This window comes from Thermodesulfobium narugense DSM 14796, from assembly GCF_000212395.1.
In the GTDB taxonomy this organism is placed as follows: Bacteria; Thermodesulfobiota; Thermodesulfobiia; order Thermodesulfobiales; family Thermodesulfobiaceae; genus Thermodesulfobium; species Thermodesulfobium narugense.
Genome location: NC_015499.1, coordinates 740,825 through 856,167, shown reverse-complemented (window position 1 = coordinate 856,167; position 115,343 = coordinate 740,825). Strand labels below are relative to the sequence as shown.

Sequence of the window (115,343 nt, the reverse complement as noted above, 5' to 3'; positions counted from 1 at the left end):
TGGCTGCAGAGGGAAAAATCAAAGCGCATATAACAGCAAGCTTCCTTACAGATATATATTATCTTCTTCACAGATATCTGCACGACAAGGAGAGGTGAAAACAGGAAATATATAAAATTATAAAAATCTTCAACTAGAACTTTAGCAATCTATTTTATCAGATGGCTTTTCCTTTTTTGCGTCAATCTTTTCACACGTAATCAACTTTTATTTCTTTAGTCATAATTATCTTGTTTGGATTCATTATATTTTGTGGGTCAATTGCTCTCTTAATATCAGAAAAAAATTTTATTCCCTCCTTTTTAAATTCCCTTTCCATAAACTTTGCCTTCACAACACCTATTCCATGTTCTCCTGTAAGAGTCCCACCAAGTTCTATGCAGTAATCAAAAATTTCGCTAACTGCTTTTTCTACCTTTTCCATTTCTGCTTTATCTCTCTTGTCCGTAAGGAAAATTGGGTGCATATTACCATCTCCAACATGACCGCAACTGCCTACAAGAAGGTTATATTTCTCTTTAATTTCATGAATTCTTTTCACCATAAGAGGAACTTTACTTCTAGGGACTGTAGCGTCCTCAGTAATCGCAGTGGGCTTAAGTCTTGCCAAAACAGGGAACAAGGATCTTCTTGCCTGCGTTAGTCTCTTTCTTTCGTTCTCATCTTTTGCAACCTCTATAGACCTAGCACCAGTAGTAGAACATACATCTTCAACAATTTTGGCTGATTTTTCAACATCTTCTGGCTCACCGTCAACTTCAATCAATAAGAGCGCTTCAATATCTCTTGGCAAACCAACCCTGTTAAAGTCTTCAATTGCGTTTATAGATACCTTATCTAACAATTCCAAAGTAGACGGTATAACCTTGTTTTCAACAATTCTGGCCACTGCAAGACCAGCTGATTCAATCTCATCGAACATCACAAGCATAGTCTTTATCTTTTTTGGAGGATAAATTAGTTTTAGCATTATCTTTGTGATAATTCCGAGCGTGCCCTCTGAACATACAAAAAGATGAGTCAGGTCAAACCCAGGAGAGCCTCTAAGCGAGAGACCGCCTGTCTGGATTATCTCTGAGCTAGGTAGAACAACCTCCAAACCTATTACATAATTTTTTGTAGTTCCATATTTTAATCCTCTTAAGCCTCCTGCTCCCTCTGCCACACAACCGCCAATTGTAGCCACAGAAAGGCTACCTGGATCTGGAGGATAGAACAAACCTTTTTTTGCTACCTCAGCATCTAAGACTGCAGCTACTACTCCTGGCTCAACAATAGCTATCATATTCTCTGTATCTATATCTAGAATTTTATTCATTCTGCCTAATTCAAGTACTATTCCACCCTCAGCAGGTATTGGGCCTCCACTAATACTTGTGCCTGAACCCCTTGGATATATATTAATGTTGTTTTCCCTTGCTATTTTTATAACTCTTGAAACCTGATTCGAATTAGATACAATTACTACTACATCTGGTACTTTATGTAGTTGAGTTGCATCATAAGAATATACAAAAATATCAGCATAATCAGTAAGAACATTTTCTTTTCCGACTATATGTTCCAATTCACTTAAAACGTTTTTTGGTATCATCAATCTCACCTCTAATTGAGTTTTACAACTTTTTAAGAGTATTGTCAAATATGTGATAAAGCATAAATTTATCTCTGCAAGATAATTGCAGGGTCAAATGAGCTAGCCTTCAAGGCTGGTCTAATACCCGAGACCAGTGCAATCAAAGTAGCAAAACAAAAGGCAATCAAAAAAAGCAATAAGCTTATAGAAGTAGGTATACCAGTAAATTTATGCAAAACAACTGAACAAATAGTTCCAAATATTGTGCCAAAAAAGGCACCAACTAAACTTATTACAAATATTTCAAGAAAAACCTGTATTGTAATTTGAAATCTAGTAGCTCCAAACGCCCTTCTAAGAGCAATTTCCTTTTCTCTCTCAGATATAGATGCCTGCATAATGTTCGATACGACAACAGAACCTATAATCAAAGATATCAAAATTGCAGCAACCAAAAAGATATTCATAGTTAAGTTAATATTATTTAAGAATTTAATTATTTGATCAGGAGTAACAATAGTAAAATCATCAGGAAGTCCATTAAAAATTTTGTGGTTACGTCTTAAAATATTGCTAATTTCAGGAACCGAAGAAGCTATATATGATTGTTTTTCAAATTTTATCCTAATTGAAGAAAGATAGGTTTCATTTACCATCCTCTTTAACATTGTGTTCAATGGAATGATTATTCTATTGTCTCTGTCATTGCCATGAGGAGATGTGCCCTCCGGGCTTAATACTCCAATAACTACAAAGGGCGTGTTTTCTATCCTAATAGTCTTTCCTATAGGATTTTCACCCAAAAATAAATCTTTAACAACTGTCTGTCCTAATACAGCTACTCTTCTCACATGAAAATCTTCATTGTGAGTGAAAAACCTTCCCTCTATAACGTTCCAATCCCAAGTGTCGGGCCAGGATGCATTGGAACCTGAAACTGTAGTATCAATATTTTGATCTTTATACTTGGCATTCATTGTGCTATTGAAAGCTGGCGATATTGACTCAATACCATTGATCTGAGATCTTATTGTTTCTACATCCTTTAGTGTAAGCGTAGTAGATTTCTCAAAGGGCTGCCCCGGTTGTCTTTTTCCTCCTGCAAGAATTACAATTGATTTTGGACCGAATTTTTGAAGAAGGTCGTTTACCTGTTCTTTTGCACCAAGGCTGATAGAAGTAACTAAAGTAATAACCAAAATACACAGCGCAATGCCTGAACTCATAATAAATACTCTCAAAATTTGCCTTAAATTTATTTTTATTGTGGACAAAAGAATTCTTAATAGCATATTATTTTAATTATAGAATGAAACTTATTTGGTTAGAAGACTTATTTGACTATAAAAAATGATCTTAATACATTTAGTGTTAAAAGAAGACTTATTTTAAACTTAGTTAACAAAAAAGCCCACAATTAATCGAGGGACAAGTCAGAAAATTAGATAACAAATTTCAAGTTAACCATCTTGACAAGTCCCTATCTATCAACTTTTGAAGTCTTATTATGTCTTCTTTGTAAAAATCTATTAAATATTTTCTTGTATCAGCGTTCATCCTTTCGGCTTTAACAAGAAGCTTGTGCATAAATTTATTCTTAAGCTTAATTCTAAAGTTTTTCGGAAGAAAATTCTTGATTACAGATTTAAAAGGATTTGGCTTATTTAAAAAGTTGTACAGAGATCTGTGTCTTGGGATTCCTGATTCGTTATATTTTGTCTCGAGATCGTCTGGAACAAATTCTGAATCTACGTCTAAGAAATTAAAAAGTTCTTTCATCAGACAATGAGGATTTATTTTAAGATCCTCAAATAAACAAACCTTTGTGTTCTTAAAATTTTCAAGATATGCACTTACTTGATTGAAATACAAACCAACTGACTTATAGTGCCACATAAATTCCCAATTATCTTTTATTCTTTTTTCCTCTTCATTTAGTGCGTTCTCAAAAGACAAATTCTCTCTTCCATCTCTAAGATGATAAATATATGAAGAATAGGCTCTATCAATTGGATTTCTGAGGATAATAAAAATCTTAACCTCTTTACCTAAATGTTCTTTAATTTTTGGTATCACAGATTCGTAATAATATAAACTGTCCACACTGCATTCACCCAAAATTTTTGATCCATTAGAATTCAAAAACAACCTCTTGTATTCCTCAAATGTCTTTATAATATCCCTTTCCCCTTCAGAATCGCCTGGCCCATTAAAATTTCTGTGCCCAGATATATAAGAAAAGAACTTAGGTTCCTTAACCTTGCTCATAAAGACCTGGGGGTGCTTTGAGAGATAATGATACAAGCTAGTTGTTCCTGCTTTTGGTGCACCTACAATTAAAAAATTCGGAAGTTTATATTTAGTATTAATTTTTAGCTCACCCTTTGCTAAATTAATTAGATTAATTGAAAATCGAACCTAATCCTTAATTAGGATTACGAATAATCTATCAAAAAGGTAACAAATTTTTATTTGTAGGAGTGTGAGAAGTAGATAAATCTCTTTTTAATTCCTCTTTATCAAAAAAAGCTTAACGCAAAATCTCAATAAAAAGGAGTTAAAAAAATAAATTGGCTATTTAACTTTTATAAATATTTTTCTAAATCTTATATGAATATATGAATACCAAAAGCTGGAAAAAAATTTTTTAATACTTCTAATCCTATTAAGTACTTCTGGAGAGAATACAATAACCATTAACAAGAAAATCCAATATTCAATTTTCAACTTATGTTTTTTTATAGCTAAAATAATATATTCTTTGCTTAATGCTTTATTTGAAATCCAAGCATATTGTTTGCCCAAAATATAATATAACTGCGATAGAGTTTTATTTGTCATATCCTTACCATAAGAATCTGTAATATAACTTAACGCTTGTATAGAATAAATACCAGTTTGTTTGTTAATACTATTAGGACTATCATAATAGTAATATAATGGTTCATTTATGTATTTAAATTTATACTTTTGTGATAATTTTAATGCTAATTCCCAATCTTCAAGCATCCTTAAATTTTCAGCAAAAAGTGGTTTAAGTAGACAAGTTCTTGGTATTGTTAATCCAGATGTATCAACAAAATTACCTTTTAATAAGTTTTTATATATACAACCTTCTTTTCTAACATTTAATGGTAAAAACAATTTTTTTTCATTATTTTTAATTTTATAAAAATTTGTGTAAATAACAAAATCATCCTCATTACTTAGCATAAATAAATTAATAGTTTTTTCAACTTTTTGTGGTAAATATTCTATATCATCATCAATAAAGGTTATGAAATCTCCTTTTGCAACTTCAACACCAATGTTTCTAGAAATTGAAGGTCCTTTGTTACTTTTATTTTTTAAATAGATTATGTTTTTATTGTTAGTTATAAAATTACGAATCAAATCTTCAGTGCCATCTTCTGAAAAATCATCAATTATTATAAACTCAATATTAGAATACGTTTGCTTTAAAACTGAATTTATTGCTCTTGTTACCACATCCTTTCTGTTAAACGTTGGCATTATAATACTTACAAGAGGTTCATTCATAATTTAAAAACCTTATATAAATATCTGTTTTTCATTTTTAAATAAATAAATAAAATCAGCTAATGTAATAAATATTTCAGTTATTACTACTGAGTAAGCTGTTCCAACATCTTTAAAAATTGGAACAAGGATCAAAGACAAAAATATGTTTATAATTGAGCCTATCATAATTATTTGTGTAAATATTTTTTTGTATCCAAAATTCACCATTGTTAAAGTACCTAAAATGGTGCCTAAAGTTATAATGAATGGCAAAAAAGACAAAATTCTAAAAACTGAAATTGAATTTTGGTAATCTTTACCAAAAATTAAAGTTATAATAATATTTGAAAATATGAAATTAATTAGAGAAAAGAGAAAAGAGGTTATACCAAACAAAATGAGAAGTTTTTTAATAAATACTATAGTTAATTCTTTAGAATTTAATGACAATTTACTTATATAAGGATAAGATGCTTGAAATATTGGATTCATTAGCCCTTGAACAGCTCTTATAATCTTCTCAGCTGCAGAATAATATCCCACAATTTCTGAACTCGCAAATAAGCCTAGAATAAAAGTGTTTGAAATTGTATACAAACTTATAGCTACAGTAGATATAAATATATGCCATCCTTCATTTAGATGATATTTTATGCTCTCTATATCTGGCATTATAAATTTTACATCAAATCTGTTAAAAATTAACCACAAACCTACCGTACCAGATAGCACCATGCCTATCGAATTTATCAGTGGCACATAAATATAATCAGATTCTTCATGAATGAATACGAAAATTGCAATAGTAAAGATTAGTCGTGCTAGAACGCTTAACAAAGTGATATATTTCATTCTCTCTATTCCCTGGAAAAACCAAACTGGAAATAATACATTTCCTACCACCATACCAAATGTAAAGATATAAAGCAGCAAGTCATCTCTAAACTTTGCAAAGCTAAGTACAACAAGAGCCATTATCATAAAGGATAAAATAGCCAGTAGGATTTGAATAGTAATAACAGAGCTAAATATTTCTGAAACCTTTTGAGAACTTTCTCTATTTATTGAAATTTCTCTAGTAGCAGAGAGGTTGAATCCGTAGTTAGTTAATATTTGAAAGTATCCAATGAAAGCTTGTGCGAATGCTACAAGTCCATAGTGTGAGGGTCCAAGCACTCTTACAAGATAAGGAAGGGTAATCAGTGGGAAAAGATAATTTGCAACCTGCAATATAGAAAGAGAGAAAAAATTACTAACCAGTCGTTTCTTCTCTTGGCTATTAAATATATTTCTAATAGAAAATAAGTTTAACAAATCTACCACTGTTCTTTCATGATCATTTTGAAAATAAGTTTATTCATCTTTTTTATTCCACCAACCCTTGTGCATGCTGAATTTCTTAATTAGAAATTTTGGCAATATCTTATAGTTAATGCCAAGCTTATAACCAGTATACTTTAAAAGATTTCTTACAATATATTCAGGCAAGTATTTATATAGCCTATTTTTGATTAAGAAATTTAGCTCTGACTTTATATATCTTTTGCCCTCTCCCTGCGCGCTGCCAAACTCTTCCAAAAGCCACCTTTCAGAATTGTGAAAGACACCGATATCGAAATATCTTCTAAACTCTTCAAATACAGTGTAGTTATGGGAGTGAAACACTATTGCCTTTGGCTCATAAACTATCTTATACCCAGCCTTCAAAAGCAGTGCGCCAGCGTAGGTATCCTCTCCCATTATAAGGCTTTCTTTGAAATAGCCTATCTTATCAAGAGCAGTCTTTCTATATCCACAAAAAGAATTAGACATAAAAGCTGTTTTTATGCCGTATTTAGACTTGTCTTTATATTCCTTAACTAAAAACTCTTCAGGATAGTTAAATAATCTTAGATGTCTTCCAAAAGGGTTGGTGTTTTTATAGCAGATTTGCCTGCCATAAACAGCGCCAACATCTCTATCTTGGAAATGCGATATCAAGTTAGATAGTGAAAGCTCATCAAACAACAGAGCGTCCTGTGTAAAAAATATTAAAATATCGCCAGCCGCTATTTTGGCTGCATATGAACGCGTGCCGCCATGATCAAATTCTTTTTTTGGAATTACATAAACTAAAGCCTTAAATTCTTTAGCTAACTTAACAGTATTGTCAGTGGAAGAAGAATCAATTACTATAATTTCTGATTTCACATCACATTTTTTTAGATTTTCAATTAAACTCTGAAAAAATCTTTCCAGATACTTTTCAGCATTATATGTCGGAATGATCACGCTTAGCATAGTGTTTTATTAACCAGGTTTAGAACTTCATCGACTTCGATAGACTTCATACATATATACTCATCTGATGTATTTAGACATTTCGGTTTATTGAAACACGGATAAAATTTGCAAACAGACCTGCCTTTTGAAATAACATAGCAGTTTTTTGGTTTCCATATTTCCCAGTCATTTGCCCCACTTATCATGATACTCATAACTCCAAGGGCGTTTGCAGCATGAATAGAGAAGCTGTCAAGACCTATTAAGAGAGAGCATTTAGAAAGATTTAAAAAAAATTCATCTAATGGGGTTGTCTTAATAAAAACTCTTTTTTCATCGACAGCAGCCTTAAAAACTTTATTAAGTAAAGAAAATTCATTATTCGAACCAAAAATCCAAATTGTATAATCGCTTTTTAAGATATTTATTAATTTTTCCCACTTATGAAAATCCCATAATTTACAATCCTGACTAGCCATTGGATGAATGCCAATTATTTTATTTGTTTCTTTATCTTTGCCATTTATATATATCTCTGGAGGCAAAATTTTAGTACATCCTAGCTTTGATAAAATAAAATCTTGAATATCATAAATATTTTTAACCTCAGCGGGTATGCTGATACACTTATCAGTAAACAAGCAATTATTTAATCTAATCAGATTTCTAAATGGATGCGATTCATCAAATTTAATTGATATATTAAATTTTGACCTAACTAATTTACCAAGCAAGTTCTCTCTTATGTCACCAATGTTATTTAAAACGAAATCATATTCATTCTTAGACAAAAGGTTTATAATCTTAATAAGTCTAAAAAGTTCTTTAAAGTTAAAGTTTTTATTCGTGCCCATAGGAAAATTGGAATAATATATTTCATTTACATAAGGATTCTTTTCAAAAATCTCTTTAAAATCATATCTAGTCAAGAGGTCAATCTTATAATCAGAAAAATTATTCCCAAAAGAGTTTATCAGAGAAGTAGAGATTATAGCATCGCCAAAATTTCTGGCTGAAATTATTAAAATTCTTTTATTCATTAGATAATCTTCCTCTGATTAATTCTATCGATCTATCGAAGACCATTTCAGGCGTTATCATCTTCATACAAATATTGTTTTCACAATTAGTTTTATAGCATTTCTCACATTCTACGTCGATCTTAATAATACTAACATTTCCAAAAAATTCAATTGGCCTAAATACATTAAAATCAACCACTCCACTATATAGTGCAAGAGTTCTTACGCCTAACATTGCAGCAGCATGAGTGGGACCGCTATCCAAACCTATAAACAAGTTTGCACTTTTTATTATAGAAAAGAGTTCCATCAAAGAAGTTTTATTTGTTAGATTTATAAGTTTTTTATTGTCAAGCCTATTATACTCTTTTGATTCATCTGGCGTAATTTTGCCAACTAATACGACAGTATATCTTTCATTTAAAAACATATTAATTAGCTTTATGAAATTGTTAATATCCCAATCTTTAGAGCGAGCACCAGTTTGACCCACAGCAATTACTATATATTTATCTTCTTTAATAGGATTGGGAGCTTTCAAATCATAATAGCTATCTAACTTTTTAACTTCAGGAATTTTAATTTTGAAAAAGTTTAAAAACTTGTTGTAGGTCTCGGTAATATGTTCTCCATAAGGATATTCGAGCACTTTGTCAAGCAAAAATCCTGCGCCGCCCACATTGAAACCTACTAAGTATTTGTATTTTGAAAAAAGGCTTATAAACGGGATAATATTTATGTCTCCTCTTACCTCAAGAACTATATCAACATCTATTTTTGAAAATGATTTTATAGCAGAAAGAATAGAGTTATTATTTGACCTTGAATAAATTTTTCTTGGATGTTCTAAAATGATTACTTCATCTGTTCCTTTTAAATTTGACGCAAGCTCAAGGGTATTCTTGTTAATAGCAAGAACAATCTTACCATTAAAATTTTTTCTAATCTCGCTGATCATTGGCGTACTTAGCAAAAAGTCACCAATGTGTCCCATTTGAACAATACAGATAGACCTAAAGTTATTAATATCCAGATTATCAAGATTGTCTTTGTTTTTACAAAAAAATCTATACCCAAAAAAATCAACAAATCTTTTTATAGGAGTCATTTTAGAAGTGGGGTTTAGATATGTGATTTTTCTTGCTATGAATTTATCCATTCTGGCTTTCCCATTTTCCCTCTGATTCCATCAAAAACTGCTATTAATAGAAATCTAATTCTCTTAAATTTTTCATCGTCATAGACAATGATTCCAAGTATCAGCCTTAATACAAGATAAAAATTTATAATGAAAAATAAATAGAAATGAAAAGTTCCGAAAAATTTTTTAGTAAAATAAAATCTATTTCTCAAGTGAAGACAAGGAGTTTGCAAAAATCTTTTAAAATTATTCCTTAAGCTCTTTCTTCCAAAAAAGCTCTTTATAGTACCATAGCCTGTACTTGCACCAACTTTATGATATATTATTGATTTACAACAACAAAAAATCTTCCAACCACATCTTCTAACCATAAAACAAAAATCATATTCTTCAACCTGCATAAAATATTTTTCATCAAACAGCCCAGCATCACTCAAGCATTCTTTCCTTGCCAGCATACTTGCACCAAATAAGGCACCTTCAATTTCAAAGCCTTCTCTAAAATTTTGAGCGTCTTTAGAGTTGAAAGCTATCCATCTAAAAGACTTGTTGTCCCAGGGTATTATTTTGTTGCAACCGCATAGTGCCTGAATAGTATCTGTACGGTGATAATACTTTATTTTCGATCCTACCAAGCCAATTTTATTGTCATCATCAAATATTTTCAAAGCACAACTAAGAGCATTACTATCCACAACAGTGTCATTATTCAAAAACCAAAAAAAATCAGCATCGCCCTTTTTTAATGCATATTTAATGCCAAGATTGTTGCCAAAAGAGAATCCTCCATTGTAACCTGATTGAATAAAGATCAAACCATCGCCGTTAAGATCTTTCATGCTTTCAAACTCAGTGTCTTTGTAGAGAGTGTATTTAACTGGCTTTGATACAGGTGGAAAGGAAAGGCTTCTTAGGGGATTGTCAGGATTTACCCAAACGTCCAATCTTCCTTCAGCCCATAATTTTAGACATTCAATAGAATCATTCACCGAATGGTTGTCAACTACGATTATCTGAAAGTTTGGGTAGCTTAACTTGAATAAGCTTTCAATACACTCAATAGTATCATACCAATTGTTATAATTTACAAGAATGATGTAAACTTTTTTAATTTTTTGCTCCTCTTATGCCAAGCAGTGTTCTTACTACACCTGGTGTTCCAGGTGGCACAAGACCTACTCTATCACCTGGTCTAATCTTTTCCTTCAAGCCACAGGTATTGTGATTTATAAAAATAGCCTCTACATCATCTTCGCTAAGGTTTAAGATTTTAAGGAGCTCATACCCATCAATTTCTCTGTCCAGATCTAAGATATAAGGTTGATCCCATCCTCTATCTTTAAAAACCTTGTATAACCGGGCAAAAGCTCTTATTTCAATATTTTTTTTATCCACATTTCACCTCAAAAATTTAAAAGTCACCATGACAAACATATAGTATATAATATTTTGTCTTAAACGTTCTTAGCATAATTTTTTACCACATCTTATAAACCTAATTTGACAATAAACTGTTTTTAATATAAATTTAATCACGTGTTTTTAATATTATAAAAACAATTTCTCAAGTAAGGGAGAATAAAACTAATGAATCTAATCCATGCTATCATACTGGGCATTGTCGAAGGCGTGCTAGAATTTCTACCGGTTTCTGCTGCTGGAAACCTTACTCTTGTTGGAAGACTCTTATCAATTCCCTCGTCTGATTTTATAAAGATTTATGAAATAATTATGCAGCTTGGCGCAGTCATTGCAGTATTGATTCTATATGCAAAAAGACTTTTGGTAGATCACGAAACTATAAAAAAGATAATAGTAGCTTTTATACCTACGGGGATCATCGGGCTACTCGTTTATAAATTAGTTAAAAACTTTCTTTTATACAACGATACTATAACAGTATTTTCATTAATTGTCGGCGGCATAATCATACTTCTCGTTGAATATAAGAAAATTAAGCCTTCTACATTAAATATTTCAAACATCAGCTACAAACAGGCCCTAGCAATTGGGTTTATCCAAACCCTTGCATTCATACCAGGAGTATCACGTTCAGGAGCCACAATTGTTGGTGCAATGCTACTGGGTATTGAAAGAAAGGCTGCTGTAGAGTTTTCTTTTTTGCTTGCTATTCCTACAATTTTGGCAGCTGGATCATATGCACTTTTAAAAGACCACTCAGCAATTACAGGACCTAATCTTTTGCCAATGGCAGTGAGCTTTTTGACTGCACTCATATTTGCAATAATATCAGTAAAGACTTTTTTGAGATTTATATCTTCAAACAATCTAAAACCATTTGGTTTTTACAGAATAATAGTAGGGGTACTCTACTCAGTCTTTAGATAAGCTAAATATGAATTATCATAAAAACATTTAACACGATACTAACAATTGCAGTAACAAGAATTACCCACAAAGGGCTAACCTTAAGTGTCAGCGCTGTAAAGGAAAGCATTAATATAACAAGCTGCTTAATATCCCAGTTAATTAAGGTCGCAAATGTAAAAGTAACGTTTATTAATAAGCCAACAAAAGAGCTCAATATACTCAAAATAAGCCTTTGAAATATCCAAAAATTTTTTAATCTGCTGAATATAGGCTCAACAGTAACGAGAACAATTAAAGCAGGCAAGTAGATGCTCGTCATTGCAACTACTGCTCCTAACATGCCAAATTTTACAAAGCCTATAAACACAGAAACCATTCCAGGGCCAGGAGTAACCCTACCAAATATCATACCGTCTAAAAATGTTTGAGGAGATATCATGTGATATTTTTCTACTATTTCTTTAAACATCAATGAAGTTCCAGAATAACCGCTTCCAAAAGATACTATGCTTATTTTGGCAAATGTAGAAGATAAATTATAAAGATTTTCGTCGTAGAAGGAGGAAAATAGTAACACTGAAATTAAAACCAAGAACATAATTAAAGCTGATTTCAGATTTTTAAATAATAAATATTTTTTTTCTGAAAAACTCTCTTTTTTTGAATTTTCTTTTATGTCATTGAAGAGAAAAAAGCCTATAATGGCAGATACAAAAATTGTCAAAAATGAGCTAAATTTCAACCAAAACAGCACAGTTCCAATGACAGCTACAAAAAGAGACCTAGTGCTTTTGATATTCATCTTTGATATAACAAACGTAGCTTGAATCATCAATGCTACTATTACAGTTTGAAGATTCATAAAAATTTCCTTTGTAAAATTTGAATCCTTTGTAACAACATAAAAATAAGAAAAAAAGATAATAAACAAAAATGAAGGCGTCATAAAACCAATAAGACTTACAGCTGCGCCGGGAATACCGCACAATTTTAGCCCAATATAACTACAAAGCTGAATTATAGTAGCACCAGGAATAGTTTGACAAAGAGCAAGTCCTTCCATAAATTCTTTATCGCTAAACCACTGTTTTTCTTTAACAATCTTTTTATTTATATTTACAATCATCAATAAACCACCAAATGCAGTCAACCCAAGATACAAGAAAGTCTTAAATATTTCATGCAGATTTGGGGATCTAAAATTGGGATTTTTTAAAGATTCTAGATTTTCTTCAGTTATTTTAACGCCCTCGCTTCAAAATTTTATTTTTAAATATATTAACATTTAATTTATTTATAAGTCACTGAATAAAAAGATGAGGGCGAAATTTTCCGCCCTCAAAGGCTTAAGAAACTAGAAGAGCCTAGTGATGCCACTTATCATAATAGTGATCATAATAGTACTCGTGATGGTGATGATGCCACCAATACCAATCGTGATGACAATTGAAACAATGATCAGGTGTTAGAATAATCTCTACATCAGTATTTACAGCCCCAGGCAAGATATTTGCAAATGAATTTTGTGCAGGAATAAAAAGCATTAGTGAAAAAATTATAATACTTAAAAATGTAACAACAAATCCTTTCAACTTATTTCACCCCTCTTTCATCTTAATAATTATCTTCTTTAGGTATACTATACATACGGCCAAAGAAGTCTAAAAGTAACAAATTAAGGATTACTTTTTATAACAACTCAAATTATAAATACCCAGTCTGTGAGATTCTTCATAAATATTCACTGCATGCTCCTCTTTATCAAAATAATAAATGCACTTTGATTTTAGATCTGAATCATATTTAATAAGATTTCTAACTCCATTTGGCATAGCAATAGAAAAAATAAGTACAGATAAAACTAGTGAAAAAATATAAAAGTACTTCTTTGCTTTAGGGTTTCTATCTGACAAAATTGATAAATAGTTAGAAGAAAGTAAAATAATCGGATACATAGTATATCTTGAGCTCAATGCCTGCCAGATACCAAGATGTATTCTATCAATAGCAACTGCAAAAGCAGTAAGCCCCACAGCCAACAGGATCAATATTTGGAATTCGCATCGCTTTTTAAAAGCTATATAAATTGAGCAAAGAAGAAAGATCAAACCAACGATATATTCATATCTCGTTATGATTTTTACATTTCCAATAAAGTTTAAGCTATAAATAACTATATCAAATAGGTGCATAGGAACATATGAAAATGAAGGAATAGAAGATGCAAGATGATATCTAAAGAATATAAAATAAAAATATGAATTCAGTAGAAATAAAATAGCTGTAAAAATTGCTTCTTTATTTCTTTTTTTAAAAAATAAATAAACCACAGCAGGAATATAGAAAATGAGTCCCCCTCCACCAGTCCATACTCCTAAGGTAAGAAAAAATTGATATAAAATTGCACTTTTAATTGAAAATTTATAAACTAAAAAATAATACGAAAGAAGTAAAAATAATACTTGATAGTACTGCTGGATAGAAGCCATCGACCATGACATCAATGTGTGCGTTAAAAATGAAAAAAATATAATTGAAATTGGTAAAAGATATTTATAGTGCCTGTATTTCTTTTTATAAAGCCTATAAAATACAAAAAATGAAAATATCCAGCCAAGATTTCCAATAATAGAAAGTATGTAAAAGTTTGCCTTGCCCATAATACAATATTGCAACAATTCAACTACTCTATTGAAAAATATCCTGTGTTCGTTGTGTTGAGAAAACAAAAGCCAGACTTTCTCGCCAAGATTATTGCTGGTAACAAATTTATTTAGAAATCCTAAAACCGCATCATAGTCATCATCAGCAGGAATATTTATAGAAAAAATTAAAACTGCTGAAATATAAATTAGTAAAGGAAGTATTACCAGTAAAAAGTAAACTTTATCTTTAGAGTCATCTGTAAAACCAAATTTCTTAAAAATATCTCTTAAGTACTGCATATAAATACCACTTAATATATTTTGGAAGCCATCTAAAAAGCTTAAAGTTAGATTTGCCCTCAGACCTGTCTTTCCAGGTAGAAGGTACTTCAGTTATTTTGCCACCGCTTAGGAATGTCTTCACAGTTATCTCCATGCCTATCTCAAAGCCGCCAGTACTCTCTATATTTATCTTTTTTAGAGCGTTCCTGCTGTACATCTTGAAGCTATTTGTTACGTCGTGGGTAGGTATGCCTGTAAGGTAGTGAAGGCTGATGCCTGCCAATCTGGAAAGAAGGCCTTTAAGCTTTGGTCCGCCAAATTGAGCACCGCCCTTCATATACCTTGAACCACAGACCACATCGTATCCATCTTTTATCAAGTCAAACATCCTGTCTGCTACAGATAGGTCATCAGATAGATCAGCCATCACTACAAGCACCGCATCTTCAGTAGATTCCTCTATGCCTGTCTTTATAGCATTTAGAGCACCTTTGCCATATTTATTTTTCAAGAGAGATACTTTGTAATCATTTAAGCTAACGCTTTCTAGTGCCTTTAAAGTGGTATCCTCATCAAAGTCATATATTATGTAGATTTTGTTGTAGGACCTTATCTTGTCATTTATTTCTCTTAAGGTTTTTAGGATGTTATTTCCTTCGTTGTAGACAGGAATTACAATTGCTAAAGTTGTTTCACGGTTCAATTAAATCTTACCTAGCTCAATTTGTTTTTTTATCCATGGGATTATCTCGTCTAATGCATCTTCTAAAGTAACTTTTGCCTCAAAGTTTAGAAGTCTCTTTGCTTTGGATACGTCAGGGGATCTCTTTTGAACGTCGTATGGGAAGGGTTCGTCAGATACGTATCTGAAAGGCTTTGAGTCGCCGTAAACCTTTTTCCAGATAATCTGAGCTAGTTCAAGGACAGTATGAGCTTTGGAGGTAGATATGTTAAAGTCCTCGTTTATAGCATTTTCGTTTTCAATACAGTATCTAATGCCCCTTGCAAGGTCTCCTCCATAGGTATAATGTCTTAGTTGGTTGCCAGAACCCAGTATGTGAAGAGGATCTTGACCCTTTAGGACCTTTTGAACCAGATCTGGCACTACGTGGCTCATAGCAAGCTTTACGTTGCCAGACATAATGCTCTCATCAGAAAGGGCTCTTCTTTCCCCTATTCCAATACAGTTAAATGGCCTGATGATGGTATATGGCAATCTGTATTGCTCCCATGCACCCTGAGCAAAGTATTCGCAGGCAAGCTTTTGAAAGCCGTAGGTAGAGGATGGAGGGGGGCATCTTCTCTCTTCTCCTTCAGGAGTAGGAAAGATTGACGTGTTTTCAAATACCATAGAGGATGAAAGAACGTTTATCTTCTTTAACTTCTTGTTCCTAAATGCCCAGATTGCAGCGTCAAAGGTAGATGCTATTATTCTTTCGTTTTCAGCCAAGAGATCGTATGCAAACTTGTGAAAATATGATATGCCGCCTATCATGGCAGCTCCTGCTACTACTTGATCGCAGTCAGAGATTAGATCCTTTAAGAGCTCAGTGTCCTTTACGTCTCCTTGCACAAACCTATAATTAGGATTGTTATCATAGCTTTTTGACAACTCCCCGTACTTAGAAAAGTTGTCTATTCCTACTACCTCATGACCGTTGTTCAAGAGCTCTTCTACAAGGTATCCTCCTACAAAACCAGCAGAACCAGTTACAAGTATCTTCATTAAATTAGCCTCCTCTTTGATTTAAAGCTTTAAAGATTTAAAGCTTTTAATTTATTTTTTTAGTTAATTTTTTATTAATTTTAACAGGAATTATTTTTGTTTGCTGCGCCATGGATCAATTAATATCTTTTCACTAGGTATATTTAGGCTAGAGTATCTGCTGTGTGGACAGCCTATGAATATGATGTCGCATTTCTCTATTAGTTCATCTTCAGGCAAAAACCTAGGATCTTTTATGTATGGGTCTGAGCAAAAGAGCGTGCAGTTTTCAAATTCTAAGATGTGTTTTAACTTGTACGCAAGAGACTCTCTCTTGTCATCGCAATCTGGCTTAAATGCCATGCCAAGAATGCCTACTACTTTGTTATCAAGAGATACTCTTTGCTTTAGCTGCTCAACAAGAAAGTAAGGCAGCCCTTCATTTACAAGCATAGCAGCATGACCTAAGAAGAAGTTGTTTTTGCTAAAGGCAGCAAGCTGCATTGTATCCTTGAAAAGACATGGCCCTGCTGTAAAGCCTGCCTTAGGAAAGTCCTTTGCTCTGGGATAGTTATATACAATAGCGTCATATATCTTGTAAAAGTCAAGATTGTTTTGAAGGGCAATCTGATAGAACTGATTTGCAATAGAGAACTTTATATACCTGTAGACGTTTGTAAAGAGCTTTGCTAATTCTGCTTCCATAAAGGAGAGCCTTATTACTTCTGACGTAATAGTCTTAAATAGCTTTTCAGCTTCAGAAAAAGATTCTTCGTCATCAGATGAGATTATCTGAGGAAGATTAGATATTTCAGCTATAGCATAGCCCTGGGCAATTCTTTCAGGACAAAAGGATACCCTTGTCTTCAGATTGTTTCTTCTAAGGTAATCAACAATCTTTTCAGTAGTGCCAGGATATACCGTGCTTCTCAAGATTATATGCTGGTCATCTGAAAATAGATTTATAAATCGTGATAGAAAGTCTCTAAATAAGACAAAGTTAGGGGACAGGTGCTCATCTACTGGGGTTCCTATTACTATGACGATGAACTTTGAATCCTTAATTACATCTCTTTCGTCAGTAACGAAAAGGGTTTTATCAAGAGTATTTTTTAGCATCTCTTCAGCGCCCTGTTCCATAAAGGGCATTACTTTATTCTTTACCAGTTCTATTGCATCCTTATTTATGTCATACAGGATAGTTTTTAGATTTTTGTTTGCAAAGGATAGACCAAGTGGTAGTCCCACATGACCTAAACCGCCAACTATACATACGTCATACTTAAAGCTCAATTTAACCTCCAAATTTAGTTAAGTAAGATTTATCTCTTAAAGATTGCCTTGTCGTAGACTACATAATTTAACAGTGAAGCTATTCCGATTCCAATTGCAACGTTTAATATATAGTTTAATTTAAAAAAGTAGTCAAAGAAGGCAAAAGAAACAGTTCTGATGACAATTGCAAATGTGTTGGAAGAGTAGAAAAGAATTAATTGTTTGAAAAGCTTGTAGCCTTTTTCAAAAGCGCAGTCTCCCCAGGTCCAGGCCCTGTGCAGGAAGAATGCAAACAATATGCTCAAAACCAAGGCAATAAAGTTTGAAGCGTTTTTTAAAAAAGTAGAGTTCATCTTGAAGAGATCTATAAAGATATATATCAGAAGAAAGTTGAAAGCAGCAGAGATTAAGCCTATCAGGATAAACCTGATTACTCTTTCTTTATGCGAGAGAAAAGTTTTATCAGCATTCAATTCTAAGTCTTTAATATGGAGCCTCCAGTTATATGGTAATTCACAATTATTCTACATTACTTTTCAATATTTAATTCTATTGGCTTAGAATCATAATAGCCTGTTTCATCATAGTTTACTATTCTTAGGGTTAAAAATTTTTTTACTTAACGATTAAATCCCTAGCTAAAACTAGAATTATAAAAAATCACATTATAGCTTTTATCATAATCTAAGTTTATTCCCTTTGTGGTAATTGTAAAAGATTTTATTTTCAAAAGATTATAAGCATCTTTACTCATTAAATCGTTTAAATCCCTTTGATTTCTAATAAAATATTTTACGAATAAATGATCTTTTGATACACCAGGAATAAATCTGTACGGACCAACTATTTGATTATTTGAAAGCTTAAAAGATATGTATATTTGACTAAAAGGTTTGTAAAGAATATCTATAATATGAGATATAAGGGTCGGATTAATATAAATATCCATAAAATCAGCGTTTGAAGGCAAATCTATCCATTGGTTTAAGCCAGTTTCTATACTTGATATAGAAGTCAAATTTAAATCATGACATGATTTTTTTCTTGTAAGAAGGCTGTACTTATTTCCAGCAATTTCAGTTCTATAACAAGACAAGATCGTCATAAAAGTATATGGTTCAGAGAACAAAGGATATCTGTTATCAATATCCTCAAATGTGTAAATTATTTTTTGTAAAGCCACATCGCTCAAAATTTGCTTTGCATTTTGCTCATCAAGATATGGAGTATATGCAGAATAGGCTTGTGGGACTACTTGTGGAATAAATTTAAAATTATAGCCTTGAGACATCATAAGATCCCAAGGGATTATTGTAACAGGCTGATCTCCAATAGACTGAAGAATTGATGGATCAACTTTAAATTGGTTGCGGATAGCGCTATTTATTGATTGCTGAAGTTCAATTCTTTTGTGTTTGCTAAAACTAAGATTGCTCAGACATACAATATTTCTTGCACCATTTATGTAAATTATGCCACCAATAACGTTAAAAAAGAATATAATCAAGAAAACAAAATTTATAAAACTATTTGACAATTTCATTCTTGAATAAAGAAAGATAATAAAAGCTAATAAAATTAGACAAACTGTAAAAAAGGATAAAGTATGTCCGCCAGTTATTATATTATCCTGTCTAACAAAGCCCTCTTTAAACACAAAAAACAATAAGAGAAAAAGTAAAAAAAGTTGAGAAAAAAGAATTTTCTTCTTCTTTTTATAAGAAATTAAAATTAAATAAACAAAATATAAAAGCGTAATTACTGCAACTAGTGTTTGCAAAATCTTACCATTTAAAAACATAGCTGGAGTATATCCTTTTATTATTTCATATATTCCCATAAGGAGAGCAGGTAAATTAGACAAATTTTGTCCAATAATTAGATAGATAAGTAGAAAAACTAATATGAATGAAATCAATCCGACAAAGCCTTGAAAGAAAATTTTTTTATCCCTGAAGCTATATACCATCAAAAATGGATATACTAGAAGAAATAATATTGCAAAAGGAATAACGTTAAATTTAATAAGCGAGCTAAATGCGAACAAAGCCCCAGACAAGACATATCTTATCAAGATAATCTTATTATTTTTTATAAAGTCACAATTAAAAGTATCAACAATTATAAGGGTCGCCATCAGGCAAAGAAGCATTGAGATAGGAATAGAAGATGATACTATGATGGAAATTGCAGATATTAATACATAGAAAAAATAAAAAGTAATAGAACTTTGACTATTAGAAGAATCTTTTTCTTTGAAAACGCACAAATATACAAAATAAATAAAAAAAGCATAAAAAACTAATCTTACAAAAATATTTGCAATAGCTGTTATAAACCACAACAAATGATTGCTATAAAAATAAGTATTCTCCAAAAAGCCAAGAGGACCAAAGGTAAATATTATCTCTTTTCCCCATTGCAAATTATTTAAAAATGCATATCCAAGAAGCCATGCCCAAGAGGTATCCTGAGTATCAACAACTGGAGCAAACACCTTAACCAAATCAGGGATAGTTGTAAGAATAAGAAGAAATGTAGCAATAATTAAAAAAGTTTTTTTCTTCAATCTTTTTGAAATTCCTTTCATAACAATGGATTTTTAACCTTATTTTATATGATATAAAAAAATTTTGCATACCACAAATAAATTAACATCAGTTAATGGTATCGTATAATTAATAGGAACTCAAAGACAATATTGTGAAAAATAAATTTAGATACTCCAAGAACAAGAGATAATGGTTTTAAATCATCAATTTTGCCAGAGAGGTAAAGAATTACGTTTATACGTAATGATGTTCAAAAGCTATGTTTAGTGCTGGACTTTCAAGAAAAAAATTAAGTTGACATTAACAGAAATACTATTTAATTAAAGTTTTCTGAATACATGATACGATTCTCAATTTTTTAAATTCTCCTGCTAAAATAATAAAGAAAAAGAGGTGATAATTTTGGAGTTTGCAAGCGCAATAAATTGCATGGATGGAAGGACTCAAGAACCAGTTATTAACTGGTTAAAAGCAAATTATGGTGTTAAGTATGTTGATATGATTACTGAAGCAGGTCCAATTAAAATTATCTCTGAAAATTCAGATAGTTGCATAATAAATTCTATTAGAGAAAGATTAGACATTTCCATAAAAGCTCATGGTTCTAAACTTATTGCAATAGTTGGGCACTATGATTGTGCCAAAAATCCAGAAAGCAAGAATGTACAGATAAAACAGATAAGAGAGTGTATAAATATAATCAAAGAGTGGTTCGAAATTGAAATTATAGGGCTTTGGGTTAATGAAAATTGGCAAGTTGAAAAGATATAGATTCATATTGCTCTCCCATCAATAATTTTTTTTGAATGAAAAATAAGCTCATCAGTTGTTTTCAAAAAATTAAAGATTTTTCATCAAGTTTACCTTTAAAGGCGTACAAAATTTATACATTTTCTTCACTTATATTAGTTGCAGCAGCAATTATTTTTTATTTTTATACCAGCATAAAATTTTCTGTAAATATGCCATATTCAGATGATTATGATGCAATTTTAGACTTCATAATCAAATTTTATACTCATAACGACTTTGGTTACAGGCTATACTTATTTTTTTCTCAATTTCACGAGCATAGAATTGTTTTTGACAGACTTATTACACTATTTTTTTTCAATATTTTTGGCAAGATAGATTTTAAAATATTATCAATTGTTGGAAACTTTGGACTTCTCTTTATAATATTATTTTTGTTTATCTTTTTTAAGAAAAAATATAATTTGAAAATATCAGAATTATTGCCAGTAGTCATAGCAATGCTCTCCTTTTCTCAGTGGGAGCTAATGTCGAACTTTCCAATGGCTTCCATTCAGCAATATTATGAGCTTCTTTTCTCGATTATTTCTATCACAGCATTTACTTGTGAAGGATATGGCTTTATATTTGGAATAGTATTTTTTGTAATAGCAGTCTTTACTGGCGGAGGCGGTCTATTCGTATCTCCTGTCATTCTTTTATATCTATTGTTAACAAGGCAATACAAAAGATTTTCAATTTTTTTGATTGTGTCTATCATAATTTTTTATATTTACTTTCCTCTTCTGCACTACATCTCGCCTCCGATAAAGGATACCTTAATTTTTTGTTTAAAAAACCCCGCCTCACTATTAGGCTATATGTTGATTTTTATAGCATCAGCTGCCAAAAACTATGCTTTAATTTTTATTCTGGCAATACTTTTGGTATTAAATTATTTATGGATCTTGCGAAGAAAATTAAATAAAAATAATCACTCTTTAATATTACTCATTAGCTTTATATTCTTGACATCTTTGGTAGTTGGCTTAAATAGAATTTTTTTAGGATTTGATAGCGCAATGTTTTCAAGATATACAATGTATTCTCTTTTCATGTTCTCTTTATCATACATTTCACTTTTTTTAAATGCCAAAGTTGAAAATGACAGAAAAATAATAGCTCTTTTTGGCTTTATATTAGCTATTGTTTTATATGTATCCTGGGTACCAACAGCCTATTCAGAACTATCTGACAAGCAACATATGTTAAACAGTTTGATGTCTTATCCATATCAGGACAAAGCGTTTGAAAACATTAAATTTGCCAAAAATCAGGGGTGGTTTACCCCCCAAAAAAATGTTTATGAAAGAACAAAACGAGAATTTTACCTTGCAGAAAATATAAAACAGCTCAGAAAATATAGTGCACCCCCTTTACTCGTACTTACTTATTTCAATCAATATCCCTTTCCATTTGAAAATAAACAATATAAATTAGTGATAAATGTATACGACAGCATAAATTTATATGGCTGGGCAGTTGATCCATTCGCGCTGAATACAGCATCATTTTTGTACGCTGATATCGATGGCAAACTTTATCCATTGACTTATGGCTTCCCAAGAAAAGACGTCGTTAGACTTTTCAAAATTCCCCAGTTCAAATTTTCAGGATTTAATTCTAACGTGAGCATAAAAGACCTCCCAAATGGTAAACACGAATTTAGTTTGATAGTAGTAAATCACAACGAAACCGCGTATTATCAAACAAATAATATAACCTTTTATAAGGAAATTCATGATTAAAGCTAATACAACATATATATCGTTTTAATTTAATAACACCTCTATTTAAGTTATAATTACTTTTTAAGTAATAGCAGATTTGTAAAATTTCAGGAGGCAGAAATGAACTTATTTTTAGATCTCTTACAATTTGCTCTTTTCATTATACTTTTAACACTTTGTGTAAAACCCTTTGGTCTTTATATAGCTAAAGTTTTTCAAGGAGAGAAAATTTTTATCTCGAAAATCATCTCACCAATTGAACAGTTTGTTTACAAATTGAGCTTTGTAAATCCAGAAAATCAAATGGATTGGAAAGAATATGCCGTGTCAATGTTACTTTTTAATATGATTGGCTTTATATTTCTTTTCTTACTGCTTTTAACACAACAACTTTTGCCCTTAAATCCTGAACACTTTCAAGGTTTTTCTCTTGATCTTGCGCTAAATAGTGCTATAAGCTTTATTACTAATACAAACTGGCAAGCTTATTCAGGAGAGTCTTCTACAAGTTATTTAACTCAGATGCTTGGCTTTACAGTGCAAAATTTTTTAAGCGCGGCCACAGGCATCGCAATCCTTATTGCGCTAATTAGAGGCTTTGCAAGCAGACAAACAAAAGTTATTGGGAATTTTTGGGTTGACATAACGAGAACAACTTTATATATTCTTTTACCATTATCAATAATCTTTGCTGTTTTTCTAATAAGTCAGGGAGTTATTCAAAATTTTAATAATTATCAAATAGTTCACTTTGTTTCTTCTCAGATTATTCCGATGGGACCAGTAGCTTCTCAGGAAGCAATAAAGTTAATTGGTACCAATGGTGGAGGTTTTTTCAACGCAAATTCTTCACATCCCTATGAGAATCCAACCCCTTTAACAAACTTTTTAGAGGCTTTTATGATAATTATTATCCCAGCTTCACTCACATATACGTTTGGAACTATGATAAAAAACAAAAAGCAAGGTTGGGCAATATATTTTGTGATGTTATTTTTGTTTGCCATCTTTCTAAGCATTCAATATAGCGCTAATACTGGAAAAGATCCAATTATTTCAAATTTAGGAGTAAGTGGCCCTTATATAGAAGGTCAAGAAGTCAGATTCGGTGTAGGCGGCACTACACTATTTTCAACAACAACCACAGCAGTCGCATGTGGTGCAGTAAACGCCATGCATGATTCACTTTTACCTCTTGGAGGTATGATACCAATGATTCTAATGCTCTTAGGAGAGGTCGTGTTTGGCGGAGTAGGCTCAGGACTGTATACGATGCTTGCTTTTGTAATAATAGCAGTCTTTGTTGCAGGTTTGATGATAGGCCGTACTCCTGAATTTTTAGGGAAAAAAATAGAAGTAAAGGAAATGTGGATGTCGATAATCATAGTGCTTACATCAGGTATTTTAGTATTGATATTTACATCTATTGCGCTTGTCACAAAGGGAGGTTTGAGTTCCATTTTAAATCCTGGTCCTCACGGTTTGTCTGAAATACTATACGCATATGCATCCACTGCAAATAATAATGGGAGTGCTTTCGCAGGTTTAAATGCAAATACCCCTTTTTATAATATCTCAACAGCTTTAGCTATGTTAATAGGACGTTATGTACCTGCAGTTGCAGCTATTTATATGGCAAGTTCTCTTGCAGAAAAAAAATATACTCCTCCAAGCATTGGAACCCTTCCAACTGATTGCGTCCCGTTTATGATTTGGCTTGTTTTGATAATAATTACTGTTGGAGCTCTAACTTTCTTTTCAGCGCTAGCATTAGGACCATTTCTTGAAAACTTAATTATGCAAAGAGGTTTTTAGATGAGTGTAAAAAAATCAGATCTTTACAGCCCTGAAATATTTAAAACTTCTCTTATTAATTCCTTCAAAAAATTAAATCCAAAGGAATTAATCTCAAATCCAGTTATGTTATCTGTTGAAATTGGCAGCATACTTACAACTCTTGAGTTTATACGCCAAATATTTTTTAAAAGTAATATACCAATCTGGTTTACAGGATGGGTTTCAATATGGTTATGGTTTACTGTAATATTTTCAAATTTTGCTGAAGCTTTTTCTGAAAGTAGAGGAAAAGCACGAGCTGAATCATTAAAAAAATCAAAAACTCAAATAATGGCAAAAAAGCTTGAAAACGCTTCATTTGATAGCAGATACATTACAATACCGTCCACAGATTTAAAAAAAGGCGATATAGTTCTTGTTGAGCAAGATGATTTAGTACCTGGTGATGGGGAGGTAATATCTGGCGCTGCACTGGTAAACGAATCTGCAGTAACCGGTGAATCTGCCCCTGTTGTTAGAGAAGCAGGAGGAGATAGAAGTGCAGTTACAGGAGGGACATTAGTAATCTCAAATAGTATTATTGTAAAAATAACATCCAATCCTGGAGAAACCTTTTTAGACAGAATGATTTCAATGGTAGAAGGCGCAAAAAGGCGAAAAACTCCAAATGAGGTAGCGCTTGAGGTTTTATTGATAGCGCTTACTTTGGTGTTTATATTCGTAGTGATCAATCTAAAAGCACTTTCAACCTATAGCATCAATTCTTCGGGACATGGCTCACCTATTTCAATTGTAATACTTATAGCTCTGTTTGTTTGCCTTGCCCCCACAACTATTGCCGCACTTCTTCCGGCGATAGGCATTGCAGGAATGGATAGACTTTTCAGAAAAAACGTAGTTGCCTTGTCTGGGAAAGCAGTTGAGGCAGCTGGAGACGTAAACGTGTTGTTACTTGATAAGACTGGTACTATTACGCTTGGAAACAGGCAGGCAGTAGACTTCATACCAATAGGAAAACACACAAAGGAAGAATGTGCAAGAATTGCACTAATGTCATCTTTGACAGACGAAACGCCAGAAGGCAGGAGCATAGTAGTTTTGGCAAAAAATCAGTATAACCTTAGATTTCAAGAATTACCTTCTAATACTGAAACAATACCATTTAGCGCTAAAACCAGAATGAGTGGAGTAAACATTGATTCTCATAGATATAGAAAGGGTTCTGCAGACGCAATAAGTGATTATATATTACAAAACGGCGGAAGTGTTCCTGAAGACATGGAAGAAGTTGTTATGGAGATTTCTAAATCTGGTGGCACGCCACTGGTAGTTACCTATGACAACGAAGTTATAGGGGTCATAAATCTAAAAGATATATTAAAAACTGGCATAAAGGAAAGATTTGAGCAGCTGCGCAAAATGGGAATAAAGACTGTGATGATTACAGGAGACAACCCTCTAACAGCTGCCACTATAGCAGCGGAAGCAGGAGTAGATGATTTCTTGGCTCAAGCTAAACCAGAAGATAAGCTCAGACTTGTAAAAGAATATCAACAACAAGGTCTAATGGTTGCTATGACAGGAGATGGCACAAATGATGCACCAGCTCTTGCCCAGGCCGACGTGGCAGTTGCTATGAATACAGGAACACAAGCCGCCAGAGAAGCAGCAAATATAATAGACTTAGATTCTAGTCCTACAAAGCTGTTAGATATTGTAGATATAGGAAAGCAACTTCTCATGACAAGAGGTGCTCTTACAACCTTTAGCATATCTAACGATATAGCAAAGTACTTTGTAATAATTCCTGCCGCTGTAATTTCTATTTATCCTCAGTTAAACGCCCTAAACATAATGCAACTTTCTAATCCATACTTAGCTATTTTATCTGCAGTTATTTTTAATGCTATAGTTATTCCTTTGCTCACGCCTTTAGCATTAAAGGGAGTATGGTACCGACCAATGAAAGCAGAAAACTTGCTTATTTTCAATCTACTTATCTATGGTTTAGGTGGCTTGATTGCACCGTTTATCGGCATAAAATTAATATACTTAGCATTAAGTTTATTTATTTAAGTGAGGTATATATGAAAAATTTAAAAAGCTGCATAATAATTTTTATAATTCTAACCTTTATTACTGGAATTGTCTATCCCTTATTTATTACAGCCATCGGACAAATATTTTTCCCTTGGCAAGCCAATGGAAGTTTAATATATCGAAACAATGCTGTAGTAGGTTCTACCTTGATCGGTCAGTTCTTTAATAAAAGGTCTGATTTGTTTTGGTCAAGGCCTTCAGGAACACCTGATCACCCATACAACGCAACCTCCAGTGGGGGTTCAAATTTAGGCCCTACTAATCCAAAGCTTATTTCAAAAATAGAAAACAGAATCAATTTCCTAAAGGAAAATAAAATGGATTTGCCAGTTCCCTCTGATCTGGTAATGGGATCAGCTAGCGGACTAGATCCTGATATCACACCGCAAGCAGCTTTAGCTCAGATTCCGAGAATTTCAAAAGCTACCAATATACCTGAAGAAACCTTAAAAAAGCTTGTAATTAATAACGTTGAACCAAGAGAGTTTGGCATTCTGGGTGCCAAAAGGGTAAATGTTTTAAACTTGAACCTAAAACTTCTTGAATTAGAGAAAGAATATGAAAGATGATGATCTAAAGAGACCAACACCAGAAGAAATGCTTCAAGTAGCCAAGAGCGAAGAAAAGGCTAAAAAGGGACAGCTTACAATTTATCTTGGATATGCTCCTGGAGTAGGCAAAACATATTCTATGCTTAGCGACGCGCATTTAAGAAAAAATGAAGGCATTGATATCGTAGTTGGATATGCTGAAACCCACAATCGTCCCGAAACAGAAAAACTTTTAGAAGGCCTGGAGGTTATTCCTCCATTAATAGTAGAATACAAAGGTATAAAACTAAAAGAAGTAGATTTTGAAAAGATACTCAAAAGAAGGCCACAAATAGCTATTATAGACGAACTTGCCCATACCAATCCTCCAAGCTTTACAAATTCCAAAAGATATCAAGACATAGAAGAATTACTAAATGCTGGAATAGACGTTTATACAGCTGTTAACGTACAACACATTGAAAGCTTTAAGGATATTGTTTTACAGGTTTCAAAAATCTCTATAAAAGAAACAGTACCAGATAGTTTTTTCCAACAAGCTTTTGAGATAAAACTCGTTGACATTACCCCTGAAGAACTTTTGAAGAGGCTAAAAGAAGGCAAAATATACGTTGAAAATATGGCAAAGAGTGCAATTGATCAATATTTCAAAGTTGGGAATCTTTTAGCTTTAAGGCAAATTGCATTAAGAGTTGTAGCAGATAGCGTAGATGAAAAAATGCGTTTGTATATGATACAGCATGCAATAGCAGGTCCCTGGTCAATAAAGAAAAAAGTACTCGTAGGGGTCTTTGCAAGCCCTTATGCAAAACAGCTCGTTAGAGCTACATATAGATTTGCTAACGAAATAGATGCTCAATGGATTGCTCTCCACGTAGAAACACAAAAAAACAAGACTTTTACAAAAGAAGAGATTGATTGGCTTAACGGAGCACTTGATTTAGTTAGAACACTTGGCGGTCAAATTGTTTGGTTAAAGGGAGACGATGCAGCAAAAGAAATAATTGATTATGCAAAAAGCCATAACGTTACAAAAATTGTTATAGGAAAACCTAAGAAGTTTAGTTTATTCTCAAGAAGCATACCCGAAAAACTAATTACAGGAACCAAAAACATTGATATATATATGCTCGATCTGAAAGAAGAAAAAATAAATCTTAAGAAGAAAAAAATTGAATTTATTTACTCAAATCAATATGTAATAGCTCTATTTAACATATTTGTAGTATCAATTTTTGGGTATATTTTAAGAGAATACCTAAATAACATAAATATGATCTCGCTATTTTTTTTAGCATTAATTTTTAACGCTTTATTTCTTCAATTTTTACCTGTGTTGTTATCCACCTTTGCAAGTTTATTAATCTTTGATTTTTTATTTATACAACCTTATTATAGTTTTGCAATATCAGATTTGAATTATTTTCTTACATTCATAGTATATTCAGTAGCAGTCTTAACTATAAATATATTAGCGTCAAAACTCAAAACTATAATTAAAACTTTAAAAGAAAGTCAAAAGAGAGAAATCGGATTGTACGAATTTAGTACAGATCTTGTGATGGCAAGAAATATTAATCAAGTTTTATCATTAACCATAAATCATATTAAAAAATTATTTTTGTTCGAAACAGCGATATTTATAAGAGAAAAGGAAAAGATAAAGCTCGGCGCAAAAACAGAAAAATTCGAAATTAGCCCTGAAATCAAAGGAATAGCATCGTGGTGCTTAATAAACAAAAAAGCAGCAGGACTTGGAACTGAAACCTTTTCAAACACAAACTCACTTTATTTGCCAATGCTTACTGCAAAAGATTCTTATGGAGTAATAGCTATTAAAATCACAAATAAAAAGAATTTTAAAATTGATGATAGAATAGCACTCGACGCTATAACCAGACTTAGTGCTATGGCTTTGGAAAGAATATATAATTTAGCTTAATTGAAATTTCTAAAGTTAATCAGGTTAACAATTTATCAGCATCAAAAAAGTTTCTCAATTGAAGTTCCTCAACAGAAACTACGCCTTTTGTTACTTTTACGCGAAGAATGTTGTATGATGGATCTCCAAAATTTAAGGCATAAATCCTCCCACCTGCCCCACCTGAGATATAATAATTAACCCCTTTGATAACTTTGTGATCATAGAGATGAATGTGACCCTGAAAAACTGCATTTACCTGGTGTTTTGAAACTATATCTATTACTTCCTTATTTCCTTTATAATACGAATGAATCCACCAATCTTCGTAAGATGGCGGTTCATGCATAGCTACAAATTGAATCTTGCAACCATCTGTAAGTTCTTTATCCAGGAAATAATGTTGATCTTTTCTTACAATGCCTTCAGAATTATCTATACACACAAGCTTTAAATCTAATTTATCAATAGATATTGTATAATTTAGTGGTCCCATATATCTCTCATATAAAGCTTTAGTAGAATTTCTTATTTCATGATTTCCTATTATCGGAAAAATTGGAACATCTTTCAGTATATTACACATATTCAAAAAATCTTTATACTCAAATTCATATCCATCATTTGTCATGTCACCTGTAAAGAGCACAAACATAGGATCATAAGACCTTGCAAGTTCAAAAGCCTTTTTTAGAACCTTATCATTTTTGTGGCTATCCCCCATTACTATAAAAGAAAAATAATCCCTGCCAAAAAATTTATCTCTATTATTTAGAAGTTCTAGAGATCTTAAATAAAGATTATCTTCCTGAGCAAAAAGCTTATTTGGAAATTCAAATAATGCAACAGATGTAAAAAGACCAAAAGTTAATCTAATAAAATCTCTTCGTTTCATAAGAATATTATACTATCCAAAATTAAATTTTTATTTGAATTTAGCTTTCTTAAAATCTAGTTAAAATTTTTATCATCAAAACAAAAAATTGGTATAAAATATTACAAAGAGGTGATAAAATGGGCTTTAGTCAGCTAATGATAACTGTTGCTGTAATGATATGTATTTTTATGTCCTCACTTGATATCAGCATCGTAAACGTAGCTATTCCTACCATTAGAGGTGCAATAGGAGTATCAATTTCTGAAGCTACATGGATTTCTACTTCATATATGCTTGCAAACGTTATAGTAATGCCAGCAATTAACTTCCTTACATCAATGTTTGGCAAAACCAGATGTTTTTTTGCAGGAGTGTTGCTCTTTGGAATTGGATCATTTATGTGTGGTCTTTCATGGAATCTCGAATCAATTATAATTTTTAGAGCTTTGCAAGGGATTGGCGGGGGAGCTTTAATCCCCTTATCTCAAGCAATATTAAGGGAAAACTATCCGCCACACGAACAGGCAAAGGCAATGAGCTTCTTTGGAATAGGTATAGTGCTTGGTCCTGGATTGGGACCAACTATAGGCGGATGGATAACCGACAATATTAGTTGGAACTGGATTTTTTACATAAATATTCCATTTGTAATCATCGATTTGATCTTAATTTATTTCTTTATACTAAACAGATCAGAAAAATTTTCAAAGGACATAAAAGTCGACTATATAGGTTTGATTACAATGGCAATAGGTCTTGGAGCACTTCAGGTAATGCTTGAAAAAGGACAGGAAAACAACTGGTTTAGTTCACAATTCATAGTGAATCTCGCTATTACTTCAGTAGTTTTTCTTACTTTATTTACAATAAGAGAATTGACCTGCGAAAAACCTGCAGTAAATCTAAAATTATTAAAAAATTTTGGCTTTTCCAATCCTACAGTCATTCAGGGAATATTTGGGATGGGACTTTTTGCGGGGTTATTTTTGATTCCTATCTTATTCCAGGAAGCACTGGGATACAGCGCTACTGAAGCAGGAATTGGAATGATACCTAGAAGCATTTCAATGGCAATGTTTATGCCTATTGCTGGAAGACTTTATAATAGAACAGGTGCTAAAAAAATGATAATGTTTGCTTCAGCTTTAATTTCACTCAGTTTCTTACCGCTTAGTTTTATGAGTTTAAATACATCTGCCTGGGATCTATTCTGGCCTCAATTCGTTCAAGGCATTGCTTTTGCTTTTATATTTGTATCGCTAAGTACTGTAGCTCTTATGGCTCTTGAACGAAAAGATATAGTTTCAGGTGCTGGACTTTACAACCTTGTTAGAGTCCTTTGCGGAAGCATAGGCACTGCAGTTTTTGCCACAGAACTTGAAAATTATCAGACCATAAACAGATTTTACTTGACAGAACACGTTATAACAAACAGCCCCTACAGCGTTCAGGGTTTTATGACAAACCCAGCAACGCTTCTAAGTCCTTATACAACTTCACCAGCAATCACCAACTTTTTTGCCGGGATAAATCAGCTACTTCTGATGCAGGGAGCAAGCGCAGCAGATCTTCCAAACAAGGCTTATACAATGCTTAGCAATTTTGTAGACAGGCAGGCTCTAATAATGGCTTTTAACAACGTATTTTTCACGCTTTGTTTACTATTTTGTGTCTCTTTTATTTTAAGCTTATTTATAGTAGAAAAGAAGTCTAGCTGGCATAGAGAAGGAGGAAGCGAGTAAAAGTTTCTAATTTTTAAGCCAGAAAATTATTGTAATATCTTACTTTTACAGAAGATTACATATTTTATTGGGATATGGCAAAACTTTTTTATTTTTATATTCATTACACTTATTATCACTTTTAAAATCAGAACAAATACAATCATATTCGTTTTTTGGGCATTCTATCATCATATATCTTGTTTTTTCAAGCCAATTTTGAATATCAGTATTATCCCAATTTAACATTGCCTTTAATTGTTTTAACCTTGGTGTGTCCCAAAGAGAATTTTTATTATTTCTGTCTTTATGAGAAATATTCTTTAAAATATACTTTTCAAATGCTACTTTAAACTCATTTTTTTCACTTGTTTTATCTTCATCCCCTAAGTTCCATTTATCATTATTAAATAATGACGAATATCTTTTTTTTCTATCTATTATAAATAAACTCGGTTTTATTTCTATACTTCCCAAACCTAATGGTTTACCCATACCAATCTTATGGCAACAATTTTCTGGTAAATCTAATACAAATAATAAAGTGCCTAACTCTTCTTTTGTGAGATTTTCAAAACGTATACGCGATTTGAATTTAACATTTTTTTTGATAGGTTTTACAGTAGTATGCTGAGTATCATTTATTGCTTTTCCTTCACTCCAACTGTATTTTTCTGTTGAATCATCTGGTGTATTCCTATGCCAGTAAAGTTTATAGCCTCTAATAAGTGCGTCTTTATCATCCCAATGTTTAAGTTTATTTAAATCAGTATTTTCTTCTTCAGGCTGCTCTAAGTAAAGCTGAAAAGCCGTAGGTTTTGGTGAAGCAAGAATCTTAGGCGAAGTCTCTTCCATAAATATATCACTTTGACCTTCATCTAAAACAGCATCTTCAAAAAATACTCTACTTGCCCATTTGCTTTCTTTCCCAAAAATAGCTTCTGTAAAATCTATTATATCGTCTGATTTTAAGTTTTCGGATACATGAGCACCTATTGTTAAATCATAAGGCAATCTAAAGAATCCCGTATGCCCAAATGCTAATTTTTTGTTCCTATTTTTATCCTCATACTCAACATAAAATACAGGAACACCATTGGGTAATTCTACTTTTTCATTGTTTGATAACGTAACCTCTTTATCCTTAGCCATTTTTAAAATGTCATAGTATTCGGGTATATTCCTATTTGTGTCGTTTTTATAATCTTTCAAGTCATTTTCAGATAATTTTATAAAATCACCTGAATTACTAATAGATTTCACAATCCAATTTTTCCTTTTCCCCTGCATACCTCCAGACCAAACTTTATAATCATTATTATCTATTTCTATCATAAATTTTTTAGATGTATCTTTAAATCTATCATAGCTCGCTGGAATAATCTTATATTTCCCTTTATCATATATAAGATATCCAGCTTTTATTTTATCATTATTAATTTTAGAAGAATATATATCTTTTAAAGTAGACCTCTTGCCAGCAACATCTCTATAATATAACCTTTTATCTTTATCAAACAAGACAAATTTCCCAAAAGAAACAATCTCCACCAAAGTCCTGCTCATCCCTCTTAAAGAACTACCAGGGATTATTGGTTTACCATCTTTTATAGAAAAAAACTCACTTTCTTCTTTATCTCGTCTTATATATACAGGCGTTTTTGTAGTAATTAAAAGGTCTATATACCCTGAATATCTATCTTTATGATATTTATTAAACTCAGGAATATCTTGTGCTTTTACTACACATTCATTTAGTGGAATAAAATTATAAGGAGCTTTAGCAGTTGGTCTATATTGTATTTTTTGTTTAGTTTCATGGTTTTTTTGGTGATTTTCGGTCTTTACATTTTTTTGAGGATCTAAGTTTTTTGATGAATTTGACTTATTATATTCTTTTCCATTAATCACTATTTTCTCAATAACTCCTTTTATTCTTTCAACTTCGCATTCTTTTCCATCAATATTATGAGGTAGGTTAAACCCTTGAGCTTTTAGATTTTTCCCATTTTCAAAAGTTAGTACATAATCATACCCTTTTTTTGTTTTTTGTAAGCTAATTTTAGCTTTTTCCATAATAATACCTCCAAATTTTAAATAACTGATATTTTTAAAAATCTACTGTCAACAAAACCAGCCTGTCCGATTTCATTGTAGCCTATGTAATTTCTTGTGTGTAAAACTAATCTTTTATTATTTAGTTCTTCTATTGACTTATTACCTATAAATTCCTTTGAAATTATATATCTAATTCCTCTTTTTTCAGAAACTTCAATAAATTCACCTTTAACTTTAAATTCAGATCCAGACATTATCTGTTCTGCATCAATATATTCTATTTTTATATCCCCTCCACTACTATCTTCATCTTCTCTATATCTAAATCTAAATTTATCCCCAGACCTCCAAATATATATTTCTTTTTTTTCATTAAAGGCTCGTAATTTTTGAAGATATCTATTAAAATTAGGTGATTCATTATTGTAAAATTTGATTTCACCATTTTGTACTGTTCCAAACAAAACAGCGTAATCAAGCCAGCATACAACATAACCATTTTGTATTTTTTCTATTTTTTCGATAAATTCATTATCCATATCTTTTGCTTCAACTTTTGAGAATGTTACTTCAATTTTATATATATCATCTAACATCCCAATCCCTCACTCTTTCTAAGAATTTTTTAACAAAACCTTCTAATACTTGTTTATTTGTATCATTAATTGCTATCTTATCTGCCTCGTCATCATTTGTAGACTTTTCAATAATATATTTTTGTCCTTTATACACAATTTCTATCTTTTTACCTTTTAAAACTCCTCTGCCTATGTTTTTTTCTCCTCCAATTGGCAAATCTTCGTTCCATAAGTCTTTTAATACCAAAAGTAAAAGTCCAATTTCCCAGTCTTTTGTATCTTTAATTTTTATTTTTAATTGTACATTTTCATCGTTATGCCAAAGAGGTTTAGATTGAAATAAAGCTCCAGACATTACTCCCCCAGTAAACCTGTCAATCTTTATTCTTGTCTGTTCTTTTTCAATCACATCCTCAACTATACTCTCGTCGATAATTATTCTGCTTTTATATTTAGTCTTTTCTTTATTTTCTGTATCAGCCCAACCGAATAATTTTCTTAAATCATTATTTTCTTCTTGATTATTCTTACATAATGTGTTCACAATCTTAAAAACTCTCGACCTTATCGCGCCTTTTAGTGAAGTCCCAGTTAAAACATTTTTGTCATCATATTTTATGTGTACTTTATCCGGATCTTTGGGGTCCGTTGTATATGAACTTATAATAAGTGAGCTCTTTATTGAAAAATCTGCAGTAATAATGCAATCATTATTATCTTTTAAAGGAAGCGAATCTATTTTACTTAAATCTAATTTATCTTTTTGTAAATCCCCGTGCTGTAAGTATTTCAAATAATTTACTCCATCATCGGGAAAATCAAATTTTAATATCTGAAGATTTTTTAACTTAAACCTTCCAAATCCTTTAGTAGTAAATGCACCAAACTGAACCTTACCGGCTCCCAACTCAGTAAGTATAGTTTTTAATATTTTTAGAATCTCAACTTCCTTATCTTTAAAATTTTTTCTTATTTTAATTTCAGCCTTAAATTCAAATTTTAAATCTTTATTAACTATTTCATAATCATATTTTGCTTTATCTTTTGCAATTCCTCTTTTTTCATCTATTGCTACTCCATCTCTTACAGCAATATAGCTTTTATCTTTTCCATTTTTAATCTTTGCATCGCTGACAATAATATGACTTTGAACAGCCTCACTGTTATTTGCATTTTTAGAACCCCAAAAATACTCCCATATTTTTTTATCTTCTTCTTTAAAATTTTTTGAAATGTGATGTCTTAGTGCTCCTACAAAAGAAGTTGCAGGAATATAAGGGTTACCAATCTCATCTTTTATTATTTCTATATCAATAATATCTCCTTTACCTGTACCTATTACAAAAGGTGAAGTGTTTTCTAAAATACCTTTTATGATTATAGTATTTATAAGTTTGGCATTATCGCTCATTTTTCTTCTCCCCCTGCTTATTTAATAATCTCAAGTATCTAAAAAAGCTAATCCAGTATGTTTTTGATAACTCAAAATTATCCAACTGCACATCTAACTCTTGAATAGCTTTTGATAAATTATCATAAAACCTGTTTTCATATTTATCAGAAATATCTAATTTATATAAATCATCCCATAGATTTAAATTTTTTAAGGTTTCACCAGCAGGCTTTTTATCCAGTTCTTTTAATTTTTTTGTTTTCCAGTCATCAAATTTATTAGTTTCAAACAGCATCCCTTCAAGCCGTCCTATCAGATTATTAGAAATAATTTCTTTGTTCCTATATTTATCATGGAAATCCTTTGCTCTTTCAAAAGCTTTAGATTTTAAAATTTCCTCTGCTTTTTTCTTTACTATATCTTCTAAAATAGCTTTTGAGAATTTGGGAGTTATTTCTTCGTTTTTATCGCTATCATCATAGTCAATTTCATAATCTTTTTTCAAAGAGAAATATACACTAACTTTGCCAAATCCTAATTCTGTTTTTTCACCAAAACCATATATTGAAAGATGATTCAATTTTTCTTTTAAATCATTACAACCCTCAATTTTTATTTTAAATACTGAACCTGCTGAATAAGCTAATTCACGTGTATTTTTCATTCTCCAAACACCTATGAAGTTTTCAATATATTTAGTTCTTGCAATAATTTTTTCTACATCAATATCACAATCAAAATGTTTTTTTAGATAATTTTCTAATGCTTTTACAGATATATCAGAAAAACCCCATTCGTTATATAAAATAATAGGAGAAATTGCTACTATAATAAACTCATCTTCCACATCTTCTAAATCGTCTGTGTCTTCTAAATCACCAAATTCTATATTTACTAAGCCATATTGTGCACTTTTTGATCTACCAATAAAAGAGTTAAATTTATCGCCAAATATTCTTTTTATTTCTTCAAGATAGCCTTCATCCCCTATAATAAACCCCTTGAATTCTTCTCCTTCGTTTATTGCCTCATAATAAAAGATTTCTTCTCCTATACTATGTCCTTTTTCTCTGTCTCTTGCATTATGGAAATAAAATGTTGTTGGGACGTCATGATAATAAATTTTATCAGCACTATAACAAACCATTTTATTCACTGGCTTTGTCTTTATGTTTTCAGGAACTTCTTCTAAAATATTGTATACTGAATTAGAATCTTTTCCTTTTTCTTTATGCAAATATAAAGCTGGATAATAAATTTTATTATTTTTAAGTGGATATGCAGGAGTAAATATAATCTCGCCTTTTAAGAATATGTTATGAAAACCATCATCCTCATGGGCAGTCCTACTCAAGTTAAGTTCTTTAATAAATTTACTTGCAAACAAACCTCTAACTGTTGTAGATGGTATATATTTTTCCGTATTAATTGTATTTTGCTCGCCTATCTCTTTTGCTAATACAATCGGAGATAATGTAGTTATCTTGTAAGATATTTTTTTTATATTTTCTTTTTTATTAGCATTAAATTTTTCTGAATCAGAAGATTTAATTTCTTCTTTGATGTCTTTATCATTATCACTATTTAAATATTTAATAGCATCATCAATACTGCTAATTTTAATATCTTCAATAAAGCAACTTATTTCACCAAATCCGCGATTTCTTGATGTACCAATTCTTTTTAAATTAATTGAAGCCAAATACAATAGAGCTTTTTCTTTTTTGCTCAAAGGAGTTATTTCATAAAGTTCACCTTCAAATTCTAAATCAGGCTTTAAAACCCTAAATGTCCTAAGTGAGCCTTCTTTAGCAATTTCTCTATCTTCATCTATAGAAGTTTGCTGCCTTATGGATGTATAATAAGATGCAATTTGAGAAGGATTTATAAAAGTTTTATATTTTTTATTTTTATCATTTTTTAAGTTTTCAATTTCTTTTCTTATATTTTTGTAATTATTTATATATAAATTGCCTATATGCAGCTTTCCTTCTGTAAAACCATCTTCCCCAAATATGCTTTCTACAATACTATATTTTACACCTAATATATCACAAACTTCTTGAGCACTTTCTTTTAATACACCTTTTACACGTCTTGAAGGAATATATGGAAATCCAAAGCCATCTAATACTACATCGCTATCTATTATGCCTGCACCTTCCCCAGAACCTGTTAGCGTGTATGATAATAATTCTATTTTAACCTTCATAATAATCCCTCCGGATAAAAATCTATAAGCTCTATAGCATCAAAATATGGTGTTTTACCATCTATCCATATGTCTAAATGATAGGATCTGTTTGTTATCTCTGGCAATTTTATTCCACTATCTTTTAATTCTTCCACATAAATTTTCGCATTATCTTTATCTTCAAATAGCATTTCTCTTAGTTTCATTACTTTATTTTTGGGAATATTTTTGAATTCTTTAATAATATTCTTCAAATTATCTATTGCCTTTTCATCATTCGTCGAATCTACTCTATAAGGTCCAAAATGAAGATTACCATTTACAGTAGATAAATGTTTATTAAAAATATCATCTAAGCTGCCGCTCCATCCAGATGAAGAGATAAAAAAGTCAATATAAGAACCTTCCTTTTTTCTCGATTCCTTTTTAGCTCTGTCAATTAAATCTTCTGCTAATTTATAAGCTCTATAAAAAGGATATTTCGTCTTTGTTATGCATACACCTCCACATGCAGATAAAGATTCATTGTTTATAGTTTGAGTAGCAAATTCCTTAATAAATATTTCAGCTAACCAAACCCCCAATCTTCCATCTGAAATAAAAGTTATATCATCTCCGCCTAAAACAATTGGTCTTATTGGCAATATGGTTTTGCCATTTTCCGTACTTAATTTAAATTCTCCATCTTTGGAATCAAAAGTTTTACTTTTCTCAATTTTATCTATTAAAATCTCTATCATTTTTTTAAATGTCTTTTCTGTAGCATTCCCCACACCAATCGACAAATTTCTATATTCTATAAGACTTTCGCATTTTGAAAATCTCTCACCCATTTTATTCCCATCAATATGCACAACTGCAATATAGTCTCTGCCCTCTTGTTGACCTAATTCTTCAATGTCGTTTGTTAAGGTATATTTATCATTGAGTATATCTTTTGCTTTGTCTGAAAACTTTAATTTAGCCAAAGCTACTGATGATACAAACTTTCCATCATCATCTTTAAAGGGCTCTGCGCTTTCATTGGTTCTTGGGCAATCAAGTGTAAAACCATATTTAGGTAGTGTAACGTTAGGAAAATATTTGTTTTTATTTTCTTTTAGGTTCTCGTGTAAATTTTTCATAGAATTTTTAAAGTCTTTTAAATCAAATTCATGTATTATCCCAAAAGCTGTTTTTAAACCTGGTACTTTAACTAAAAGAAGCTTCGTATAATTTTTTATAAATTCTGTTGTTTTATCTTTACCTTTAAATAAAACTAAAGCATTTCCTCCACCTATATATCCTATCTCAACTTTATCATTTGCTTGGATTATTTTGATACAAGAAGGATTATTCTTCCATTCGTTAATGTCTATATCCCTGCCAAATGTTATTTTTAAGGCTTCTTTTAGAACATCTTTATATATTTTTTTAACCAAAAATGATGCGCCGATATTTTCTTTTAACTTATTACTTGAAAAAATATATTCCTGTATTGATACAGTATCAATCAATAGTGCACTTAATGTCATCTAAATACCTCCTTACAAATTTTATCTCCAATATCTGCCCAATCATCTATACCAAAAACAATAATCTTATCCTCTGCTGTTCCAGTTACAAAGGATAAATCTTCTTGCAATTTTTTAGTGCCTCTATTACTATCATCTTTATATTCTTTTTTTAGTCCTGTTATTAATATTGCTTTACTTTCATCACCGCCAATCTGTCTTACTCTATGAATTACTTCAAACCCTTTTAATTTGCAATCTCTTTGTCTTTTTGAAGTTGTTAGTGACAAACCTACTAGCTGATAACCATTTATTATGAAAATATCTAATTCAAAATTAGGCGAATTTCCTTTTTGTGCTTTTAATGATATACCTAAATGTTCTTCTTCTTTTAATCCTCTATTCAATAATTCATTTCTTATTTCATTGTAAATGTACCATTCAAACCATTTTCCATCTAAAAATTCTACAGTATCTTTTATACGCTCAGAAAATGCTTTATTATTTGTTATACTGTCATCCGGTATCCATAATTTTTGCTCATCATTTATTCTTTTATCTTCAGGAAATGCATTTAAAATATCCCAAATAAAATCAGGAGTATTGTCATTAAATTTATTTATAGGTGATAAATCATTATTTTTGGAAAGATTATCAATGTGTTGCTTGAATTTGCCTTTATTTTCTAAAATTTTATCGGGTCCTTTAAAAATTTTTCTAAAAGGATCCTCCAGCCATTTTATAAATTCTTCACTTTTTCCATCTTTAACAGCCTTTTCTATTTCCTGTGATATTTCATCAAAACCATTTTTGAATTTTGATTTATAACTGTATGTATCATAAATTTCAAAGCTAACATTTTTATCATATAAATGAATTGATAAAAGTGTATTTATGTCTATTTTTACTTTATCTTTTAGACTTATATCTTCTTCGATATTATCATATATAAGTTTATAAGTTCTTGCATCTAAATAAGAGGCATTAAATTTATCACCAAACTTTTCTTTTAGAAAATTATAAACATGTGCAACCATAGTTTTTGTACCACCAGTATAATTCAAATGAACTTCATCAATATTTCCCTTTGGAAATTTATTTTTTAAATCATCTTTTATACTATTTGGATTAGATATATCAGAAAGAGGCAATAGGGAACAATCATTATTATTTAAATATAAATGTTTTTTTAACTTTTCAGCATATTCACTTGTACTGCTCTGATTAATCTTTTCGTCTTCTTTTGAATAAATAAATATAAATTTATTATACTTATCTTTTAAATAACTCCCAACAACATAATTAGGCAATGGATTTGTGCCTATAAGTAATACTAAACATTTATATCCCATAATTTAAACCTCCCAAAGTAGATATATTTAATTAAATTTATCAACTATTGATTATTGCAAATACTACTGTTTCAATTCCTCATAGGTATCGTAAAAACTTGCTTGGCCAGAACCCTGCAAATTTCCATTTGTGTTTCAATTCCTCATAGGTATCGTAAAAACTGTTAATTATCATGAAAACTGACCCTTTTTTATCACGAATTTTAACCCACCCTTGTTGCTCATAAAATTAATCTTTTTTATCCCTTTCTATTTTTTTGAAGAGTTCTTTCATTCTATAACTCTTTCCAGTTATCAAAAAGGGATAACTGTGATGTAACAACCTGTCTAATATTGCTGATGCTACTACATCATCTCCAAATATTTCACCCCATTCTTCAAATGGCTTATTAGTGGTCAATATTATAGATTTCTTTTCATATCTCTTTGACACAAGTTTAAAAAACAGAGATGAAGCAGACTTGTTGACTTCAAGGTAGCCAAGCTCATCAATTATTATTAAGTCTATTCTTGACAGTAATTCTACATACTCAGCTATCTTAGCGCTAATATTAGCTCTTATTAGTTCTGTCATCAATTCCTCTGCTGTAAAGAATAATACTCTCTTTCTCTGAAGAGCTGCCCTTACTCCTATCCCTACTGCAAGGTGTGTTTTACCTACTCCTGGAGGTCCTACAAATATGATATTTTTTGCATCATCCATAAAATTTAGATTACACAGCTCTCTTATTAGTTTTTCATCTACTTCAGGCTGAAAACTAAAGTCATACTCTTCTATAGTCTTTATAAATGGGAACTTTGCCTTTTTTAACTTTGCCTTGACAGAATTATCTACCCTTGAATCCGCTTGAATTTTTAATACGTTGTACAAAAACTGCTGATAGCTTATTTTGCTCTTTGCTGCATCTTCTGCTTCTTTTATGAATATATCCTTTATTAAAGGCAAAGATAATATTTTGCAGTAATACGTTATTGCCTCTGTAAGATTGTTAGTCTTTTGCATAAGCATACTCCTGTAGTGACCTTTTTACATTTTTAGAAGGTATTTGAGTTGTTTTTATTGTTAGGGATAAAGAATCTTCTTTAAGACTATATTTTTGCAGTTCACCTTTAACAAAATGGTAGTTAAAGATATCATATTTTATGCATTCCTGCATGACTGAAATACAGGATAAGGTATCATAGTATCCAAAAAGAGATAAAATATGTCTTAAATGATATTTTGGATTTAAGCCTTTCTTGTTTTTAATGCGATCTAGAAATAGATCTTTGTCATTAAACATAGAAAAGTGCTCCAGAAACCTGTGACTTAAACTATCAAAGGAACTCTCTTCTACCATGTTGTTATAGTTTTTGTAATGGCTCTTGTTTATTACAATATTTCCTTTGTTTTTTGGTATTGTATGCTCAGCTATTAATTTCTTAGTCTGTGAGTATATATAAAGCTTTATTCCTTTATAGGTTGTAACCCAAGCATCTTTACCTGAAAAATAATGCGGTACAGAATATCTGTTACCATTGTAGCTTATTAGACAATCTGAAGTTACCTTTCTTGATTCAAGAAATGATGATAAAAATAGCTCTTTTTCAGGCAAAGAAATTAAGAGTTCTCTCTCTCTTTCAAAGAACTGATTAGGGACTCCCTTAATAGTGCTGTGATAAAGATTATTAAATTCCTCTTGAAATCTCTTCAGCTTAAAATAAAAATCTTCAAACGAATCAAAATTATTATTTTTGATAAAGTGGTGCTCAATAAAGTCAAATGGTTTTTCTACCTTTCCTTTGCTTTCAGGATAATATGGTCTTGAACGGGTAGCCTCTATGCCATAGTATCCACAAAAGTTTAAAAAGGCTTCATTCCACTTGAAATTGTTACGACTTGGATTTGATACAAACTGTTTAGCGTTGTCCACCTGTATCCTTCTACATATACCACCAGCTTCCTTAAAAGATTCTTGTAAAATAGTGAATATTGTACCCTGAGTAATATTAAGGCTCACGTCAAGAAACTTTTTTCTGCTATAACCAAATATCAATGAATGTAAATAAACCTTTATTTTTTCTAAACCAAAACTTACAGTATATTCAGACCAATCATATTGCATTTGTTCACCAGGAGATGTTTCATATGGCTCGTTATGTTTTTGTAGAAATATCCTTTTAACTCTTTGAAATGTTCATTAATGTAACGGTAAACAGCTATGTTAGAGCCATTGTAGCCTTTAGATCTCAGGTTAGATATGATTGCAGATACTCGTTGTCTTTTAAAGACAAAAGCCTCTTTGATAAACTCATGAAATGATTCAAGTTCCTTGTAAACCATCTTTCCCCGCTCATAGGAAGGATAGGTTTCACTCTTAAGAGCCCTTTTTACAGTATTGCGAGATACTCCCAGAATCTTTGCAATCTTTCTTGTTCCCATACTTGGATTACGTTTCTTCAGATTAATTATTGTTACCCAATCTTCCATCCTTAACACCTCTTATCCTCCCTACAAAAAATTTTGTAGGGTATTTTATATTAAGGTGGGTCATTTTTCATGAAAAAACTGGGTCTATTTTACATGAAAATTTACATAAAAACCAAAAACAACCATAAATACAGAATCAAATACACCAAAGTTTCAATTCCTCATAGGTATCGTAAAAACGTATTACCCCTGAACAATTGGCTTGGTATCGCTGGAAATGGTTTCAATTCCTCATAGGTATCGTAAAAACGCAACTTGCCATCCTAGTGGATGGTAAAGAAGTGTGTTTCAATTCCTCATAGGTATCGTAAAAACAGAAAAAGAACAAGAACCAACAGAAAAAGACAGGTTCTTGTTTCAATTCCTCATAGGTATCGTAAAAACTCAAAATTAATTGAAAACGAACAAGCACTAAACAATTACAGTTTCAATTCCTCATAGGTATCGTAAAAACTCATCCCCTCTTACTTCTACTTCTGTAACAATCCCAGTTTCAATTCCTCATAGGTATCGTAAAAACGGTGGTAAACAAGGCTCAAAAACCATGCCCATTTTAGGTTTCAATTCCTCATAGGTATCGTAAAAACTATAAATTATGTTATATGGTATTGATGTATCTGAAAAGTTTCAATTCCTCATAGGTATCGTAAAAACTCTTATAGTATGTACATCAATGCCATATCTTTCCTTGTTTCAATTCCTCATAGGTATCGTAAAAACTTTGTTTGTATACGTTTCCTTTACAAACTTTAATCTGTTTCAATTCCTCATAGGTATCGTAAAAACTTAGGTGGCAACGTTCAAAGAGACATGATTGAAAGTTTCAATTCCTCATAGGTATCGTAAAAACTATATATAATAATAATAAAAAAAATAAAAAATATAGTTTCAATTCCTCATAGGTATCGTAAAAACTCATTTAGATAATCTGTTAGGCTATATATCTTGAACGAGTTTCAATTCCTCATAGGTATCGTAAAAACACAAAACAAAAAACAAAAAAACAACCCTAAAAGCAATAGTTTCAATTCCTCATAGGTATCGTAAAAACTTAAAAATATTTTTGCTCAGTTAGGATATCAATAGTTTCAATTCCTCATAGGTATCGTAAAAACATATCGTTGTAGATGTCTAATGTATTAGGGCTGTTATGTTTCAATTCCTCATAGGTATCGTAAAAACATGCATAAGGCATTTGATTAGCAGCAAAAAACATTGTAGGTTTCAATTCCTCATAGGTATCGTAAAAACTTGGCTCAAAAAGGGCCAATTCCTGGATGAAGAAGAGTTGTTTCAATTCCTCATAGGTATCGTAAAAACGCTAAATTGGTTTGGTCTGTTTCTTTTTGTAAAGCGTTTCAATTCCTCATAGGTATCGTAAAAACCAAACATTGACCCCCCTATATCAAATGGCTTTCTACTGTTTCAATTCCTCATAGGTATCGTAAAAACTGTTTATATATACTCATATTTATGGTAGTATATATGGTTTCAATTCCTCATAGGTATCGTAAAAACCCTGACTTATAAATGCCTGATTGTGCATCGCCTGCAAGTTTCAATTCCTCATAGGTATCGTAAAAACTCAACCACTACCTGCAGGAACAAATACTATTGGAAACGGTTTCAATTCCTCATAGGTATCGTAAAAACCTAATGCTAGTTTAGATTTTACTCTTAGCTTAGACAGTTTCAATTCCTCATAGGTATCGTAAAAACTCAAGAGGGCGAGGATTTGCCTGTACTCCCTCTTTGGTTTCAATTCCTCATAGGTATCGTAAAAACTTAGAGGACGGGAAAATGCACGAACCATCTATTATGTTTCAATTCCTCATAGGTATCGTAAAAACGGGAGTTCACTTGCGTAAAAAGCTCCCTGAAAATCTTGTTTCAATTCCTCATAGGTATCGTAAAAACTGGTATTGATAATTAAAAGTTCTTTGAAAAGTGCGTTTCAATTCCTCATAGGTATCGTAAAAACCTAATTGCTTAAAAAACGCTCGTATTTAAAAAAAACAGTTTCAATTCCTCATAGGTATCGTAAAAACTTGGATGGAACAATTCCTTATCCTACAACATTGTTGTTTCAATTCCTCATAGGTATCGTAAAAACGGGGGTTTTCGTCGATGAAAAGACTTTCGTCGGAGCGCAAATGAGTTTCAATTCCTCATAGGTATCGTAAAAACTCGCTTTGTAATTGTGAATAGCGCTTTATAACAGTATGTTTCAATTCCTCATAGGTATCGTAAAAACGTTACTGGGATTGGTGTGGGCTGGACCCAGACCATCCCAGTTTCAATTCCTCATAGGTATCGTAAAAACGGAACCCCCTTAGATATTTTTCAGGGAGTTCACTTGCGGTTTCAATTCCTCATAGGTATCGTAAAAACTTTTTTTGTTTATATTTATAAGTTTTTCTTATCGTCGTTTCAATTCCTCATAGGTATCGTAAAAACACTTCTTCTGCCTGCCTAAGCAGGACAAGGAAGTCTGTTTCAATTCCTCATAGGTATCGTAAAAACTCAGCGTTTTTGTATATGGGTTATCAGCATTAAACTGTTTCAATTCCTCATAGGTATCGTAAAAACGGAGTCTCTCATATGAGAGCACCCCCTCAAAATCCCGTTTCAATTCCTCATAGGTATCGTAAAAACAAAAAAATAGGGAAGGTAGAACCCCCTCGTGTATTCTGTTTCAATTCCTCATAGGTATCGTAAAAACTCGAACCCCTCTTTTTGCGGGTCATCAACATCGCCGGGTTTCAATTCCTCATAGGTATCGTAAAAACTATATTATATGCTTCAAGTCTATATAGACATATCAACGTTTCAATTCCTCATAGGTATCGTAAAAACAATATATTATATGCTTATAGTACCTATATTGACTTTGTTTCAATTCCTCATAGGTATCGTAAAAACCAAAATCTACTAGAAGGCCGGGTGCTGGATTTAGTCCGTTTCAATTCCTCATAGGTATCGTAAAAACTTGAAGTGCCTCTATTTGAAGAATTTTGCGCCTGTGTGTTTCAATTCCTCATAGGTATCGTAAAAACTCAGGACGAGGAGGTCCTGATACTCTTCTTTCGTGTTTCAATTCCTCATAGGTATCGTAAAAACGGAAGGAGTAAAATGAAATTAATTTTTGAAAAAACTGGTTTCAATTCCTCATAGGTATCGTAAAAACTAAAATAAATATTGCAATGTTAGAAAAAAATGTTGGTTTCAATTCCTCATAGGTATCGTAAAAACTGGAGCAGACCCTTTCTATTGTGACGGATTTGAAAGTTTCAATTCCTCATAGGTATCGTAAAAACTCATTTGAAAAAACTGGTGCTGTTGACCCAGATTGACTGTTTCAATTCCTCATAGGTATCGTAAAAACATAACTATTTGCAAAATCTGATAGTGAAGGGAACGATGTTTCAATTCCTCATAGGTATCGTAAAAACTTTGAATAGTTCTAAATGCTAATCTCATTTCTTCTGTGTTTCAATTCCTCATAGGTATCGTAAAAACAAGGGGAAAATACCTTTTCAGCATTAGAAAATAGAGTTTCAATTCCTCATAGGTATCGTAAAAACTAACCTTTCAGAAGTTCTTTTACAGTTTTTTCAAAAACGTTTCAATTCCTCATAGGTATCGTAAAAACTTAAAGAAATTTTTTATATAACTTGAAGTATCCGAGTTTCAATTCCTCATAGGTATCGTAAAAACTCTGAAGTGAAATTTCTCTATATTCTTTCATTGCTTTGTTTCAATTCCTCATAGGTATCGTAAAAACTCATCATTTATATCACTCCTTTTTTAAAAGTTTCATGTTTCAATTCCTCATAGGTATCGTAAAAACCAGCCGCACCACCATCTTGGTTTCTTTCTTGCACGCTCGTGTTTCAATTCCTCATAGGTATCGTAAAAACCTGGACGAAGAAGAGTTCGAAACCACAACTGCGCTCCGTTTCAATTCCTCATAGGTATCGTAAAAACCCAATGAGGGTTTGTTAATGGAGACGTTGCTACCTTGTTTCAATTCCTCATAGGTATCGTAAAAACCATATATATGCACATGCCAGTCATGGTCAGAAGACGTATAGTTTCAATTCCTCATAGGTATCGTAAAAACTTTTTGTTCATATTTATAAATTTTTCTTATCGACGTTTCAATTCCTCATAGGTATCGTAAAAACTATTCTTTTCTTTTTTTCTTGTCAAGTGTTTTACCCAGTTTCAATTCCTCATAGGTATCGTAAAAACTTTCCTTTTCAGGACACTTCCTGCCCTGACAAGGAACTGTTTCAATTCCTCATAGGTATCGTAAAAACTGGACTAAGGCATTTGCTATATCGTTAATATCTTGTTTAGGTTTCAATTCCTCATAGGTATCGTAAAAACTCAACATATATTGTCATGTCGCCTATATTATAGAGTTCGTTTCAATTCCTCATAGGTATCGTAAAAACAAAAAACAATTGTAACACAACCAAATAACAAAATTGGTTTCAATTCCTCATAGGTATCGTAAAAACTAGTAGTGATCTTGGGGGTTGAGGGAGTTCTTTCTTAGGTTTCAATTCCTCATAGGTATCGTAAAAACTATAGGGACGATGTTTTATATGTCTTTTACACTTTCCTGTTTCAATTCCTCATAGGTATCGTAAAAACAAAAAGTTTCAAAAACAGAAATACCAGTAAATCTTTCTGTTTCAATTCCTCATAGGTATCGTAAAAACCTGAAACTGTGCTTTCTCCACCAGTTCTTCCAAGATTAGTTTCAATTCCTCATAGGTATCGTAAAAACTTACATTTTCTTTTTTTCTGTCAAGCACTTTATTCAGTTTCAATTCCTCATAGGTATCGTAAAAACTGGTTGTTTTGAAACCAAGACAAGCAGCTTCTTCTACGTTTCAATTCCTCATAGGTATCGTAAAAACGTGGATAAAATGATGAAAATTTTTGTGAAAAAGCTGTTTCAATTCCTCATAGGTATCGTAAAAACGAGAAATTTCAATTCAGAAAGTATTTCGTATACTTTCGTTTCAATTCCTCATAGGTATCGTAAAAACGTAACAGAAGACATCAAAAAATTTAAAGAAATTTGTTTCAATTCCTCATAGGTATCGTAAAAACACGATAACGACTTTGTAAGAGAAATAAAAAGAACTTTGTTTCAATTCCTCATAGGTATCGTAAAAACTTAGAAATCGATATTGAAAATATCATTAACGATTACAGTTTCAATTCCTCATAGGTATCGTAAAAACTTGTGACAAATCTATCAAACAAAATATTTATATTGTCATTGTTTCAATTCCTCATAGGTATCGTAAAAACAAAAATTATTGTGGGCATCATCGCATGTCCCAACTGCGTTTCAATTCCTCATAGGTATCGTAAAAACCTGGGATTGGTGTGGGCTGGACCCAGACCATCCCAGTTTCAATTCCTCATAGGTATCGTAAAAACACGACGACGAGTGTAAACTTATTACAGTTTACGCGTTTCAATTCCTCATAGGTATCGTAAAAACTTACTCCTGAACAACTGGCTTGGTATAGATGGAAATGGTTTCAATTCCTCATAGGTATCGTAAAAACGATATTTCAGAAGAAGACAAACTTATTTCTTTTTTGTTTCAATTCCTCATAGGTATCGTAAAAACGGCTTATGTCGACTAGTGAGCTTGAGCGAATAGCGGTTTCAATTCCTCATAGGTATCGTAAAAACTCTCAATGTCTGAGATTATCTTCTTTATATTCGTCCTGGTTTCAATTCCTCATAGGTATCGTAAAAACCACTAGACTTAACTTACTATTTTAGCATATTAAACATGAAGTTCCAAACTTAAAATAATAAAAAAGCTGAATATTTATGCTTTTATTTTAAAAGAAATTCTGTCTATATATCATATATTTGTCATTATTTGGAATCGACAGATAAATTAAATAAAATTAATATCTGTCTTCTTATCCTTTCCAACGACGATTCTATCTGTATATCTTTGAGATTCGAACTTATAAATAATTAAGCTATCGCCTTCTTCTTCATTTATAATCTTTGCTAGATCAGAAATCAATCTTTTTAGTTGTGACTCAGTTAAATTCCCTTCAAAAACTGAATTTTGGACCCATTGTAAATATGCTCTACACTTTTTTAACATCTTTGAACATCGTTTTTCGTTTACATCATAGTACAAGATTATAAACATTACCAATCCATAACAAATGGCTTATATTCATAATCTTCCATAAGAAACTTTTCAATCTTATAACACTCCAATCTTATTAATCTTCTATAACTAACTTCTCTTTTTAAAGTTGAATGTTTTATTGTCTGATTCAATCTTTCCTGTAATACTTCTAAAAACTTTCTACAACCTGATGGTTTCAAAATAATTCCATTTAAATTATTATCAAAATCTCTACTGTCAATTATTCCTTTGTTCAAAACAGCAAATATGGTTCTATCACCAATTACTGGTTTAAATATTTCTGCTATATCCAGATTCAGAGAGAACCTTCTGAAATTAGTTGAATGCAAAAAGCCTATTCGTGGATCTAGATGAGTTTGATATATTTCAGAAAGGCAATAGGTATATATCAAAGAATTAGAAAAGCTAATCAAAGCATTTAAGTAATCTTTAGGAGGTTTTTTCGTACGTTTTTCAAACGTAAAATCGCTATTATTAATAATATTTTTAAACGCACCATAATAAGATTGTTTTATTTTTCCCTCAACATGCATCAATGTCTCAATACTTTCTTGGCACTCAATTTCTTGCACATAACTTTCAATTTCTTCAATAATACTAATTAAATTTTGCCCCCTTCTATTGTAATATTTGAGAATTTTCAATGAATTTTTTGCTGCACCTTCTACAAAGCTTTTTGCAATCTTAAGCCTTCTACCAGTTGTTTCGTATGCTAAAGCTTGTTTTAATATCATATATCCAGAATTATAATGCTCCCGTGGATAAAAACTTCCTACATAATAGTCATAAAAATTAAAAAAGTGAACAATTATTTGTTTTGTTGTTAAAAATTCTAATGTCTTTTTATTAAAATCTACCTCTCCAAATACAAAAATTTCCTTAATATTTTCTACTGGCAAAAATTTTTTAGTTCCATTTTCGCTTTCAAAGAATAAAGTATTATCTTTTCTTTGAATTCTACCGCTATTAAAAATATAAACAGTCTCTTTCATTTTATTAACTACACAAAGCAAAATTCATAGTGCGCACATTTTGAACAATATTTAATTCTCTTTACTGGAGGTGAATTTTCAGAATTTAATACTTCTTTAATTTCACAAATTCTTTTTTCAATATTATTTATATCTAAAGGGCTTAAAGTAATTTCGAAGCTCTTTTTTTCAAGCGGTATTTTTATCATCCCCTTAATTTCTACTCCTTTTAGTCTAAGAAGATACATATAATATTTCAGTTGTTCAATCCCCGATGGCATAGTGGCTGAAGACTTCTTTATTTCAGCTACAAAATATTTTCCATCTTTAAGCGTTATCATATCAATCTTGGCAGATAAATCAGGAATATATATCTCTTTTCTCTCTCTAGAAAATGATTCTTCGCTTATAAGTCTGCCTATATCAAGGTAAGTAAATTCCTGATCAGCAACCATCTGACGAGACATCAACCATGCTTGTCTTGGGCAAATAAGAAAGGCATTGTAAACTGATGGAGAAATATGAATTTGATTGTAATTCAAATAACTCATTAAACAAACATAAAATTATTAGAATCTAAAATAAAGCCTGTTTCTCTATCATAATACGTATCCAACATTGCGTTACAAACATATCTAAAGCCATTCACTATAGAAGGTAAATTTGAAGCATTTTGGTGCAAAGAAGGCACAGAGATAACATATTTATAAAAATTAGATTTGATTTCTTCAAATTTCTGCTTTTTTAGAAATCTATCCTCAATTTTAATAAGCTCACTATATTCTAACCAAATTTTTTCAGCCTCAGAATTTAATTCAATAAAAATATCTTCTCTGGGATAGTCTTCTTCAATTAAGTGAAAATTAGAAACTGAAATACACCTATCATTATTGTCACCACAATCATATTTTAATTTACACATAGATTCAAATATTTTATCTGACTCAATTTGAGTCTTTTTTTCTTTAATTAAAGAGAAATACTTATCAAGAACTTCTAAAAAATTAGCTTCTTTAAGCTCTTTGTACTCTTGCAATATCTTTTCTGAAATATCAAGCAGCACAGGGTCATAGATATAAGAAGCATAGCTTTTACCAGTATTATCATCCTTTAGATAGTAAATTCTTACTTTGCCTTTATTTAAAGCATTTCTATTACACCTGCCAGATGATTGGTTAATACTGTCAATTGGTGCAAAATCGCGCACTACAAGGTTAAAATCAACATCTACTCCCGCTTCTACAAGCTGAGTAGAAACAACTATTTGGTATTTTCCTCTCTTAATATCATTTATTCTATTTTGTCTATCTTCAGGGAGAATATGGCTTGATAAAAATGTTTTATTAGGTACATCTTTTATTAAATAATAGAATTTTTTCGCAGATGAAATTGTGTTAAAGATAAAAAGAATTGATTTTTCCAAATCAAAATTAATTTTTTGTTTCATCTTTTCTAAAGTAATTTTTTGAGTTATATTAGGAACAATTGTAATCCTATCAAGTGAATTAAAATAAAATTTCTTATCCACCAGATTGATTACTCTTTGATCATTGAAAATCAAGGGTTTGGTAGCAGTCGAAATTATTAAATATATATTTAATTCTTCTGTTAATGATAAAAATAAATTTGTTATAACATTCCAATATTTTAAAGGTAGTGCCTGAATTTCATCCAAAATAATTATAGAATTAGAAAATCTGTGAAATTTTCTTAAAGAAGCATTTTTGTTTGAAAAAATAGTATGAAACAATTGAACAAATGTGGTTATTATAATCTCAGAATTCCAGCCTTCTATAAGAATCTTTGCCTCATTTGTTTCAAATTCAGTATAATCAACTTTATAATATAATTCAGATAGATGATGATGCTTCAAAATAATATTTGAACTTGTTTCTACATTATTTTTCTGTAACACATCTTCGAAAACTTTAGAGTTTTGATCAATAATACTCAAGAATGGAAGCGAGTACACAATTCTAGAAAAGATATTGTTCTCTCTTAAAACTTTTTTAAGTTTTAAAGCAAAGGAAAAACTAATTAACGTCTTACCCATTCCGGTTGGCAAATTAATCATATAAAGTTTATCTTGAATATTAAAGCTCTCTATTTTACCAACGACTTCGTTATATGCTTTCATTCGAAGATCGTTTATAGGGCTGGGCAAAAAATTTCTACCCTTTAAGAAGACATCTACAGCATTAGGGTTAATATTATTTCTCTTTGTAAACGAATCTAAATTACCTATTACAACATCACTTTTATCAGCATCAATTAGTAAAGAAAAAAGAAAATTAAGTTTTATATAATTTCTTGGATCTGAGTTTAATCTTCTGATTTTAGGTCTCAAAGAAGATAATTCTTTTTCAAAATTATTAAACCAATCATAAAGCACGTGCTTAGTTAATAGACGATTTAGCCCTCTAACTTTTATTTTTTCACACAAAATACTAAATTTCTTATCATCTATACTGTCAATTTGTTTGTTAAGAACTTTTAATTCTTTTTCATCTATTGATAACTCATCTAAAATATCAATAAGATTGCTATGATGCCTTTTTACCACAATATATGCAAAAATAGCCAGAATATTATCTTTAAGAATATCTTTTGCAAGATAAAAAGAACAGATAGAAGAAAATAGGCTATGTCTTGTTTCTATATTTTTTAACTTAATTTTATTGTTTTCAGATGAAATATATTCTTGAAAGTAAGAAGTAGCTTTGCCTATATCATGAGTAAGTGCAACAATTATTGCTAAATCTTTCAACTCTTCAACCAAATCTTTAGGTTTTTCATCTAAAAAAGTCTCAATAAAATCAGCAACACTAATCAGATGATCTTCTAAAAGTCTGCCAGGATGAGAGAAAAGCTCAGAAGAAGACAATGTTTTCACCGCTTTCAAGCTTATAAAACTCTTGTACTTTACATTTTATAGTTTTACCGTTAGGCTCAAATATAAAATCATCAAAAAATTTTACTATCCTTTCCTGGTTCATTTCTATAGGTATTCTTTCTTTAAAATATTTTTTATTCTCTTCAAAAATAAATTCATTGTTTACTACTTTACTTAGACCAACTGGTGTAGCTATTTCATCTTTAAGATTAGAAAATCTTTCTGCACTATAATATCCCTTAAACATAAAATTAGCTATCAATTCACTTAAACCTAAAGAAAGAGTAAAAAAACATTTATGTTCTTTCAAAAAACTTGATAATTTATCCATCCATTTTTCATTTTCATGGTAGACAAAAATTCTATACCTTGGATTTTTTAAAAACTCCACTCTTATTTGGGTTCTTGGTTCATGCCTCCCTTTCTTTATAGGACGCCATAAATTATCTTTGGTATTTATATAATTTATGCCAAGACGCACCTTTCTTATAGGATTTACAATCTTAAGTCCAATTTTACACTTATCATATCCAAATACGTTAAGATAATCGTTTTTGTCTACTCCACAAATTGCACCTAACATCCCTGCGATGGTAGAAAAAGGAGGAAAAGCAAAGGTTAGAGGAGAAGATGTGGTATAAAATTTTCTAAAATGGCCATAATCGCCAAAAATTTCAAATGACAATACTTTCATAAGTATTACTCTAAGAAGGAGAAATTTTCTTTTGGAAATCCTTGAAAAACTTTATCAATTGTGCTTTCTTCATTGTTGAAAACAACTTTAACTCTATCATCTGTTTTAAAACGAATTTTTTCTATTTTATCTTTATTTTTATTCAAATTTACAAAGAGATCTGTAACATCAATCTTAACATCAGATATGTCCCTTATTTCTTCTTCATTAATTTCCGATTTAAGATGGATTAACTTATCAAGTTCTCCAATATGAAAAATTTCATTTTCTTTGTAAATAACTTGAAACAGAAATCTTGGCATGTGACCAAACTTAGATGCAGAAATTAAGTTTTTCGTTCCATTCCACATTCCTTCTAACATTAAGTCCACGTCACTATCAGTCAACTTGATATTTTGAATCTTAGCTATATTTTCGTTTACAATACCGTAAAATGCAATTAATGAATATGGCAAAATATACTTCTCAGTAAAGGTGCCTTGTGCTTTCCCTTTTTCTGAAGGCATAACTGTTGTCCCCTTTATATAAGTTAAATCAACTTTGTGAAGTGATCTTCCAAATTTAAACTGAACAGGGCCTGTCTTCACTACACTCTTGCTTTTAATAGCTGCAGTTGAACCAAACAATTTTATATCTATACATCTGTCTACAATAGGATCAGTGCCATATTCCTCAAGTCTTTCTTCCTTTGTCTTTGGTTTCCCATTCTCATCTTCAATCCTTTTAATAAAAATGTCACAATTCTTATAATCAGCCAGATAATCCCTTATGGTTCTTTTTAGCCTTACGTCAGTAACAATATTAATGCCTGTTTCTTCGTCAATCCTTGGTTTATTCTCATCCATAGGATCCCCATTAGGATTTGCATCCTTAACGTCATACAAAAATAAGATCTCAGAACGATTCTTTAGAAGCTCTGACATATTTATTTATCCTCCTTGAATAAAATTTTTTAGGTTAGATAATTAAAAATCTTATGCTCTATTTAGACTTCTTCATTTTCTTTGTCCTCATAGAGTATGTTTCCTACTTCTTTGTAAAGATTCATACCACAAGCAAAATAAAAATTAATTTCTTGAACTGGCATTTTCCAATTATCATCGCTAAGCAACAGTTTTGAAATCTCAGCTGCCAATTTTCTTTTACCAAAACCAAAAGAATCATATTCTATGAATTTGTTTTGAACTGCTGGAAGAAGAAATTTAATATCTGACTGCGTCATCTTTAAATTTTTCAATTTCTTTATAAAGGGGGTTGAACCCCTGTCATCTTTTTGTTTATTTAATAGCATCTGAGTAAGGGACCCAAGTAAGAAAATACCTCTTTTTACAGGTGTATTTAGAGTAGGTCCATAACGAGCAAACAAATCATTAAAAATGCTATTTTCCACTAATTTTGCCTCCTCTGATTTAATAAGTTTTAACTTTTCTAAAAATAAAACGTCCATCATCGCATCATTTACAGTATTTAAAAAATTACTAAAATTGTCTCTAGATTCAATAAATTCTTTACTAATCCTAAGCATAAAAAATTTCGATAAGAAAGAAAGCTCTATCTTTTTATTCATAAAGATGTCATTAACTATCTCAAGAAAAAAACTATCCAGATCATTATTTCTTTTAAGATCATCAGATTTTTTAAAAAATTTCCTTAATCTGCCGAAATTAAAATCTCTTCCAAAAATCTCATCAACATCCTCTTTTGCCTTAAAAATAGCCCTTAATCTTGAAGGAAACACATCTTCAAGAGACAGGAGTATTCTTTCTGCATTGTTATTACTATTTATTTTTAAAAATAAAAAGTTAAATGATATCTGATCATTTTGTTCAGATAGGTTATATAAAACCTCTTCTTCATCATCTGTCAAACGCCTTACAACTTGTTTTTTCAGCGAAATCTTTTTCTTTGTTTGTGAGATTATATCAATAACCTCACTTAAAACTTTATTGTCATTTATTACTAATTTAGGTATAAGAAAATAATTTAAATCATAAAATTGAAATTTGAGTTCAGACATCATAAAACTTTTGCCCTTTTTAAGCAAATCTCTACACTCAGCACAAGTAGGATAATTTTTCCATGCATCTTTCTTATCAAATCCGCCCGAAATAAAGCCAGGCTTGTCTATAGTATAAAAAGTAAAAATATCATTTATTCCAGATACCTCTTTATCTTCAAGGCACAAAGAACATTTAGCTCCTGTTGAAGCAGTTTTCTTATATTTTTCAATTGATTTGTTATCATTAGCATCTTTTAGAAAAGAATAATCACCAGGATATTTACCATCTGAACTTTTTAAAGTTAGATAAATTAAATCTTTTTTGTTAAAATCATTTATTTTTTCAGCAATACTCCTCAAGACCTCTTCTTGATTTATAATCTTTATAATGCCCTTAATAAAAGAAATATTATTTTGTGCTTTTTCAAGCTTTAATACTCCATTAAAAAAACTTTTTATAATCCCTAAGTCTTTAGTTATTTCTTTATATTGTTCATCTTGAGATGATTTTTTATATATTCTTTTAATAGCCTTTGAGTTGTTTCCCTTCTTATTGTCATATAAGTATCTTTCGATTTTCAGGCTATCAAAATCTTCTATTTCAATACCCTTAAACGAAAAGTCATAGTTATCAAACACTATCGTTAAAACTTTACCTTCAATATCAACCTTTTCTTCAACTGTTCCTTTTGAAACATATTTACCCAATTCTCTAATAGCAGCTAACACCTTCTCACCTCACTATCTCAACTAAACCAAATCCCTGACTATTTCTACTACCCAAACCAGCATCTAAAATAAACCTTAGAAATTCAGGTTTAGCATTTAACATGTACAATCCCTTCCATCCTTTAATAATGGTTTTTTTATCCTTTTTTATAAAATATCTAATTGTTTCATATTTTTTATCTTTAAAAAGTGGTTTTATACTTAGTTCATAACTGCATTCACATCCAAAATATGCTTTCCACTTCTTTCTTGCATTTTTATTAATTAGTTCTGAAAATTCGTTTTCAAAAGGAGTATAAAAGTAAGTTTTTCTAGCACCATTAGCAGTTATAAAAGTTGAATGTACTTCAATTGGAGTTAAAGCTTTAACTACTACTGAACCTTTTGCAATGAACTCTTCAAAACTTTTTAAGACACTTACAGCATTAATCCTTAATGAGTTGCCACCCAATTTAAAATCGTCACCTACAATAGAATTTAAGGCTATTTGTTTTAATATCCACTCTACTGGCGAACTAATTAAAAAACTAATTTTATTGTCAAAAGTTATAACATGTTCACTTTTATTAACATACCCCCTTTCTAATATTTCAGAAAAAGAAAAAAGTCTAAATTCCCTTTTTTCGAATTTAAACCCTTCATCATGTAACTTTTTTGCATCCACATAGTCTAATAAATCATAAATTAAGCCCTGAATAAGAGAATTATACCCCGAGCGAAGTTTTATTTCACTATCAGAAATAAATTCTAATTTTATTCTCACAATAATCCCCTAGACTTTTATTTCTATTATTTAACCATATTATGTTAATATGTCAAATTAAAATTTTAAAAGGAATTGTAAAACCAATCTTTTATTACTTAACTAAATTCTAAAGGCATCCCAAACACCTTTTGATATTAAATAAAACTAAACACTAAATTTTATCAATAAAAAACCAAAAAATTACAAATAGGTTTTTTATTTAATTTTTAAAATTGTTTCTTTGCAATCTTTAATACTTCTCAAAAGCCTTCTAAGGTTTTAAAATATTATTTATGTTTTGAGTAGACAATATGATTAAACAAGATTGGGTGAACTCAAAGTATGCACATTTTATCCATAATAATCAGTAGTGTTGTCACTTTGTTTTTTTCTATGATAGTCGCTATTATAGGTAACATAGTGGGCATTGGAGGCGGCGTTATGTTACTGCCCTTTTTCATTTTTTATTTACATCTAAATTCTATAGCTGCTAGCGGGTTAAGTCTTTTTACAATTGTTATAAGCACTATTGGGGGTACATTTGCCTTTATAAGGCAAAAAACAATTAATTACAAGCTGTTTACAACAATAATTAGTTTAATAATTCCAGGTGTAATAATTGGCTCTATTGCCAATAAATTTGTAAATACGCAAGAATTTAAAGAAATTTTGCCACTTTGGGTAATTACAATAGGAATTTTTTCCTTAGTTACCGCCAAAAAACACCCGCTAAAGAATATGAAAGACTCCGAAAATGACTCAATTAAACACAGCAAGCTTACAAAAATTGTATCGTTTATTTCAGGTTTTGTTTCAGGTTTTTTTGGAGTAGGTATAGGTGGAGTAATGGGAACCTATCTGGTAGCAGTAGAACAAATTTCGGCAAGAATAGCCTTTTCAACACTTGTTATGGTGATGACAATTACATCATTATTTGGATTTTTTGTGCATTTTGAAAGTGCAGGATTAAATTTGTCATCTTGGATCGCATATCTAATACCTTTAACTCTAGGTGCAATTTTTGGCTCACAAATAGGCGCATATATTTCAAAAACTTCAAATACAAAAACTCTTAGGCTCTATCAAGGCTATGTGATACTCTCTTTAGGAATCTCTTTACTTATAGTTAACTTTTTAAATCTTATAAAAATTTGACTTTTCAAATAGAATTTAAGAAAATAAAAAATCCTTATTTAATTAATAATAAAAACCCACTATTAGAAGTTAAAACTTTAATAGTGGGTTTAATTTTAAGAGATATTACAGTGCTTTAACGTTTACTGCTCTTAATTTTTTTGAGTTTTTGGGATCCTTTTCTATATCGAAAGTAACTTGCTGACCTTCGTTAAGAGATTTAAATCCATCAGAAACTATTGCAGAAAAGTGAACAAATACATCCTCTCCTCCATTTGCATTAGAGATAAAACCGTATCCCTTTTCTGCGTTGAACCACTTTACCGTACCCTTATTCATCTTGACCTCCTAAGAAATAATACATCCTTATAAAACTAAAAACCCACATATTTTTGTAGCCACAATGCAAAAAAACTTACAAAAATATGTGAGCTTATTTAGCATTTATAAAGTAAGTTAACAATACCACTAAGGATTAGTCTTGTCAATAGGCAAAATTTTATTATTGATTAATATGAAATTTTCAAAATCAGCCTCAGGAAGTGGTTTGGAAAATAAAAAACCTTGAAAGTAGTCACATCCAATGTCTCTTAATATTTCAAATTGTTCTATAGTCTCTACGCCTTCAGCTATTGTCTTTATATTTAATTTTTTTGAAAGAAAAATTATTGTTTCGACAACCCTTTTCGTATACTCATCAAAGATATTTCTTATAAAAGAGATGTCAATCTTAAGATAATCTATTTTAAGCTTTGATATGTATGAAAGAGAAGAATATCCCGTACCAAAATCATCTAGCATAAAACGAATGCCAATACTTGATAACTTTTCTATCAGATTTTTTGTATACTCTAAATTTTCAATAAAAATTCTTTCAACGATCTCGATTCTCAACATATCAGGATCTATGTTAAACTTCCCAATCTTCATGTATAAAATATCAATGATATTCTCTCTGCTTAAAGTTTTATAAGAAAAATTAACTGAAAGTGGTATTTTAATACCTTTTAAATTAAGTCTTGAAATAATCTGTAAAGCAATGTCAAGAACGTACTCTTCAACATAGATTATCATATTTGTGCTTTCAAGATAAGGAATAAATTTCATAGGAAAAATCACTTCACTTCCTTTTTCCCATCGAAGAAGACTCTCTGCTCCTACAATATTAAAGTTCTTGTCTACATAAGGTTGATAGTATAGTACAAATTCCTTTTTTGAAATAGCATCTTCCAACCCACTCTTTAAGATCAAAATTTCTTTAGCTCTCTGACCAAGATCATTTCTAAAAAAGCCAATACAATTTTCACCTTTTTGCCTTGCATCTAAAAGCGCTATTAGAGCTTTGTTAATTAATTGATCAGCATTTTCGCCATCTTTAGGAAAGATGCTTATCCCAATATTAAAGGATACAGAAATTACCTGATTATTATCTACAAGATAGCTTTTTGTAAGAAGATCTAACAGCTCATAAGAAAGATCTAAAATTTCTTCCTCTGATTTTTTATTTTTTATAAAAACTGCAAATCTATCTGATTCAAGCTTGGCTATTGTAGTATCAGGACCAAAAAATGACTTCAATCTCTGTGCAATTTGAATTAATATTACGTTACCCTTATCAAAGCCAAAAGCCTGGTTAATAATTGTAAAGTTTAATGGGTTTATCTTTATAAGAGCCGAAATCGGCTTTTCAGGCGAAGACCTTTTTATAAATAAATCAACTTCGGAATAAAATGAAATTCTGTTTAAAAGACCTGTCAAATTGTCAAAATAGTTCCCGGAAATATCCTTTCCTAACATTACATATTTTCGTTTTTTATCACTTGTTGTTACAGAAAAGATCATCGTATCAAGATAGAACAAGGATTCATTCTTTCTTTTTCCTATCATGTTAGAGTGAAAGGTAGAACCTTTTTTCAAAATTTTTAACATATTTTCAAAAAAATCAGCCCTATCGAATTCTGATTGAAATATTTTAATATCATTGCCAATAAGTTCATTTTTTGAAAAACCTGAGATATTTAGCGCTGCTTCGTTTACAAACAAAATATATCCATTTTCATCCATAACAAGAAACCATTCATGTGTTTTTTCGCTGGCTTTTTGAAGTAAAACTAAGCTGTTTTGATATTCTATTTTTTCCAAAGCAAAAGAAATGTCATTTTTTACCTCTTCCAAAAGTTCTATAACTTCCCTCGATTCAGACAGTTTCATAGAATCATAAATCATGAATAAATATTTAACTTTATTATCTTTCAATATAGGTACAGAACAAATTGATTGTGTATTAAATTCTTTATAATATTCATGCCAATATCTTAAAGTTTTGCTCTTCATCACGTCTGAGAGAACAACAACCTTTTTGGTGTTATATGCTTTTGCTATTGACCCTCTTCCATAAGGCACATTTGGATCAATACCGATGATTAGATTTTCAAAAGCCATTTTTTGCTCCTTCGATTTTGATTCTATAAATTTTGCTCTAAATCTTCTGCTGTTCTCATCGATAAATCCAACGCTTGCAAGAGTAAATCCTACTTCGTTTACAAGAATTTTACATATAGTTTTTAACAAGATATCTTCATTTTCTTCTCTTATAATTAATTGATTTATTTGTTTTAGTGTATAAAAAAGCTTTTCAATTGACTTTTCTCTTGTTTTGTCAAGAACTATTACAAGCTCAGAAGATTTACCTTTATAAAGGATTTGATATGTAGACGTTTGCACCGGAACTAAGCCGTTTTTACACTTGTAATAGTGATATTCAAATTCTTTAGAAAAATAATCTTTATTTAAACTCTTCTTTGAAAATCTCTTCAGATAATCTTCATCTTCAGTAAAAAAATCAAAAAAACTCATCCTCACAAGTTCATTTACATCATATCCTACTATTTGAGAAAATCTATCGTTGGCAAAAACTATCTTTCCGTCATTTTGGTAAATACATACACCAAATATCGTCGAATTGATAAAATTATCCAAAAAATCGCCACTTATCAAGTTTTCTGCCTCAACTTTCTATAATATCGGATATAGAATATTATAAAATAATCATTCATTTACTTTATCAAAATCAAAAGCTATTTACAATGGCCAAAATAATTGATAAGAGTTAATTTTCAACTATTGTTAAATTAGGAAGATAGAAAAATATATTAAACTAACTTTATATTAGCTGTATAATAGAATAAATATCAAAGGAGGTGGAAAGGATGAAACAAAACGAAGGAACAGTAGACAGAATCATAAGGTTCATTTTAGGACTCGTTCTTATTTATCTAGGCTTTTCAATGCAATTTAATACTGTTGGGATAATTTTAACTATTATTGGAATCGTTCTTCTATTTACAGCTGTCACAGGTTATTGTGCACTTTACAGCATTTTAAAAATTTCTACAAAGTGAACGTAACCTATTTTTGAAGGTTTACTTTTAAAGCAAAAGTGTTATTATTAAGTTAAGTTAAATAACACAGGACAGGCGCGCAACTTACAAGCTAACTACTTGAGGAAAGTCCGAGCTCCACTGGGCAGGATGCTGGTTAATTGCCAGAGAGGGAAACCTCTGGATAGGGCCACAGAAAAAAACTACTATCTTTTGATAGTACAGGTGAAAAGGCGAGGTAAAAGCTCACCGGCAGAAGAGCGATCTTCTGGCCAGGCAACCCCCATCCGGAGCAAGGCCAAATAGGGAAGGAGACTGCCCAGGTCGCTATTACTTCCGGGTAGGCCGCAAGAGACTGAGGGAAACTTCAGTCCCAGATAAATGGTTGCGATCCCTTTGTGGGATACAGAACTCGGCTTATAGCCTGTCCTGTGTTTTAAAACTCTTAAAGTTGTAAAAAATTAACAATAAAATTCCTATATCTATATATACGTCTGAAAGATTAAAAACTGGCAAAATATGAATATCTATAAAATCAATTACCTGATGAGATCCTAAAGCCCTATCCAGTAAATTGCTAAATACTCCAGCAATTATAAAAGACAAAGAGATTCTAAGATTTGGAGATTTAAACCACAAAATCACGCAAGATATCAAAAAAAGAGAGCCCACAGCTATAAAAAAATATGTCTGACCACTAAAAATTCCCCACGCCCCCCCTAAATTTTTTACCAGAGTAAAGCGTATAAAAGATAGATCATAACTTCCCTCTGACAAAATCTTTACAGCAAAAAATTTTGTCAATCTATCGAGCAAAAAAAGAACTAAAGTTAAAGTTAAATAAAAGAGGTTTTTTAGGTTCAATATTTTAGTTATTTTGGCTAAACTACCAAGATTTCATATATTTTTCCTGTTCTTCACTTAAGGTATCTATGCTCATGCCCATTGATTCAATTTTTAATCTGGCTATTTCCCTGTCAATTTCTATTGGCACGGGATAAACTCCTATTTCTATTTTGTTGTTTAACAGATAAAGTGAACTTAAAAACTGATTTGCAAAGCTCATATCCATTACGCTTGAGGGATGTCCCTCGGCAGCTGCAAGGTTTACAAGCCTTCCTTCTCCAACCAAAAACACCTTTTTCCCATCTTTGAAAGTATACTCATCCAATTCATGTCTAATTCTTCTCTTTGAAACCTTTTGCTCTTCCATCTTATTTACTTCAATCTCAACATTAAAGTGGCCTGAATTTGCTAATATTGCTCCATCTTTCATCTTTAAAATATGATCAAATCTAATAACGTTGCAATTGCCTGTAACAGTAATAAATATATCCCCTATTTTTGCAGCTTCATCCATTGGCATTACATCAAAACCGTCCATTATTGCCTCAAGAGCCCTTACCGGTTCAACTTCTGTAACTATTACCCTTGCACCCATTCCTTTAGCCCTCATGCTCACGCCTTTTCCACACCAGCCATATCCTGCAACTACTACTCTTTTTCCTGCAAATAATATATTTGTAGCCCTAATAATGCCATCCAGAGTGCTTTGACCAGTACCATATCTATTATCAAAGAAGTGTTTTGTCATTGCATTGTTCACAGCTATGAATGGAAATTTTAATAATTTTTCTTTGTTAAGGGCTTCAATTCTATGAACGCCTGTGGTGGTTTCTTCACAACCTCCAACCACTTTATCTGCAAGTCTAGGATATTCTTTATGAAGAGTAACAGTTAAATCAGCACCATCATCAATTGTTAGATCTGGTTCAGATTCAATACATCTTCTGATATTATCCCAATAACTCTTAGAATCTTCACCTCTTTGTGCAAAGACAAAAATTCCTTCTCTTGCAAGATAAGCTGCTACTTCGTCACTTGTGCTAAGAGGATTCGATGCGCATAAATATACTTGTGCACCTGCATCTCTAAAAGTAGTAATTAAATTTGCAGTTTCAGTTGTTACGTGCAAACATGCAGCAATCTTTTTCCCAGCAAAAGGCTTTGAATTCTTATATTTTTTTCTGAGGATATCAAGAACTGGCATTTCACGATATGCCCACTCAACCTTTTTTGCACCCTCATCTGCCAAGCCGATGTCTTTAATTTGATAGTTCATCTAAAACCCTCCTACATCTATCACAAATTTTTAGTTCGTTACTTGCTACGCTTTCTTGATATTGCCAGCACCTTTCACACTTTTCCCCTTTTGCATGAAATACTTCTATTCCAAATTCATCGTTTTCAAGTGAAAACTTGGAATTAGACATTTTATCAATAGTAACTTGTGAAACAATTAGTATTTCTGGCAATATATCTTTGTACCTTAACAAAGTATTCTTTAATCTTTCGCTTTTTGGAAAAATATTTACGTGTGCCTCCAATGAAGATCCTATTAGCTTATCCTTTCTTGCCTCTTCAAGAACCTTTTTTGCCTCATCTCTAATTTCAAGCAGAACATCAAAATCCACAGGTCTTTCAACTCCCTCCAGATTTTTCGACACATCAGGATATGAAGCAAAGAAAACACTTTCAGGAAGCGTATTGTCAAACTCCCTCAAATATCCCCATGCCTCTTCTGAAGTAAACGATATTATTGGGCAAAGAATTATTAGAAGATCCTTTAACATCCTGTAAATAACTGTTTGAGCAGACTTTCTTTCACTATCAAATCCTGCATAAAGCCTATCCTTTAAAACGTCTAAATAAAAAGCGCTCAAATCTATTGTCATAAAAGATTTTATTTTATAAAGCATCTTATAAAATTGGTAGTTATAAAAGTATTGATCTATCTCCTGTATAAGGTCGTTAAATTCAGAATAAATATACCTGTCAAGATCAAGCCATCTATCAGGCGATATTGAGTCTTTTGGATTAAAGTCATTCAGTAAACTAAGCATATACCTTATAGTATTTCTTAATTTTTTATAAGTATCGGATTGCTGCTCCAATATTCTGTCTGAGATTGCTACATCCCCCGTATAATCAGAAGATGCCACCCAGATCCTTAAAACATCTGCTCCACTTTTTTCTATAACCTCAAGAGGTGCGATTACATTCCCTCTTGATTTTGACATCTTGTAACCCTCTTCATCAACAATAAAGCCGTGAGTGAGAACGCTCTTATACGGTGCCTTCCCAAAAACAGCTGTTGAAGTAAGTAAAGATGACTGAAACCAACCTCTGTGCTGGTCAGTGCCTTCAAGATACATATCAGCAGGCCATCTGAGTTCTTCTCTTTGTTTCAATACGCATGCATGGCTTGAACCAGAGTCAAACCATACATCCATAATATCAGTTTCTTTTCTAAAATGTTTTCCTCCACATATAGGGCATGTATAGTCTCCCAAAATTTGAGAAGCATCTTTTTTAAACCAAGAGTCTGAACCTTCTTTGGAAAATATTTCACAAACTTTATTTATTGTAGCCTCATTAATTATTGTTGAATTGCACTTCTCACAATAAAAAGCTGGAATTGGCAACCCCCAAGATCTTTGCCTTGAAATACACCAATCAGTTCTGTTGGATATCATAGCACTCATTCTCTCAAGGCCACTTTCTGGAATCCATCTGACTTCTTTTGTAGCCCTTAATGCTTCTTCTCTAAAAGCATCTACCGATGCAAACCACTGTTCAGTAGCTCTATATATAAGCTTTCCTTTACATCTCCAGCAATGCGGATAAGAGTGTTCAACCTCACTTTTAGAAAGCAAAAATCCATTTTTTTCAAGATCTTCAATTACTGCCTTACTTGCATCGTGAACAAAAAGATTTTCGAATCTTTGAGCTTCTTTAGTAAAAACGCCCTGGTCGTTTAAAAGGGACTCAACTTCTAAATTTTTCTGAATGCCTATTATATAATCTTCTGGACCGTGACCTGGAGCCATATGAACGATTCCAGAACCATCTTCCATACTTACAAAAGGAGCAGTCACAACAATTGATCTCTTCTCAGGAAAAAGCGGATTAGATGCTATTATTCCCTCTAAATCTTCTCCATTAACCGTTTTTACAACTTCATAAGTGCCTAAAATCTCTTCAAGTGCCTTCAGCCTTTCTTTTGCAACAAGTATACGCTCATTTTTGACTTGAACTAAATCATAAAGCGAATCCGATTTTACAGCAAGCCCCTTGTTCGAAATCAATGTCCAGGGCGTTGTAGTCCAGATGAGTATCATATCGCCTTTATCCAACACACCTTTGCCATCAACAACAGGAAATTTTACAAAAATTGATGGAGAAGTAGTATCGTAATATTCTACCTCAGCTTCAGCTAATGCAGTTTCACATGAAGGACACCAAAAAACTGGCTTTAAACCCTTATAAATGTATCCCTTTTTGTACATCTCCCAAAATATTCTAATTTGCATTGCTTCGTATTTTGGATCCATTGTGATATAAGGTTTATCCCAGTATCCAAATACTCCAAGTCTGATAAACTGTTTTCTCTGTCTATCAATAAACTTCAAAGCATGCTCCTGACACATCTTTCTAATGTCTGTTACAGTAAATTCTTTCTTACTCTTGCCCAACGTCTTTAAGGCTTGAAATTCTATGGGTAGACCGTGACAATCCCATCCAGGTACATATGGAGTGTACTTTCCCTTAATCATGTAATATTTGTTTATCATATCTTTCAAAATTTTATTAAAAGCAGTACCTAGGTGAATATCTCCATTCGCATATGGAGGACCATCATGGAGCAAAAAGAATTCATTATTAACCCTTAATTTTACGGCTTTTTCAAAAACGTTTTCTTTTTGCCATTTTTTCAAAAGCTCTGGTTCTCTTTGTGTAAGCCTAGCCTGCATTGGAAAATTAGTTTTTGGTAGCTTTAAGGTTTTTTTGTACTCAACCATCATACAACTCCTTTTTTATTTATATCAAAAATTAACATTCTCAAAAATATAAAATTAATCAAGCAAAGTCAATATCTCATTCGGACTGTATACGCCATTTTCAGTTATAATTGCTTTAATAAACTTTGCAGGAGTAATATCAAAAGCATAGTTTAAAGCGCTTGTATCATCTTTACATGTAAGAGAACTCATGCATCTAATAACTTCAGCTTTATCCCTTTCTTCTATAGGAATTTCTTCACCAGTTGCTATAGAGAAATCAATAGTGCTCATAGGTGCTGCCACATAAAAAGGAACGTTATAAAAGTTGGCCGCTAATGCGTGCATAAAGGTGCCGATCTTATTAGCTGTGTCACCATTTGCAGCAATTCTATCAGCTCCAACTATTACAGCATCAACCATAAAATTTCTCATTAGCATTCCAGATGCCGAATCTACAATCAACTTATATGGAATAGCATCTCTCTCAAGTTCGAAAACTGTAAGCCTTGCACCCTGTAAAAGTGGTCTAGTTTCAGAAACATAAACTAAATTTAATTTTCTCATTTGAAACATCTTTCTAATGACTCCAAGTGCAGTTCCGATACCCGGAGCTGCAAGAGAGCCAGTGTTACAATGAGTCAAAATACTTCCCTCTGGCAAAACCTTTGCACCATTTATAGCAATTTTTTCATTTATTTCAATTTCCTGAAGATATAAAGAATATACAAAATCAAATATTTCATTTAAATTAATACATTTGCCAACAAAATCTACTACTTTATCTACACCCCATGAAAGATTTATAGCTGTAGGGCGAGAGCCTTTAATTCTATTAGCCTCCCTTTTAAGGGATATCTCATCAACTAAAAGCTTATTGTCGTTATAAATAGATAAATAAAGAGCAAAAGCCCCACAAATGCCAATGGCGGGTGCTCCTCTAACTCTAAGATTTTGTATGGCCTCAATTATCATATCTGCGTTAGATAATTCAAGCCATACTTCCTCAAATGGCAACTTTGTCTGATCGAGTAGCAATAAAGAATCTTTCTTGAATTTCATTGCTTCAAATATATGTTTGTGCATAAAATCGTAACTCCTTAAATTAACATTATTTCTCAAATAATTTCAAATGCCATGCTAATTTTGCACTCTCTTCTAAAAGTTCAGATAAATAATAACACTCTTTAAGAGTTTTACCAACTACAATCGTTCCATGATTCTCAAGTATTCCAACCTGAATGTCATTTGATAGATGTTCAACAACTCTTTTCCCCAACTCTGAGCTTCCAGGCTGAGCAAAGGGTATCAGTGGAATTTCTTTTAAATAAATCCTCGCTTCTTCAGTAAACACTGGAATGGCGCTTTTCAAAAAAGCAAAAAGAGTTGCATAAAATGAATGTGTGTGGAAAATTGCTTTAACAAATGGTAATTTTCTATAAATTTCAAGATGCATTGGATATTCAGAAGATGGCTTATAATTGTTTTTGAAAGTCCCATCAATATCCATTATGCTAATTTTCCATGGTAATACGTCAAAAAATGAATATCCAGAAGGCTTTATATATATTTTATTATCCTTGAACAAACTTATATTGCCACCTTTTGCCCTGGCAAGTCCTCTTAAATAAGCAATTTGAGACCAAATAAACAGATCAAATCTTGGTTGCATCGACCTTGCCTGCAAGATCAACTATTAGATCTCTTAATTTGTCACTGTTATTTGAAACTACTTCTATAACCTCCTCTGCTGAAGTCTTTAAAGGATTGTCTGGACTTGCAATATTAGATATTAAAGAAAAACAAAGCGTTTTTATTTTTAACGCATTTAGGGCTATGACTTCCATAACAGTAGACATCCCAACAATATCAGCACCCATAGTTCTCATAGCTCTTAGTTCTGCAGGAGTTTCGAAACTAGGACCTAAAACGCCCACATACACAACCTCTTTTGGCTCGTATCCCAAAACGCTCACTGATTCAGATTTTGCTAACGTTCTTAATTTTTTGTTATAAGCATCGCTCATATCCACAAATCTTTCGCCAAAATATATATCAGCCAACCCGATCAAAGGATTATAACCTGTAAAATTAATGTGATCCTTCACAATTACTACTTCTCCAACTTTTAAACTGCTATTGATTCCACCAGAAGCATTAGTAAGATAGGCTATATTGGGCTTAAATCTAGATAGAACTACTATAGGAAATATTACTTCCCACACACCATAATTTTCATACAGATGAAACCTGCCTTCTAAAATTACATATGGTTTTGAATTTATGTAAACAAGACTCAATTGAGAGCGATGAGATGGCGCAGATGCTTTAGGAAAAAACGGAATTTTATCGTACTTGATTATCAGATCCTTTTTCAATTTATCAAATGCTTTTCCAAATCCGGAACCAAGTTCAATTATCCCTTCTATTTTCTCTGGCAAATAATCTCTCAAGTACCTTGATGCAGCCTCACAATTTGCCTTAAACTCAAATTCATTTAAAAACGAATAGCTTTTCATATCCTTTTATTGCTCCCATCCTTTTATTTTTTTAAAAATATTTTCTGATTTTATTAGTAAGATTTTGTTTTTGCTTTTTTCTCCAGAAAATATTTCAACATCCTTTCTTTTACAATCAAAAAATTCTGAAATTAGTTCTATAACTCTTCTATTTGCTTTTCCGTCTTCAGGTGGAGCACTTACTTTGCAATAAATCTTCCCATCTTTTATTTCAATAGATTCTTTTTTTGCATTTGGTGTAACTTTAAGTTCAATTTTGTAATCCATGCCTATTGAGAAACCGAACTTTCTCTTTCCATATTCTGAATTTCTCTGTTTACAAGGGTTTGAAGTCTCGAAATAAACTCTTCAAGATTCTTTAACTCTCTTCTCTTTTCTTGTCTAATTCTTTCTATGTCTGCAAAAAGCTTTGTATGTTCTTCTTTTGTTCTTTGTATCATTGCCCTGCATTCTTCTTCTGATTTTATCCTTTTTAGCTCTACTTCTTTCTCAACCTGAAGTTTTGCTTCTTCAACCTTTTTTTGAATCAACGATAGAAAATCGCTAGTGGAGGCTTCAAGTTCGCTCTTCTTTTGAGTTGTTTGAATACGAGATCTTAGATAGTCATTCTCCTTTTCCAACCTCTCGATTTCAGAAATCATTTGAGAAACAACTTCAGACAACTCATCCAAGAATTTGTCAACCTCTTCTTCTTTATAACCTCTTAATCCTTTGCTAAATTCTTTGTTCTGAATGTCTAAAGGAGTAATACCAGGTTTAAAAGTCACTCCATTTCCCTCGCTCTCTGATATGCTTTTATAACAGCCTGAATTATATTTCCCTTCACACCAGTAGATTCCAAATACAAAAGTCCCTGAGCTGTTGTGCCATTTGGCGACATAACAGCTTCTTTCAGATGAACTGGATGCTCGTATATTTCCACTAAACCAACAAGTGATTCGAAAAGGTGTTCAACAATTTTCTTCGATATACTTCTTGAAAGCCCAATTGTAACTCCTGAATCAACCAAAGATTCCATTAATAGAGCTACATATGCAGGGCCCGAACCTCCAAGGGCTGTAAATGCAGCAAATTTGTCTTCCTCTAGTCTTACAACATCACCTAAAGCCGACAAAATAGACTCAACATCCATCCAATCCTGAGGTTGAATAAGACTTGATGCGCACATTGCCATCAAACCATTCTGATTTATTACACCTAATGTCGGCATAATTCTAAACGCTCTTTCTATACCCCCTTTTTCATAAAGCTCGTTAAGAGTTATGCCTGCCATAACGCTAATAACAGTTTTATCTTTAAACAATGCCTTTCTTTTCATAGATTCTGCAAGCGATCTGAATTGATCAGGTTTTAAAGTTATAACTACAATATCTGACGATTGAACAAGCTCATCGTTGGAAGAAAATATTTTAAGAGAATACTTTCTACCAAGTTCTTCTCTCCTCTCAAGCCTTCTATGACTAGCAGCAACAAATATCTTTCCTTCCTCATGAAGAGGCTTAAGACCCTTTAAAAAGGCCTCTCCAACTCTTCCTGCACCTAAAATTCCTATCTTTATCATATTTCTAATCCCTCAAAAAATGCTCTACCAATTCTAACCATATTAGAGCCTTCCATTATGGCTACCTCAAAATCATCAGTCATGCCCATTGATAATACGTTAAGGTTATACCCTTCTGCGTTCAATCTTTCATAGAGTATTCTAAGAGTAGAAAACTCTTTTCTTATCTTATCTGTATCATTGGTTAGAGAAGCCATGCCCATTAAGCCCTCAATGTTTACAAATCTTAAAGACGAGGTAACTCTAAAAAGGTTCATGACCTCACCAGGCAAAAATCCGTATTTTTGACTTTCACCACTAATATTTATTTCTACAAGAACTGGCATCACAATCTTCTTTTTAGCAGCCCTTTCGTTAATTTCGGTTAACAGTTTTAATGAATCTACCGATTGAATCCTGGTAAAGATATCAAGAGCATCTTTTACTTTATTGGTTTGAAGATGTCCAATCATTTCAAATTTAACGTTGCTTAGCTCTTTAATCTTTTCCTTTGCCTCTCTAACCCTATTTTCTCCAAAAACATTAAAGCCCATCTCAATTAGAGCTCTTATTATTTCAGTAGATTTTGTTTTTGTAACAGGCAATATAAAAACTTCATCTTTTCTTTTGGCTGCTTCTTTAGCCTTTTGAACGCGTTCTTTTACCTTTTGAACGTTTTCTTGCAATTTTTTCTTCCAGTCCAGTGGCAAAATCGACCTCCTTGTCCTCAAAGATATTTTTTAATAATTTTAATAGATCTCTATACTTTGCAGCTTCTTCGAACTTCCATTCTTTAGCATATTCTATCATTTTTGTTCTTATTTCTTTCTCAGTTAATTCTAAATCATTCTTATTAGATTTAATTATAGATCTAAGTTCTTCTTCAATCGAGTTTCCTTCGGAATCTCTATCAACAATATCTGATATTGGCTTGGATATTGAAGTAGGCGTTATATTATGTTTTAAATTATACTCCATTTGAATCTTTCTTCTTCTATTAGTTTCATCTATAGCCTCTCTCATGGACTCAGTGATTTTTGATGCATACAGTATTACCTTTGATTCTACGTTTCTAGCTGCCCTTCCAATAGTTTGGATTAAAGAAGTAGATGACCTCAAAAAACCTTCCTTATCAGCATCCAGAATAAGAACTCTGGTAACTTCAGGCAAATCTAATCCTTCTCTTAATAAATTAATTCCTACCACCACATCATATTTTCCAAGCCTTAAATTATGAAGAACGTCAAGCCTTTCAATGGCATCCTGTTCAGAGTGTAAATAATATGCCTTTATTCCTTCCTGGATTAGATAGTTTGCAAGGTCTTCAGCCAATCTTTTTGTAAGAGTCGTTATAAGAGTTCTAAAACCTCTCTTAGCGTTCTCCCTTGTTTCATTTATAGAATCATTAACTTGACTTTCAAAATCCCTTACCTCTACTATAGGATCTAGTATACCTGTTGGCCTTATTATCTGTTCCACAATTTGAGAGCTGTTTTCCTTTTCAAATGAGGCAGGCGTAGCAGACATAAAAATTATTTGATTAGCTTTTTCAATAAATTCCTCAAACCTAAGAGGTCTGTTATCGTAAGCTGATGGCAATCTAAAGCCAAAATCAATGAGATTTTTCTTTCTTGCCTCATCTCCCCTATACATTCCTCTTATTTGAGGAACAGATAAATGAGATTCGTCTAATATAACGAGAAAATCCTTAGGAAAATAATCTAGAAGTGTAATAGGAGGTTCTCCTGGCTTTCTAAAAGTAAAATGTCTTGAATAATTTTCCACTCCTTTACAATATCCAATAGTTTGAAGCATCTCTATATCATACAAAGTTCTTTGTTCGATCCTTTTGGCTTCTACAACTTTACCTAGACTTTCAAAGTACTTAATTCTTTCTTCAAGCTCAACTCTAATCGAATCTATTGCCCTTTTTAGTTTCTCATCTCTCAAAATAAAATGAGATGCTGGGAAAATCCACAGGCTTTCAATCTTTTCAACTGGTTCGAGACTTACAGGATGAAGCTTTGTGATGCTTCTTATAGAATCTTCATCAAACCTAACTCTATATGCATATTCATCAAAAGAAGGTATAAAATCAACTACGTTAATATTTACCCTAAAATTGTTTCTCTTAAACTCATAATCATTTCTTTCATAAAGCATATAGATTAATTGATCAATAAAGTCGTCTCTACTTAACTTATCACCTTCTCTAATAACAAACGAATTAGTCTTATATTCTTCTGGCTGACCAAGGCTATAAATGCAGGATACACTTGCTACAACTATTACATCTTCTCTTTCAAGAAGCGAGCGAGTAGCAGAGTGTCTATATCTATCTATCTCGTCATTTATCGATGCATCCTTTTCTATATATAGATCCCTTTGAGGTATGTAGGCTTCTGGTTGATAGTAGTCATAATAACTAATAAAGTATTCAACTGCATTTTCAGGGAAAAAAGTTCTCAATTCAGAACACAGTTGTGCAGCAAGGGTTTTGTTTGGAGCCATAATTAATGTAGGTTTTTTTACTCTATTTATCACATTTGCAATGGTAAAAGTCTTTCCAGTTCCAGTTGCACCCAATAAAGTTTGATACTTATAGCCTTTTTCTACTCCCTCAACCAATTGATCTATCGCTCGTTCCTGATCTCCGGCAGGCTTAAAGGGCTCAAATAGTTTAAAACTGCTCATTATCTTTACTTCTCTTTTGGACTCATATAAAGTCTTAGGGCTTCTCCTAAAAAGTTAAATCCAAGAATAGTTAGAGTAATACATAAACCAGGAAAAATTAAAAGATAAGGATATTCGAGAAAATAATCCTGTGCCTCACCAAGCATGTTGCCCCAACTTGCATAGGGTGGTTGTACTCCTAAACCCAAAAAAGAGAGTGCAGACTCAGTCATAATTGCACTGGACATTCCTAAAACAGCAGAAACTAAAACTATATTAAGCACATTTGGCAAAATATGCTTCCTTAAAATCCAAAAATTGCTTGCACCAAACATCTTGCTTGCTAGAACAAAGTTGGAAGTCTTTATCGACAAAGTTTGTGTTCTAACAAGTCTTGCTATTCCCATCCAGCTAGTAAAACCTATAATAGCCATTGTATAAATAATTTCCGGCCTTTTTAACACAGATTGAACTGCCAGCAGAAGGAAAATCAAAGGAAAGGAAAGCATTGCGTCAACAAATCTCATAAAGAAAAAGTCAAATGTCTTGCCAAGTAGAGCAGACATGCTGCCTAAAAATGTACCTAAAAAAACAGAAATGCTTACAGCAACTAGAGCAACGCCTAATGATACTCGCCCTCCATATAGCAGTCTGGAAAAAATATCTCTTCCATAAATATCCGTACCTAAAGGATGCAAAAAAGATGGTGGTTGCGGGGTTCCTAGTGTAGAAAAGTCAAAAGCTTGCGGCGAATAAGAAGTTAAAAGGGGTGCAAAAATTACACCCCCTATAATTGGTACCAATATTACAAAACCCAAAATAAAGTAAAATCTCGATAAACTTTTCAAATATCCTTAAATTTATTCGAGTGTCTTAGTGACAACGCCAGCACCTACAGTTCTGCCGCCTTCACGTATTGCAAAACGAAGTCCTTCTTCAATTGCTACTGGAGATATAAGCTCTACAAGCATATTTATGTTGTCTCCAGGCATTACCATCTCTACGCCTTCTGGAAGTTTTATTGTACCTGTTACGTCTGTGGTTCTGAAGTAGAACTGTGGACGATATCCGTTGAAGAATGGGGTATGACGTCCGCCTTCTTCCTTTTTAAGGACGTATACCTCTGCGTTAAACTTTGTGAAGGGCTTGATTGAACCTGGCTTTGCAAGGACTTGTCCCCTTTCTACCTCGTCCTTGTCAATACCTCTTAGAAGACACCCTACATTGTCTCCTGCTATGCCTTCGTCTAATATCTTTCTAAACATCTCTACAGATGTACAGACTGTCTTTTTTGGTTGCATGGAAAATCCTACTATCTCTACTTCATCTCCTGGCTTTATGCGGCCTCTTTCAATACGGCCTGTTACTACTGTTCCTCTACCTGTGATTGTGAAGACGTCTTCAATTGCCATGATGAATGGCTTGTCTATGTCTCTTTGTGGGTCTGGGATGTAGGAGTCTAGAGCATCTGCAAGCTCCCATATCTTGTCTACCCATTCATTTTGTCCTCTTTGAAGAGAGCTGTTTGCTTGAAGGGCTTCAATAGCTTTTAGTGCAGAACCTCTTATTATAGGTATTTCGTCTCCAGGAAATTCATAAGAAGAGAGAAGGTCTCTTGTTTCCATCTCTACTAGATCAAGGAGTTCAGGGTCATCTACCATATCAATCTTGTTCATAAAGACTATAATAGATGGCACTCCTACCTGTCTTGCAAGAAGAATATGTTCTCTTGTCTGAGGCATTGGCCCATCGTTTGCTGCTACTACAAGAACTGCTCCGTCCATCTGGGCTGCACCAGTAATCATGTTCTTGATGTAGTCCACGTGTCCTGGGCAGTCTACGTGTGCATAGTGTCTCTTTTCTGTTTCATACTCAACGTGAGCAATGTTAATCGTAATGCCTCTTGCCTTTTCCTCAGGAGCAGAGTCAATATCCTCATATCTCTTTGCCTGAGCCTTTCCTGCAGCAGCAAGAGTCATTGTAAGAGCTGCAGTCAAAGTAGTTTTTCCATGATCAATATGACCAATGGTACCAACGTTAAGGTGTGTCTTTGTTCGGTCAAATTTCGCTTTTGCCATTGAACATCCCCCGTTCAAAATGGTATTATTTTTTTAAATTTCTAAAGCTATGGAGCCCACGACCGGAATAGAACCGGTGACCTCTTCCTTACCAAGGAAGTGCTCTGCCGACTGAGCTACGTGGGCTCATGGTGGGGAGGAAAGGATTCGAACCTTTGAAGGCGGTGCCAGCGGATTTACAGTCCGCCCCCGTTGGCCACTTGGGTACCTCCCCAACTGCGATTAAAATTCTACCAATTTTTTAAAAATTTGTAAACAGTTAATTTTTTTATTATTAAGGGACAGTGCTTACCCCATAATAAGAAGATGATTTTGTCATTATGATATGAAAAAATTTTGAGTAAATTGGAGAATTTTAAAACCTAAAGAGGTTAAACATTATTACCTCTAAAATTTTCCAATTCTAATTTATTAATTCTCATATTTTATCCTCAATAATTTGCCGCCTAACGGTTCTATCATAAAAAATTATTTTGAAGCAAAAATCTGGATGGGTGCTAGCAGGCACTAACCTTTTATGCTGCGTTAGGCGAACCTGTATATTCACCTTTATGGAAAGTACTTGTATCCAACACCTTGAAGCTGCCCATCTTTTCGATATAGTGATAACTCTAACTTATCCCACCACTCACATGGCGATGGTTTCCCATCTTTATTATAAGAATAAGTCATTGTTGCAAAGAAATCGGTGATTTGTAGACCAATAGAGTTTTTTGATCGACCCGAATGAAATTCGATAATTCGGTCAATCTTCATCTAGAAGGAAATGAAGTCACTTCCTTCTCGAAAAAGGTTAATAGCACTACTTTGGAGATCATCCTCAATCCGTTTATTTTGATCCCAGATACAAATACCATAATCACTAATATCAGAAAGATACACGGGAAAACAAACCGCACTTAGCACAAAGTAACGTTAATTATCCGAATCCTCTTCCCAGTTAAATGAATAACCTGATTCATCCATAAATATTACTTGCACATCTAGTCATCTCCTCTAAGGATTCGCCTAATGGATTAGAAATATCTGAATTTCCGAGCCATGCAAAGAATTTGGGTGAGGGCTCTAAGCCAGAACCAGATACCTGTATATTGTCCGAGTGCAATAACACCGAAGCGAAGAGGAAAGTTGTTTGAAGCCTCATCATTAGAATATTTTTGGTATAAATCTCCACCGTACTCGCCTCATATATTCTTCATAATCTTTTCCAAATTTGTTAATTAAATATTCTTCTTCTTTTAAAGCAGTAACAATGTATAGAGTTGATAATACTATCGCAATAACGACTGGTATCATATTGATAAACAAAAATGATAAACCAAAATATGCTAAGATTAATCCTAAGTACCCTGGATGCCTTATCTTTGAATATATGCCTCCTGTTACTATTTTCTCTATATGTTCCACCTTCATATGAGCTTGCTTATGTTCTTTATGTGACAACCAATGAATAAGCATGCCACAAATAAAAAGTGTAATACCAAAAACTGTGAAAAATATCTTAAAGGGTAAAAACAATATATGAAAATAGAAATCTGCTAAATACCCTCCCAATATAAATACGCCCCATTCAAATATACCTCTAATAGAAGGTTTCATTAAAAGGTATCTATCTATCATACTCATCTTTCCAACTTTTTATTTTATTTAGAGTTCGGGCGATTTCGGTTTCCTTAATGTTCATTATTTCTCGAAGCCCTCCATCAAAGATTTGACCCCTTTTTAACATATCAAGATTTATTATTGCTCAACATTACATAATAATATGTAGTAAAAAAACAAAAAGGTCAAGCTTTTTTAAAAATTCTTTGAGTTGGGTATGGAAAGCTCCATGCAATCAATTAAGAATTGAGGAAAGAAATCCTTTTAATTCCATTAAATTATTTCCTGCACGGACAAGACCAAAGGGAGTTTAAAGGAGTTTTTCACAACTATTATATCCTGGCTCCCCGGGTAGGATTCGAACCTACAACCTACCGGTTAACAGCCGGTTGCTCTACCTTTGAGCTACCGAGGAACTTCCACAACTTGGTGGGTCGTAGAGGATTCGAACCTCTGACCCGCTGATTAAGAGTCAGCTGCTCTACCAACTGAGCTAACGACCCGCTACGGATAAATATATTACTAATAAATTTTAAATTTGTCAAATTTTATATGACGCAAAATTTTAGATTAATCTAGAAAATTTATTTCTCAAGCTCTTTCAGTCTTTCAGTGTAATAACTATAAAATTTAGAACTTGGCACCTCTTGAAATGCTAAAAGGATAGATGGAACCTCTTCCCCACGCAAAAATGCAATATGGCTTTCTAATTCTGAAATCTTTGCCTTTTCGTCCTTTTGCAAAAAATGTCTCATAGAACTGTCTGGAACGTTACCCTTCAAATCCTCTGGAATGCTGGCCAAGTATATAAATTTAAGAAGCAAGTCTTCTCGAAGATCAAATTGTTTAAACTTTGAAATAAGCTCAAAGGCAAGCTCTTCATCCTGACCAAGCTCCACTATCCTATCAGAAAATTTATCTAAGGTATCTACCGAATCGGCCAAAAAAGCACCAATAAGCGCAGATACGTCTCTTTTTTTGAATATAGACAAAAAACCTGCAGAGAGCAAAGCTGCATCATCCGATAGACCTGGTCCTTTTTTATGTCTGATATAGTGAGAAACTATTACGTTAGAACCTGGTATAATTTTATCACTTGAGACTATCAAACCTTTCTTTTTGTAATCTTCAATATTTTTCTCATTCTCTCCCTTTGCTAACATATCTCCAGTGATACCCAATTCTTCCATCTTTGTTCTGTCAACGATATAAATATCACCACCCCCAATATTTACTTTATACTTTGCTTCAGCCTTTTCTCTATACTTTATATCATCCATCAAACCAGCTAAAATATATCCCAATACAGCACTCTTTACAGAAACTTGCATATTCTCAAACATTGTTATTCCAAGTAGCGGTTCTCCATAAGAATTTAATAACGGCTTTCTAGTATCTAAATCTTTCTCTTCCAATTCCAAAAACCATTTTCTGATATCATCAATCAACATCTGTCTTTCTCTTTTAATTACATCCACATCCATATTTAAAGCCAATACGATGTCTTCCATACATGTATTCGGGAATTTTTCTCCTTTAAAAACAGAGTGCCCTTCATGGGAGTGCCCTTCTATTGATTGAATTAATATTAAGGGTTTTACTTTATCGTTTACTATTAAGTGAACTGTAGACTTGAGGTGTTCAAAATCTTTTCTGATAAGAGACTTTGGCGCTACATTAGAAAATGTTTTCATAAATATTCCTCCATAAGTTATTTATTTAGATAAAGTCGCAACTTTCTATAATATTTTCAAATCCGCCCAAAGCTTTTAGAAGCTTTATTAAATCAGAAGATCTCGTCACTCTCATATTCTTTTGTCTGGCAATTTCAGGAATTATTGCATGAACAAAGACTGCCAAAAGAGATGCGGTAAGCGTATCGTACCCAGTGGAGAGAAGTGCACCTATCATGCCACTTAAAACATCTCCAGAGCCAGCTACCGCCAGATCGCAATCCGCAATAGGTACTACATATTTTTGTGAGCCTTTCCCTACCAGAGTATTTGGACCCTTAAGAACTAAAGTAATATTAGGAAATTGCTCAAGAAATGCTTCAAATCTTTCAACTCTATCTGAATCATTCTTGTATATTCTTCTAAATTCTCCTTCATGAGGTGTTATAACCACTTCTTTATCCTTTATCAAATCCACTATATCTGGAAATAAGGCATCTGCGTCCAAAATTAATGGCAAACTTGTTTTTGAAACAAACTCCTTTATAAAGGTTTCCCTTTTGTTTGTAAGTCCAGGACCTATTAATACAGCCCTAAATTTTTTTGATATTTTTTCATCAATTTCATTGGATATAAAATCTCTTTCAGCAATAGGAATTGTTTCAGGGGGTAAAATTGAAAACTCGTCTTCTACAATAGAAAAACTCATGCCGACGCCCATATTCAGAGCACCTTCCAAACAAAGTCTTAGCGCTCCAGGATATTGTTTCGAACCTGCCCAAACAAGAAGCGAACCCTTTTCTACTTTATGAGAAAAATCATCTTTCTTTTTAATTAGAGTTTTTGCATCAGAAGAGGTAAAAATTTTTAAACCGTTTTCTGGAGGAGGAAATCCTATATCTATTACAATTACTTTACCCGTATATTCATAAGATTGTCTGAAAAGATAGCCTCTTTTAAGAAAGCCTATAGAATAAGTATATGCAGCTCTAATTGCATCAGGTTGTGGCTCTCCAGTATCTGAATTTAGACCCGCTGGTATATCCATAGAAACTATTGGCTTGTTTAAGTTGTTTATTTCTCTTATTAATTTGAGAGTCTCTTCTCTAAGATTTCCATAGAAGCCTACCCCCAAAAGCCCCTCAACAATCACATCAGCACTTTTCAAATCCGAAGTTTCTTCAATACCCAAGGATCTGCAAAGTTCTCTTTGAACTCTGCATTCTTCAGTTGCTGCACCCCAAGGTTGGTAAATAGAACAATCATAGCCTTTTAGCTTCAAATTATAAAGCAAAGCAAGCGCATCTCCTGCATTATTGCCTTTACCACAGACAGCCACAACTTTGCACACATTTTTAAAATCTTCTATAAACTTTAATGCACTCATTGCCCCTACAATACTCATAAGAGCTAAAGGAGTCTGCCCCATAGAGAAAAGCTTTTCCTCTTCAAACCTGATATCTGAAGAGCTCAAAACAAACATTTCAAAGCCCCCTTTGGAATTTATATATAGTTATTGTATCATTAACTCAATTTTTAATTACCCCAATACCATTGCAAAAATTATGTTCAAATTGAATTGTTACGTGATTAATGCCAAACTTTTTTAGCTTTTCTTCAATTTCAACAAGCGTTTTCTTTGTCTGGCTAACCATCACATCTTCAATATTAACGTGTGCCTCAAAATTAATATTCTTTTCATTCAAGCACCATATATGAACGTGATGAATGTCTTTAATTCCATCTATCTTTTTTAATTCTTCAACAATTTTATAAACGTCTATATTGTTTGGAACGCCTTCGAATAAGATGTTTGTAGATCTCTTTAGAATATCAAAGCTTTCTTTTAAGATATATAAACTAATTAATGCACCTATTAAAGGATCAACCCAATTTATGTGAAAGAAAAATATTAAAACTCCAGCTACCACAACTCCAATAGATGAAAGCGTATCCCCTAAAAGATGTAAGTAAGAAGACTTGATATTCATGTCTTCTTTAGATCCCTTATAAAGCAAAAAAACTCCTAAAGAATTGGCAAATATAGCCAGAAAAGCAACAGAAATTATAACTGAGCTATTAATATTTGATGGATGTAAAAATTTTTCATAGGCTTCTTTAAAAATAAATAAAGATATGAGTATTAAAGCCAGTGAATTAATAAAAGCCGAAACAATACCAGATCTTTTATACCCAAACGTCCTCTTTTCATCATTTTTCTTGTTTTGAACCTTCAATGCAATATAGCTAATAAACACTGAGATGCCATCGCTAAAATTATGCATTGCATCAGAAAAAAGAGAGACACTTCCAGAAAAAATTCCACCGATTATTTCAAAAAAAGCTATTCCAAAATTTAGTAGTATAACTAAATATAAATTTATAGCTTTTACATTAGATATATCATGAACGTGTTCATGATGATGGTAATGATGAGACTCATCCACTTTTATTACTCCACCGTAACTGATTTTGCAAGGTTTCTTGGCTTATCTGGATCTCTAGAAAGCCACACCGCCGCATAATATGCAAAGAGTTGCAAAGGAACAACATTATAAATTGGCGAAACAATTTCAGGTACATCAGGTACATATAAGATATCGTTTACAAGATTAACAGCATCCTTATCTCCTTCACTAATCAGAGCCACAACTCTTGATCTTCTACTCTTTGCCTCTTCAATATTTGAAAGAACTTTTTCATAAGTAACAGCAGATCTTGTAGCTATAGCTAAGACAGGTGTAGTAGGATCGAGAAGCGCTATGGGTCCATGTTTCATCTCACCCGCAGGGTATCCTTCAGCATGAATGTATGAAATCTCTTTAAGTTTTAAAGCACCTTCAAGGGCAACTGGGTAATTAATGCCTCTACCCATAAAAATCATATTTTTATAACCAGAATAAATTTTTGCACTTTTTTCAATATCGTTTAAGAACTTTGGAAAGTATTCTTCAAGTCTTTTGGGTACCTCAAGAAGATAACTAAGTGTCTCATCCAATATTTTTTTGGAAATACTCCTCTTACAACTGCCCATATAGAGAGCTAGAATGTACAGAGTAACCAATTGAGAAGTAAAAGTTTTGGTAGCAGCAACGCCAATTTCCAAACCAGCTCTTGTTAATATGCTAAAGTCTGCTTCTCTATTTGCAGTGGAACCCAATCTATTAGTAATAGCTAAAACATAACTACCTCTTTTCTTAGCCTCTCTCATGGCAGCTAAAGTATCAGCTGTTTCACCTGATTGGGATATTGCAATAGTTAAAACGCTGTTATTTACGGCTGCGTTTCTATATCTAAACTCTGAAGAGTAATCAACTTCACAAGGCATATCTGCCAAATATTCCATTAAAAATTTTCCAATCAATGCAGCATGATAAGATGTACCGCATGCCACAAAACAAATTCTAGAAATTCCTCTTACTATATCCTTTGGAAGTTCTTCTTTATATGGCTCAAATTCATTTTCAAAGAAAACTCTTTGGCCAATTGTTTCTTGTACAACCAGAGGTTGCTCAGAAATTTCTTTTAACATAAAGTGATCGAAGCCGCCCTTTTCAGCATCTTCTTCATTCCACTTAACTTCAAAAAAATTAGGCTTGATCATGTTTCCAACCATATCGAAAATGTTTATTTCGTTTCTACTTATTACTGCAACTTCACCATCTTTCATAATATATACACTTTTAGTATATTTTAATATTGCTGGTATATCAGATGCCAAAAAGTTTTCACCATCGCCACGACCTAAAATTAGAGGCGCAAATTGTCTTGCAGCAAAAATTTTATCAGGTTCTTTAGAATTAATAAGAGCAATAGCAAAAACACCCCTTAAATCATTCAGCGCTTTTAAAAATGAAGTAAAGGTGTCTTTATAAGTTTTCTGATAATCCTCTACAAGATGGGCAATTACCTCGGTATCAGTATCGGATTTAAAGATATGGCCTTTGGATAACAAATTTTCTTTAAGTTCAAGATAATTCTCAATAATTCCATTGTGAACTACAGCAATAGAAGAAGTGCAATCTACTTGAGGGTGGGCATTTTTTAAACATGGTTCTCCATGTGTAGCCCAACGAGTATGGCCAATGCCTAAAAAACCGTTTAAGGGGGCATCTCTTAAGTTGTCTTCCAAAAACAAAATTTTCCCTACTGCATGTCTAATGTCAAGATCTCCAGACTCATTTACAACAGCAATGCCTGCAGAATCATATCCCCTATATTCAAGCTTTTTTAACCCGTGCAGAACTACATCTGCTGAATTTTTACTGCCTATATAACCAACTATTCCGCACATATAATCTCCCTTCTAAAGCTTTACATAAAATTGGCACCTGGTAATTATACCAAGTGCCAATTCAATTAATTTTAATTTAACAATGATTTTGTTTAGATATCAAAAAGAGTAACAAATTCATAAGGGTGAGGCCTTATGGCTACCTCTTTAGCCTGAGTTCTTTTAAATTTAATGTATGATTCTATTAACCCCTTCGAAAAAACCCCACCTTTCAAAAGATATTCGTGATCAGCCTCAAGTGCATCAAGAGCCTCATCTAAAGAACCGGGAACTGAAGGAATATTTTTTGCTTCTTCTGGCGGCAAATCATAAATATTCTTATCAAGAGGCTTGCCTGGGTCAATTTTGTTTTCTATTCCATCTAAACCTGCCATTAGCATTGCCGAAAAAGCTAGATATGGATTTGCAGATGGATCAGGTGGTCTAAATTCTATTCTTTTAGCTTTTGGATTAGCGGTATACATTGGAATACGAATAGCGGCAGAACGATTTCTCTGTGAATAAGCCAAGTTTACTGGAGCTTCATAATGAGGCACAAGTCTCTTATATGAATTTGTAGTAGGCGCAGCAAATGCGAGAACGGATTTCGCATGCTTGAGAAGACCACCAATATACCACAAAGCAATGTCGCTTAGCCCTGCATATCCCTTTTCATCGTAGAAAAGAGGCTTTCCACCTTTCCACAAGCTTTGATGGCAGTGCATGCCTGAACCATTATCGCCAAATAGGGGCTTGGGCATAAAAGTAACTGTTAATCCGTTTGATCTTGCAACATTTTTTGCAACATATTTATATTTCATAAGATCATCGGCCATTCTTAGCAAATTATTAAACCTTATATCAATTTCAACTTGTCCAGCAGTCGCAACTTCATGGTGATGAACTTCAATTTCAAGACCAACTTCCATCATTGCCTTAACCATTTCCGATCTAACATCTTGCAATTGATCGTTTGGTGGACATGGGAAATAACCCTCTTTTGCTCTTATTTTATGACCAAGGTTGGGCTCTTCCTCTCTATCAGAGTTCCACCATGCTTCTACTGAGTCTATAGAAAACATACCGCCTCTTGAATCATATTTGTACTTAACGTCATCAAAAATAAAAAATTCAGCCTCTGGTCCAAAATAAGCAGTATCTGCAATTCCTGTTGTTTTAAGATAGTTTTCTGCTCTTCTTGCAACGCCTCTTGGATCTTTTGGGTAATCTCTCAAAATGATTGGTTCTTTTACATCACAAATAATATTGACAGTTAAGTCGTCAAAAAATGGATCTACAAAGGCTGATGATAGATCTGGAATAAGGATCATGTCGCTCTCTTCAATTTGCTGAAATCCTCTTATACTTGAACCATCAAAGCCTAAGCCCTCTTCGATTACACCCTCATCAAAAGCTTCTACAGGAACAGTAAAGTGCTGCCATGTTCCTGGTACATCACAAAACCTTACATCAACAAATTTTACTTCATTTTCCTTTACAAAATTTTTAAATTCTTCATAATCTTTAAACCCACACTTAATATTTCCCAAATTAGACCTCCTATAAATTCTTATTTTCTCTTAAAGCACTTGCAAGATTGAGTATTTCTACAATCTCCTCAACAGCTTTAAAAATTCCTACAAATACAGCTCTTGATATTATGCTATGACCAATATTTAACTCTTCAATTTCAGGTATTAAAGCAATTTGCCACACGTTGTCTTTATTTAAGCCATGTCCTGCATAAACGTTAAGACCTGCTTCTTTAGCAAGAACAGACGCCTTTTTTAATCTTTCTAATTCAAAATCTCTTTCAATTTCATCCATAGAGTCAGCATATCTACCAGTATGTAATTCTACAGAATCCGCACCCAGTGTAGCGCTTTTTTCAATAGAAAACTCATCTGGATCGATAAAAAGAGAAACTTCAATTCCATTCGACTTTAAAGTCGAAATGTTTTCTTTCAAAGAATCGTAGTTTTTTGAAAGGTCTAAACCTCCTTCTGTTGTGAGCTCTTCCCTCTTTTCAGGAACTAAGGTCACTTTGTTTGGTTTTACCTTCAGAGCAAAAGAGACAATTTGCGGAACACAAGCCATCTCTAAATTTAGGTTATCTACAGCCTTTCTTATTTTAAGGACATCATTGTCCTGTATATGCCTTCTGTCTTCTCTCAGATGAACTGTTATGAGGTCTGCACCTGCAGCTAAAGATATAGAGGCAGCAGAGAGTGGATCTGGATAAGTAATTCTTCTAGACTCTCTAAGTGTAGCAACATGGTCAACATTAACCCCCAAACGGATTTTCCTGACCACCTTATCACCTCTCATTTATAATCTTAAAAATTATAACACAAAAAATATAGGACTAGAACGAGATTCTTTCCTTAATAATGTCCAGAATGAAGCTTGCAATATCTATCTTTGTTGAGTTAAGTTCGTAGCACTCGCCGCTTGCAGATAAGATTAAAACCTCATTGTTTTCACTTCCAAAAGGGAATCCAGTTTCGCTAATTCTATTAGCTACTATATAATCTAATTTTTTTTCAACTAGCTTTTTGCTTGCATTTTCGCTCAAATTTTCAGTTTCAGCAGCAAATCCAATAACTACTTGGTTTTTTTTTAATGAACTAATTTCCTTAAGTATATCAGGATTTGCTATAAGGTTAAGCTCTAAGCTATTTTTCTTTTTTATCTTTTTTGAAGATTGTTGATCAACTTTAAAATCTGAAACAGCAGCTGCCATAACCAGCACATCACAAAACTCAAAATTATCAAGAACGCTCTTTAGCATCTCTTCTGTAGTTTCAATATCTATTCTTTCTACCATATAAGGAGTACTTAAACTGGTAGGTCCCGAAATAAGCTTTACTTGGGCCCCTCTCAAAGAAGCGATTTGGGCAAAAGCAAAACCCATCTTACCTGAGGACCTATTGGAAATATATCTAACAGGATCTATAGGTTCACGAGTAGGACCTGCAGTTATTAATATCCTTTTTCCAACAAAATCCTTTTTTGGATAAAAATGATAGTTAAACATCTCTAAGAGTTCAGATACCTCTAACATTCTACCCGACCCCACGCTTTCGCAAGCAAGCCTACCATAGGTAGGTCCAAAAAATATAACATCTTGAGCCAATAATCTCTTTACATTATCCTGCAAAGAAGGATTGGACCACATAACATCGTTCATTGCAGGAACCAATACTAGTGGACACTTTCTTGCAATAGCCATTGTGGTAAGGAGGTTATCAGCTATACCCAATGCAATCTTTGAAATTGTATTAGCCGTAGCTGGACATATAACAAAAACATCAGAACTTTGAGGTAAAGTTATGTGAGCTACTGCATCTTTCCCCGAAGGCAAATTAGAATCGCTGTAACAAACATTTTTTGTTAGAGCCTCAAACGTTAAAGGGGAAACAAATCTAGTAGCATTCTGTGTCATCACGACATTTACCTCGTTTCCCTCCTTTACTAAAGAAGAAACGAAACTTGCAGCTTTATACGCAGAGATGCCACCACAAATACCAAAAAGTATTTTCAATTTATTTACTTATAGTGAACTTTATTTTTCCACTTGCAATTTCTTCAAATGCTTGTTCGAGAGGATCGCTAACATTAGTTGCAAAAATGTCTTTGTTGCTCTTTATCTCTTTTGCCCTTTTTACAGCTACAATAACTAGAGCATATCTTGATGGTATCATTTTCAAAGCATTTTCCAGGCTCGGCGCTATCACAATTAAATTACCTCCTGTCCAAATTGTATTTCTGATCTAAGTTTTGAAATTATGTCTTCTCTTCTTTCTCTTCTCGCTCTTTGAGCGACAATTATACATTCAAGTTCGCTAGCTGCTTCTATAACGCTATTATTCACAATTATGTAATCATATATAAAGTATTCTTCTATCTCTTCAATCGATCTTGAAAGTCTTCTTTTTATTTCATCAAAATTCTCAGAAGACCTAGTTTCCAATCTTAATCTAAGATCGCACCATCTGGGAGGCACAATAAAAATCAAAATTGCATCGGGGTACAACGACTTTATTTTACTTGCACCTCTGGTATCTATTTCAAGAATAACATCATTGTTTTCACTTAATTTTTTTAAAACATAATCCTTTGGAGTTCCATAATAATTACCATGAACCTTAGCCCATTCCAAAAGGTTATCCTTTTCTATGTGTTCTAAAAACTCTGACTCAGAAACAAAAAAGTAATCTTTACCATCAACTTCGTTAGGTCTTCTAGATCTACTGGTCATAGAAATAGAAAGACAAAGCAGTGGATCCCTTTGCATCAATTCCTTAATTACCGTGCCCTTCCCTACACCAGAAGGACCAGAAACCACAAATAGTAAACCTTTTCTTTCCTCATTCTTTTTGAACACTATTTATTACCTTTCGCAGGAAGCTTATAAGGAATAGGAATAAATTGTACCGAAGGCCTTCTATTTCCCGCTTGAGGATATAACTCCATTAGCTCATACACCTCTTCCGGCAAATCTTTTCTCACCGAAATGCCCAAATTTTTAATTTCCTCATAGGAAATTGGATAATCGTGCGTCCACTTCCCACTTGTAAAAAGTTCAGCAAGAAATGACGCCTTTTCTGAATCCATTCTATCCTGTAGGAGTCGTTTAATAGTACTCTTCACCTGATTAATAGCCTTTTGTGACATATCCGCTAAAATTAGCGTTCTGTCATCAACATTTCCTATACCCTTCTCTCTAACGGCTTGTAAAATAGAAACAGCTGGATACTCACCTAGCTGAGGATCTACGGGGCCAAGAACTGCATTTTCATCAAGATATATTTCATCGGCAGCAAGAGCAAGCATAGTGCCACCAGACATAGCATAATGAGGAATAAACACCCTCACAGGTGCCGGATGTCTTATTAAAGCCTTTGCTATTTGCTCTGCTGCCAATACCAATCCTCCTGGTGTATGAAGTATAATGTCAATAGGCATATCTTTTTCGGTAAGCCTTATTGCCCTTAAAATTTGTTCAGAATCATCTATATCAATATATCTGGAAAGAGGAATGCCAAAAAAGGATATAGTCTCCTGTCTGTGTATGAGTGTAATGACTCTGGAACCCATCTTTTTCTCCAAAGACCTTATAGTTCTAATTCTCATGTTTTCCAGGTATTTTTGTTGCAAAACAGGAGTAAAAGCAAATATTATAAAAATAAACCAAATTATGTCAAAAAAATTCACTATTCAACTACCAACCCAATCTTATTGTTATCTACCACTATTTTCACAGTATCTCCTTCCTTAATTTTATTGTTCAAAAGCTCCTTTGCAATAAGATTTTCCAAATTTTTCTGTATATATCTTTTAAGAGGTCTAGCTCCCATCGTAGGTTCATATCCCTCTTTCGCAAAAAACTTCTTTGCTTCCTCGGTAAGTATTAGTTTTATTTTCTTTTCATTCAATCTTTCTTGAATATCATTTAATATCAATTCAACAATTTTTTCAATATCAGATCTAGAAAGAGGTTTAAAAACCACAATTTCATCTATTCTATTTAAAAATTCTGGTCTAAATGTAGAATTTAATAGCGATAAAACTCTGTTCTTTGCCTTTTCAAATTCCCTTTCATCTTCAACATTGGAATTTAATAGTATATCAGAACCAAGATTAGATGTCATTATTATAACAGTATTTCTAAAATCTATAGTCCTACCCTTACCATCTGTCAATCTTCCATCGTCAAGAACCTGTAAGAGTATATTAAAAACGTCAGGATGAGCCTTTTCTATCTCGTCTAAGAGTATAACAGAATAAGGTCTTCTTCTGATAACTTCTGTTAATTGGCCACCCTCTTCATAACCTACATAACCAGGAGGAGCTCCTACCAACCTCGAAACTGAGTGCTTCTCCATATATTCTGACATATCAATTCTAACTAAAGCATTTTCATCCTTGAATAAAAATGCAGCAAGGGCTTTGCTTAACTCAGTTTTGCCCACACCAGTTGGACCAAGGAAGAGAAATGATCCTACTGGCCTTCTCGGATCCTTCAGGCCTGACCTTGACCTCCTTATTGCCTCGGAAACAGCAACTACAGCCTCATCTTGGCCAATAATTCTTTTATGTAAAATGCTCTCCATATTAGTTAATTTGTCGACTTCTTCTTGAACAAGCTCTGTAACCGGTATACCTGTCCATTTAGAAACCAAATTTGCAATGTCTTCTTTGTCTACTACTTCGTTAACTTTCTTGTCAATTAGCCATTTATCCCTTTTCTCTTTAAATTCTTTAGAAAGAGCTTCAGATTCGCTCTTTAGCTTTGCTGCTAATTCGTAGTCCTCTCTTTTTACAGCTTCTTGTCCCTCTTGATATAACCTTGATAACTTATTTTCCATTTCCTTAAGTTCTGTAGGCATATTAGAAAGTTGAATTCTTACTTTAGCAGCAGCTTCATCAATCAAATCAATAGCCTTGTCTGGCAAAAATCTATCAGATATGTATCTTTCGGAAAGATGTGCAGCCGATTCAATTGCCTCATCTGTAATTTTTACCCTATGATGCGCCTCATATTTATCTCTTAAACCTTTTAAAATAGAAATAGTATCATCTACGCTTGGTTCTTTTACAAAAACAGGTTGAAATCTTCTTTCAAGGGCAGGATCTTTTTCTATATATTTTTTATATTCATCAAGAGTAGTGGCACCTATTACCCTTAATTCACCTCTTGCAAGAGCAGGTTTAAGTAAATTTGATGCATCAATGGCACCTTCTGCAGCGCCTGCTCCAACTACAGTATGTAATTCATCAATGAACAAAATATAATTTTGAGTTTTAGTTACAGAATCAATGATTGTTTTTAACCTTTCCTCAAATTCACCTCTAAATTTAGTACCAGCTATCAAGGCGCCCATGTCGAGAGCTAAAAGTTGTTTTCCCTTTAATATCTCAGGCACATCGTTGGAAGCTATCTTTTGTGCAATTCCATCAACAATAGCCGTTTTTCCAACACCGGGCTCACCAATTAAAACCGGGTTGTTTTTCGTTCTTCTAGAAAGAATCTGCATAACTCTCTCAATTTCTTCATCTCTACCGATTACAGGATCTAACTTGCCCTCTAATGCAAGTTGAGTTAAATTTCTTGTATACTTTTCAAGAGCTTGATATTTTTCTTCTGCACCTGGATCTGTCACTCTTTGTGTACCTCTTATATCTTTAAGAATTTGATAAACCTTTTCTTCTGTGATACCATACTCGTTTAAAAGGCGTGACGCTGGACTCTCGCCTTCTTTTACTATTGCAATCAAAACGTGATCTACTCCAACAAATTCGTCTTTTAATCTGATCGCCTCTTCTTCAGCTATATCTAAAACCTTCTTCAAAGATGGAGTAATATAAATTTGGGGAGTAGAAGATGAATATTGTATCTTTGGTAACCTATTCAAAATAGATTCAAGTCTATTTTTAATATCATTTTTATTAATTCCAGCTCTAGTCAAAACCTTCCCTACAAGACCATCTTGTTGAGTAAGCATCGCATATAAAAGATGTTCTACATCAAGTTGGCTATTTTGGAACTTCATTAAGACTCTTTGTGAAGACTCCAAAGAGTCTCTTAACTGTTCTGTAAATTTATCTGGATTCATTATTTTCACCTTCTTTCTCTTGAGAAATACTTTTTAGCAAATTATTGAGCCTTGAGACTTCTGATTCTAACTCTTCTACTCTCTTTGACAATCTTAAAATAACTTCAACGCCTGCAATATTTATTCCAAGATCTTTTGTAAACTCTTGAATCTTTTTTAGTATTTCTATATCCTCATCACTAAAAACTCTTGTTTTACCAGCAAGTTTCTTTGGACAAATTAAACCTAACTCTTCGTATCTTCTTATTGTCTGTGGGTGAATTGATAACATTTTTGAAACAATGCTTATAGCATAGAAGCCACTTGTTTCTGGCATTATTTTTCACCCCTTAATTTAGCCCATTTTGTAACAATTTCTTTTTCTTCGTTTGAAAGATTTTTTGGAACTTGAACATTTATATTTACAAGCAAATCTCCTCTTGTTTTGTTATGTTTAAGAGCACCAAGTCCCTTTAATCTAAGAATCGTTCCGGATGAAGAACCAGCAGGAACTTTCACCTTAACTCTTCCCTCAGGAGTGTCTATTGGGATTTCTCCACCAAGAAGAGCTGTAAATAAAGAAATATTAGCTGTAGTCTTAATATTGTCACCATCAATAGAAAACCTAGGATCCTTCTCGATCTTTATTTTTAAATATAGATCACCACCATTTTGGCCTAAACCTTTAAACCTAATCTTTGAACCTTCTTTAACTCCAGCAGGAATCTTTAATTCCACATCCTTATTAAGATAGGGTAAATTGACCTTTTTTGTAGTACCATGTAAATATTCGCTCAACGATATTGTAACCTCAGATTCTACATCCTGACCAATATCCGTTCTAACATTTTGTTGTTTTCCAAAAAAATCAAATGGCGAAAATCCTCTACTAGAAAAACCTCTTTTACTGGAAGAGCCAAAAATACTATTAATGAGATCAAATATGTTATCAAATTCGCCAGGATTTATATTATACTGTGTATAAAAATTGCCATTGAAATTAAAGTTCTGACTACCTACTCCCTGACCTGTCCATGAAGAACCCATCTGGTCATATATCTTTCTTTTTTCAGGATTTGATAGAACTTCATGGGCTTCGTTTATTTCTTTAAACTTTTCTGCATCGCCGCCCGGTAAATCAGGATGGTATTTTCTGGCCAATTTCTTATATGCCTGTTTTATTTCTTTTTCAGTAGCGTTTCTATCAACACCAAGAATTTTATAATAATCTTTATACTTCATCTAGAGTTTCGCCTTCCTTTTTGGGCGGCCGACTCACTTTAACTTTTGATGGAATTAATACTTCATTGTTATATATATATCCAGCACTTAGCTCCTGGAGTATGGTTCCCTCAGGCTTATCTGATTCCTCTGCAAATACAACTTCATGATATAGAGGGTTGAAAATAGTTCCAGGCTCAGCATCAATTTTTGATATATTTTCTGATTTAAGAGCTTCAAACAGATTCTTATAAACCATCTCTATTCCTTTTTTAAAATTTTCGGAATCAGAATAAGAGAGAGCCCTTTCAAGTTGATCAATGTTTGGCAATATCTTTGCCAAAAAATTTCTTCTTATTTCGCTAGTTCTAAACTCTATTTCTCTTTGGGTTCTTTTCCTTAAGTTATCATAGTCAGCCAGGCTTCTTAGATATTTATTTTGTAAATCATTTATTTCTTGTTGAAGTTTTTCAATGAGAGCATCTTTATCCTCAACTGGGGTTTCAACGTAATCCTTTACTTCTTCACCCTCTTTATTCTCTTTATTTTCACCGTTATTGTTTTCTATCTTTATTTCAGACATATTTTACCTCCTTTAATATGTCGAATTAATTTTAGTTGTAGAAAAACACATACCTAAAAAGATTTTTAAAATAATATAATTTTGGTAACGAGTGACATATATAGCATTATTGATATGCCTATACCTGCCACTCGGTACCTTATTTGCAAATAATTTTTTAAAACTTGTAAAAGCTAATAACTAATGTACTTCTTTAATTTTCCTTTTTGAAATCAGCATCTATCACTTCTCCTTCTTGTGGACCTTGGCCAGAAGAACCGGTGGTCGTCGATCCAGAAGAAGCTCCTGAAGAACTGCTCTTATATATTTCTTCACTAAGCTTATAACTTAGTTGCTTTAGTTCATTCATCTTAGCTTCAATTTCAGACTTGCTTGCATTTTTCTTAATCAAATCTCTTAACTCAGAAATTCCATTCTCTATCTTTGACTTCTCATCTTGAGAGATTTTGTCACCAATATCCCTCAAAGTTTTTTCTAAGCTATAAGCAAAACTCTCAGCCTGGTTCCTTGTATCCGCTTCTTCTTTAATTCTTCTATCTTCCTCAGCAAATTGTTCAGCCTTTTTAATCATTTCATCTATTTCTTCTTTGGACAGAGTAGAAGCACCTGTTACAGTAACCTTTTGTTCCTTACCCGTTCCAAGATCCTTTGCATGAACCGTTAATATACCATTTGCATCTATGTCAAAAGTAACCTCAATCTGAGGAACGCCTCTTGGAGCAGGGGGCAGACCTTCTAATCTAAATCTTGCAAGAGTCCTGTTGTCTCTTGCCATTGCCCTTTCTCCCTGCAAAACGTGAATTTCCACTGCAGGTTGGTTATCTTCAGCAGTAGTAAATATTTCACTCTTCTTGGTAGGAATAGTGGTATTTCTTTCGATCATCTTTGTAAACACTCCACCAAGTGTCTCAATTCCAAGAGAAAGAGGAGTAACATCTAACAAGACTATATCCTTTACTTCCCCTGCAAGAACAGCACCCTGAATAGCAGCGCCAACAGCTACAACTTCATCTGGATTTACACCCTTGTTAGGCTCTTTTCCAGTTAATCTCTTAACCAGCTCTTGAACTGCAGGCATCCTTGTAGAACCACCAACAAGAATGATCTCGTCTATATCCTCAATCTTTAGTTTTGCGTCATCAAGAGCTTGCTTGAAAGGCGCGATACATCTCTCTGTGAGATGTCTTGTGATATCTTCAAACTTTGCCCTAGTAATGCTCATTTCAAGGTGTTTTGGCCCTGTCTGATCTGCAGTAATAAATGGTAAACTTATATTCGTAGAGGTCATTGAAGACAGTTCAATCTTCGCCTTTTCTGCTGCCTCAAGAAGTCTTTGCCAAGCTTGTTTATCGGCTTTTAGATCTATTCCCTGATCCTTTCTAAATTCATCTGCCAAGTAGTTTGCAAGTGCAAGGTCGTAATCATCTCCGCCAAGGTGCGTATCACCTGATGTGGATTTTACTTCAAATACTCCATCTCCAACCTCTAATATTGACACGTCAAACGTTCCACCGCCTAAGTCCCAAACGAGAACAGTCTCGTTTTTCTTTTTATCCAAACCATATGCAAGAGCTGCAGCGGTAGGCTCGTTAATAATTCTTACCACATCTAAACCAGCAATCTTACCAGCATCCTTTGTAGCCTGCCTTTGTGAATCGTTAAAATAAGCAGGCACAGTAATTACTGCTTTTGTAATCTTTGTACCCAGATAAGCCTCAGCATCTGTTTTTAATTTCATCAAAACCATAGAAGAGATTTCTTCTGGCGAAAGCTCTTTGTTTATGGCAGGAATTCTAAATCTTACTGAATCATTCGGCCCCTGCACGACTTCATAAGCCACTCTTTTTCTTTCAGCAGCAACCTCCGAAAAACGATGGCCAATAAATCTCTTGGCCGAATAAACAGTATTATCAGAATTAAGTACGGCTTGTCTCCTTGCAAGTTGGCCTACTAATCTATCTCCATTCTTCGTAAAGCCAACTACAGAAGGAGTAAGCCTACTGCCCTCACTATTAGGAATGACTACTGGTTCTCCGCTCTCAACTACAGCAATGACAGAATTAGTTGTACCTAAGTCGATACCGACAATCTTCTCTGACATTATTACACCTCCAAAAATTTTAAATATATTTTACAAGCAAAATATAACATATTTATTAATATGTGTCAATAGTATTTATAATATAATACTAAATAGAACACTAGAGCCATTATTAATAGATTTAGTATATATAGCTTACTTTTATGAACTTTAAAAAATTCTCAAAAAACATCTCCTAAGCGTCACATAAATGGTCACTTATGATTTTGATAAACAGTCTATTAATGGATAATATTAGCCTTAGAAATTAAAGAAAGGCTTATAGAAGCCAACAGGTAAAAAAAGAAACTTTTACAATAAAGCAACTTGAAAAGTAACGTACAGAATTTTCTGTAAAAGTGAAATGACTATCAATAAAGAAAAATAGAAGGCCATCGTCCTCTGATAGAATATAAGTTAGCTAAGCAAAAAACTACCGGAAGTGGACGATGACCAAATATATAATATATAATATTACCCTAGCAAATCAGAACAAAGCTAGTCAGATTTTTTCAGACACTTAAAGGAAAGAGGACTAAAGGGCGTAGATTTTGTAGTATCAGATCAACATGGTGGACTTGTAAAAGCAGCAACAATAAACTTTCAGGAATTAACCTGGTAAAAATGTCAGACTCGCTTTATTTGTAGCATATTAAGCGCATGTCCTAAGCATCTACAAAAGAGCTTAAACAGCTATTTAATGAAAAAATACGACGTAGAGAAAGAGTAATACGTAATTTGTAAATAGAAAGTCAGCAATTAGGCTAATATGAGCTCTACTAATTAACAAATTCTTCGTTCATATAATTTTTACCCAATTTTTATTTCATCAGCATGAAAAAATTCCAAATATATTGTATCATCTATAATTTAGTACAAAATTTTTTAAGGAGGTAATAATGACAAAACATTTTCTTAATCCTGTTACTGACGTAAAGGTAAGTAAATTAATTCTAAAACATTACTTCGAGAACCTTACTGATGCGCTTATTTCTGACGTTATAATAGTAGGAGGAGGTCCATCTGGCCTAACTGCTGCAAGAGAACTTGGGAATTCAGGATATAAAGTAGTAATTATGGAAAGAAAGCTCTCTCCTGGTGGAGGCACCTGGGGTGGCTCTATGTCTTTTAATAAAGTTGTTATACAAAAAGACCTAAAAGACTATTTAAATGAGTTAGAACTTCCCTTTATAGAAGATGAAGATGCGCTAGTAGTAGATTCTTGCCTTTTTGCAAGCCAACTAATTTCTAAAGCGCTTAAAACTCAAAACGTTAAGCTTTTCAATCTTATGACCGTTGTAGATTTAGAATATACAAACAACGCAATTACAGGCGTAGTAGTAAACAATACAGGTATAGAAATAGCAGGACTCCACGTGGATCCAATGGTTTTTCAGACAAAAGCCGTTCTTGACTCCACTGGTCACGATGCTATAGCCGCAAACATCTATTCAAGAAGAGTTCAGCTACCTCTTAGGAAGGAACACTTTATGAACGCAGTTCAGGGAGAAGAAGATACCGTAAACAATACAAAAATGTTAGCAAATGGCTTATTTGTATCTGGAATGGCAGCCAATAATGTTGATGGCGGAAGCAGAATGGGACCAATATTCGGAGGAATGATAAAATCAGGATTAAAAGCAGCAAAACTAATAATGGAGTATATTAAAACTGTTTAATACTTTAACGCTTTATTTAAGTTTTTTAGAAGCAAAAGACAGATTAATTAAAAAAGAAGTCAGCAAAATACAATTTTATAAAGACTGTTTTGTTCTAAATCTCTGGGACAAAGAAGAGGGTGCTATCTTCTTCTTTGTATCCCTTGTAAATAGTGTTCCATTTATAGGCATTTCAAAGGAAAAAGTCATAAAGTTAGAGCCATACAAACATCCCTTTTACGATTTTCTAACTAGACACTTAATAGGGTCTAAAATATCTGGAATTACAATAAACAGGTTCGATAAAGTTTTAAAAATTTCTTTTTCAAATGACTTCCCTGTAGGGAAACTTCCTAAAGTAGGCGTTGTCTTTGAGTTAATTACAAACAAAACTAATGCAATTGTACTGGTAGATAATATTATTAAAATATCTTACAAAGAAATAATTCCTGACGATCCTTTAAGAAGAAAGATTCTTCCCGGAATAGAGTATCAATATCCCGAAAAGTCAACCAAGAAGCTTGAACCAAAAGAAATTGCTCTTGAGATCCTGTCAGAGTTAGGCGTTGAAAAAGCCTTATCAGAAAAGACGTTTGGCATTCCAAAAAACGTTATTGAAGAAATAAAGGATTGGACTCCTCAAAGGATAATTCAATGGATAAACGCTGATTTTGAAAATTTAAATTCAAAAATACTAAACAACGAACTAATTTTGTCTTTAAATTTTGATAAAAGCTCTTTTTTAGAAAATATCTATACAGTTGGTATAAATAAAATTATTGAGTTAAACGAAGAGAAGAAAAAAAGAGAGTTTGAAGCACAAAAAAGAAAAAAGATAGCATACCTGGAAAAAAAACTTGAAAATGTTAAAAAGGATTATGAAAAAAATTTACACTGGAAAGATATACAATCAAAAGCTCAAAATATTTTAAATAATTTAGATAAAATTGATATTGTAAATAACCAGTATGTTTTAAACGGTGAAGTCATTGGGAATACAAGCAAAACCCCAGGCAAGTTTGCAAGCGAATTATTTGAAAAATCAAAAAAAATGAAAAGCGCGCTATCAAAAATTGAAAGGATGATAAATTCTTTAGAATCTCAAATACAAAAAGTTAAATCTGAGCAACCTGAAAATTTAAAAGTAGAAAAAAATGCTAAAGATAAAAAACATAAAGAAAAGGATAAACCAAAGGATTACATAAAAATTGACTTTGATGACTACACTATTGCGTTGGTTGGAAAAAATGCTAACTCTAATATTAATCTGTTAAAGATTTCAAATCCAAATGATTGGTGGTTTCATACAAGAAATTATCCTGGAAGCTACGTAATTCTAAAAACCACAAAAAGGGAATTAGATCAAACAGATGTTAAGAGAGCTGCTCAAATTTGTGCTCGCTTTTCAAAGGGCAAGAAAGAAAAAGAAGTTGAAGTAGTTTTTACTCAAGTAAAATATCTTACAAAACCAAAAGGGAAAAAAAGCGGAACCATATTTTACAGAAATGAGAGGACAATCTTTGTATCACCAGAACAGGAAGAAAATTTTTAAGATTTTAAACTATGCGTGATGAAATAAAAATGAATTCCAATCAAATAGAACTCTTTGCACTACCACTTTTCAATAAAGAAAGATTAGATCAGTTCCTCTTAAACGCCACAAAAGAGGAATCAAGAAGTTATTATTCGAAACTAATTAAAGAAGGTCTTGTAAGAGTAAACGATAAAATTGTCGAAAAACCCTCTTTCATCGTTAAGCCATACGATAAAATAACTCTCTTTCTAAAACCTAAAGAACCTCTCTATATAGAATACGATAAATTAAATATAACGGTTTTGTATGAAGATGATTACATTATAGTCATAAATAAGGAAAGAAACATGGTAGTACATCCGGGACCTGGAAATTTTAGAAATACTATACTTAATGCTTTAATTAACTCAATTAATAAAGATGAGTTTACAGATCAAGAAAGGCCTGGAATTGTTCACAGACTCGACAAGGAAACCACTGGAGTTTTAATAATAGCAAAATCAGAAAAAATAATGAGAAAACTTTCCGAACAATTCAAAAATCGTCAGGTAAAAAAAACTTATTTAGCTTTAGTCTATGGAGACGTAAATTATAAAGAAGGTTTCATTTCAATGCCAATTAAACGCTCAAAAATTCACAGACAAAAAATGGAAGTAAATTTATCCGGCAAGGTAGCTTTTACTGAGTATTCTGTTATTAACAAAGGTATTTTTGAAAAACAAATAGTTTCTCTATTAAAAGTGAATATCTTTACAGGAAGAACTCATCAAATAAGAGTTCATATGTCTTATATAGGTCACCCTATAGTAGGCGATAAAAAGTATTCAACAAAAAGCTGTAAAAATTGCCCTGAAATTGCCCTACACGCACTAAAAATAGAATTTTTACACCCAATCACAAATAAAATAGTAAGCTTCAAAGCCCCATTGCCTCAGGATTTGCAGGATTTTCTAAAAAGATGTAATATTAACTATGATTTAGACCTGTAAACTTTATTCCAATACTCTTTTAAGTTTGCAACCTCCTTTTCTAACCATGCATAGTTTTCTACATACCATTGAACAGTTTCCTTTAAACCCTGATCTAGCGAAAAGGATGGTTTCCACCCCAACTCTTTTGAAATTTTTTCAGTATTCAGCGAATATCGAAAATCATGTCCAGGTCTATCCTTTACAAATTCTATAAGGTCATCTGATTTTCCTAAAATACTTAATATTTTTTTTACAAGATTAAGATTGGTCATCTCCTCCCCGCTACCAATATTATAAACGTTGGAATCTTTGCCATCATTTAAGACTTTAAAAATTGCGCTGCAACAATCCTTTACATATGTCCATTCTCTAATATTACTTCCATCAGCATACACAGGAACCCTTTGGTTATTTAAAGCTTTATATATTACTACCGGAATTAATTTTTCAGGAAATTGCCACATTCCGTAGTTGTTTGATGGTCTAACTATTCGAGTCCTTAAAGAATAGGTCCTAGCATAGGCATTTATTAACAAATCTGCACTTGCCTTGCTAGCAGAATAAGGTGAGTTCGGTCTAAGAGGTGAATCTTCAGAAAATTTCCCATCCTTTCCAAGCTCTCCATAAACTTCATCAGTAGACACATGTACTAATAAAACATCAGAATTTGCTAGCGAATTTAATATACTGGTAGTACCACAGATATTTGTATTAATAAACTCGTTTGGTTCAAGAATAGACCTGTCCACGTGAGTTTCAGCTGCAAAGTTTATAACAGCTTCAATCTTATCTGTCTTTATAATCTTCTTTATAGAATCTTCGTTCTTAATGTCGTCTTTGTAAAATCTTATTTCTTCAATAACTGAATTAATGCGATCCATAGAACCTGCATAAGTAAGCTTGTCAATCACGCTAACTTTATAACCTTTTTCAACAGACTGCCTCACAAACTCGCTACCTATAAAACCTGCACCACCAGTAATTAATATATTCATTTGTCTCTCCCTTAATTAAAAAATATATATTTTAGAATCAAAAAAATATATATAATTATCACTGTTATAGGAGCTCTATATTCGTTATTTGCCATATATCTTTCAAAAGAGACAGGAGCCATTTTAAAGCTTAAAAAGTTTGGGAAAAAAGCAGGAACTTTTTCCTTATATTCAAGAAATTTTTCTTTATGTTCTCTGTAAAGTTCTTCTTCCTCTTCTTTCATTTTGTGAAAGTGTATAAACAAAAATCCTACAGCAAAAGCAACAAGCAAGAAAAAACTCCCACTTGATATCATAACTCCACAACCAGCCAGAAAACTTCCCAAATAAAGCGGATTTCTTACTATAGAATAGGGTCCTTCAGTAGAAAGAACCTTCACTTTATTTATAGTCGCAGCAGCCCAGGCTCTTAATAACAAACCTAAGATTGAAAAAACAGCACCAGTAATCAAAGATAAGAATGTTGGACGGGATAAAAAAATTATCAAAACAAAAAGCAAATACAAAAGTTTTGTTCTTTTTTTAACAAGAAATTCTATAATTTAAATCAATCCTTTCTTTATTTCATGGTTTGTTATTTTAACATATAATTTATATAGTTTGACTTAAAATTTTAAATCTGGAGGAAAAATCTTGTACATACCCAGTTTGTTTGACAATCTAGAAGAAGAAAATAAACAAAAAGAGAACTCAAGCAAACTAAAACTTAGCGACATACTAATTGAAGCAAAGAATTGCAAAAAATGTAAGTTAAGTGAAACTCGTATAAACGTTGTTTTTGGCGAGGGACCTATGAATCCTGATATTATGGTTATCGGTGAGGGACCAGGAGAAACAGAAGACATCCAAGGACTGCCCTTTGTAGGAAAAGCAGGGCAACTCTTAACTAAAATCTTCGAATCCGTGAGCTTGAACAGAAAGGATATCTATATTACAAATGTTGTGAAATGTAGACCTCCAGGCAACAGGAATCCATTACCAGAAGAAATTGAGCAATGTAGACCCTTTTTAGATGCTCAAATAAAAATCTTAAATCCAAAAATAATAATTTTATTAGGTGCTGTCGCATGTAAAACAATCTTAAAAAATTTTTCTTCTATTACAAAAATTAGAGGCGAAATAATATTGCAAGATAATAGATACTATATACCAATGTTTCACCCTTCTTATTTGCTTAGAAATGCTAGTAGAAGCATTGGATCTCCACGATGGCTTACATGGAAAGATATCCAGAAAGTAAAACAGTTTATAGAAGAAAATTAATTAAAAGTCCTTAGTAACAGAAAATTTACCAACGTCTTTAAGCGAAATTAAGCTTCCCAAAAAACCTATAAACGTTCCTACAATTACAACAACCAGACACATTAGAATCCACAAAGACGTATCCAATGGCCAGAAAAATGACCAGGGAGGAGCAGTGTTTGCAATTGCAAAGCTTAAAAAGATTGACAAAATAATAAAGAAAGAGATTGCTAAAAGTGAAGAAAAAAATCCTATAAAGCTGCCTTCAAGAATATATGGCATTCTGATAAAATTCGGCTCAGCACCTACTAGTTCCAATATCTCAAGTTCTTCTCTCCTTGCTAGCACAGATACTTTTATAGTACTTGAAATAACCACAAGAGATGCAAGTGCAAAACCAATGAGTAGAAGTGAGCCTATGAGTGTAATTTTTTGAACGAGAATGTTAAGTGCATTCAAAAGCTGTTGTGGATATCTTGTTTCGTCTACCTGTGGAAACTGAGAGATAACCTTTGCAAGTCCTGCAATATAATCAGGGCTTTTTACTCTCACTTTTATAGTATCAGGTAGAGGATTTTTTATGTCAGATATGTTAATTTTGTTTTGAAAATACTTCTTAAATTTCTCCCAAGCATCGTGTTTTGAAACAAACTCAACAGAAGAGACTCCTTCCATATTAGAAATTGTACCAACCAGCCCATTTATATCCTGACTGGATACGTTATCTTTCAAAAATACAAGTAGTTCTACCTGATCACCTATCTTATTTGAAGCTTGAAACAACGACAAAAAGAGCATCAAGATCAAACCAAAGATTATCATTGTAAAAGAAATAGAAATAGTAGAAGCTATTGCCATTCCCCCACCCCTACTTAAAGAAACAATTGCTTCTCTTAAATATATTCTAAATTTACTCATAAATTAAAGGTTTGTCCCTCAAGCTGTCAGATTCAATCTGGCCATTTTTCAATTGAATTACTCTTTTATTCATTTTACTAACAATAATTGGATTATGAGTTGTTATTAAAATTGTCATTCCCATTCTATTCAAGTTTTCAAAAATAGACATTATCTCCCATGAAGTCTTAAGATCTATATTTCCAGTTGGCTCATCTGCAATTAGAAGTGTGGGGTAATATGATATAGCTCTTGCAATTGCAAGTCTTTGTTGTTCTCCTCCTGAAAGTTCATTTGGAAAAGCTCTTGACTTTGAACTCAACTTAACAAGCTCTAGCGATTTATATGCTCTTTTTTTAACTTCTCTATCAGATAAACCTAGCATTTCAAGGCACAAAGATATGTTTTCTATTGCGGTTTTTCTAGGCAGCAACTTTACGTCCTGAAAAACAACTCCAAGCGTTCTCCTGAATAGAGGGATATCCTTTTCTTTTAATTTTAATAAATTCATGTTATTTACATAGACTTCTCCGGAAGAAGGAAGTAATGCTCTATATAACAGTTTCAACAAAGTTGATTTTCCAGCTCCACTATGACCCGTAACAAAAACAAAATCTCCTTTTTCCACTTCAAGATTTATGTCTTTCAAACCATATATTTGACCGTGATAAATCTTTGACACGTTTTTAAAGACTATAGCTAAATTCACCTTACGACCCTAATAATAACAATTTCTCTTTTATACTGTTTGCATCCAAGCCATAATAACTTAATAAATCATTTGGTTTTCCTGATGTTCCAAATTTATCATTGATACCAATAAAAGATACTTTCATTGGATAATTTCTCGAAAGAGTTGATGAAATCATTGATCCAAGCCCGTTTATAATATTATGTTCTTCAGCAGTTAATACTATTTCGTGCTCTTTTGCAATTTCTATTATAGACTCTTCAGGAAGGGGCTTTATACAAGAAACATTTACTAAAGTTGGCTCTAAGTTATAAGGTTTCAATAGCTCAATTGCTTCAAGACATTTCCACAACATTATTCCAGTAGCAAATATCACTATTTTTTTTCCTTTTTTTAGAATAAAAGGTTTTGTATCAAATTTATAATCATTAGGTAAAATATTTGGAACTCCCATTCTTCCCAATCTTATATACACAGGACCATTATGCTGATATGCCCAATTTACCATTGATTTTGTTTCTATAGGATCTGCAGGAACTAACACTGTCATATTAGGAATTACTGACATCAAAGCTATGTCTTCTATAGATTGATGTGATGCCCCATCCTCTCCTACAGTAATTCCTGCATGAGATGCACATATTTTAACGTTTAAAGATGGATAAGCCACAGTATTTCTAATCTGCTCCCACGCTCTCCCAGTAGCAAATATTGCAAAGGTACTAGCATAAGGAACGAATCCCGCAAGAGAAAGCCCGGCAGCTACTCCTATCAAATTTTGTTCAGCTATCCCAACATTGAAAAATCTCTCAGGAAATTCCTTTGCAAAGAGCGAAGTTTTAGTAGATTTAGAAAGATCTGCATCCAAAGCTACTACTTTATCGTTTGACCTTCCCAACTCCAATAGTGCTTCTCCATAAGCTTCCCTGGTCGCCTTCATTGAACATCACACTCTCTTATTTCAGAATATGCTATTTTTGCTTGCTCCTCGCTTGGAGCCTTCCCATGAAAATCACACATATTTTCCATAAAGGAAACTCCCTTACCCTTTATGGTATGAGCAATAATCACTAAAGGTTTCTTGTCACTTCTTTTTTTTGCTTTTTGGAGAGCAGGTATTAGTTCGTCAAAGCTATGCCCATTTAATTCTAAAACATTCCAGCCAAAAGCATGCCATTTATCAGCTAATGGTTCCAATGACATTACCTCTTCTGTAAAACCATCTATTTGAAGTTTGTTTCTGTCAACAATTGCAGTCAGATTATCCAACTTAAAGTGACTTGCTGCCATTGCAGCTTCCCAAACCTGACCCTCTTCTAATTCTCCGTCTCCCAATAGGGTAAAGACATGAGAACTTAAGCCTTTTAATCTTAAACCCAAAGCACAACCAACAGAAATAGATAACCCCTGACCCAAAGATCCTGTTGACGCTTCTATCCCAGGTAACTTTCTCATATCTGGATGTCCTTGAAACGGACTATTTAATTGTCTTAAAGTATTGAGTCCAGATTTATCAAAATAGCCAGCCTCCGCAAGAGTAGAGTATAGAACTGGTGCAGCATGCCCCTTTGAAAGGAAAAATCTATCTCTAGATTCCAATTGGGGATTTTTAGGATCATAGTTCATAACTTTCCCAAAAAATAAAGAAACCATTATCTCTACACTAGAAAGCGAACCGCCTGGATGTCCTGATTTTGCAGCAGTAATCATTTCAATTATTGATTCTCTTATATTTACTGCATGTTCTCTCAATTGCAAGTCATCCAAAATCCATTCTCCTTTCAATTTGTAATCAATTATACTCTAACTGTTTTCTTTTGTTTCTAACGAGTGAGAAAATTTTATCAACAACCCACTCTACATCCTTTTCTGTCGAATCAATTACTACTGCATCTTCTGCAACCTTAAGAGGGCCTATTTCTCTAGTTGTATCAGACTTATCTCTTTTTTCAATTTGTCTTTTTACTTCTTCAAAGTCAATTTTAATATCTTTTTTAAGCAGTTCTTTATATCTTCTTCTTGCCCTTTCATCAAGTGATGCTGTTAAAAATATCTTTACTTGAGCATCAGGACACACAACAGTAGTTGTATCGCGACCCTCTAAAATAGTATTTGGCGAATTAATTGCTAATTTTCTCTGTTCAGAGGAAAGAAATGACCTTACTACTTTACTAGAAGCTGCTTTCGAAACATGTTTATCTATAATTGGTTCCCTTATCTCTTTTGTTAAAATCCTTCCGTTTAATACGATATCACCATCAACAAAATCTAGTTCAATAGAGTCAATTATCTCTTTAAAAACCTTTTCCAAATCTTCTGAGTCTTCTAACTTTCTGTTTATTAGCTCAAATGTGATAGCTCTATACATTGCTCCAGTATCTAAATACTTGTAATTCAATCTCTTTGATAACTCACGCGCTACAGTGCTTTTACCAGCTCCAGCAGGACCATCAATTGCTATTATCATGTATCAAACCTCGTTTTATATAATTTTAATAAGATAAAAAGTGCAAAGCAAAAAACAAATCCCAAGATCGACCCAAAAAAGAGTCCTTCCAAACTTCTAATTATACTAATATATAATGGAATGTGAATATGTAAAAATGTGTCAGTTAATGATATAAATGCCACAGACGAAATCAAAAAGAAAAATTTAAAGAAATTAATATTTTTTAATCTATACAAATAGAACGAAAATATAAGCATAGAGTACCCTATCAATTCTTTAAATCTAGGCCTTACAAAAAGAATCTTTTCTAAAAAGATTCTTATATGCTCTTCATCAGGTAACAAACCAATTGGGTTTTGATTCCCAGATCTTAGAACATATATTGCTAAAATTATCAAAAAAGCTATCAATGCCACAAATTCTACTCTTCTCATTGGTTTCGTAAGCTCGTTAATGTATTCTTTAACGTTGATAGTTCTAAAAAATATTCTTAAGCCTAAAAGTAATATTGGCAAAACCAAAAGTAGTTTAATCAGAGGAAAAATATTAATTCCAATAACAGAAGTAGCAGACAAATAGATATTGTTTGTTAACAAAGCTCCCAAAATTGAAATTGAAAATACCATTATAAAATTGAGCAGAAATGGTATCCAGTTAGAAGACCTGATTTTATTGTATAAATATATTGGCGGGAAAGTAGAACTCATCAAAGCAGTTTCCCACGCTATAAAGTTAAATTTACCGAAAATAAATAACAAAATATTTATCATCAAAAGAGTAGATGAAAAAATTAATATCCTTCTAGTATCTAAATTAACGGAAAACATCAAAAGCAAAAGACATCCCAAACTGAAAAATATACCAAAGATCCATACAAGCCTTACTGGTTTAAAATAAAACTCGTCATGCGCATTCCAAAGGGCTCTGCCAGGTACAAACCCTTGAAGCTTTATTTCTTGAACAATATTTTTTATGTATTCTAAGTTCGTATCGATAAGATTGCCCTTCAATGGTTCTCCCCAAGGATTAACATATAATACTTTTATATTTCTTTCTTTAATAGCTCTCCCCCAGCGAGGGATAGCATCTGAATATTTTATCTTTTTGCCTGATTCAAACCTGGAATCTGAATAAATGATGTTAGCACCAGGTATTTCATTGTTTGTAATCGCATGAACTCTCAGCACTTGATATGGGATCATTCTTGCCAACTCATCAATACCCTTTTGTTTAGCAAATTCAACATAACCAAAGCGTATATTATTTTCTTCCAAAATCTTAGCATAAATATTAATAAATTTTGGATATCCCAATACTTCTCTTTCACCAAAAATTATCATCCAAATATTTTTAGGATACTGATTAACCCATCTTTCAAAATCTTCTTTGTTTGAATAGAAACGATAATCATTTATTGGTCTTAATACAATATCAAAACCTAACTTCTTACAAAAATCTATCTCTTGATTAAGAAAACCAAAGTACAAAGATGGCAAATCTTCGTCAGAAGAATATACAGAAGTTCCCTTCAAATAAGTTTTTTTAAGAAGACTGTTGTATTTGTTTGTTAATTTATCAAATACTTCTTTAGCAAGTTTAGGATTTCTAAACTCAGCTACCCATATTATTCCATTTTTAATTGACTTTTCGTCTGGGTGAACTAGAAAAACTTCTCCTCTCTCAACCAAAGATTTGAGGTTGGATTCTTTAAGAGCAACAGCAGTAACCCCCTCTTTTCTTAACTCGGTTAAAAACTTATCAAAAGGATAATCTGCTAATTCAGCTAAATCTCTAAATCCCTCATAATCAATTACAATAGATATATGTTTATCAGCTTTTATTTCTACATCAGACCTAATCGAAGAAACAATAAAAGAAAATAAAGCAGAAATAGAAAGCATAAAGAGCCCTGCAAACAAGAAAAGTTTTCTATTAGTCATCTAATCACCTTGATTTTTTTCTTTTGATTCTTTAAGTAAAAAAGCTTTTTGAAATTCATCAATATTTCCATCCAAAACCCCATAAACATCTCCAATCTCTACATTAGTTCTATGATCTTTTACCATTGTATAGGGATGCATAACATAAGTTCTTATTTGTTTGCCCCATGAGGCATCAGTTTCACCCTTGAATTCACTCATCTTGTCCTTTTGTTTTTCTTCATAAAGACTATTAAGTCTTGAAATAAGAATTTTCATCGCAGCCTCTTTATTCTGAAACTGGCTCCTCTCATTCCTACACGTTACCACAATTCCTGTTGGCAAATGTGTAATTCTTACTGCCGAATCAGTTTTGTTTACGTGCTGACCACCAGCTCCAGAAGCTCTAAAAGTCTCTATTTTTATTTCTTCATTTTTTACGTTAATTTCCTTAACGTTTTCAATTAGTGGAGTAACCTCTACCAAAACAAATGATGTATGTCTTCTGTTATTAAAATCAAAAGGAGAAAGTCTTATTAATCTGTGAACTCCTTGTTCAGATTTAAGAAAACCATATGAGTACTTTCCTTTAAAAAAAATCGTAGCAGATCTAATACCTGCTTCATCACCAGGGCTTTGATCCACTAATTCTACAGAATATTTATTTTTTTCTCCCCAGCGAATGTACATCCTAAGAAGCATTTCTGCAAAATCTTGCGCATCCACTCCTCCTGCTCCAGCACTTATTGAAAGCATTGCGTCATAACTATCGTATTTGCCGGACAAAAGAGCCTTAACTTCCAATTCTTCAAGAATTTTAACTAAATTCTTATAACTCTCAGCTATCTCATTTTCAGCACCTTCGTCCTGAAATTCAGTCCAAAACAAAAAATCTTCAAAACTTGAATTTAAATTATTCCATTCATCAATACTTTTTTGAAGATTGTCAGCTAGCTGAGTCAGATTTGAAGATTTTTGAACATCTTGCCAAATTTCTGGGTTTGAAAGGTCATTTCTTATTTCTTCTAACTTTTTTATTTTGTTATCCAGGTCAAAGACAGTCACGAATTTTTAAAATTCTCTCATTTAAAGAATTAATATCGTACTCTATCATGTCTCATTCCTTCCACAACAATGTTTATATTTCTTCCCGCTACCGCAGGGGCAAGGATCATTTCTGCCTATCTTTTTCTTTTTATTATTTTTTTGATTACTCTTAGCATTGTTTATATTGGTTTTCCCTTGAGGAACCTCTTTTTTAGCGCTTAAATCTTCCTTTTTTTCAACAATTACGTTGAACAAAAATTTTAAAGTGTCCTTTTTTATAAGAGTAGCAGTTTCTTGGAACAATTTTGATGCTTCTATCTTATATTCAACGAGGGGATCCTTTTGGCCATAAGCTCTAAGTCCTATACCCTCCCTCAAAGAATCATTGTCCTGTAAATATTCCATCCACTTTTCATCTATAATTCTTAAAGCTATATATTTCTCTAAAGACCTCAATAATTCCGAGCCAAGTTCTGACTCTCTAAGATCATACTTTTCTTTCAAAGTTAATTTAAGCTTATTTTTTAATTCAGACAAATCCTTACAGTTATCGAAAGCATCATCATCTAGTTTTACTATCTCTTGAAGAGATTCCTTAAGAGCTAACAAACTTTCATCATTTATTGTTTTTTTTGGGAAAGACTCATCCACATATTTATCTACAATTTGTTCAATCCAACCAACAATTATATCCTTACAATCTTCACGGGTTAAAAGTTTTTGCCTTTCAGAATATATGTATTCTCTTTGTCTATTTAAAACATCATCATATTCAATTAATTGCTTTCTTATTGAAAAATTATTTTCTTCTACCTTTTTCTGCGCATTTTCTACAGCCTTTGTAACCCATTTGTGTTCAATTGGCTCGTTTTCATCTATGTTTAATTTATCCATCAAAGCAACAAGTCTATCAGAACCAAACAATCTTAAAAGATCGTCGTCTAAAGATAAATAAAATCTTGATGAACCCGGATCTCCCTGTCTACCTGCTCGACCTCTTAACTGATTATCAATTCTTCTGCTTTCATGCCTTGAAGTGCCGATTACGTGAAGTCCACCAAGTTGCCTTACTTCGTCATCAATTACAATATCTACACCTCTACCAGCCATATTTGTAGCAATAGTTACTGATTTCTTTTCGCCAGCATGTGAAATTATTTCTGCTTCTTTTTCATGATACTTTGCATTCAAGACATGATGAGGTATACCCTTTTTCTTTAAAAGCAAGCTAAGTTTTTCTGATTTTTCAATAGATGTCGTGCCAACCAAAACTGGCTGGCCTCTTTCAAAACACTCTTGAATTTCTTTTATCAAGGCTCTCAATTTTGCTTCTTCATTTTTATATATTACGTCTGGAAAATCAACTCTAATTACAGGTTTGTTCGTTGGAATCTCTACTACCATCAGGTTATAGATCTTTATAAATTCAGCTTCATCTGTTTTCGCAGTACCGGTCATACCTGCCAATTTTGCATAAGATCTAAAATAGTTTTGTATAGTGATAGTAGCTATAGTCTGTGTTTCTTCTCTTACTCTTACATGTTCCTTTGCTTCAATAGCTTGATGCAAACCATCAGAATATCTTCTTCCATGCATAAGTCTTCCTGTAAATTCATCTACAATAATTACTTCTCCATCTTTGACCACATAATCTTTCTCTCTTTTAAACAAATGATGGGCTCTTAATAACTGAGTAAGAACGTGAAGCACATCAATATACTTAACATCAAAAAGGTTATCAATTCCCAACAATTTTTCTGCTTTAGCAACTCCAACTTCAGTCAAAGAAAGAGTTTTAGTTTTTTCATCAGGTGTAAAATCTTCTTCGGGTTTTAGTCTGAGAGCTATAGGATTAAGCCTATTATATAGTTCAGTTTTTTGAGCAGCTCTTCCAGATATAATAAGAGGAGTTCTAGCTTCATCAATTAAGACGCTGTCTACTTCATCTACAATTGCATAGTTTAAACCTCTCTGAACCTGATCGGCAACAGTTAAAGCCATATTGTCTCTTAAATAATCAAAACCAAATTCATGATTTACACCATATGTTATATCGCAATTATACGCAGCTTTTCTCTGTTCATTATCAAAGTTATTCTGCAAATACCCTACTGAAACGCCTAGATATTCGTAAACAGGTCTCATCCACTCAGCATCTCTTTTTGCAAGATAGTCATTTACAGTAACGATATGAACGCCTTTACCACTTAGCGCATTAAGATAGGCAGCAGTAGTGGCAGCCAGAGTTTTGCCTTCGCCAGTAGCCATTTCAGCAATCTTGCCATCATTTAATACCAAACCACCAATAAGTTGCACATCGAAGTGTCTGAGTCCTAAAGTTCTTAAAGAAGCTTCTCTTACCATTGCAAATGAGTTAATAAGAATCTCATTAGGAAAATCTTTCTCTTTGAGGTCTTTTAGCGCTTCTCTGTAGTTGTTAGTTATCTGTAAAAAATCTTCCCTCGATAACTTCTTTATTTCTTCTTCTTTATTGTTAATAGCTGCAACAATTTCGTAATATTTTTTTAATTCATTTTCCTTACTAGAACCTAGAATTTTACTTAAAAGCTTATTAAACATTTATATTCCTCAAAATTTTATTTTTCTGGCTCAATTAAACCGTATCCACCTTCATTTCTTTTGTAAATTACATTTACATCCATAGTTTGAGAATTAATAAAAACATAAAAGTTATGACCTAACAATTCCATATCTATTATAGCCTCTTCTGGGGTAATTGGCTTTAAAGGAAATTTTTTTGTTTTAACTATTTTATTTTCATGTACTACTTCTTCGCTCTTTTGCTCTAAAAAGTTTTCATTCATCAAATTTCTATGTCTTTGCACAAGCTTTTCTTTATACTTAGAAATCTGTCTTTCCAGTTTATCATAGACCAAATCTATCGCAGTTCTTAAATCTTCTGATCTTTCTTGAGCTCTAATTGTAGACCCAGCGGCAAAAATTGTAACTTCGGCTGAAAAAATTAGTTTATTCTTTTTGGCGCTTGTTTTAGAAAGAACAACCTGAACTTCTATTATTTTTTTGAAAAATTTTTCTAATTTTGATATCTTGTTAGTAGTATAATTTTTTAGATCTTCTGATAAATTTACGCCCTTATCTTTTACGACTATTTGCATATTTATCCTCCTAGATATAAATTTAATTTTAATAATATTTAGTACTTATGAAACCTTTCACAGTTGTTTTTATGTTTAATGCAAAGTTTTAAATTAAGAAAACAAAAGCCCCTACCAGGGGCTTTTGAAAAGTTTAACTATTAAAAATTATTATTTTAAGGACAATAATATCTTATTTATGATACCTTAGTAACGTTTGATGCCTGCGGTCCTTTTGGGCCATCTACAATTTCAAACTGAACAGCTTGACCTTGCTCTAAGGTTCTGAAACCTTTGCCCTGGATTGCACTATAGTGGACAAAGACATCGCCGCTCCCATCATCCTTTGAGATAAATCCATAACCCTTTTCATTGTTAAACCACTTTACTTTTCCTAAAAACATAGATAAATAACCTCCTAAAACCCTTTCAAAAGTTTAAATTTTTTCTCATCTTTTCTACCTAACTCTTCTAGCCTTGTAAATCAAAAAAACCTAGAGCAAAGTTCACCTCCCTTTAAGAACCCACCCAATAGTCGATTGCAGGCAAGCCCTTGGTGCCGAGACAGGGACTTGAACCCTGACGAACAAAACGTTCACTAGCCCCTCAAACTAGCGCGTCTGCCATTCCGCCACCTCGGCACTTTTTATTAGTATAAATATAAAATCTTATAAAGTCAACTATCCGAATTGCTTCATGTTAACGGACAGTGATATTGTCACCCCTTAAGAAGACAGTAATAATGTCACTATGATGGGAGAGATATTTTTGAGTGTTAAGGAATCACGCAGAGTTTTTGTAATTGAACAAGCAATTGAAGGCAATATCACTAATAGACAGGCAGCTGAAGTTTTAGGCTTAAGTAAACGTCAAATTATTCGTTTGAAGGAGAGGGTGAAAACAGAAGGCGTTACTGGTCTGGTTCACAAAAATAGAGGCAGAGAATCAAAACAGAGAATACCTAAAGAAACTAGAGAAAGGATTGTTAAATTAGCTCAGGATAGTCTTCACAATGCCAGTTGTCAGCAAATAGCTGAAATACTTGAAGAGTTTTATAACATAGATGTTTCATCCAAGACAGTAAATCGTATCTTAAAGAAAAATAATATTCCATTAAGTCATACGCACAGGTCATCTAAGCTTAAGAGGTCACGTAAACGTTTACCTCAGGAAGGTCTACTTTCTCAAATAGACGCCAGTCCTTTTGAATGGCTTGAAGATAGAGGACCAATGCTTTCTTTGCACGGTTCTATTGATGATGCTACTAGTAAGGTTCAGGGATTACATTTTGAACTTCATGAATGTCTTTTTGGTTACTTAAAACTTATTCAACAAGTAGCACAGAACTTTGGAATACCTAAAAGCATATACAGTGATCGTCATACCATTTTCTTTTCACCTAAAGAGGATAAGTTATCAATTTCAGAAGAATTATCTGGGCAAACTGTTCCCTTAACTCAGTTTGGCAGAGCTATTTCAGAATTAGGGATTAGACATATACCCGCTCGTTCTCCACAGGCCAAAGGACGTATTGAACGTCTTTGGGGCACATTACAAAAGAGACTAACAATTGAACTGCGTATGGCAGGTATATCTACTATTGAAGCAGCAAATGAATTTCTACCAGACTTTATTAAAAGGTTTAATCAAAGGTTCGCTGTTGTTCCAGATAACCCCAAGTTAACTTATAGCCCTTGCCCTTCATTAGACAAACTAGAAGAGATTCTATCATGGCATCAAGAACGCAAGGCATCTCACGGCTCTTATATATCTTACCTGGGTCATATTTATCAATTAGTAGATTCTAATGGCAAGGTAATACCTTTAACTCCTAAAAGTACAGTAAAAGTTCTAACTCATCTAGATGGATCATTCAGCGCATTATACGCTGATAAATATTACTTACTACAAGAATTACTCATACCACCTAAAGAAAAAGTAAAGAATGGCTCTAAAAACACTTCAACCAAAAAACCTTATATACCTGCTGCAGACCACCCCTGGCGTCATATGGTTATCAACAAGTTTAAAAGACCTAATTCAAATTCTAATTCAAGTTCTAATTCAAATTCAAATAGCAATGACAATTCATCATTAGTTGATGAAAGAGGGGTGACAAAATCAGTGTCTCATTAATTTACTTTTGTAGTGACAAAATCAGTGTCCCTTGACACTATCCGAATTGCTTCATCAAAAATCTAAACGAAATACAATCGTTGCCTCAAATAAAAAATCTAAATGAAAATAATAAGCCTCTTAGAATAGTAGTTACTATAACTCTGGAGGCTAGAAATGGGGTTAACGATGAAGGAAAGAAAATCAGTGGTGAGTGAAATTGCAAAAAGATATAAAAAAGCAAGCAAGAAACAAAAAGGCATAATTTTAGATGAGCTAATAGCTTTGACTGGATACAATCGTAGTTATGCATCTTTTCTTTTAAGCAGTCATGAGAAGATAGTAAGGATGAATAACAGAGTTTTAAAAGTAGATTTAACGATGAAGAAAAAGAAAAAGAAAAGCAAATATTATGATGATGATGTAAAAAAGGCGTTAATTAAGGTATGGGACGTTTTAGATTGTCCATGTGGCAAAAGGTTAAAACCTGTTCTTCCTGAAATAATATATAAACTTAAAGAGTTTAAAGAAATACAAATTGAAAGGGATGTAGAAGAAAAACTCTTTAAGATAAGCGCATCTACTATAGACAGAATACTTTCAGAATACAAAAGAATGAATAAACCAAAGGGAAAGACATATACAAAACCAGGCAGCCTTCTTAAAAGCCAGATCCCTATAAGGACATTTTCAGAATGGGACGAAAGTATACCTGGATATTTAGAAATAGACCTTGTAGGTCATGAAGGAGGAGATCTAAGAGGAGAATTTATCCAAACTCTAACTGCAGTTGACATTTGCACCGGTTGGATAGAAATAGATGCTTTAAGAAATAAAGCTCAAAGGTGGGTTTTTGAATCAATAGATGAAATAAAGAAACGCTTGCCTTTTAAACTCTTTGGAATTGATTCTGATAATGGAGCAGAGTTTATAAATCATCAACTTCATCGTTATTGTGTTGAAAATAATATAACGTTCACAAGGTCAAGAAAATATAGAAAAAACGATAACTGCTATGTTGAACAGAAAAACTACTCTGTAGTAAGAAAATATGTTGGTTATTTTAGATATGATAGAGAAGTTGAGCTAATAACTTTAAAAAGGCTTTATGAAAGCCTAAGGCTATATATAAACTTTTTTCAGCCTATAATGAAACAAATCTCAAAAGAAAGAATTGGAAGTAAAGTTACAAAAAAATACGATAAAGCAAGAACTCCTTATCAAAGAATATTAGAAAATCCTGGTGTAGAAAAAATAGATAAAGAAAAGCTAATAGAACAGTATACAAAATTAAATCCAGCTGAACTTCAAAGAGAAATAGTAAAACTTCAAAAAAAATTACTAGAAGATATATCCATAAAGGAAGAAGTAAGAAACTCTATTAAAAAAATTAGCAAAAACAAAGATAAAATATGTTATGGTTATGTTTAGAATTTTAAGTGAGGCAACGAATACAACTTCCTTTAGGTTTTTAAATGAGGCAACACGCTATTTAATATGATTTGTGTTATCGGACGCTGATTTCGCTCCTTAAGAAGAAAGTAATTTGTCAATATAAAGAATGAATTGACTAATATCTGAGAAAGATAAAATTTCATTTATAATATTTCACATTAATAAAAAATATTTTAGAAAAACATTCATAAATGAAAATAAAAATGGCGGAGGGGGTGGGATTCGAACCCACGGCCCCAATAAAGGGGACACCGATTTTCAAGACCGGCTCCTTAAACCGCTCGGACACCCCTCCAGCTTTGAATATTGTATCATACTTTTTGGAAAGAAGGTAATAAACTGATGAAAAAAAATTATTACGAAAAATTATTGGATAAATTAGAAACTTATTTCGGAAAAATAGAAAGGAAGGATGAGAATTTTTTTCATGAATTGATTAAGGCAATACTTTCACAAAACACTACAGATTTAAATTCCGTA

The 115,343-nt window shown here is 32.5% G+C and carries 98 protein-coding genes, 6 tRNA genes, 1 other RNA gene, 3 pseudogenes and 1 CRISPR repeat array (2 of these 109 running past the window's edge); of the genes and pseudogenes, 21 read left to right on the top strand and 87 right to left on the bottom strand.

Features of this window, described 5'->3' with window-relative positions; translation table 11 throughout:
* Positions 1–98: the 3' portion of a PIN domain-containing protein gene (locus THENA_RS04375; RefSeq protein ID WP_013756211.1), read on the top strand. Its footprint begins 88 nt before the window's first position; the window shows 98 of its 186 coding nt (coding positions 89–186); its start codon lies beyond the left edge, outside the window; the stop codon is at positions 96–98.
* A 92-nt stretch (positions 99–190) separates the two neighbouring features.
* On the opposite strand, the gene THENA_RS04370 is transcribed toward THENA_RS04375, so the two are convergent.
* From THENA_RS04370 to THENA_RS04325, 10 genes are all read right to left on the bottom strand, one after another.
* Positions 191–1,594: an FAD-binding oxidoreductase gene (locus tag THENA_RS04370; RefSeq protein ID WP_013756210.1), complete on the bottom strand. Its 1,404-nt coding sequence runs from the start codon at positions 1,592–1,594 to the stop codon at positions 191–193.
* A 68-nt stretch (positions 1,595–1,662) separates the two neighbouring features.
* Positions 1,663–2,817 carry an ABC transporter permease gene (locus THENA_RS04365; RefSeq protein WP_245523254.1) on the bottom strand — a complete coding sequence of 385 codons (1,155 nt, stop codon included), beginning with the start codon at positions 2,815–2,817 and terminating at the stop codon, positions 1,663–1,665.
* Positions 2,818–3,031: 214 nt separating this feature from the next.
* Entirely contained in the window at positions 3,032–3,913 is an 882-nt protein-coding gene (locus THENA_RS04360) for a sulfotransferase domain-containing protein (protein WP_407635122.1), read from the bottom strand.
* 237 nt (positions 3,914–4,150) lie between these two features.
* Complete coding sequence (locus THENA_RS04355; protein WP_281054586.1) at positions 4,151–5,089, bottom strand: glycosyltransferase family 2 protein; 939 nt, start codon at positions 5,087–5,089, stop codon at positions 4,151–4,153.
* A gap of 39 nt (positions 5,090–5,128) precedes the next feature.
* On the bottom strand, positions 5,129–6,421 hold the full coding sequence (locus tag THENA_RS04350; protein WP_013756206.1) for a flippase: 1,293 nt from the start codon (positions 6,419–6,421) through the stop codon (positions 5,129–5,131).
* A 30-nt stretch (positions 6,422–6,451) separates the two neighbouring features.
* The gene (locus tag THENA_RS04345) at positions 6,452–7,378 is read right to left on the bottom strand and encodes a glycosyltransferase (RefSeq protein ID WP_013756205.1); all 927 of its coding nucleotides are present in this window, start codon (positions 7,376–7,378) and stop codon (positions 6,452–6,454) included.
* Entirely contained in the window at positions 7,372–8,400 is a 1,029-nt protein-coding gene (locus tag THENA_RS04340; protein ID WP_013756204.1) for a glycosyltransferase family 9 protein, read from the bottom strand. Before THENA_RS04340 ends, THENA_RS04345 begins: the two co-directional genes overlap by 7 nt.
* Positions 8,393–9,541, bottom strand: coding sequence for a glycosyltransferase family 9 protein (locus tag THENA_RS04335; RefSeq protein ID WP_013756203.1), 1,149 nt, complete (start codon positions 9,539–9,541; stop codon positions 8,393–8,395). Before THENA_RS04335 ends, THENA_RS04340 begins: the two co-directional genes overlap by 8 nt.
* Entirely contained in the window at positions 9,526–10,617 is a 1,092-nt protein-coding gene (locus THENA_RS04330) for a glycosyltransferase family 2 protein (protein WP_407635121.1), read from the bottom strand. The genes THENA_RS04335 and THENA_RS04330 overlap by 16 nt, the downstream gene beginning before the upstream one ends.
* Before the next feature lie 13 nt (positions 10,618–10,630).
* On the bottom strand, positions 10,631–10,918 hold the full coding sequence (locus tag THENA_RS04325; RefSeq protein ID WP_013756201.1) for a thiamine biosynthesis protein ThiS: 288 nt from the start codon (positions 10,916–10,918) through the stop codon (positions 10,631–10,633).
* Between the two features lie 192 nt (positions 10,919–11,110).
* On the opposite strand from THENA_RS04325, the gene uppP reads away from it, so the two are divergent.
* On the top strand, positions 11,111–11,872 hold the full coding sequence (gene uppP / locus THENA_RS04320) for an undecaprenyl-diphosphatase UppP (RefSeq protein WP_013756200.1): 762 nt from the start codon (positions 11,111–11,113) through the stop codon (positions 11,870–11,872).
* A 1-nt stretch (position 11,873) separates the two neighbouring features.
* Here uppP and chrA read toward each other — a convergent pair whose 3' ends face one another.
* The 8 genes from chrA to THENA_RS04280 form a co-directional block, all read right to left on the bottom strand.
* On the bottom strand, positions 11,874–13,031 hold the full coding sequence (gene chrA / locus THENA_RS04315; RefSeq protein ID WP_281054585.1) for a chromate efflux transporter: 1,158 nt from the start codon (positions 13,029–13,031) through the stop codon (positions 11,874–11,876).
* A 187-nt stretch (positions 13,032–13,218) separates the two neighbouring features.
* On the bottom strand, positions 13,219–13,446 hold the full coding sequence (locus THENA_RS04310; protein ID WP_013756198.1) for a hypothetical protein: 228 nt from the start codon (positions 13,444–13,446) through the stop codon (positions 13,219–13,221).
* A 90-nt stretch (positions 13,447–13,536) separates the two neighbouring features.
* Complete coding sequence (locus tag THENA_RS09620) at positions 13,537–14,799, bottom strand: hypothetical protein (protein WP_013756197.1); 1,263 nt, start codon at positions 14,797–14,799, stop codon at positions 13,537–13,539.
* Positions 14,774–15,484, bottom strand: coding sequence for a glycosyltransferase family 2 protein (locus tag THENA_RS04300; RefSeq protein WP_013756196.1), 711 nt, complete (start codon positions 15,482–15,484; stop codon positions 14,774–14,776). Before THENA_RS04300 ends, THENA_RS09620 begins: the two co-directional genes overlap by 26 nt.
* Complete coding sequence (locus tag THENA_RS04295; protein ID WP_013755774.1) at positions 15,485–16,507, bottom strand: NAD-dependent epimerase/dehydratase family protein; 1,023 nt, start codon at positions 16,505–16,507, stop codon at positions 15,485–15,487.
* Positions 16,508–16,597: 90 nt separating this feature from the next.
* Positions 16,598–17,779, bottom strand: a complete 1,182-nt coding sequence (locus THENA_RS04290; protein WP_013755773.1) for a nucleotide sugar dehydrogenase — start codon at positions 17,777–17,779, stop codon at positions 16,598–16,600.
* 29 nt (positions 17,780–17,808) lie between these two features.
* On the bottom strand, positions 17,809–18,234 hold the full coding sequence (locus tag THENA_RS04285) for a GtrA family protein (protein WP_013755772.1): 426 nt from the start codon (positions 18,232–18,234) through the stop codon (positions 17,809–17,811).
* A gap of 161 nt (positions 18,235–18,395) precedes the next feature.
* Complete coding sequence (locus tag THENA_RS04280; protein WP_013756195.1) at positions 18,396–20,351, bottom strand: hypothetical protein; 1,956 nt, start codon at positions 20,349–20,351, stop codon at positions 18,396–18,398.
* Positions 20,352–20,715: 364 nt separating this feature from the next.
* On the opposite strand from THENA_RS04280, the gene THENA_RS04275 reads away from it, so the two are divergent.
* The 6 genes from THENA_RS04275 to THENA_RS09615 all read left to right on the top strand — a co-directional run bounded on the left by THENA_RS04275 (position 20,716) and on the right by THENA_RS09615 (position 29,225).
* Positions 20,716–21,084 carry a carbonic anhydrase gene (locus tag THENA_RS04275; protein ID WP_013756194.1) on the top strand — a complete coding sequence of 123 codons (369 nt, stop codon included), beginning with the start codon at positions 20,716–20,718 and terminating at the stop codon, positions 21,082–21,084.
* A gap of 35 nt (positions 21,085–21,119) precedes the next feature.
* Positions 21,120–22,853, top strand: a complete 1,734-nt coding sequence (locus THENA_RS04270) for a hypothetical protein (RefSeq protein ID WP_013756193.1) — start codon at positions 21,120–21,122, stop codon at positions 22,851–22,853.
* Positions 22,854–22,955: 102 nt separating this feature from the next.
* A complete protein-coding gene (gene kdpA, locus THENA_RS04265; RefSeq protein ID WP_013756192.1) occupies positions 22,956–24,650 on the top strand; it encodes a potassium-transporting ATPase subunit KdpA in 1,695 nt (564 codons plus the stop codon).
* Complete coding sequence (gene kdpB / locus THENA_RS04260; RefSeq protein ID WP_013756191.1) at positions 24,651–26,708, top strand: potassium-transporting ATPase subunit KdpB; 2,058 nt, start codon at positions 24,651–24,653, stop codon at positions 26,706–26,708.
* 11 nt (positions 26,709–26,719) lie between these two features.
* A complete protein-coding gene (gene kdpC, locus THENA_RS04255) occupies positions 26,720–27,301 on the top strand; it encodes a potassium-transporting ATPase subunit KdpC (RefSeq protein ID WP_013756190.1) in 582 nt (193 codons plus the stop codon).
* Complete coding sequence (locus tag THENA_RS09615) at positions 27,291–29,225, top strand: DUF4118 domain-containing protein (protein WP_013756189.1); 1,935 nt, start codon at positions 27,291–27,293, stop codon at positions 29,223–29,225. Before kdpC ends, THENA_RS09615 begins: the two co-directional genes overlap by 11 nt.
* A gap of 19 nt (positions 29,226–29,244) precedes the next feature.
* Here THENA_RS09615 and THENA_RS04245 read toward each other — a convergent pair whose 3' ends face one another.
* The gene (locus THENA_RS04245) at positions 29,245–30,099 is read right to left on the bottom strand and encodes a metallophosphoesterase family protein (RefSeq protein WP_013756188.1); all 855 of its coding nucleotides are present in this window, start codon (positions 30,097–30,099) and stop codon (positions 29,245–29,247) included.
* Positions 30,100–30,218: 119 nt separating this feature from the next.
* Here THENA_RS04245 and THENA_RS04240 point away from each other — a divergent pair, with 119 nt between their 5' ends.
* Positions 30,219–31,823, top strand: a complete 1,605-nt coding sequence (locus THENA_RS04240) for a DHA2 family efflux MFS transporter permease subunit (protein WP_013756187.1) — start codon at positions 30,219–30,221, stop codon at positions 31,821–31,823.
* Between the two features lie 45 nt (positions 31,824–31,868).
* On the opposite strand, the gene THENA_RS04235 is transcribed toward THENA_RS04240, so the two are convergent.
* The 17 genes from THENA_RS04235 to cas6 form a co-directional block, all read right to left on the bottom strand.
* Complete coding sequence (locus THENA_RS04235) at positions 31,869–33,878, bottom strand: TIGR03986 family type III CRISPR-associated RAMP protein (protein ID WP_013756186.1); 2,010 nt, start codon at positions 33,876–33,878, stop codon at positions 31,869–31,871.
* Positions 33,879–33,895: 17 nt separating this feature from the next.
* Entirely contained in the window at positions 33,896–34,456 is a 561-nt protein-coding gene (gene csx19, locus THENA_RS04230) for a type III-D CRISPR-associated protein Csx19 (RefSeq protein WP_013756185.1), read from the bottom strand.
* Complete coding sequence (locus THENA_RS04225) at positions 34,446–35,849, bottom strand: RAMP superfamily CRISPR-associated protein (RefSeq protein ID WP_013756184.1); 1,404 nt, start codon at positions 35,847–35,849, stop codon at positions 34,446–34,448. The genes csx19 and THENA_RS04225 overlap by 11 nt, the downstream gene beginning before the upstream one ends.
* The gene (locus THENA_RS04220) at positions 35,839–38,043 is read right to left on the bottom strand and encodes an RAMP superfamily CRISPR-associated protein (protein ID WP_013756183.1); all 2,205 of its coding nucleotides are present in this window, start codon (positions 38,041–38,043) and stop codon (positions 35,839–35,841) included. The genes THENA_RS04225 and THENA_RS04220 overlap by 11 nt, the downstream gene beginning before the upstream one ends.
* Positions 38,040–39,539, bottom strand: a complete 1,500-nt coding sequence (locus THENA_RS04215; RefSeq protein ID WP_013756182.1) for a Cas10/Cmr2 second palm domain-containing protein — start codon at positions 39,537–39,539, stop codon at positions 38,040–38,042. Before THENA_RS04215 ends, THENA_RS04220 begins: the two co-directional genes overlap by 4 nt.
* Positions 39,536–40,870: a DUF1887 family protein gene (locus tag THENA_RS04210; protein ID WP_013756181.1), complete on the bottom strand. Its 1,335-nt coding sequence runs from the start codon at positions 40,868–40,870 to the stop codon at positions 39,536–39,538. The genes THENA_RS04215 and THENA_RS04210 overlap by 4 nt, the downstream gene beginning before the upstream one ends.
* Before the next feature lie 229 nt (positions 40,871–41,099).
* Positions 41,100–41,873 carry an IS21-like element helper ATPase IstB gene (gene istB, locus THENA_RS04205; protein ID WP_013756180.1) on the bottom strand — a complete coding sequence of 258 codons (774 nt, stop codon included), beginning with the start codon at positions 41,871–41,873 and terminating at the stop codon, positions 41,100–41,102.
* Positions 41,860–42,975, bottom strand: a complete 1,116-nt coding sequence (locus THENA_RS04200) for a Mu transposase domain-containing protein (protein WP_041437934.1) — start codon at positions 42,973–42,975, stop codon at positions 41,860–41,862. The genes istB and THENA_RS04200 overlap by 14 nt, the downstream gene beginning before the upstream one ends.
* Positions 42,945–43,340, bottom strand: a complete 396-nt coding sequence (locus tag THENA_RS04195) for a DNA-binding protein (protein ID WP_041437933.1) — start codon at positions 43,338–43,340, stop codon at positions 42,945–42,947. The genes THENA_RS04200 and THENA_RS04195 overlap by 31 nt, the downstream gene beginning before the upstream one ends.
* A gap of 150 nt (positions 43,341–43,490) precedes the next feature.
* A CRISPR array of direct repeats spans positions 43,491–49,132; the repeat unit is 30 nt; unit sequence GTTTCAATTCCTCATAGGTATCGTAAAAAC.
* Between the two features lie 146 nt (positions 49,133–49,278).
* The gene (gene cas2, locus THENA_RS04190; protein ID WP_013756179.1) at positions 49,279–49,545 is read right to left on the bottom strand and encodes a CRISPR-associated endonuclease Cas2; all 267 of its coding nucleotides are present in this window, start codon (positions 49,543–49,545) and stop codon (positions 49,279–49,281) included.
* Positions 49,545–50,540, bottom strand: coding sequence for a type I-B CRISPR-associated endonuclease Cas1b (gene cas1b / locus THENA_RS04185; RefSeq protein WP_041437932.1), 996 nt, complete (start codon positions 50,538–50,540; stop codon positions 49,545–49,547). Before cas1b ends, cas2 begins: the two co-directional genes overlap by 1 nt.
* Positions 50,541–50,548: 8 nt before the next feature.
* The gene (cas4, locus tag THENA_RS04180; RefSeq protein ID WP_013756177.1) at positions 50,549–51,070 is read right to left on the bottom strand and encodes a CRISPR-associated protein Cas4; all 522 of its coding nucleotides are present in this window, start codon (positions 51,068–51,070) and stop codon (positions 50,549–50,551) included.
* Complete coding sequence (gene cas3, locus THENA_RS04175; RefSeq protein WP_245523260.1) at positions 51,070–53,412, bottom strand: CRISPR-associated helicase Cas3'; 2,343 nt, start codon at positions 53,410–53,412, stop codon at positions 51,070–51,072. The genes cas4 and cas3 overlap by 1 nt, the downstream gene beginning before the upstream one ends.
* Positions 53,390–54,106 carry a type I-B CRISPR-associated protein Cas5b gene (gene cas5b / locus THENA_RS04170; RefSeq protein ID WP_013756175.1) on the bottom strand — a complete coding sequence of 239 codons (717 nt, stop codon included), beginning with the start codon at positions 54,104–54,106 and terminating at the stop codon, positions 53,390–53,392. Before cas5b ends, cas3 begins: the two co-directional genes overlap by 23 nt.
* 5 nt (positions 54,107–54,111) lie before the next feature.
* Complete coding sequence (gene cas7b, locus THENA_RS04165) at positions 54,112–55,029, bottom strand: type I-B CRISPR-associated protein Cas7/Csh2 (RefSeq protein ID WP_013756174.1); 918 nt, start codon at positions 55,027–55,029, stop codon at positions 54,112–54,114.
* 62 nt (positions 55,030–55,091) lie between these two features.
* Positions 55,092–56,834: a TIGR02556 family CRISPR-associated protein gene (locus THENA_RS04160; RefSeq protein ID WP_013756173.1), complete on the bottom strand. Its 1,743-nt coding sequence runs from the start codon at positions 56,832–56,834 to the stop codon at positions 55,092–55,094.
* 4 nt (positions 56,835–56,838) lie between these two features.
* A complete protein-coding gene (cas6, locus tag THENA_RS04155) occupies positions 56,839–57,597 on the bottom strand; it encodes a CRISPR-associated endoribonuclease Cas6 (RefSeq protein WP_013756172.1) in 759 nt (252 codons plus the stop codon).
* Between the two features lie 375 nt (positions 57,598–57,972).
* On the opposite strand from cas6, the gene THENA_RS04150 reads away from it, so the two are divergent.
* On the top strand, positions 57,973–58,734 hold the full coding sequence (locus tag THENA_RS04150; protein WP_169309414.1) for a sulfite exporter TauE/SafE family protein: 762 nt from the start codon (positions 57,973–57,975) through the stop codon (positions 58,732–58,734).
* A gap of 105 nt (positions 58,735–58,839) precedes the next feature.
* Here THENA_RS04150 and THENA_RS04145 read toward each other — a convergent pair whose 3' ends face one another.
* Together THENA_RS04145 and THENA_RS04140 are read right to left on the bottom strand one after the other, a co-directional pair.
* Entirely contained in the window at positions 58,840–59,052 is a 213-nt protein-coding gene (locus tag THENA_RS04145) for a cold-shock protein (protein WP_013756169.1), read from the bottom strand.
* A gap of 129 nt (positions 59,053–59,181) precedes the next feature.
* Entirely contained in the window at positions 59,182–61,692 is a 2,511-nt protein-coding gene (locus THENA_RS04140; RefSeq protein ID WP_169309413.1) for an EAL domain-containing protein, read from the bottom strand.
* A gap of 230 nt (positions 61,693–61,922) precedes the next feature.
* Here THENA_RS04140 and THENA_RS04135 point away from each other — a divergent pair, with 230 nt between their 5' ends.
* Complete coding sequence (locus THENA_RS04135; RefSeq protein ID WP_013756167.1) at positions 61,923–62,114, top strand: YgaP family membrane protein; 192 nt, start codon at positions 61,923–61,925, stop codon at positions 62,112–62,114.
* A 67-nt stretch (positions 62,115–62,181) separates the two neighbouring features.
* Positions 62,182–62,529: RNase P RNA component class A (rnpB, locus tag THENA_RS09765), an RNA gene on the top strand.
* 5 nt (positions 62,530–62,534) lie between these two features.
* Here the strand turns inward: rnpB and THENA_RS10250 are convergent.
* From THENA_RS10250 to dnaK, 35 genes and pseudogenes are all read right to left on the bottom strand, one after another.
* Positions 62,535–62,957: pseudogene (locus THENA_RS10250) on the bottom strand (signal peptidase II); the annotation flags it as partial.
* 22 nt (positions 62,958–62,979) lie between these two features.
* Positions 62,980–64,215 carry an adenosylhomocysteinase gene (ahcY, locus tag THENA_RS04125; RefSeq protein WP_013756166.1) on the bottom strand — a complete coding sequence of 412 codons (1,236 nt, stop codon included), beginning with the start codon at positions 64,213–64,215 and terminating at the stop codon, positions 62,980–62,982.
* A complete protein-coding gene (ileS, locus tag THENA_RS04120; RefSeq protein WP_013756165.1) occupies positions 64,199–66,955 on the bottom strand; it encodes an isoleucine--tRNA ligase in 2,757 nt (918 codons plus the stop codon). The genes ahcY and ileS overlap by 17 nt, the downstream gene beginning before the upstream one ends.
* A gap of 54 nt (positions 66,956–67,009) precedes the next feature.
* Positions 67,010–68,020 carry an S-methyl-5-thioribose-1-phosphate isomerase gene (mtnA, locus tag THENA_RS04115; RefSeq protein ID WP_013756164.1) on the bottom strand — a complete coding sequence of 337 codons (1,011 nt, stop codon included), beginning with the start codon at positions 68,018–68,020 and terminating at the stop codon, positions 67,010–67,012.
* Between the two features lie 25 nt (positions 68,021–68,045).
* Positions 68,046–68,606 carry a class II aldolase/adducin family protein gene (locus THENA_RS04110; protein WP_013756163.1) on the bottom strand — a complete coding sequence of 187 codons (561 nt, stop codon included), beginning with the start codon at positions 68,604–68,606 and terminating at the stop codon, positions 68,046–68,048.
* Positions 68,590–69,453, bottom strand: coding sequence for a purine-nucleoside phosphorylase (locus tag THENA_RS04105; protein WP_013756162.1), 864 nt, complete (start codon positions 69,451–69,453; stop codon positions 68,590–68,592). Before THENA_RS04105 ends, THENA_RS04110 begins: the two co-directional genes overlap by 17 nt.
* Positions 69,454–69,459: 6 nt before the next feature.
* Positions 69,460–69,720 (bottom strand): DUF167 domain-containing protein, encoded by a 261-nt coding sequence (locus tag THENA_RS04100; RefSeq protein WP_013756161.1) that lies wholly within the window; start codon positions 69,718–69,720, stop codon positions 69,460–69,462.
* Between the two features lie 2 nt (positions 69,721–69,722).
* Positions 69,723–70,220 (bottom strand): DivIVA domain-containing protein, encoded by a 498-nt coding sequence (locus THENA_RS04095; protein WP_013756160.1) that lies wholly within the window; start codon positions 70,218–70,220, stop codon positions 69,723–69,725.
* Complete coding sequence (gene proC, locus THENA_RS04090; RefSeq protein ID WP_013756159.1) at positions 70,217–71,014, bottom strand: pyrroline-5-carboxylate reductase; 798 nt, start codon at positions 71,012–71,014, stop codon at positions 70,217–70,219. Before proC ends, THENA_RS04095 begins: the two co-directional genes overlap by 4 nt.
* Entirely contained in the window at positions 71,011–71,703 is a 693-nt protein-coding gene (locus THENA_RS04085; protein WP_052296055.1) for a YggS family pyridoxal phosphate-dependent enzyme, read from the bottom strand. Before THENA_RS04085 ends, proC begins: the two co-directional genes overlap by 4 nt.
* Positions 71,633–73,687 carry an excinuclease ABC subunit UvrB gene (gene uvrB / locus THENA_RS04080; RefSeq protein ID WP_013756157.1) on the bottom strand — a complete coding sequence of 685 codons (2,055 nt, stop codon included), beginning with the start codon at positions 73,685–73,687 and terminating at the stop codon, positions 71,633–71,635. The genes THENA_RS04085 and uvrB overlap by 71 nt, the downstream gene beginning before the upstream one ends.
* Before the next feature lie 5 nt (positions 73,688–73,692).
* Entirely contained in the window at positions 73,693–74,514 is an 822-nt protein-coding gene (locus THENA_RS04075; RefSeq protein WP_041437929.1) for an ABC transporter permease, read from the bottom strand.
* 12 nt (positions 74,515–74,526) lie between these two features.
* Positions 74,527–75,744 (bottom strand): elongation factor Tu, encoded by a 1,218-nt coding sequence (tuf, locus tag THENA_RS04070; protein WP_013755870.1) that lies wholly within the window; start codon positions 75,742–75,744, stop codon positions 74,527–74,529.
* Between the two features lie 50 nt (positions 75,745–75,794).
* Positions 75,795–75,870: transfer RNA gene (locus tag THENA_RS04065), tRNA-Thr, on the bottom strand.
* Between the two features lie 3 nt (positions 75,871–75,873).
* Positions 75,874–75,958: transfer RNA gene (locus tag THENA_RS04060), tRNA-Tyr, on the bottom strand.
* Between the two features lie 335 nt (positions 75,959–76,293).
* Entirely contained in the window at positions 76,294–76,500 is a 207-nt protein-coding gene (locus tag THENA_RS04055; protein WP_041437928.1) for a hypothetical protein, read from the bottom strand.
* Positions 76,501–76,702: 202 nt separating this feature from the next.
* The gene (locus tag THENA_RS04050; protein WP_154645312.1) at positions 76,703–76,891 is read right to left on the bottom strand and encodes a hypothetical protein; all 189 of its coding nucleotides are present in this window, start codon (positions 76,889–76,891) and stop codon (positions 76,703–76,705) included.
* Positions 76,891–77,364, bottom strand: a complete 474-nt coding sequence (locus THENA_RS09610) for a methyltransferase family protein (RefSeq protein WP_013756154.1) — start codon at positions 77,362–77,364, stop codon at positions 76,891–76,893. Before THENA_RS09610 ends, THENA_RS04050 begins: the two co-directional genes overlap by 1 nt.
* A 322-nt stretch (positions 77,365–77,686) precedes the next feature.
* Positions 77,687–77,761: transfer RNA gene (locus tag THENA_RS04040), tRNA-Asn, on the bottom strand.
* Between the two features lie 12 nt (positions 77,762–77,773).
* Positions 77,774–77,849, bottom strand: a tRNA-Lys gene (locus tag THENA_RS04035).
* An 81-nt stretch (positions 77,850–77,930) separates the two neighbouring features.
* Positions 77,931–79,040, bottom strand: a complete 1,110-nt coding sequence (locus tag THENA_RS04030) for a hypothetical protein (RefSeq protein ID WP_013756153.1) — start codon at positions 79,038–79,040, stop codon at positions 77,931–77,933.
* Between the two features lie 25 nt (positions 79,041–79,065).
* Complete coding sequence (locus tag THENA_RS04025; RefSeq protein ID WP_013756152.1) at positions 79,066–80,502, bottom strand: bifunctional ADP-dependent NAD(P)H-hydrate dehydratase/NAD(P)H-hydrate epimerase; 1,437 nt, start codon at positions 80,500–80,502, stop codon at positions 79,066–79,068.
* Between the two features lie 46 nt (positions 80,503–80,548).
* Complete coding sequence (locus THENA_RS04020; protein WP_013756151.1) at positions 80,549–81,466, bottom strand: cation diffusion facilitator family transporter; 918 nt, start codon at positions 81,464–81,466, stop codon at positions 80,549–80,551.
* A gap of 5 nt (positions 81,467–81,471) precedes the next feature.
* Positions 81,472–83,313, bottom strand: a complete 1,842-nt coding sequence (glmS, locus tag THENA_RS04015; RefSeq protein WP_013756150.1) for a glutamine--fructose-6-phosphate transaminase (isomerizing) — start codon at positions 83,311–83,313, stop codon at positions 81,472–81,474.
* Between the two features lie 92 nt (positions 83,314–83,405).
* The gene (gene glnA / locus THENA_RS04010; protein WP_013756149.1) at positions 83,406–84,842 is read right to left on the bottom strand and encodes a type I glutamate--ammonia ligase; all 1,437 of its coding nucleotides are present in this window, start codon (positions 84,840–84,842) and stop codon (positions 83,406–83,408) included.
* A gap of 10 nt (positions 84,843–84,852) precedes the next feature.
* The gene (locus THENA_RS04005; RefSeq protein ID WP_407635120.1) at positions 84,853–85,593 is read right to left on the bottom strand and encodes a pyridoxine 5'-phosphate synthase; all 741 of its coding nucleotides are present in this window, start codon (positions 85,591–85,593) and stop codon (positions 84,853–84,855) included.
* Positions 85,594–85,657: 64 nt separating this feature from the next.
* Positions 85,658–86,836, bottom strand: coding sequence for a bifunctional phosphopantothenoylcysteine decarboxylase/phosphopantothenate--cysteine ligase CoaBC (gene coaBC / locus THENA_RS04000; RefSeq protein WP_013756147.1), 1,179 nt, complete (start codon positions 86,834–86,836; stop codon positions 85,658–85,660).
* A 1-nt stretch (position 86,837) separates the two neighbouring features.
* Entirely contained in the window at positions 86,838–87,029 is a 192-nt protein-coding gene (gene rpoZ, locus THENA_RS03995; protein WP_013756146.1) for a DNA-directed RNA polymerase subunit omega, read from the bottom strand.
* 2 nt (positions 87,030–87,031) lie between these two features.
* Positions 87,032–87,679 (bottom strand): guanylate kinase, encoded by a 648-nt coding sequence (gene gmk, locus THENA_RS03990; protein ID WP_013756145.1) that lies wholly within the window; start codon positions 87,677–87,679, stop codon positions 87,032–87,034.
* The gene (locus tag THENA_RS03985) at positions 87,679–88,509 is read right to left on the bottom strand and encodes an SDH family Clp fold serine proteinase (protein WP_013756144.1); all 831 of its coding nucleotides are present in this window, start codon (positions 88,507–88,509) and stop codon (positions 87,679–87,681) included. The genes gmk and THENA_RS03985 overlap by 1 nt, the downstream gene beginning before the upstream one ends.
* Positions 88,509–90,911 (bottom strand): ATP-dependent Clp protease ATP-binding subunit, encoded by a 2,403-nt coding sequence (locus THENA_RS03980; RefSeq protein WP_013756143.1) that lies wholly within the window; start codon positions 90,909–90,911, stop codon positions 88,509–88,511. The genes THENA_RS03985 and THENA_RS03980 overlap by 1 nt, the downstream gene beginning before the upstream one ends.
* Positions 90,898–91,227 (bottom strand): MerR family transcriptional regulator, encoded by a 330-nt coding sequence (locus THENA_RS03975; RefSeq protein WP_013756142.1) that lies wholly within the window; start codon positions 91,225–91,227, stop codon positions 90,898–90,900. The genes THENA_RS03980 and THENA_RS03975 overlap by 14 nt, the downstream gene beginning before the upstream one ends.
* Positions 91,227–92,132 carry a DnaJ C-terminal domain-containing protein gene (locus THENA_RS03970; protein WP_013756141.1) on the bottom strand — a complete coding sequence of 302 codons (906 nt, stop codon included), beginning with the start codon at positions 92,130–92,132 and terminating at the stop codon, positions 91,227–91,229. The genes THENA_RS03975 and THENA_RS03970 overlap by 1 nt, the downstream gene beginning before the upstream one ends.
* Positions 92,122–92,694 carry a nucleotide exchange factor GrpE gene (locus THENA_RS03965; RefSeq protein ID WP_013756140.1) on the bottom strand — a complete coding sequence of 191 codons (573 nt, stop codon included), beginning with the start codon at positions 92,692–92,694 and terminating at the stop codon, positions 92,122–92,124. Before THENA_RS03965 ends, THENA_RS03970 begins: the two co-directional genes overlap by 11 nt.
* A gap of 193 nt (positions 92,695–92,887) precedes the next feature.
* Entirely contained in the window at positions 92,888–94,795 is a 1,908-nt protein-coding gene (dnaK, locus tag THENA_RS03960; protein WP_013756139.1) for a molecular chaperone DnaK, read from the bottom strand.
* A 481-nt stretch (positions 94,796–95,276) separates the two neighbouring features.
* Here dnaK and THENA_RS10185 point away from each other — a divergent pair.
* From THENA_RS10185 to THENA_RS03945, 5 genes and pseudogenes are all read left to right on the top strand, one after another.
* Positions 95,277–95,393, top strand: a pseudogene (locus THENA_RS10185) (transposase); the annotation flags it as partial.
* Positions 95,394–95,673: 280 nt separating this feature from the next.
* Positions 95,674–96,453: a sulfide-dependent adenosine diphosphate thiazole synthase gene (locus tag THENA_RS03955; protein WP_013756138.1), complete on the top strand. Its 780-nt coding sequence runs from the start codon at positions 95,674–95,676 to the stop codon at positions 96,451–96,453.
* Positions 96,437–97,006 (top strand): annotated as a pseudogene (locus THENA_RS10245) (NFACT family protein); the annotation flags it as partial. The gene THENA_RS03955 and the pseudogene THENA_RS10245, both read left to right, overlap by 17 nt.
* 138 nt (positions 97,007–97,144) lie before the next feature.
* Positions 97,145–97,984: an NFACT RNA binding domain-containing protein gene (locus THENA_RS03950; RefSeq protein WP_041437926.1), complete on the top strand. Its 840-nt coding sequence runs from the start codon at positions 97,145–97,147 to the stop codon at positions 97,982–97,984.
* Positions 97,985–98,013: 29 nt separating this feature from the next.
* A complete protein-coding gene (locus tag THENA_RS03945) occupies positions 98,014–98,955 on the top strand; it encodes an RluA family pseudouridine synthase (protein WP_041438377.1) in 942 nt (313 codons plus the stop codon).
* On the opposite strand, the gene rfbB is transcribed toward THENA_RS03945, so the two are convergent.
* Entirely contained in the window at positions 98,937–99,932 is a 996-nt protein-coding gene (gene rfbB, locus THENA_RS03940) for a dTDP-glucose 4,6-dehydratase (protein WP_013756135.1), read from the bottom strand. The two genes, THENA_RS03945 and rfbB, sit on opposite strands and share 19 nt — an antisense overlap.
* An 11-nt stretch (positions 99,933–99,943) precedes the next feature.
* The gene (locus THENA_RS03935; RefSeq protein ID WP_169309412.1) at positions 99,944–100,384 is read right to left on the bottom strand and encodes a methyltransferase family protein; all 441 of its coding nucleotides are present in this window, start codon (positions 100,382–100,384) and stop codon (positions 99,944–99,946) included.
* A gap of 181 nt (positions 100,385–100,565) precedes the next feature.
* On the opposite strand from THENA_RS03935, the gene THENA_RS03930 reads away from it, so the two are divergent.
* Positions 100,566–101,195: a uracil-DNA glycosylase gene (locus tag THENA_RS03930; protein WP_013756133.1), complete on the top strand. Its 630-nt coding sequence runs from the start codon at positions 100,566–100,568 to the stop codon at positions 101,193–101,195.
* Here THENA_RS03930 and THENA_RS03925 read toward each other — a convergent pair whose 3' ends face one another.
* The 11 genes from THENA_RS03925 to THENA_RS03875 all read right to left on the bottom strand — a co-directional run bounded on the left by THENA_RS03925 (position 101,196) and on the right by THENA_RS03875 (position 111,934).
* Positions 101,196–102,092: a cell division protein FtsX gene (locus THENA_RS03925; RefSeq protein WP_013756132.1), complete on the bottom strand. Its 897-nt coding sequence runs from the start codon at positions 102,090–102,092 to the stop codon at positions 101,196–101,198.
* Entirely contained in the window at positions 102,085–102,780 is a 696-nt protein-coding gene (ftsE, locus tag THENA_RS03920) for a cell division ATP-binding protein FtsE (protein ID WP_013756131.1), read from the bottom strand. The genes THENA_RS03925 and ftsE overlap by 8 nt, the downstream gene beginning before the upstream one ends.
* A gap of 1 nt (position 102,781) precedes the next feature.
* Positions 102,782–103,702 (bottom strand): transketolase family protein, encoded by a 921-nt coding sequence (locus THENA_RS03915; RefSeq protein ID WP_013756130.1) that lies wholly within the window; start codon positions 103,700–103,702, stop codon positions 102,782–102,784.
* Positions 103,699–104,529 carry a transketolase gene (locus THENA_RS03910; RefSeq protein ID WP_013756129.1) on the bottom strand — a complete coding sequence of 277 codons (831 nt, stop codon included), beginning with the start codon at positions 104,527–104,529 and terminating at the stop codon, positions 103,699–103,701. The genes THENA_RS03915 and THENA_RS03910 overlap by 4 nt, the downstream gene beginning before the upstream one ends.
* 25 nt (positions 104,530–104,554) lie before the next feature.
* Positions 104,555–105,229 (bottom strand): (d)CMP kinase, encoded by a 675-nt coding sequence (gene cmk, locus THENA_RS03905; RefSeq protein WP_013756128.1) that lies wholly within the window; start codon positions 105,227–105,229, stop codon positions 104,555–104,557.
* Positions 105,226–107,151 (bottom strand): DUF5693 family protein, encoded by a 1,926-nt coding sequence (locus THENA_RS03900; protein WP_013756127.1) that lies wholly within the window; start codon positions 107,149–107,151, stop codon positions 105,226–105,228. The genes cmk and THENA_RS03900 overlap by 4 nt, the downstream gene beginning before the upstream one ends.
* Positions 107,152–108,244 (bottom strand): peptide chain release factor 2 gene (gene prfB / locus THENA_RS03895; protein WP_013756126.1). Its coding sequence is split into 2 segments (ribosomal slippage): positions 107,152–108,183 and positions 108,185–108,244, totalling 1,092 coding nucleotides; the frame shifts between segments, so codons are not numbered across the junction.
* On the bottom strand, positions 108,241–110,757 hold the full coding sequence (secA, locus tag THENA_RS03890) for a preprotein translocase subunit SecA (protein WP_013756125.1): 2,517 nt from the start codon (positions 110,755–110,757) through the stop codon (positions 108,241–108,243). Before secA ends, prfB begins: the two co-directional genes overlap by 4 nt.
* Before the next feature lie 17 nt (positions 110,758–110,774).
* Complete coding sequence (gene hpf, locus THENA_RS03885; RefSeq protein ID WP_013756124.1) at positions 110,775–111,314, bottom strand: ribosome hibernation-promoting factor, HPF/YfiA family; 540 nt, start codon at positions 111,312–111,314, stop codon at positions 110,775–110,777.
* 176 nt (positions 111,315–111,490) lie between these two features.
* Entirely contained in the window at positions 111,491–111,697 is a 207-nt protein-coding gene (locus tag THENA_RS03880) for a cold-shock protein (RefSeq protein WP_013756123.1), read from the bottom strand.
* Between the two features lie 150 nt (positions 111,698–111,847).
* Positions 111,848–111,934: transfer RNA gene (locus THENA_RS03875), tRNA-Leu, on the bottom strand.
* Positions 111,935–112,043: 109 nt separating this feature from the next.
* On the opposite strand from THENA_RS03875, the gene THENA_RS03870 reads away from it, so the two are divergent.
* Entirely contained in the window at positions 112,044–113,429 is a 1,386-nt protein-coding gene (locus tag THENA_RS03870) for an ISNCY family transposase (RefSeq protein ID WP_154645285.1), read from the top strand.
* Positions 113,430–113,585: 156 nt separating this feature from the next.
* Entirely contained in the window at positions 113,586–114,839 is a 1,254-nt protein-coding gene (locus THENA_RS03865) for a DDE-type integrase/transposase/recombinase (RefSeq protein ID WP_013756122.1), read from the top strand.
* 228 nt (positions 114,840–115,067) lie between these two features.
* Here THENA_RS03865 and THENA_RS03860 read toward each other — a convergent pair.
* Positions 115,068–115,158, bottom strand: a tRNA-Ser gene (locus THENA_RS03860).
* A gap of 47 nt (positions 115,159–115,205) precedes the next feature.
* Here THENA_RS03860 and THENA_RS03855 point away from each other — a divergent pair.
* Positions 115,206–115,343: the 5' end (the start) of an endonuclease III domain-containing protein gene (locus THENA_RS03855; protein ID WP_013756121.1), read on the top strand. 522 nt of this gene lie beyond the right edge of the window; 138 of the gene's 660 nt are visible here — the first part of the coding sequence; the start codon lies at positions 115,206–115,208; the stop codon falls past the right edge of the window.

What these genes read in the sequence shown, in the direction of transcription:
- THENA_RS04370 (WP_013756210.1), bottom strand. Translation starts at nt 1,594, where the DNA reads ATGATACCAAAAAACGTTTTAAGTGAATTGGAACATATAGTCGGAAAA.
- THENA_RS04355 (WP_281054586.1), bottom strand. Translation starts at nt 5,089, where the DNA reads ATGCCAACGTTTAACAGAAAGGATGTGGTAACAAGAGCAATAAATTCA.
- THENA_RS04345 (WP_013756205.1), bottom strand. Translation starts at nt 7,378, where the DNA reads ATGCTAAGCGTGATCATTCCGACATATAATGCTGAAAAGTATCTGGAA.
- THENA_RS04340 (WP_013756204.1), bottom strand. Translation starts at nt 8,400, where the DNA reads ATGAATAAAAGAATTTTAATAATTTCAGCCAGAAATTTTGGCGATGCT.
- THENA_RS04335 (WP_013756203.1), bottom strand. Translation starts at nt 9,541, where the DNA reads ATGGATAAATTCATAGCAAGAAAAATCACATATCTAAACCCCACTTCT.
- uppP (WP_013756200.1), top strand. Translation starts at nt 11,111, where the DNA reads ATGAATCTAATCCATGCTATCATACTGGGCATTGTCGAAGGCGTGCTA.
- THENA_RS09620 (WP_013756197.1), bottom strand. Translation starts at nt 14,799, where the DNA reads ATGCAGTACTTAAGAGATATTTTTAAGAAATTTGGTTTTACAGATGAC.
- THENA_RS04295 (WP_013755774.1), bottom strand. Translation starts at nt 16,507, where the DNA reads ATGAAGATACTTGTAACTGGTTCTGCTGGTTTTGTAGGAGGATACCTT.
- THENA_RS04280 (WP_013756195.1), bottom strand. Translation starts at nt 20,351, where the DNA reads ATGAAAGGAATTTCAAAAAGATTGAAGAAAAAAACTTTTTTAATTATT.
- THENA_RS04270 (WP_013756193.1), top strand. Translation starts at nt 21,120, where the DNA reads ATGAAAAATAAGCTCATCAGTTGTTTTCAAAAAATTAAAGATTTTTCA.
- kdpA (WP_013756192.1), top strand. Translation starts at nt 22,956, where the DNA reads ATGAACTTATTTTTAGATCTCTTACAATTTGCTCTTTTCATTATACTT.
- kdpB (WP_013756191.1), top strand. Translation starts at nt 24,651, where the DNA reads ATGAGTGTAAAAAAATCAGATCTTTACAGCCCTGAAATATTTAAAACT.
- kdpC (WP_013756190.1), top strand. Translation starts at nt 26,720, where the DNA reads ATGAAAAATTTAAAAAGCTGCATAATAATTTTTATAATTCTAACCTTT.
- THENA_RS09615 (WP_013756189.1), top strand. Translation starts at nt 27,291, where the DNA reads ATGAAAGATGATGATCTAAAGAGACCAACACCAGAAGAAATGCTTCAA.
- THENA_RS04245 (WP_013756188.1), bottom strand. Translation starts at nt 30,099, where the DNA reads ATGAAACGAAGAGATTTTATTAGATTAACTTTTGGTCTTTTTACATCT.
- THENA_RS04240 (WP_013756187.1), top strand. Translation starts at nt 30,219, where the DNA reads ATGGGCTTTAGTCAGCTAATGATAACTGTTGCTGTAATGATATGTATT.
- THENA_RS04235 (WP_013756186.1), bottom strand. Translation starts at nt 33,878, where the DNA reads ATGGAAAAAGCTAAAATTAGCTTACAAAAAACAAAAAAAGGGTATGAT.
- csx19 (WP_013756185.1), bottom strand. Translation starts at nt 34,456, where the DNA reads ATGTTAGATGATATATATAAAATTGAAGTAACATTCTCAAAAGTTGAA.
- THENA_RS04225 (WP_013756184.1), bottom strand. Translation starts at nt 35,849, where the DNA reads ATGAGCGATAATGCCAAACTTATAAATACTATAATCATAAAAGGTATT.
- THENA_RS04220 (WP_013756183.1), bottom strand. Translation starts at nt 38,043, where the DNA reads ATGAAGGTTAAAATAGAATTATTATCATACACGCTAACAGGTTCTGGG.
- THENA_RS04215 (WP_013756182.1), bottom strand. Translation starts at nt 39,539, where the DNA reads ATGACATTAAGTGCACTATTGATTGATACTGTATCAATACAGGAATAT.
- THENA_RS04210 (WP_013756181.1), bottom strand. Translation starts at nt 40,870, where the DNA reads ATGGGATATAAATGTTTAGTATTACTTATAGGCACAAATCCATTGCCT.
- istB (WP_013756180.1), bottom strand. Translation starts at nt 41,873, where the DNA reads ATGCAAAAGACTAACAATCTTACAGAGGCAATAACGTATTACTGCAAA.
- THENA_RS04200 (WP_041437934.1), bottom strand. Translation starts at nt 42,975, where the DNA reads ATGCAATATGATTGGTCTGAATATACTGTAAGTTTTGGTTTAGAAAAA.
- THENA_RS04195 (WP_041437933.1), bottom strand. Translation starts at nt 43,340, where the DNA reads ATGGAAGATTGGGTAACAATAATTAATCTGAAGAAACGTAATCCAAGT.
- cas2 (WP_013756179.1), bottom strand. Translation starts at nt 49,545, where the DNA reads ATGTTTATAATCTTGTACTATGATGTAAACGAAAAACGATGTTCAAAG.
- cas1b (WP_041437932.1), bottom strand. Translation starts at nt 50,540, where the DNA reads ATGAAAGAGACTGTTTATATTTTTAATAGCGGTAGAATTCAAAGAAAA.
- cas4 (WP_013756177.1), bottom strand. Translation starts at nt 51,070, where the DNA reads ATGAGTTATTTGAATTACAATCAAATTCATATTTCTCCATCAGTTTAC.
- cas5b (WP_013756175.1), bottom strand. Translation starts at nt 54,106, where the DNA reads ATGAAAGTATTGTCATTTGAAATTTTTGGCGATTATGGCCATTTTAGA.
- cas7b (WP_013756174.1), bottom strand. Translation starts at nt 55,029, where the DNA reads ATGTCAGAGCTTCTAAAGAATCGTTCTGAGATCTTATTTTTGTATGAC.
- THENA_RS04150 (WP_169309414.1), top strand. Translation starts at nt 57,973, where the DNA reads ATGATAGTCGCTATTATAGGTAACATAGTGGGCATTGGAGGCGGCGTT.
- THENA_RS04145 (WP_013756169.1), bottom strand. Translation starts at nt 59,052, where the DNA reads ATGAATAAGGGTACGGTAAAGTGGTTCAACGCAGAAAAGGGATACGGT.
- THENA_RS04135 (WP_013756167.1), top strand. Translation starts at nt 61,923, where the DNA reads ATGAAACAAAACGAAGGAACAGTAGACAGAATCATAAGGTTCATTTTA.
- ahcY (WP_013756166.1), bottom strand. Translation starts at nt 64,215, where the DNA reads ATGAACTATCAAATTAAAGACATCGGCTTGGCAGATGAGGGTGCAAAA.
- ileS (WP_013756165.1), bottom strand. Translation starts at nt 66,955, where the DNA reads ATGGTTGAGTACAAAAAAACCTTAAAGCTACCAAAAACTAATTTTCCA.
- mtnA (WP_013756164.1), bottom strand. Translation starts at nt 68,020, where the DNA reads ATGCACAAACATATATTTGAAGCAATGAAATTCAAGAAAGATTCTTTA.
- THENA_RS04110 (WP_013756163.1), bottom strand. Translation starts at nt 68,606, where the DNA reads ATGCAACCAAGATTTGATCTGTTTATTTGGTCTCAAATTGCTTATTTA.
- THENA_RS04105 (WP_013756162.1), bottom strand. Translation starts at nt 69,453, where the DNA reads ATGAAAAGCTATTCGTTTTTAAATGAATTTGAGTTTAAGGCAAATTGT.
- THENA_RS04100 (WP_013756161.1), bottom strand. Translation starts at nt 69,720, where the DNA reads ATGGATTACAAAATTGAACTTAAAGTTACACCAAATGCAAAAAAAGAA.
- proC (WP_013756159.1), bottom strand. Translation starts at nt 71,014, where the DNA reads ATGATAAAGATAGGAATTTTAGGTGCAGGAAGAGTTGGAGAGGCCTTT.
- uvrB (WP_013756157.1), bottom strand. Translation starts at nt 73,687, where the DNA reads ATGAGCAGTTTTAAACTATTTGAGCCCTTTAAGCCTGCCGGAGATCAG.
- tuf (WP_013755870.1), bottom strand. Translation starts at nt 75,744, where the DNA reads ATGGCAAAAGCGAAATTTGACCGAACAAAGACACACCTTAACGTTGGT.
- THENA_RS04055 (WP_041437928.1), bottom strand. Translation starts at nt 76,500, where the DNA reads ATGAAGATTGACCGAATTATCGAATTTCATTCGGGTCGATCAAAAAAC.
- THENA_RS04050 (WP_154645312.1), bottom strand. Translation starts at nt 76,891, where the DNA reads ATGATGAGGCTTCAAACAACTTTCCTCTTCGCTTCGGTGTTATTGCAC.
- THENA_RS09610 (WP_013756154.1), bottom strand. Translation starts at nt 77,364, where the DNA reads ATGATAGATAGATACCTTTTAATGAAACCTTCTATTAGAGGTATATTT.
- THENA_RS04030 (WP_013756153.1), bottom strand. Translation starts at nt 79,040, where the DNA reads ATGAAAACATTTTCTAATGTAGCGCCAAAGTCTCTTATCAGAAAAGAT.
- THENA_RS04025 (WP_013756152.1), bottom strand. Translation starts at nt 80,502, where the DNA reads ATGTTTGTTTTGAGCTCTTCAGATATCAGGTTTGAAGAGGAAAAGCTT.
- glmS (WP_013756150.1), bottom strand. Translation starts at nt 83,313, where the DNA reads ATGTGCGGAATAGTTGGTTATATAGGCAGTAAAAATTCAGCAGATGTA.
- THENA_RS03980 (WP_013756143.1), bottom strand. Translation starts at nt 90,911, where the DNA reads ATGAATCCAGATAAATTTACAGAACAGTTAAGAGACTCTTTGGAGTCT.
- THENA_RS03975 (WP_013756142.1), bottom strand. Translation starts at nt 91,227, where the DNA reads ATGCCAGAAACAAGTGGCTTCTATGCTATAAGCATTGTTTCAAAAATG.
- THENA_RS03970 (WP_013756141.1), bottom strand. Translation starts at nt 92,132, where the DNA reads ATGAAGTATAAAGATTATTATAAAATTCTTGGTGTTGATAGAAACGCT.
- THENA_RS03965 (WP_013756140.1), bottom strand. Translation starts at nt 92,694, where the DNA reads ATGTCTGAAATAAAGATAGAAAACAATAACGGTGAAAATAAAGAGAAT.
- dnaK (WP_013756139.1), bottom strand. Translation starts at nt 94,795, where the DNA reads ATGTCAGAGAAGATTGTCGGTATCGACTTAGGTACAACTAATTCTGTC.
- THENA_RS03955 (WP_013756138.1), top strand. Translation starts at nt 95,674, where the DNA reads ATGACAAAACATTTTCTTAATCCTGTTACTGACGTAAAGGTAAGTAAA.
- THENA_RS03945 (WP_041438377.1), top strand. Translation starts at nt 98,014, where the DNA reads ATGAATTCCAATCAAATAGAACTCTTTGCACTACCACTTTTCAATAAA.
- rfbB (WP_013756135.1), bottom strand. Translation starts at nt 99,932, where the DNA reads ATGAATATATTAATTACTGGTGGTGCAGGTTTTATAGGTAGCGAGTTT.
- THENA_RS03925 (WP_013756132.1), bottom strand. Translation starts at nt 102,092, where the DNA reads ATGAGTAAATTTAGAATATATTTAAGAGAAGCAATTGTTTCTTTAAGT.
- THENA_RS03915 (WP_013756130.1), bottom strand. Translation starts at nt 103,702, where the DNA reads ATGAAGGCGACCAGGGAAGCTTATGGAGAAGCACTATTGGAGTTGGGA.
- cmk (WP_013756128.1), bottom strand. Translation starts at nt 105,229, where the DNA reads ATGATAATAGCAATTGATGGTCCTGCTGGAGCTGGTAAAAGCACTGTA.
- THENA_RS03900 (WP_013756127.1), bottom strand. Translation starts at nt 107,151, where the DNA reads ATGACTAATAGAAAACTTTTCTTGTTTGCAGGGCTCTTTATGCTTTCT.
- secA (WP_013756125.1), bottom strand. Translation starts at nt 110,757, where the DNA reads ATGTTTAATAAGCTTTTAAGTAAAATTCTAGGTTCTAGTAAGGAAAAT.
- hpf (WP_013756124.1), bottom strand. Translation starts at nt 111,314, where the DNA reads ATGCAAATAGTCGTAAAAGATAAGGGCGTAAATTTATCAGAAGATCTA.
- THENA_RS03880 (WP_013756123.1), bottom strand. Translation starts at nt 111,697, where the DNA reads ATGTTTTTAGGAAAAGTAAAGTGGTTTAACAATGAAAAGGGTTATGGA.
- THENA_RS03870 (WP_154645285.1), top strand. Translation starts at nt 112,044, where the DNA reads ATGATGGGAGAGATATTTTTGAGTGTTAAGGAATCACGCAGAGTTTTT.
- THENA_RS03865 (WP_013756122.1), top strand. Translation starts at nt 113,586, where the DNA reads ATGGGGTTAACGATGAAGGAAAGAAAATCAGTGGTGAGTGAAATTGCA.